Origin of the sequence: Nocardioides pymetrozini, from assembly GCF_046058985.1 — a bacterium.
Taxonomy (GTDB): Bacteria; Actinomycetota; Actinomycetes; order Propionibacteriales; family Nocardioidaceae; genus Nocardioides.
The window spans coordinates 1-112162 of record NZ_CP175556.1 but is presented as its reverse complement, the minus strand read 5'-3'; the positions used below and the strand labels follow the sequence as shown (position 1 = coordinate 112162).

108 protein-coding genes and 3 tRNA genes (1 of these 111 cut by a window edge) are annotated in these 112162 nt (G+C 70.9%); 35 read left to right on the top strand and 76 right to left on the bottom strand.

The window, feature by feature from the left end:
• The 3 genes from rocD to ACJ5H2_RS00545 form a co-directional block, all read right to left on the bottom strand.
• Positions 1-217, bottom strand: partial view of an ornithine--oxo-acid transaminase gene (gene rocD, locus ACJ5H2_RS00555; RefSeq protein WP_408897612.1) — the 5' end (the start) only. The gene continues 1043 nt to the left of window position 1, outside the view; the window shows 217 of its 1260 coding nt (coding positions 1-217); its start codon is at positions 215-217; its stop codon lies off the left edge, out of view.
• 198 nt (positions 218-415) lie between these two features.
• Complete coding sequence (locus ACJ5H2_RS00550; protein ID WP_408897611.1) at positions 416-2617, bottom strand: 3-hydroxyacyl-CoA dehydrogenase NAD-binding domain-containing protein; 2202 nt, start codon at positions 2615-2617, stop codon at positions 416-418.
• A gap of 56 nt (positions 2618-2673) precedes the next feature.
• On the bottom strand, positions 2674-3885 hold the full coding sequence (locus ACJ5H2_RS00545) for an acetyl-CoA C-acetyltransferase (protein ID WP_408897610.1): 1212 nt from the start codon (positions 3883-3885) through the stop codon (positions 2674-2676).
• Positions 3886-4009: 124 nt separating this feature from the next.
• On the opposite strand from ACJ5H2_RS00545, the gene ACJ5H2_RS00540 reads away from it, so the two are divergent.
• Positions 4010-4762: a MerR family transcriptional regulator gene (locus tag ACJ5H2_RS00540; RefSeq protein ID WP_408897609.1), complete on the top strand. Its 753-nt coding sequence runs from the start codon at positions 4010-4012 to the stop codon at positions 4760-4762.
• 117 nt (positions 4763-4879) lie between these two features.
• Here ACJ5H2_RS00540 and ACJ5H2_RS00535 read toward each other — a convergent pair whose 3' ends face one another.
• The 13 genes from ACJ5H2_RS00535 to ACJ5H2_RS00475 all read right to left on the bottom strand — a co-directional run bounded on the left by ACJ5H2_RS00535 (position 4880) and on the right by ACJ5H2_RS00475 (position 15929).
• Positions 4880-5299, bottom strand: coding sequence for a hypothetical protein (locus ACJ5H2_RS00535; RefSeq protein ID WP_408897608.1), 420 nt, complete (start codon positions 5297-5299; stop codon positions 4880-4882).
• A complete protein-coding gene (locus ACJ5H2_RS00530; protein ID WP_408897607.1) occupies positions 5296-5853 on the bottom strand; it encodes a type VII secretion system-associated protein in 558 nt (185 codons plus the stop codon). The genes ACJ5H2_RS00535 and ACJ5H2_RS00530 overlap by 4 nt, the downstream gene beginning before the upstream one ends.
• Positions 5854-5883: 30 nt before the next feature.
• Positions 5884-6465: a hypothetical protein gene (locus tag ACJ5H2_RS00525; protein ID WP_408897606.1), complete on the bottom strand. Its 582-nt coding sequence runs from the start codon at positions 6463-6465 to the stop codon at positions 5884-5886.
• Between the two features lie 11 nt (positions 6466-6476).
• On the bottom strand, positions 6477-7172 hold the full coding sequence (locus ACJ5H2_RS00520) for a hypothetical protein (RefSeq protein WP_408897605.1): 696 nt from the start codon (positions 7170-7172) through the stop codon (positions 6477-6479).
• Positions 7173-7420: 248 nt separating this feature from the next.
• The gene (locus ACJ5H2_RS00515; RefSeq protein WP_408897604.1) at positions 7421-8887 is read right to left on the bottom strand and encodes a DEAD/DEAH box helicase; all 1467 of its coding nucleotides are present in this window, start codon (positions 8885-8887) and stop codon (positions 7421-7423) included.
• Positions 8888-9157: 270 nt separating this feature from the next.
• Complete coding sequence (locus tag ACJ5H2_RS00510) at positions 9158-10321, bottom strand: CaiB/BaiF CoA transferase family protein (protein ID WP_408897603.1); 1164 nt, start codon at positions 10319-10321, stop codon at positions 9158-9160.
• A 194-nt stretch (positions 10322-10515) separates the two neighbouring features.
• The gene (locus ACJ5H2_RS00505; protein WP_408897602.1) at positions 10516-11769 is read right to left on the bottom strand and encodes a M15 family metallopeptidase; all 1254 of its coding nucleotides are present in this window, start codon (positions 11767-11769) and stop codon (positions 10516-10518) included.
• A 62-nt stretch (positions 11770-11831) separates the two neighbouring features.
• A complete protein-coding gene (locus ACJ5H2_RS00500) occupies positions 11832-12395 on the bottom strand; it encodes a TetR family transcriptional regulator (protein ID WP_408897601.1) in 564 nt (187 codons plus the stop codon).
• 82 nt (positions 12396-12477) lie between these two features.
• Positions 12478-12672 (bottom strand): ferredoxin, encoded by a 195-nt coding sequence (locus ACJ5H2_RS00495; RefSeq protein ID WP_408897600.1) that lies wholly within the window; start codon positions 12670-12672, stop codon positions 12478-12480.
• Between the two features lie 5 nt (positions 12673-12677).
• Positions 12678-14177 carry a fatty acid desaturase gene (locus tag ACJ5H2_RS00490; protein ID WP_408897599.1) on the bottom strand — a complete coding sequence of 500 codons (1500 nt, stop codon included), beginning with the start codon at positions 14175-14177 and terminating at the stop codon, positions 12678-12680.
• A gap of 120 nt (positions 14178-14297) precedes the next feature.
• Complete coding sequence (locus ACJ5H2_RS00485; RefSeq protein WP_408897598.1) at positions 14298-15281, bottom strand: cytochrome P450; 984 nt, start codon at positions 15279-15281, stop codon at positions 14298-14300.
• Positions 15282-15304: 23 nt separating this feature from the next.
• The gene (locus ACJ5H2_RS00480; RefSeq protein ID WP_408897597.1) at positions 15305-15634 is read right to left on the bottom strand and encodes a hypothetical protein; all 330 of its coding nucleotides are present in this window, start codon (positions 15632-15634) and stop codon (positions 15305-15307) included.
• Positions 15621-15929, bottom strand: coding sequence for a hypothetical protein (locus ACJ5H2_RS00475; RefSeq protein ID WP_408897596.1), 309 nt, complete (start codon positions 15927-15929; stop codon positions 15621-15623). The genes ACJ5H2_RS00480 and ACJ5H2_RS00475 overlap by 14 nt, the downstream gene beginning before the upstream one ends.
• Positions 15930-16126: 197 nt before the next feature.
• Here ACJ5H2_RS00475 and ACJ5H2_RS00470 point away from each other — a divergent pair, with 197 nt between their 5' ends.
• Positions 16127-17368: a sensor histidine kinase gene (locus ACJ5H2_RS00470; RefSeq protein ID WP_408897595.1), complete on the top strand. Its 1242-nt coding sequence runs from the start codon at positions 16127-16129 to the stop codon at positions 17366-17368.
• Positions 17365-18063: a response regulator gene (locus tag ACJ5H2_RS00465; protein ID WP_408897594.1), complete on the top strand. Its 699-nt coding sequence runs from the start codon at positions 17365-17367 to the stop codon at positions 18061-18063. The genes ACJ5H2_RS00470 and ACJ5H2_RS00465 overlap by 4 nt, the downstream gene beginning before the upstream one ends.
• Positions 18064-18153: 90 nt before the next feature.
• Here the strand turns inward: ACJ5H2_RS00465 and ACJ5H2_RS00460 are convergent, their stop codons facing one another.
• The 3 genes from ACJ5H2_RS00460 to ACJ5H2_RS00450 all read right to left on the bottom strand — a co-directional run bounded on the left by ACJ5H2_RS00460 (position 18154) and on the right by ACJ5H2_RS00450 (position 21051).
• On the bottom strand, positions 18154-19689 hold the full coding sequence (locus ACJ5H2_RS00460; RefSeq protein WP_408897593.1) for a flotillin family protein: 1536 nt from the start codon (positions 19687-19689) through the stop codon (positions 18154-18156).
• A 120-nt stretch (positions 19690-19809) separates the two neighbouring features.
• Complete coding sequence (locus ACJ5H2_RS00455) at positions 19810-20307, bottom strand: hypothetical protein (protein ID WP_408897592.1); 498 nt, start codon at positions 20305-20307, stop codon at positions 19810-19812.
• 90 nt (positions 20308-20397) lie between these two features.
• Positions 20398-21051, bottom strand: a complete 654-nt coding sequence (locus tag ACJ5H2_RS00450; protein ID WP_408897591.1) for a TetR/AcrR family transcriptional regulator — start codon at positions 21049-21051, stop codon at positions 20398-20400.
• Positions 21052-21095: 44 nt separating this feature from the next.
• Between ACJ5H2_RS00450 and ACJ5H2_RS00445 the strand changes: the two genes are divergently transcribed.
• From ACJ5H2_RS00445 to ACJ5H2_RS00435, 3 genes are all read left to right on the top strand, one after another.
• Positions 21096-21782, top strand: a complete 687-nt coding sequence (locus ACJ5H2_RS00445; RefSeq protein ID WP_408897590.1) for an NAD(P)-dependent oxidoreductase — start codon at positions 21096-21098, stop codon at positions 21780-21782.
• Positions 21783-21833: 51 nt separating this feature from the next.
• Positions 21834-22424, top strand: a complete 591-nt coding sequence (locus tag ACJ5H2_RS00440) for a TetR family transcriptional regulator (RefSeq protein ID WP_408897589.1) — start codon at positions 21834-21836, stop codon at positions 22422-22424.
• Positions 22425-22499: 75 nt separating this feature from the next.
• Entirely contained in the window at positions 22500-24803 is a 2304-nt protein-coding gene (locus tag ACJ5H2_RS00435; protein ID WP_408897588.1) for an MMPL family transporter, read from the top strand.
• Between the two features lie 218 nt (positions 24804-25021).
• On the opposite strand, the gene ACJ5H2_RS00430 is transcribed toward ACJ5H2_RS00435, so the two are convergent.
• The 5 genes from ACJ5H2_RS00430 to ACJ5H2_RS00410 all read right to left on the bottom strand — a co-directional run bounded on the left by ACJ5H2_RS00430 (position 25022) and on the right by ACJ5H2_RS00410 (position 28726).
• Complete coding sequence (locus ACJ5H2_RS00430; RefSeq protein WP_408897587.1) at positions 25022-25501, bottom strand: glutathione peroxidase; 480 nt, start codon at positions 25499-25501, stop codon at positions 25022-25024.
• Entirely contained in the window at positions 25498-25935 is a 438-nt protein-coding gene (locus ACJ5H2_RS00425; RefSeq protein WP_408897586.1) for a hypothetical protein, read from the bottom strand. The genes ACJ5H2_RS00430 and ACJ5H2_RS00425 overlap by 4 nt, the downstream gene beginning before the upstream one ends.
• A gap of 111 nt (positions 25936-26046) precedes the next feature.
• Positions 26047-26664: a nitroreductase family protein gene (locus tag ACJ5H2_RS00420; RefSeq protein WP_408897585.1), complete on the bottom strand. Its 618-nt coding sequence runs from the start codon at positions 26662-26664 to the stop codon at positions 26047-26049.
• 290 nt (positions 26665-26954) lie between these two features.
• A complete protein-coding gene (locus tag ACJ5H2_RS00415) occupies positions 26955-27605 on the bottom strand; it encodes a response regulator (RefSeq protein ID WP_408897584.1) in 651 nt (216 codons plus the stop codon).
• Positions 27587-28726 (bottom strand): sensor histidine kinase, encoded by a 1140-nt coding sequence (locus ACJ5H2_RS00410; protein ID WP_408897583.1) that lies wholly within the window; start codon positions 28724-28726, stop codon positions 27587-27589. The genes ACJ5H2_RS00415 and ACJ5H2_RS00410 overlap by 19 nt, the downstream gene beginning before the upstream one ends.
• Positions 28727-28873: 147 nt before the next feature.
• On the opposite strand from ACJ5H2_RS00410, the gene ACJ5H2_RS00405 reads away from it, so the two are divergent.
• Both ACJ5H2_RS00405 and ACJ5H2_RS00400 read left to right on the top strand, forming a co-directional pair.
• A complete protein-coding gene (locus tag ACJ5H2_RS00405; protein ID WP_408897582.1) occupies positions 28874-31030 on the top strand; it encodes an MMPL family transporter in 2157 nt (718 codons plus the stop codon).
• Positions 31031-31049: 19 nt separating this feature from the next.
• The gene (locus tag ACJ5H2_RS00400; protein WP_408897581.1) at positions 31050-31736 is read left to right on the top strand and encodes a hypothetical protein; all 687 of its coding nucleotides are present in this window, start codon (positions 31050-31052) and stop codon (positions 31734-31736) included.
• 55 nt (positions 31737-31791) lie between these two features.
• Here ACJ5H2_RS00400 and ACJ5H2_RS00395 read toward each other — a convergent pair whose 3' ends face one another.
• Positions 31792-32340, bottom strand: a complete 549-nt coding sequence (locus ACJ5H2_RS00395) for a hypothetical protein (protein ID WP_408897580.1) — start codon at positions 32338-32340, stop codon at positions 31792-31794.
• Positions 32341-32468: 128 nt separating this feature from the next.
• Complete coding sequence (locus ACJ5H2_RS00390) at positions 32469-32933, bottom strand: Lrp/AsnC family transcriptional regulator (protein ID WP_408897579.1); 465 nt, start codon at positions 32931-32933, stop codon at positions 32469-32471.
• Positions 32934-33016: 83 nt separating this feature from the next.
• Between ACJ5H2_RS00390 and ACJ5H2_RS00385 the strand changes: the two genes are divergently transcribed.
• Positions 33017-34018: a DMT family transporter gene (locus ACJ5H2_RS00385; protein WP_408897578.1), complete on the top strand. Its 1002-nt coding sequence runs from the start codon at positions 33017-33019 to the stop codon at positions 34016-34018.
• Here ACJ5H2_RS00385 and ACJ5H2_RS00380 read toward each other — a convergent pair.
• The 8 genes from ACJ5H2_RS00380 to ACJ5H2_RS00345 form a co-directional block, all read right to left on the bottom strand.
• Positions 33904-35700 (bottom strand): lipase family protein, encoded by a 1797-nt coding sequence (locus ACJ5H2_RS00380; protein WP_408897577.1) that lies wholly within the window; start codon positions 35698-35700, stop codon positions 33904-33906. The genes ACJ5H2_RS00385 and ACJ5H2_RS00380 overlap by 115 nt on opposite strands.
• A 146-nt stretch (positions 35701-35846) precedes the next feature.
• On the bottom strand, positions 35847-37181 hold the full coding sequence (locus ACJ5H2_RS00375) for an MFS transporter (RefSeq protein WP_408897576.1): 1335 nt from the start codon (positions 37179-37181) through the stop codon (positions 35847-35849).
• Positions 37182-37253: 72 nt separating this feature from the next.
• Positions 37254-37766 (bottom strand): flavin reductase family protein, encoded by a 513-nt coding sequence (locus tag ACJ5H2_RS00370; RefSeq protein ID WP_408897575.1) that lies wholly within the window; start codon positions 37764-37766, stop codon positions 37254-37256.
• 13 nt (positions 37767-37779) lie between these two features.
• On the bottom strand, positions 37780-38136 hold the full coding sequence (locus ACJ5H2_RS00365; protein WP_408897574.1) for a cupin domain-containing protein: 357 nt from the start codon (positions 38134-38136) through the stop codon (positions 37780-37782).
• Positions 38133-39605 carry a 4-hydroxyphenylacetate 3-hydroxylase family protein gene (locus ACJ5H2_RS00360; RefSeq protein WP_408897573.1) on the bottom strand — a complete coding sequence of 491 codons (1473 nt, stop codon included), beginning with the start codon at positions 39603-39605 and terminating at the stop codon, positions 38133-38135. Before ACJ5H2_RS00360 ends, ACJ5H2_RS00365 begins: the two co-directional genes overlap by 4 nt.
• Positions 39605-40297, bottom strand: coding sequence for a DUF2848 family protein (locus ACJ5H2_RS00355; RefSeq protein ID WP_408897572.1), 693 nt, complete (start codon positions 40295-40297; stop codon positions 39605-39607). Before ACJ5H2_RS00355 ends, ACJ5H2_RS00360 begins: the two co-directional genes overlap by 1 nt.
• The gene (locus ACJ5H2_RS00350) at positions 40294-41130 is read right to left on the bottom strand and encodes a nitrilase-related carbon-nitrogen hydrolase (protein ID WP_408897571.1); all 837 of its coding nucleotides are present in this window, start codon (positions 41128-41130) and stop codon (positions 40294-40296) included. The genes ACJ5H2_RS00355 and ACJ5H2_RS00350 overlap by 4 nt, the downstream gene beginning before the upstream one ends.
• 93 nt (positions 41131-41223) lie before the next feature.
• Entirely contained in the window at positions 41224-42204 is a 981-nt protein-coding gene (locus ACJ5H2_RS00345; RefSeq protein WP_408897570.1) for an AraC family transcriptional regulator, read from the bottom strand.
• A gap of 172 nt (positions 42205-42376) precedes the next feature.
• Between ACJ5H2_RS00345 and ACJ5H2_RS00340 the strand changes: the two genes are divergently transcribed.
• Positions 42377-42685 carry a DUF1360 domain-containing protein gene (locus tag ACJ5H2_RS00340; protein ID WP_408897569.1) on the top strand — a complete coding sequence of 103 codons (309 nt, stop codon included), beginning with the start codon at positions 42377-42379 and terminating at the stop codon, positions 42683-42685.
• 48 nt (positions 42686-42733) lie between these two features.
• On the opposite strand, the gene ACJ5H2_RS00335 is transcribed toward ACJ5H2_RS00340, so the two are convergent.
• Complete coding sequence (locus ACJ5H2_RS00335) at positions 42734-44287, bottom strand: aminotransferase class I/II-fold pyridoxal phosphate-dependent enzyme (RefSeq protein WP_408897568.1); 1554 nt, start codon at positions 44285-44287, stop codon at positions 42734-42736.
• A 264-nt stretch (positions 44288-44551) separates the two neighbouring features.
• Here ACJ5H2_RS00335 and ACJ5H2_RS00330 point away from each other — a divergent pair, with 264 nt between their 5' ends.
• Positions 44552-45691: a zinc-dependent alcohol dehydrogenase gene (locus ACJ5H2_RS00330; RefSeq protein WP_408897567.1), complete on the top strand. Its 1140-nt coding sequence runs from the start codon at positions 44552-44554 to the stop codon at positions 45689-45691.
• Positions 45692-45707: 16 nt separating this feature from the next.
• Positions 45708-46286 (top strand): hypothetical protein, encoded by a 579-nt coding sequence (locus ACJ5H2_RS00325; protein ID WP_408897566.1) that lies wholly within the window; start codon positions 45708-45710, stop codon positions 46284-46286.
• A 40-nt stretch (positions 46287-46326) separates the two neighbouring features.
• On the opposite strand, the gene ACJ5H2_RS00320 is transcribed toward ACJ5H2_RS00325, so the two are convergent.
• The 7 genes from ACJ5H2_RS00320 to ACJ5H2_RS00290 all read right to left on the bottom strand — a co-directional run bounded on the left by ACJ5H2_RS00320 (position 46327) and on the right by ACJ5H2_RS00290 (position 50948).
• On the bottom strand, positions 46327-46488 hold the full coding sequence (locus ACJ5H2_RS00320; RefSeq protein WP_408897565.1) for a hypothetical protein: 162 nt from the start codon (positions 46486-46488) through the stop codon (positions 46327-46329).
• Positions 46485-46676 (bottom strand): hypothetical protein, encoded by a 192-nt coding sequence (locus tag ACJ5H2_RS00315; RefSeq protein ID WP_408897564.1) that lies wholly within the window; start codon positions 46674-46676, stop codon positions 46485-46487. Before ACJ5H2_RS00315 ends, ACJ5H2_RS00320 begins: the two co-directional genes overlap by 4 nt.
• Before the next feature lie 110 nt (positions 46677-46786).
• Positions 46787-47173, bottom strand: a complete 387-nt coding sequence (locus ACJ5H2_RS00310; RefSeq protein ID WP_408897563.1) for a VOC family protein — start codon at positions 47171-47173, stop codon at positions 46787-46789.
• 254 nt (positions 47174-47427) lie between these two features.
• Positions 47428-48396: an MCE family protein gene (locus tag ACJ5H2_RS00305; protein WP_408897562.1), complete on the bottom strand. Its 969-nt coding sequence runs from the start codon at positions 48394-48396 to the stop codon at positions 47428-47430.
• A 124-nt stretch (positions 48397-48520) separates the two neighbouring features.
• Positions 48521-49723: an NAD(P)/FAD-dependent oxidoreductase gene (locus ACJ5H2_RS00300; protein WP_408897561.1), complete on the bottom strand. Its 1203-nt coding sequence runs from the start codon at positions 49721-49723 to the stop codon at positions 48521-48523.
• A complete protein-coding gene (locus ACJ5H2_RS00295; RefSeq protein ID WP_408897560.1) occupies positions 49720-49917 on the bottom strand; it encodes a ferredoxin in 198 nt (65 codons plus the stop codon). Before ACJ5H2_RS00295 ends, ACJ5H2_RS00300 begins: the two co-directional genes overlap by 4 nt.
• Before the next feature lie 5 nt (positions 49918-49922).
• Entirely contained in the window at positions 49923-50948 is a 1026-nt protein-coding gene (locus ACJ5H2_RS00290; protein WP_408897559.1) for a cytochrome P450, read from the bottom strand.
• 288 nt (positions 50949-51236) lie between these two features.
• Between ACJ5H2_RS00290 and ACJ5H2_RS00285 the strand changes: the two genes are divergently transcribed.
• On the top strand, positions 51237-52478 hold the full coding sequence (locus ACJ5H2_RS00285) for a PucR family transcriptional regulator (protein WP_408897558.1): 1242 nt from the start codon (positions 51237-51239) through the stop codon (positions 52476-52478).
• A gap of 60 nt (positions 52479-52538) precedes the next feature.
• On the opposite strand, the gene ACJ5H2_RS00280 is transcribed toward ACJ5H2_RS00285, so the two are convergent.
• From ACJ5H2_RS00280 to ACJ5H2_RS00260, 5 genes are read right to left on the bottom strand one after another with little or no spacing between them, the layout of a single operon-like run.
• Positions 52539-54098: a bifunctional 3-(3-hydroxy-phenyl)propionate/3-hydroxycinnamic acid hydroxylase gene (locus tag ACJ5H2_RS00280; protein WP_408897557.1), complete on the bottom strand. Its 1560-nt coding sequence runs from the start codon at positions 54096-54098 to the stop codon at positions 52539-52541.
• Positions 54099-54121: 23 nt separating this feature from the next.
• Positions 54122-54472 (bottom strand): DoxX family protein, encoded by a 351-nt coding sequence (locus tag ACJ5H2_RS00275; RefSeq protein WP_408897556.1) that lies wholly within the window; start codon positions 54470-54472, stop codon positions 54122-54124.
• Positions 54469-56418: an acyl-CoA synthetase gene (locus ACJ5H2_RS00270; protein ID WP_408897555.1), complete on the bottom strand. Its 1950-nt coding sequence runs from the start codon at positions 56416-56418 to the stop codon at positions 54469-54471. The genes ACJ5H2_RS00275 and ACJ5H2_RS00270 overlap by 4 nt, the downstream gene beginning before the upstream one ends.
• On the bottom strand, positions 56415-57368 hold the full coding sequence (locus tag ACJ5H2_RS00265) for a fumarylacetoacetate hydrolase family protein (protein WP_408897554.1): 954 nt from the start codon (positions 57366-57368) through the stop codon (positions 56415-56417). The genes ACJ5H2_RS00270 and ACJ5H2_RS00265 overlap by 4 nt, the downstream gene beginning before the upstream one ends.
• Positions 57365-58498, bottom strand: coding sequence for a VOC family protein (locus tag ACJ5H2_RS00260; RefSeq protein WP_408897553.1), 1134 nt, complete (start codon positions 58496-58498; stop codon positions 57365-57367). Before ACJ5H2_RS00260 ends, ACJ5H2_RS00265 begins: the two co-directional genes overlap by 4 nt.
• A 123-nt stretch (positions 58499-58621) precedes the next feature.
• Between ACJ5H2_RS00260 and ACJ5H2_RS00255 the strand changes: the two genes are divergently transcribed.
• Together ACJ5H2_RS00255 and ACJ5H2_RS00250 are read left to right on the top strand one after the other, a co-directional pair.
• Complete coding sequence (locus ACJ5H2_RS00255) at positions 58622-59317, top strand: TetR/AcrR family transcriptional regulator (RefSeq protein WP_408897552.1); 696 nt, start codon at positions 58622-58624, stop codon at positions 59315-59317.
• Between the two features lie 278 nt (positions 59318-59595).
• Positions 59596-60393 (top strand): aminoglycoside phosphotransferase family protein, encoded by a 798-nt coding sequence (locus tag ACJ5H2_RS00250; protein WP_408897551.1) that lies wholly within the window; start codon positions 59596-59598, stop codon positions 60391-60393.
• Positions 60394-60699: 306 nt separating this feature from the next.
• Here ACJ5H2_RS00250 and ACJ5H2_RS00245 read toward each other — a convergent pair.
• Positions 60700-60783: transfer RNA gene (locus ACJ5H2_RS00245), tRNA-Leu, on the bottom strand.
• 190 nt (positions 60784-60973) lie between these two features.
• On the opposite strand from ACJ5H2_RS00245, the gene ACJ5H2_RS00240 reads away from it, so the two are divergent.
• From ACJ5H2_RS00240 to ACJ5H2_RS00205, 8 genes are all read left to right on the top strand, one after another.
• Complete coding sequence (locus ACJ5H2_RS00240; RefSeq protein WP_408897550.1) at positions 60974-61711, top strand: FhaA domain-containing protein; 738 nt, start codon at positions 60974-60976, stop codon at positions 61709-61711.
• On the top strand, positions 61704-62168 hold the full coding sequence (locus tag ACJ5H2_RS00235; RefSeq protein WP_408897549.1) for an FHA domain-containing protein: 465 nt from the start codon (positions 61704-61706) through the stop codon (positions 62166-62168). The genes ACJ5H2_RS00240 and ACJ5H2_RS00235 overlap by 8 nt, the downstream gene beginning before the upstream one ends.
• Positions 62169-63704, top strand: a complete 1536-nt coding sequence (locus ACJ5H2_RS00230; RefSeq protein WP_408897548.1) for a PP2C family protein-serine/threonine phosphatase — start codon at positions 62169-62171, stop codon at positions 63702-63704. It begins immediately after the preceding gene.
• 11 nt (positions 63705-63715) lie between these two features.
• Entirely contained in the window at positions 63716-65101 is a 1386-nt protein-coding gene (locus ACJ5H2_RS00225; protein ID WP_408897547.1) for an FtsW/RodA/SpoVE family cell cycle protein, read from the top strand.
• 112 nt (positions 65102-65213) lie between these two features.
• On the top strand, positions 65214-66746 hold the full coding sequence (locus ACJ5H2_RS00220) for a peptidoglycan D,D-transpeptidase FtsI family protein (RefSeq protein WP_408897546.1): 1533 nt from the start codon (positions 65214-65216) through the stop codon (positions 66744-66746).
• Positions 66747-66753: 7 nt separating this feature from the next.
• Positions 66754-68292, top strand: coding sequence for a serine/threonine-protein kinase (locus ACJ5H2_RS00215; RefSeq protein WP_408897545.1), 1539 nt, complete (start codon positions 66754-66756; stop codon positions 68290-68292).
• Between the two features lie 83 nt (positions 68293-68375).
• Positions 68376-69983, top strand: coding sequence for a Stk1 family PASTA domain-containing Ser/Thr kinase (gene pknB, locus ACJ5H2_RS00210; protein WP_408899670.1), 1608 nt, complete (start codon positions 68376-68378; stop codon positions 69981-69983).
• Complete coding sequence (locus ACJ5H2_RS00205) at positions 69980-70177, top strand: hypothetical protein (protein ID WP_408897544.1); 198 nt, start codon at positions 69980-69982, stop codon at positions 70175-70177. The genes pknB and ACJ5H2_RS00205 overlap by 4 nt, the downstream gene beginning before the upstream one ends.
• Positions 70178-70184: 7 nt before the next feature.
• Here the strand turns inward: ACJ5H2_RS00205 and ACJ5H2_RS00200 are convergent, their stop codons facing one another.
• Positions 70185-70991 carry a DUF881 domain-containing protein gene (locus tag ACJ5H2_RS00200; protein WP_408897543.1) on the bottom strand — a complete coding sequence of 269 codons (807 nt, stop codon included), beginning with the start codon at positions 70989-70991 and terminating at the stop codon, positions 70185-70187.
• Positions 70992-71035: 44 nt separating this feature from the next.
• Between ACJ5H2_RS00200 and ACJ5H2_RS00195 the strand changes: the two genes are divergently transcribed.
• Complete coding sequence (locus tag ACJ5H2_RS00195) at positions 71036-71542, top strand: cell division protein CrgA (RefSeq protein WP_408897542.1); 507 nt, start codon at positions 71036-71038, stop codon at positions 71540-71542.
• A gap of 165 nt (positions 71543-71707) precedes the next feature.
• On the opposite strand, the gene ACJ5H2_RS00190 is transcribed toward ACJ5H2_RS00195, so the two are convergent.
• Together ACJ5H2_RS00190 and ACJ5H2_RS00185 are read right to left on the bottom strand one after the other, a co-directional pair.
• Positions 71708-72622: a rhomboid family intramembrane serine protease gene (locus ACJ5H2_RS00190; protein WP_408897541.1), complete on the bottom strand. Its 915-nt coding sequence runs from the start codon at positions 72620-72622 to the stop codon at positions 71708-71710.
• A 10-nt stretch (positions 72623-72632) separates the two neighbouring features.
• Positions 72633-73142, bottom strand: coding sequence for a peptidylprolyl isomerase (locus tag ACJ5H2_RS00185; RefSeq protein ID WP_408897540.1), 510 nt, complete (start codon positions 73140-73142; stop codon positions 72633-72635).
• Positions 73143-73313: 171 nt separating this feature from the next.
• Between ACJ5H2_RS00185 and ACJ5H2_RS00180 the strand changes: the two genes are divergently transcribed.
• Positions 73314-73712 (top strand): hypothetical protein, encoded by a 399-nt coding sequence (locus ACJ5H2_RS00180; protein WP_408897539.1) that lies wholly within the window; start codon positions 73314-73316, stop codon positions 73710-73712.
• A 27-nt stretch (positions 73713-73739) separates the two neighbouring features.
• Here the strand turns inward: ACJ5H2_RS00180 and ACJ5H2_RS00175 are convergent, their stop codons facing one another.
• The 3 genes from ACJ5H2_RS00175 to ACJ5H2_RS00165 all read right to left on the bottom strand — a co-directional run bounded on the left by ACJ5H2_RS00175 (position 73740) and on the right by ACJ5H2_RS00165 (position 76209).
• Positions 73740-74969: an MFS transporter gene (locus ACJ5H2_RS00175; RefSeq protein WP_408897538.1), complete on the bottom strand. Its 1230-nt coding sequence runs from the start codon at positions 74967-74969 to the stop codon at positions 73740-73742.
• 77 nt (positions 74970-75046) lie between these two features.
• Positions 75047-75382 carry a DUF3817 domain-containing protein gene (locus ACJ5H2_RS00170; protein WP_408897537.1) on the bottom strand — a complete coding sequence of 112 codons (336 nt, stop codon included), beginning with the start codon at positions 75380-75382 and terminating at the stop codon, positions 75047-75049.
• Positions 75379-76209 (bottom strand): SURF1 family protein, encoded by an 831-nt coding sequence (locus ACJ5H2_RS00165; protein WP_408897536.1) that lies wholly within the window; start codon positions 76207-76209, stop codon positions 75379-75381. The genes ACJ5H2_RS00170 and ACJ5H2_RS00165 overlap by 4 nt, the downstream gene beginning before the upstream one ends.
• Before the next feature lie 226 nt (positions 76210-76435).
• Between ACJ5H2_RS00165 and ACJ5H2_RS00160 the strand changes: the two genes are divergently transcribed.
• Both ACJ5H2_RS00160 and ACJ5H2_RS00155 read left to right on the top strand, forming a co-directional pair.
• Positions 76436-77158 (top strand): FadR/GntR family transcriptional regulator, encoded by a 723-nt coding sequence (locus ACJ5H2_RS00160; protein ID WP_408897535.1) that lies wholly within the window; start codon positions 76436-76438, stop codon positions 77156-77158.
• The gene (locus ACJ5H2_RS00155; protein ID WP_408897534.1) at positions 77155-77865 is read left to right on the top strand and encodes a sterol desaturase family protein; all 711 of its coding nucleotides are present in this window, start codon (positions 77155-77157) and stop codon (positions 77863-77865) included. Before ACJ5H2_RS00160 ends, ACJ5H2_RS00155 begins: the two co-directional genes overlap by 4 nt.
• 74 nt (positions 77866-77939) lie before the next feature.
• Here the strand turns inward: ACJ5H2_RS00155 and ACJ5H2_RS00150 are convergent, their stop codons facing one another.
• The 5 genes from ACJ5H2_RS00150 to egtB all read right to left on the bottom strand — a co-directional run bounded on the left by ACJ5H2_RS00150 (position 77940) and on the right by egtB (position 84713).
• Positions 77940-79379 (bottom strand): purine-cytosine permease family protein, encoded by a 1440-nt coding sequence (locus ACJ5H2_RS00150; RefSeq protein ID WP_408897533.1) that lies wholly within the window; start codon positions 79377-79379, stop codon positions 77940-77942.
• A gap of 160 nt (positions 79380-79539) precedes the next feature.
• Positions 79540-80475, bottom strand: coding sequence for a hypothetical protein (locus ACJ5H2_RS00145; RefSeq protein ID WP_408897532.1), 936 nt, complete (start codon positions 80473-80475; stop codon positions 79540-79542).
• A 153-nt stretch (positions 80476-80628) separates the two neighbouring features.
• On the bottom strand, positions 80629-82260 hold the full coding sequence (locus ACJ5H2_RS00140) for an alpha/beta hydrolase (RefSeq protein WP_408897531.1): 1632 nt from the start codon (positions 82258-82260) through the stop codon (positions 80629-80631).
• 120 nt (positions 82261-82380) lie between these two features.
• Entirely contained in the window at positions 82381-83355 is a 975-nt protein-coding gene (egtD, locus tag ACJ5H2_RS00135) for an L-histidine N(alpha)-methyltransferase (RefSeq protein WP_408897530.1), read from the bottom strand.
• Entirely contained in the window at positions 83352-84713 is a 1362-nt protein-coding gene (gene egtB, locus ACJ5H2_RS00130) for an ergothioneine biosynthesis protein EgtB (protein WP_408897529.1), read from the bottom strand. The genes egtD and egtB overlap by 4 nt, the downstream gene beginning before the upstream one ends.
• A 228-nt stretch (positions 84714-84941) precedes the next feature.
• On the opposite strand from egtB, the gene ACJ5H2_RS00125 reads away from it, so the two are divergent.
• The 6 genes from ACJ5H2_RS00125 (at position 84942) to ACJ5H2_RS00100 (ending at position 88814) form a co-directional block, all read left to right on the top strand.
• Positions 84942-85313: a hypothetical protein gene (locus ACJ5H2_RS00125; protein ID WP_408897528.1), complete on the top strand. Its 372-nt coding sequence runs from the start codon at positions 84942-84944 to the stop codon at positions 85311-85313.
• Between the two features lie 146 nt (positions 85314-85459).
• A complete protein-coding gene (locus tag ACJ5H2_RS00120) occupies positions 85460-86377 on the top strand; it encodes an HNH endonuclease (protein ID WP_408897527.1) in 918 nt (305 codons plus the stop codon).
• Between the two features lie 41 nt (positions 86378-86418).
• Entirely contained in the window at positions 86419-86601 is a 183-nt protein-coding gene (locus ACJ5H2_RS00115) for a hypothetical protein (RefSeq protein ID WP_408897526.1), read from the top strand.
• 196 nt (positions 86602-86797) lie between these two features.
• Positions 86798-87583 carry a YfbU family protein gene (locus tag ACJ5H2_RS00110; protein ID WP_408897525.1) on the top strand — a complete coding sequence of 262 codons (786 nt, stop codon included), beginning with the start codon at positions 86798-86800 and terminating at the stop codon, positions 87581-87583.
• A gap of 5 nt (positions 87584-87588) precedes the next feature.
• Positions 87589-88053, top strand: coding sequence for a hypothetical protein (locus ACJ5H2_RS00105; RefSeq protein WP_408897524.1), 465 nt, complete (start codon positions 87589-87591; stop codon positions 88051-88053).
• 422 nt (positions 88054-88475) lie between these two features.
• The gene (locus tag ACJ5H2_RS00100) at positions 88476-88814 is read left to right on the top strand and encodes a hypothetical protein (RefSeq protein WP_408897523.1); all 339 of its coding nucleotides are present in this window, start codon (positions 88476-88478) and stop codon (positions 88812-88814) included.
• Between the two features lie 8 nt (positions 88815-88822).
• Here ACJ5H2_RS00100 and ACJ5H2_RS00095 read toward each other — a convergent pair whose 3' ends face one another.
• The 14 genes from ACJ5H2_RS00095 to recF all read right to left on the bottom strand — a co-directional run bounded on the left by ACJ5H2_RS00095 (position 88823) and on the right by recF (position 106785).
• Positions 88823-89146 (bottom strand): hypothetical protein, encoded by a 324-nt coding sequence (locus ACJ5H2_RS00095; RefSeq protein ID WP_408897522.1) that lies wholly within the window; start codon positions 89144-89146, stop codon positions 88823-88825.
• A 186-nt stretch (positions 89147-89332) separates the two neighbouring features.
• Complete coding sequence (locus ACJ5H2_RS00090) at positions 89333-90598, bottom strand: Shedu immune nuclease family protein (RefSeq protein WP_408897521.1); 1266 nt, start codon at positions 90596-90598, stop codon at positions 89333-89335.
• Entirely contained in the window at positions 90598-93681 is a 3084-nt protein-coding gene (locus ACJ5H2_RS00085; protein ID WP_408899669.1) for a type I restriction endonuclease subunit R, read from the bottom strand. The genes ACJ5H2_RS00090 and ACJ5H2_RS00085 overlap by 1 nt, the downstream gene beginning before the upstream one ends.
• Positions 93682-93698: 17 nt before the next feature.
• A complete protein-coding gene (locus tag ACJ5H2_RS00080; protein WP_408897520.1) occupies positions 93699-95390 on the bottom strand; it encodes a DUF262 domain-containing protein in 1692 nt (563 codons plus the stop codon).
• A gap of 12 nt (positions 95391-95402) precedes the next feature.
• A complete protein-coding gene (locus ACJ5H2_RS00075) occupies positions 95403-96605 on the bottom strand; it encodes a restriction endonuclease subunit S (protein WP_408897519.1) in 1203 nt (400 codons plus the stop codon).
• Positions 96602-98596 (bottom strand): type I restriction-modification system subunit M, encoded by a 1995-nt coding sequence (locus ACJ5H2_RS00070; RefSeq protein WP_408897518.1) that lies wholly within the window; start codon positions 98594-98596, stop codon positions 96602-96604. Before ACJ5H2_RS00070 ends, ACJ5H2_RS00075 begins: the two co-directional genes overlap by 4 nt.
• A gap of 156 nt (positions 98597-98752) precedes the next feature.
• A tRNA-Ala gene (locus ACJ5H2_RS00065) sits at positions 98753-98825 on the bottom strand.
• A 55-nt stretch (positions 98826-98880) separates the two neighbouring features.
• Positions 98881-99006 (bottom strand): DLW-39 family protein, encoded by a 126-nt coding sequence (locus ACJ5H2_RS00060; RefSeq protein ID WP_408897517.1) that lies wholly within the window; start codon positions 99004-99006, stop codon positions 98881-98883.
• Between the two features lie 59 nt (positions 99007-99065).
• Positions 99066-99139 (bottom strand) — tRNA-Ile (locus ACJ5H2_RS00055).
• A 284-nt stretch (positions 99140-99423) separates the two neighbouring features.
• Positions 99424-99921 (bottom strand): DUF3566 domain-containing protein, encoded by a 498-nt coding sequence (locus ACJ5H2_RS00050; protein WP_408897516.1) that lies wholly within the window; start codon positions 99919-99921, stop codon positions 99424-99426.
• A complete protein-coding gene (gene gyrA, locus ACJ5H2_RS00045) occupies positions 99921-102545 on the bottom strand; it encodes a DNA gyrase subunit A (RefSeq protein ID WP_408899668.1) in 2625 nt (874 codons plus the stop codon). Before gyrA ends, ACJ5H2_RS00050 begins: the two co-directional genes overlap by 1 nt.
• Positions 102546-102674: 129 nt before the next feature.
• A complete protein-coding gene (gene gyrB, locus ACJ5H2_RS00040; protein ID WP_408897515.1) occupies positions 102675-104786 on the bottom strand; it encodes a DNA topoisomerase (ATP-hydrolyzing) subunit B in 2112 nt (703 codons plus the stop codon).
• 294 nt (positions 104787-105080) lie between these two features.
• Positions 105081-105671: a DUF721 domain-containing protein gene (locus tag ACJ5H2_RS00035; RefSeq protein WP_408897514.1), complete on the bottom strand. Its 591-nt coding sequence runs from the start codon at positions 105669-105671 to the stop codon at positions 105081-105083.
• Positions 105664-106785, bottom strand: a complete 1122-nt coding sequence (gene recF / locus ACJ5H2_RS00030) for a DNA replication/repair protein RecF (protein ID WP_408897513.1) — start codon at positions 106783-106785, stop codon at positions 105664-105666. Before recF ends, ACJ5H2_RS00035 begins: the two co-directional genes overlap by 8 nt.
• Positions 106786-106886: 101 nt before the next feature.
• Between recF and ACJ5H2_RS00025 the strand changes: the two genes are divergently transcribed.
• Both ACJ5H2_RS00025 and ACJ5H2_RS00020 read left to right on the top strand, forming a co-directional pair.
• Entirely contained in the window at positions 106887-107444 is a 558-nt protein-coding gene (locus tag ACJ5H2_RS00025; protein WP_408897512.1) for an NINE protein, read from the top strand.
• Positions 107445-107457: 13 nt separating this feature from the next.
• Positions 107458-107865 (top strand): DUF2752 domain-containing protein, encoded by a 408-nt coding sequence (locus tag ACJ5H2_RS00020; RefSeq protein WP_408897511.1) that lies wholly within the window; start codon positions 107458-107460, stop codon positions 107863-107865.
• A gap of 108 nt (positions 107866-107973) precedes the next feature.
• Here the strand turns inward: ACJ5H2_RS00020 and gnd are convergent, their stop codons facing one another.
• From gnd to dnaA, 3 genes are all read right to left on the bottom strand, one after another.
• Positions 107974-108891 carry a phosphogluconate dehydrogenase (NAD(+)-dependent, decarboxylating) gene (gnd, locus tag ACJ5H2_RS00015; protein ID WP_408897510.1) on the bottom strand — a complete coding sequence of 306 codons (918 nt, stop codon included), beginning with the start codon at positions 108889-108891 and terminating at the stop codon, positions 107974-107976.
• 58 nt (positions 108892-108949) lie between these two features.
• Positions 108950-110095: a DNA polymerase III subunit beta gene (gene dnaN, locus ACJ5H2_RS00010; protein WP_408897509.1), complete on the bottom strand. Its 1146-nt coding sequence runs from the start codon at positions 110093-110095 to the stop codon at positions 108950-108952.
• Positions 110096-110536: 441 nt separating this feature from the next.
• Positions 110537-112051, bottom strand: coding sequence for a chromosomal replication initiator protein DnaA (gene dnaA / locus ACJ5H2_RS00005; protein ID WP_408899667.1), 1515 nt, complete (start codon positions 112049-112051; stop codon positions 110537-110539).
• Positions 112052-112162: the final 111 nt, after the last annotated feature.

The following is a 112162-nucleotide window of genomic DNA, read 5'->3' as shown; positions in this document are numbered from 1 at the left end:
GCGGGTGGCCGTGCCCGAAGTTGAGCGCGGAGTAGCCGGCCAGGCAGTCCAGGTAGCGCCGCCCCTCGACGTCGCGCACCCACGCCCCCTCCCCCGACGCGAGGACCACCGGGAGCGGGTGGTAGTTGTGCGCGGCGTAGGTCTCGGTGAGCGCGATGTGGCGGCTCGTGGGCTCGGCGACGCCGGAGCCCGGGTCCGTCGAGGAGGTCGTCGTCATGGGTGCTCCCTTCCCGGTTCGCGGAGGTCGTGCCTCCAGCATGCGCCTGCAGCGGTCGGATCGGCGGCGCAGCGCGGGGAACGGGGCGAGGGGCTGAGCGAGTTTCACCGGCCGGCCGGTGAAACTCACGCCTGGACGAAGAAGCTTCTTCGTCCAGGCGTGAGTTTTCTCGTCCCAGTCAGGGACTTCTCCACAGGATCAGGCGGGGAAGCCCTTGCCCGACGCGGCGAGCTCGCGCAGCCACGGGGTGGCCTGGAAGCGCTCACCGTACTTCGCGGCCAGCTCGTCGGCACGGGCGAGGAAGGCGTTGAGGCCGATCTCGCCGGTCGCCTTGTTCTCGTAGCCGGTCATGAACTGGGCGGCACCGCCGGTGTTCGGCGGGAAGCCGATGCCCATGATCGAGCCGATGTTCGCGGCGGCCGCCGAGGTGATGACGCCCTCCTCGAAGGTCTTCGCGGTCTCGAGCGCCTCCGCGAAGAGCATCCGGTCGCGGATGTCCTCGATCGGGGGCTGCTCCTCGGCGACGGGGAAGAGATCGGCGAGCCCGGCCCAGATCGAGCCCCGCTTGCCGTCCTCGTAGTCGTAGAAGCCAGCACCGCGCAGGCGACCGGCGCGGCCGGCCTCCAGCATCTTCGCGACGACCGCGGTGCCGGGGTGCTCGGCGTACGGACGACCCGCGGCCTCCTCGCCCTCCTTGGTGGCCTTCGCGATCTTCGCCATCAGCTCGAGGTTGAGCTCGTCGGACAGCTGAAGCACCGGCGCGGGGTAGCCGGCGGAGGTGGTGGCCCGCTCGATGGAGTACGGCGCCACGCCCTCGGCGAGCATCGCCATGCCCTCGTTGACCATGTAGCCGATCACCCGCGAGGTGTAGAAGCCACGGCTGTCGTTGACCACGATCGGGGTCTTGCGGATCTGCAGGACCACGTCGTACGCCTTGGCGAGCGCCTCGTCGGAGGTCTCCTTGCCGGCGATGATCTCGACCAGCGGCATCTTGTCGACCGGCGAGAAGAAGTGCAGGCCGATGAAGCTCGGCCGCTTGGCGGCGTCCTCGATGCCCCCGGCCAGGTCGGTGATCGGCAGCGTCGAGGTGTTGGAGCACAGCAGCGCGTCGGGGTTGACGTGCGGCAGGATCTCCGCGAACACCTGGGCCTTGAGGGCGGGGTCCTCGAAGACGGCCTCGATGACGAGGTCGCAGCCCGCGAGGTCGGCCGGGTCCGCGGTCGGTGTGATCCGGTCGAGCAGCTCCTGGGACTTCTCCTCGGTGAGCTTGCCGCGCGAGATCGCCTTCTCGTTGATCTTCTGGCTGTACGCCTTGCCCTTCTCGGCGTTCTCGACCGCGACGTCCTTGAGGACGACCTGCATGCCGGCGCGCGCGCAGACGTAGGCGATGCCCGCGCCCATCATGCCGGCGCCCAGCACGCCGACCTTCTTCGCCTTGTAGGGCTCGATGCCCTGCGGCCGCAGGGAGCCGGAGTTGATCGCCTGCAGGTCGAAGAAGAACGCCTGGATCATGTTCTTCGAGCCCTGGTTGACGACCAGGTTGGCCAGGTAGCGCGACTCGATGCGCGAGGCGGTGTCGAAGTCCACCTGGGCGCCCTCGACGGCGGCGGACAGGATGGCCCGGGGGGCCGGGTAGTCCGCACCCTTGAGCTGCTTGCGGAGCAGGGCCGGGAAGGCCGGGAGGAAGCCGGCGAGCGCCGGCGACTTCGGCGTACCGCCGGGCATCTTGTAGCCGGGGGCGTCCCACGGCGACAGCGCCGCGTCGGGGTTGGCCTTGATCCACGCCTTCGCGGCGGGGACCAGCTCCTCCTGGGTGGCGACGAGCTCGTCGACGACGCCCTTCTTGAGCGCGGTCTCCGGGTTGAACTGGGTGCCCTGGAGCAGGACGTCCATGAGGGCGGTCTGCAGCCCCCACTTGCGGACGGCGCGCGTGACGCCGCCGCCACCGGGCAACAGTCCGAGGGTCGCCTCGGGCAGGCCGACCTTGATCTTCGGGTCGTTGACCAGGATCCGGTGCTGGGTGGCGAGGGTGATCTCGTAGCCACCACCGAGCGCGGCGCCGTTGATGGCGGCGACGACCGGCTTGGGGAACAGCTCGAGGCGGCGCAGCGCGGCCTTGATGCTCTCGCACTGGGCGAAGACCTCGCCGGCGTTCTCCTTGGTGGTCTGGACCATCAGCTTGAGGTCTCCGCCGGCGAAGAAGGTCTTCTTCGCGGAGGTGACGACCACGCCGGTGATGTCGTCCTGCTCGGCGTACAGCCGCTCCACCGCGGCGGCCATCGACTCGCGGTAGAGCTCGTTCATCGTGTTCGCGCTCTGGTTGGGGTCGTCGAGGGTGAGGGTGACGATGCCGTCGGCGTCGCGCTCGTAGCGCACGGCGGTCTGGGTGTCGGTGCTCAATGTGCTTCCTAGAGAGTGTCGAGGAGTGGTCGAGAGGTTCGAGGGGGGTACGGCGCTCAGACGCGCTCGACGATCGTGGCGATGCCCATGCCGCCGCCGACGCAGAGCGTGGCGAGGCCGCGGCGCAGGTCGCGGCGCTCGAGCTCGTCGATCAGGGTGCCGAGGATCATCGCGCCGGTCGCGCCGAGCGGGTGGCCCATCGCGATCGCGCCACCGTTGACGTTGGTGATGTCGTGGCTGATGCCCATGTCGCGCATGAACCGCATCGCGACGGCGGCGAACGCCTCGTTGATCTCGAACAGGTCGATGTCGCCGACCTCGAGGCCGGCCTTGGCCAGGGCCTTGCGGGCGGCCGGGGCGGGACCGGTCAGCATGATGATCGGGTCGGCGCCGGAGACCGCGGTCGCGATGATCCGGGCGCGCGGGGTGAGGCCGAGGTCCTTGCCGACCTGCTCGTTGCCGATCAGGGTCAGCGCGGAGCCGTCGACGATGCCGGAGGAGTTGCCGGCGTGGTGGACGTGGTTGATCTTCTCGAGCCAGTGGTACTTCTCGAGGGCGACGTCGTCGAAGCCGGCGTCCGCACCGAGCTGCGCGAACGACGGCTTGAGGCCGGCGAGGCCCTCCACCGAGGTGTCGGGGCGCACGGTCTCGTCGCGGTCCAGCAGGGTCAGGCCGTTGATGTCCTTGACGGGCACGATCGCGCCGTCGAAGTAGCCGTTGGCCTGCGCCTTGGCGGCGCGGTGGTGCGACTCGGCGGCGTACGCGTCGACGTCCTCGCGGTCCCAGCCCTCGATGGTGGCGATCAGGTCGGCGCCGATGCCCTGCGGCACGAAGCCCGCCTTGAACGCGGTGGCCGGGTCGGACGCCCAGGCGCCACCGTCGGAGCCCATCGGGACACGGCTCATGGACTCGACGCCGCCGGCGACGATCAGGTCCTCGAACCCGCCACGCACGCGGCCCGCGGCCTGGTTGACGGCCTCGAGGCCCGAGGCGCAGAAGCGGTTGAGCTGGACACCGGCCACGGTGTCGGGCAGGCCCGCCGCGATCGCCACGGTCTTGGCGATGTCGCCACCCTGGTCGCCGATCGGGGAGACGACGCCGAGGACGATGTCGTCGATGCGGTGCGGGTCCAGGCCGGGGTTGCGCTCCAGCACCGCCTCGACGAGACCGACGGCCAGGTCGACGGGCTTCACCTCGTGGAGGGAGCCGTTGGCCTTGCCCCGGCCGCGCGGCGTGCGGAGGTGGTCGTACACGAATGCTTCTGCCATGACCGTCCTTGTTTCTTCGGCGTTCTTCGACGTGTGGGTTGGCGGGTGGTCGGCGAGCCGGCGATCGAGGGGCGCGCCGCACCGGACAGATGTCCTTGGGGACGATTGTGACACTATTACTGTCATGGTCAAGAGCGAGAGCCCGACCGACGGTGTGACCCACGACGCATCGGGCGACGAGACGCAGGAGGAGCTGCTCACCCTCGAGGAGCTGACGGCGCGGGTCGGGCTGACCGTCCGCACCGTGCGCTTCTACACCTCGCGCGGCCTGGTGCCGCCGCCCATCCGCCGGGGGCGCTCCGGCTACTACTCCGCCGTGCACATCGCCCGGATCGAGCTCGTCCTGGAGCTGCAGAGCCACGGGTTCACCCTCTCCGCGATCGAGCGCTATGTCGCCGGCATCCCGGAGGACGCCAGCCCCGAGGACATCGCGCTGGCGCGCACCATGCTCGCGCCCTGGCAGTCGGACCTGCCGGTCGAGATGGACCGGGCGCAGCTGGAGAGGAAGGCCGGCCGCGCGCTGTCGGCCGAGGACATCGCGACCCTGCAGGCCCTCGGCGTGCTGCGGATCCGGGGCACGGCGTACCTCGTCGCCAGCAACCAGCTCTCCATCGGCGTCCGGCTGCTCGAGCTCGGCTTCCCGCGCGAGGTCGCGGTCGCCGCGGCGGCGGTCTACCAGGAGCACGGCGAGCAGATGGCCAAGGAGCTCTACGAGGTCATCAACGACAAGCTCGCCCCGCTGTACGACGACGCGGCGACCTCCGAGCACTTCCGGGAGATCATGGAGCGGCTCAAGCCGCTCTCGGTCGGCGGTCTGGTCACGGCGTACGAGGCCGCCGTGGCGCGCGCGGCACGCAACCCGCGCCGAGCCCGTTGAGGACGGCTGGCGCTCCTCCCGGCGAGCGGTGAGAACGGCGCCTGCGGCATCCGGTCACCCACGGACCCACAGCCAGAGGTCGCGAAGCGGCTTCGGAGGTCCCCACGCGGGGTCGAACTACGCGCTACCGGCCGCGTGGCGCCGGATCTCCTCGAACAGGCGCTCGACCTCGGCCCGCTGGTCGGCGAGCGTGCTGACCGTCGCCGGGTCCACCGGCGCGAAGGTGTCCACGAGCTCGCCGACCTGCTCCGCGGTCATCCGGTAGGCGCGCAGGCCGCCGCCCTGGTCGCGCGCCATCCCGCTCGGCCAGACGTTGGCCAGGGCGCCGGTGACCCCCAGGCGCCATCCGTGGGGCTCGAGCTCGGCGCGGACCTGACACAGCGCCTCGAAGGCGTCGTCCGCTCGCGACTCGACGGTGTCGAAGGCGGAGGACTCCACCGAGACCGCCCACCTCATCCCCTCGGCCCACCAGGAGACGGTGGCCTCGTGGGTGACCCCGTCGCGGAGGGCCTGGATCTTCTGGGGGCTCTCGATCATGCGGCGGCGATGTCGGCCGGGTCGATGACCGCGGAAACCTCGGAACCGGGGTTGAGCGCGATCCGTGCTCCCTCTGGCAGCGCCGCCGCCAACCGGTCACCCCTGATGGCGGTGTGCTCCGGATAGCCCGCGGCGACGGCCTTCTCGGGGTCGGTGAACGCGTAGGCGAGGCGACCACCGTCGGCCGCCGGCGCCAGGAAGATCCCACCCTCGGGTCGACTGAAGATGAAGACGTCGGCGCCGGCGAGCTCGCGCTCTAGCTGTTCGTCCGGTGCGTGCCCGGCCAGCACCAGCTGCAGTACGCGCTCCAGCTTCGTCGTCGGTGCGGCCCAGCCGCGCGCCTGCGGCGACGGGACGTAGCGCGGGTTGGGGGTGAACTCCTCGCTCAGCTCACCGTTCTCGTCCGAGCGCCAGGCACCCACGATGCCCTGCGGGGGCACCGTGCCCGCCTGGTCGAACTCGGGGTCGACCGCGTAGACCCAGGCGCCCGGGTTGGCGCGGGCCTCGGCCCGCAGCGCCTCCGTGATGGCCGGCGTGGTCGGTGGCGTCGTCATGCGAGTGCCTTCCCATCCATCTCGAGAGCGTCACTTGCCACTGTAGTTCGGGTTCGCTATCCACTCGCCCAGCGAGTTGTCCGGGAGGACGGGATGGGCACCGACGACGTTCTCGGCCGGGATCCCGCCCTGGAAGGTGATCTCACGTTCGGGGATCGCGGCGTTCGGCCCGTACGGGTTGTCCGGGATCGTGGCGTCGGCGTCGATGCCGCCTGGGGCGTCCACGGTGTAGCGGTACTTCGAGCCCCAGTTCTTGTACAGGTCCGGGTCCTTCGTCGTACTGACGAAGTTCGAGGGGGTGTTGAAGCGCACGAACGAGTCGTAGTCGTTGTTGTCGGCGTCCCGCACCTCGAAGCCGTCGGCAAAGATCTCGTCAGGCGGCCGGTTGTCCGAGCGGTACAGCAGCTCGCTGCTCGTGCGGTACACCGGATCGGTGTGGCGCCCGGTCAGGTCGGGCGCCGCAGAGGCGAGCTCGGCATCGGTGTTCTCCAGCTCGCTGCGGTCCCGGTCGGCCTTCCGGCCCTGGGCCCGCAGACGTCCCCCGACGCCGTCGCCCATGTCCTTGAAGCCCTTCTGGAAGGCCTCGAGCATGTCGTCCCACAGCTTCTTCACGGCACGTCTCCTCAGCCGCCGGTGACGTTCAGGCTGAGCAGGTCCGCGATCAGCTGCTCGGTGCGATCCTCGATGTCGACGGCGTTGGACTCCATCTCCGCCGACACCTGGTCGAGCGCCTGGAGGTCGGCCATGAACCGCCCCGGGTCGGCGCCGGTGGCTTCGACCAGCGGGGAGTCCAGCACGGCCATCGCGATCGCGGGCACCTGCTCGGCCAGGGGCTCGATGACCAGCGGCAGCACCTGGCTCATCGCCTCCTCCATCGCCATGTCCATGGCGATGTTGAGCAACGCCTTCTTGGCGAGGATCACGGCCACGGCGCCCGGTGCCGTGAAGGGGTTGGTCAGCATCGCCGCCACGGTGAAGGCGGTCGAGGTCACGTCGATGATCACCTTGGTCTTCAGCGCGGTGACCACGCCCGCGGCGATGTCGACGCCCGTGGCCGCGGGGTCGATGACGTCGACGAGCCGCTGCAGGTTCTGTGAGCGGTTCACGTTCCACGCGTTCACGTAGGCCAGGCCGGCCTCGCCCTGCAGGGAGGCGGCCAGCTCGCCGTTGATCTTGCGGTCGGTCCGCTGGATCACGTCCTCGAGGTCGCCGCCATAGGCGCGCAGGAGGTCGGCGCCGCGCCGCATCTCGTCCTCGTCGAGGTCCGGCCATTCGAACCCGAGCTTGTCCATGATCCAGATCAGACCGTCCGGCAACATGATGCCCACGGCATCCACCCCCCTCTCAGCGCAACCTGGATGACCCTATCCCGGCGCAGTCGGATCCAAACCGGCGTCGCGAGCCGGGTGGGTCGCCGGTGTCGCGGGTGGAGCGGATTCACCACGGGATGTTGCGCGACCGTCACTTCCCCAGTGGAGTTCCACACGGGAAGCTCGGATTCGCCTACATCCCGTGGTGAATCCGCCCCCGCGACACCTGCGACCAGTACCTCGCCGCCGCGATCGGGTCAGCGCGAGCGCGCGCTGAACGACGCCGCGCTGTGACCCGCGCCGGAGCCGCGACCGGCCCCGGAGCCGGCGCCGCGGGAGCGGGAGCGGCCGCCGCCCTGGGAACCGGACTTCGCCGCACCCGAACCGTTGCCCGACCCACCGGACCCGCCGCGGCGGCCCGAGCCCTGGCCGGCCTTCTTCGCCGAGCTGGGGGCACTCGCCTTCTTCGCGCCCGTACGACGACGGCCGCCGTTGCCGGCCCGGCCACCGTTGCCGCCCGAGGGCGCCGCCGGGGTGAGGTCGATGCCGCCGGGGCGGGTCCGCTCACCCGGGGCGAGGTCCTGCAGGACCGGATGGTCCGGGCCCTGGATCCGAGTGGTCGTCGGGGTGATGCCGGCGGCTCGGGTCAGCGCGCGCACGTCGCCGCGCTGGTCGCTGGTCATGAGGGTGATCACCGTGCCGGCGGCGCCGGCCCGCGCCGTACGGCCGGAGCGGTGCAGGTACGCCTTGTGCTCGGCCGGCGGGTCGGCGTGGACGACGAGGGAGACGTCGTCGACGTGGATGCCGCGCGCGGCGATGTCGGTCGCGACGAGCGTGGTCGCCGTACCGCTGTGGAAGGCGTCCATGTTGCGGGTGCGGGCGCCCTGGCTGAGGTTGCCGTGCAGGTCCACGGCCGGGACGCCGTTCTTGTTGAGCTGGCGCGCCAGCGCCTTGGCACCGTGCTTGGTGCGGGTGAACACGACCGTGCGACCCGGCGCGCTGACCAGGTCGAGCAGGACCGGCAGCCGCTGCTCGCGCTCGACGTGGAGCACGTGGTGGTCCATCTTCGCCACCGGCGACTGGGCCGAGTCGGCCTCGTGCACGGCCGGGTCGTCGAGGTAGCGCTTGACCAGCACGTTGATCGCGTTGTCGAGGGTCGCCGAGAACAGCATCCGCTGGCCGCTCTTCGGGGTCTGGTCGAGCAGGCGTCGTACGGCGGGCAGGAAGCCGAGGTCGGCCATGTGGTCGGCCTCGTCGAGCACGGTGACCTGGACGTCGGCCAGGCTGCAGTGCCGCTGACCGATCAGGTCCTCGAGACGGCCGGGGCACGCGATGAGGATGTCGACGCCGTCGCGCAGGGCGTTGACCTGCGGGCCCTGGCCGACGCCGCCGAAGACGGTGGCGGTGTTCAGGCCGGCCGCCTTGGCGAGGGGGGCGATGGTCGCGGCGATCTGCGAGGCGAGCTCGCGGGTCGGTGCCAGCACGAGGGCGCGGGGGCGCTTGGGCGCCCGTCGGCGCCCGTCGGCCGCGAGCCGCGCGACCAGCGGGATGCCGAAGGCGTAGGTCTTCCCGGACCCGGTGCGGCCGCGGCCCAGGACGTCGCGTCCGGCCAGCGAGTCCGGCAGGGTGGCGGCCTGGATCGGCGTGGGGACGGTGATCTGGTCGGCCGTCAGGACGGCGAGCAGGGAGGTGGGGACGCCGAGGTCGGCGAACGTGGAGGTCACGGTGTATCTCTCCGGGGACCGTTCGGCGCAGGGCGGCGCGGTCCCCTCAGGGTGGGCGTCTCGCCGTGCTGCCTGTCCGGTGACAGGCGGTGAAGCGGTGCCTCGGATGAGGGGCGCGGTCCTCGGGCGGGTGCCCTTCGGTGCGCCGGGATCCGGGGCAAGACTGGCCGGATCGGTGACACCAGCCTAGGGGGCGCGGGGTCGAAGCGCTCAATCCGCGCGGGCCCTCCGGTCCGGTCGGCCGCGCGCGCCGTCGTACCGCGGAGGCGGTCAGCCCTCCAGCTGCACCGCGGCGCCGCGCTCGATGAGCCCGTCGACGTCCTTCACGCCCCACGCCTCGAGCGCCTCGCGGGTGTGCGCACCGGCGCCGGGCGCGGGCGGGTGCGACAGGGTCGCCTTCGTCCGGGAGAAGCGGGGGGCCGGCTGCGGCTGCACGATCCCCTCGTGCTCGACGAAGATCTCGCGGCTCTTGATGTGCGGGTGGTTCTTGGCCTCGCTCATCCGCAGCACCGGCGCGACGCAGGCGTCGGTGCCGTCGAAGATCGCGCACCACTCCGCGCGGGTGCGCTGCTTGAAGGTCTGGGTGATGAGCGCGCGCAGCTCGTCGGTCCGCACGATGTCGAAGCGGTCGGGCGCGGTGTCCTTGATGCCGAGCAGCTCGACGAAGAGGTCGTAGAACTGCGGCTCGAGCGCCCCGACCGACATGTGCTCGCCGTCGGCGGTCTCGTAGATGTCGTAGTACGGCGCCCCTCCGTCGAGCAGGTTCGCGGCCCGCTCCTCCTTGAACCCACCCCCGGCGAGGAAGGCGGAGGTCATCGCGTTGAGGTTCGCGGTGCCGTCCACGATCGCCGCGTCGACCACCTGGCCCTGGCCCGAGGCCTTCGCCTCGAAGAGCGCGGCGAGGATCCCGATGACCAGGTAGGTCGAGCCGCCACCGAAGTCGCCGACCAGGTTGGTCGGGAACTGGGGCTTGTCCTTGACCTGGCCCAGGCCGTGCAGCGTGCCGGTGATGGCGATGTAGTTCATGTCGTGCCCGGCCGCCTGCGACCACGGTCCGTCCTGGCCCCAGCCGGTCATCCGGCCGTAGACCAGGCGCGGGTTGCGCGCGTGGCACTCCTCGGGGCCGAAGCCGAGCCGCTCCGCGACGCCCGGCCGCATGCCCTCGACGAGGACGTCGGCCTGCTCGACCAGGTCGAGGACGGTGGCGACCGCCTCGGGGTCCTTGAGGTTGAGCGCGACGCTGGGCCGGCCGCGGTTGAGCAGGTCGTGCGAACCGCCCGTGAGCATCTGGCCGCCCGGGCGCTCCACGCGGATCACGTCGGCGCCGAGGTCGGCCAGGATCATGCAGGCGTGCGGGCTCGGCCCGATGCCCGCGATCTCGACGACCTTCAGCCCCTTGAGCGGACCGCTTCCCTGACCCAGCGCGAACGTCATGGGCAGATCCTCGCACAACGATGACAGTGATGGTGTCACTGTGGGAGAGGAGTGGCCCGCGGACGATCACCGTGACGAGGCGAGGGTCGGAAGCGACGAGTCGACGGGTCGGAAGTGACGAGTCGCCGGGTCGGAAGTGACGAGTCGGCGGGTCAGAACCGACGACTCAACGGTGCGGCAGGGGCTCCGGGGGATCAGCCGGGGTTGACGATCCGGGCCAGCTCGAAGTGCATGGGGTCGGTCCAGGCCCAGTCGCCACCCCAGGCGAAGCCCCACAGCTTGAAGATCGCGACCACCTCGCGGTTCATCTGCCCGACGGTGCCACGCTGGTTGCCCGGCACGTTGAGGTCGAGCGCCAGCCCGAAGGAGTGGTTCGAGAGCTGGGTGGAGCCGGCGATGAAGCGCGGGTAGTAGCAGCCGGCGTACTCGCCGGGGTGGATCTCGTCGGCGAGTCCACGGCGCACGACCTCGCCGAGCGCGGCCTTGAGCTGCGGCATCATGAACCTGTTGCACGTGACCGATCCGAGGATCGGCACGACCTCGGTGACGATGTGCTCCTTCACCCAGGCCGGGTCCGGCGCGATCCGGCCGCCGCCGATCGGCGTGTAGCGGAAGACGCCGACGGCATCGCGGAAGGCGCCGACCGGGATGACGTTCTGGAAGGTGTCGAGGTCGAGCCCGCGCTGGGCCACGATGTCGAGGGCGCTGATGGAGTACGTCGACGCTCCCACGGCCTTCTCGATCTTCGCGCGGACCGCCTTCGGCGAGGTGATGCCGGTGTTGATCAGGACCGCGTTGTCCTCCGGCAGCCCGAGCTCCTTGCCCCACTCGGCGTTGACGACCGCGTCGACGCCGTCGACGCCCCCCGGCGACCAGGCGCCGACGTGGATCCGCTGCTCCTCGACCGCGAGATAGCCCTGGGCGTCGATCGGCAGGTCCTTCTGCAGCCGGTCCGCCACGGCGATCTCGCCGCCCGCCACCCGCTCCCACTGCGCCTGGAACGCGGCGGCGGTCGGCCCGGTGAAGCGGCGGTACTCCGCGGGGTCGACCGCGGCGATGTTGAAGACCTTGCTCTCGAGCGTGAACTGGCCGTAGGAGAGCTGGGTGTAGGCCGCGACCCCTGGCTTGCCTCGTACGGTGACGCCGGTGATCGTGGCGAGGTCGTCCTCGGAGATCGTGTCCTGCGAGACCAGCAGCAGGTCGTCGCCGTACTGCTTGCCGTCGAAGGCGCCGGGTGGGGCGACCGCGTGCTCGGGGTCGGCCACCGGCTCGGTCGCCGTGTCCGTGGTGCTGGCCGCGGCCTCGCTGGGATCGGGGCGAGGACCCTTCTCGCCGCCGGCGTCCGGCGTCCCGCAGGCGGTCACGACGAGGACGGCGGCCACGGCTGCGAGCCCGACCGTCGGTCGGGCCCGAAGGGCGCTCCCGAGGGCGCGTCGCACCAAGCCCATGGTCCCTTCCCTCCGCCGGTCCGCCCGGCAGTCCTCCCGAGGCGAGGGTAGTACGTGCGCCGTCAGCGCAGCACGCGTTCGGCGATCCAGGCGATGTCGTCGGAGGTGCGCGCGGGGTCGGCGGAGGGCTGCATGACGTGACTGAGGACCAGCCGGACGACCATGTCGATGCTCGCGGCGAGGCGGTCGTCGGGGAGGTCGATGTCGTACGCCGCGACCCGCTCGGCCACGACCAGCTTGGCGCCCTCCAGGAGGTACTCCGAGTGCGTCGTCAGCAGGGGCAGGAGCTCGGTGTCGGCACCGTGGGTCGCCGACACCACGGCGTGCAGCAGCGCGTTGTCCTGGGCGTACTTGAGGACGCGACGCGCGGAGTCGCGGATCGCGGCGACCAGGTCGTGGGGGTTCTCGTCGAAGGAGCGGCTCACTCCGGCGAGGAAGCGGTCGAGCTCGCGCAGCACCATCGCCTCGGCGAGGTCGTTCTTGGTGCCGATCTCGTTGTAGACGGTCTGCCGGCTGACGCCGACCTCCTCGGCCAGCCGGGCCATCGTCACCTTCGCCCACCCGGTGCTCGTGGTGAGCTCGACGGCCGCCTCGAGCAGGCGGTCGCGCAGGGTCAGGGTGGCCACCCCGGTGAGGGTAGCCACCCTGTCCACCAGCGCCCGCGACCGGTCGGCGAGGAGCGACATGGGCGGCGACATGGGAGGGGGCTCAGCCTTCGAGGGTGAGGGCGAGCACGGGGCACGCCTGCACGGCGGCGTACACGTGGGCGCGGTCGCTCTCCGGCGGCGCGTCGTCGAGGACGGTGACCTTGTCCTCGTCCTCGTCCACCTCGAAGTAGTCGTTGGCCATCGCCTCGCACATGCCGAGGCCCTCACACCTGTCCAGGTCAGCGACGATCCTCATCGCGGTCACGCTCCGATCTTCTCGGGGTCGAACGGGACGAAGTCGATCTTCTCGCGAACACCGCAGTCGGGGCAGAACCAGTCGTCCGGGATGTCGGCCCAGGCCGTGCCGGCCGCGAAGCCCTCGTGCTCGTCGCCGGCGGCGACCTCGTACACGTAGCCGCAGCCGGGGCACTTCGCCGCGAGCACCTCACCCTCGAACTTCTGGGCGAACAGGTCCTCGGTCTTGACGTTGTGCTGCTCCGGCGGCGGGAACTTGGCGAGGTACTTGGCCTCCAGGCCGGGCTTGATGTTGGCCAGCGTGACATCGCCGTCGAGGTGCTCCACCACGCGGTGGTCCATCACCTTGCGCCACAGGGGCGGGAACAGGGCGATCGTCAGCATGCCGGCGTACCCGGTCGGCAGGGCCGGGGACTCCTTGAAGTCCCGCAGCGTCTGGTACCGGCGGGTGGGGTTGGCGTGGTGGTCGCTGTGCCGCTGCAGGTGGTAGAGGAAGATGTTGGTGACGATGTTGTTGCTGTTCCAGCTGTGCATCGGCAGCACCCGCTCGTAGCGCTGCTTCTCGCCCACCTTCTGCCTCTTCATGCCGTAGTGCTCGAGGTAGTTGATGATCTCGAGCAGGGAGAAGCCGAAGACGATGGTGATGAGGGCGTACGGCGCGATGCCCCAGCCGTACATGGCGAACATGGCGCCGTAGAGCACGGCCGACATCAGCCAGGCGTTGAGCACGTCGTTGCCGAGGTGGAAGGGGTGCGTGCCCTTGCGGCGGTAGCGCTTGGCCTCGACCGCCCAGCCCGACTTCAGCGAGCCGCTGACCGTGCGCGGCCAGAACTCCCAGAAGGACTCGCCCAGGCGGCTGGACGCGGGGTCCTCCGGGGTGGCGACCCGGACGTGGTGACCGCGATTGTGCTCGATGTAGAAGTGGCCGTAGAAGGTCGGCGCGAGGGCGATCTTGGACAGCCAGCGCTCCACCTCCTCCTTCTTGTGGCCCAGCTCGTGCGCGGTGTTGATGGCGATGCCCTGGACGCCGGCGATGGAGACGGCGAGGAAGACCTTCTCGTACCAGGTCATGGAGACCTCACGCACCAGGTCGGCGCCGAGGTGCTCGCTCACCCAGCTCGTCGCGCCGACGAGGTCGGTGAACCACGCGATCGGGTTGGTGCCCGCGATGAGCGCGAAGCCCGCGAAGAGGATGAGGAACTGCAGCGGGATGTACAGGTACACCACCCAGCGGTAGTAGCGGTCGTTCTCGAGCGCCTCCATCACCTCGTCCGGCGGGTTCGACGGGTCCAGCCCGAAGGCCAGGTCGAGGAGCGGGATGATGAGGTTGACCAGCAACGGACCGGCCAGGAGCAGCCAGACCCAGTCGGTGTAGAGCCAGGTCACCACGGCGGTGATCCCGAGCCCCGGCACCATCAGGCCCAGCAGCCACAGGTAGCGCTTCTTGTCCTTCCACTGCTCCGTGGATCCCTCGGGAACGGTGGCGCCGACGGTCGGTCCGGTCATCTGCTTGCCCTCCTTGCGATCGACATCGCTGTCGCTTGACAAGACGGTATGACTTGTAAAGTGATTTGACAAGAGGCATGCAGTTGTAAAGTGCGCGTCGTCACACGGCGCGCGCGGGGATCACCGCTTCAGCGGCGTTTCCTGCACCGTCCGCACCGGCAGCCGCTCGAAGCCGCGCAGCACCCGGGTCCCCCGCCGCTCGGCTCGTCCGGCGACGTGCAGGTCGGGGAAGCGCTCGTAGAGCGTGCGCAGGGCGACGGCCGTCTCGAGGCGGGCGAGGCTGGCGCCGAGGCAGAAGTGGACGCCGGCCGAGAAGGCCAGGTGCTGGTCGGCGTTGCTCCGGGTCACGTCGAACGTCGCGGGGTCGTCGAAGACCGCCGGGTCCCGGTTGGCCCCGCCGAGGTGGAGCAGGATCCCGTGACCGGGCTCGAACCGGCGGCCCGCGACCTCCGTGGCGCGCAGGGCGATCCGGAGCGTGAGCTGGACCGGCGACTGGTGGCGCAGCACCTCGTCGACCGCGTTGGGCCAGCCGTCGGGGTTCTCCTGCAGCCAGCGCAGCTGGTCGGGATGCTGGTCGAGCATCGCGACCGCGTTGCCGATGAGGTTGACCGTGGTCTCGAAGCCGGCGGCGAGGACGAGCAGGCCGACCTGGTGCAGCTCGACCGGGTCGAGCCGGTCCTCCCCGTCGAGCAGCGTCAGCTGGCTGATCAGGTCGTCGCCGGGCTGGGCGCGCAGCCGCTCGACGTGGCCGCGGAACCACACGTGCATCTCCCGCAGCGCGGTCTCGGCGCGACGGAACTGGCGCCAGGACAGACCGGGGTCCAGGGTGACCGCGGCCTCGTTGCCGAGGGCCAGCAGCCGCCCGCGGTCCTGCTCCGGTACGCCGAGCAGGTCGGCGATCACCGTGACCGGGAGCTGCGCGGCGTACCGCTCGATGAGGTCGAAGCCCTCGACGCCCACCAGCTCGTCGAGGAGCTCGCCCGCGACCGCCTGGACCCGGTCCCCCATGCGGCCGACCTTGCGCGCCGTGAACGCGCGCGCGACCTGCTTGCGGTAGCGGGTGTGCAGCGGCGGGTCCACGGCCAGCATCGACGGGGGGTCCACGGGACCGAGGGTGTCCGGGTCGATCACCCGGTGGTGCAGCCAGCGCAGCGGCCTGGGCAGCTCGCCCTGGCCGCCCGCCGTACCGAGGCGTCGCTGCGCAGCACCTCGTTGCACACCGCATGGTCGACGCTGGCCGAGATCAGGTCGTTGGCACTCACCGGCCCGCGCGCCCGGAGCTCCTCGTACGCCGGGAAGGGGTCCACCCGCAGCGCGGGGTCCATCACCATCCGGCTGATCAGGTCGCCCTTGCGGGCACCGCGCTGGATCAGCGAGCGCTGGATCCCGTGCGCGAGCATCCAGGCCACGAAGGAGCGCGGGAGGTCGACGGCGCGTGCCGGCTCAGGCGACCGCATGCGTCGTACCCAACTCGTCCCCGGTCGTGTTGTCCAGCACCTTCAAGACGCCGCGGGCCCGGTCGGCGAGCAGGCGGCGCTGCTCCTCGAGCGCCTTCTCGGGAAGGTGGGTGTCGAGCTGGGCGTCCAGGGTCAGCCGCCAGCGGTAGCGCAGGGCGGCGCGCAGGCCGTCGGGATCGCCGAAGATGAGCGCGAGCTCGTCGTTCCAGGGCAGCTCGGGCCGGTCGGCGGTCCGGAGCTGCTCCTCGACGGCGCGCATGGCCTGCCAGCGGCGGTGGGTCTCGGTCCAGGTCATGGTCCTCACCGACCTCTCTGTCGTGGGGAGTCTGTCGTGGCGCTCCGTCCTGGAGCTTGGGGGTGGACTCGACGGTAGGCGCGCCGACGGCGCCCGGACATCGGACGACGGCACGCACTCGCGCTCCTACCAGGGGAGGAGCGCGCCACCTCCCGAGGCCGGATGACCGGGCGTCCGCTGGTCCCTACGCTGTTGTCATGCTGCGCTGGCTGCGCGCCGGGATCGAGGCCAACCTCGAACGGCACCAGATCCTCTACCCCTGGTGGGTCCCCCTGACCTCCCATCTCGGGCAGATGATCGCCGTGGTGGCCAGCCTCGCGGTCCGCGACGCGCTGTGGCCGCTCGACCCGTTGCTGGTGTGCCTGCCATTGGTGATGGCCTCCCCGATGCTGCAGTTCACCACCCACCGGCTGCTGCCGTGGTGGGGTGACGTGGCGGGCACCGTGGTCGCCGTCGTCCTGCTGCTGTCGCGCCCGACCGAGGGCGTGCTCGACCTCGCACCCGCTCTGCTCGCCCTCGGGACGGCCGAGATCACCGCACGCGACGGGCTGCGGGAGGGTCTCGCCGTGGCCGCCATCGGGCAGGGCGTCCTGGTCGCGGCGGCGCTCGGCCCGGGCCTCTCCGGCGCGCCGCTGTACACCTTCGAGCTGGTGCTCGGCTTCGTCATCGGCGCGATGCTGCTGTGGCAGATGCGCGCGCTGATCGCGGAGCGACGCGCGCGGGAGCAGGCCTGGGACCAGGCGACCACGACCGAGCGCGAGCGGATCGCGCGCGAGATCCACGACCTCGTGGCGCACTCCTTGAGCATCTCGCTGCTCCAGGTGACCGGCGCCCGACGGGCCCTGCGGGACGTCGGCGGGGCCGCCAGCCCCGAGGAGACCGCCGACGCCGTGGCCGAGGTCGACGCCGCCCTGGCGGACGCCGAGCAGGTCGGCCGCCGTGCGATGGCCGACATCCGGCGCACGGTCAGCGTGCTGGCGAGCGGAGCCGCCGAGCGCCATGCGCTTCCGGGCGGTGCGGACATCGCCGCCCTGGTGCGGGAGATGACCGGCGCCGGGCTGGAGATCGAGTACGACGAGCAGGGCGATCCCGCCACGCTCCCCGACGCCACCGGGCTCGGGCTCTACCGGATCGCGCAGGAGTCGCTCGCCAATGTCGCCCGGCACGGCGGGCCGGCCGCCCGGGCCCGGGTGCGCCTGCGGGTCGGGCGCTCGAGCACCCACCTGCGGATCACGAACCCGCTGCCCGCGGGGCGCACGCGTCCCGACGGCCTCGGCTCGGGCCTCGCGGGGATGCAGGCACGGGCGACCCAGCTCGGCGCGCACCTGGAGGCCGGCCCGGTCGACGGGGAGTGGGTCGTCGACGTACGGCTGGGCGGCATGCCGCGGGGTCGCGAGCTGCCGTGCGGACACACCCTGTGGAAGGCGGAGCCGGCGTGAGCACGCTGTCCGAGACGGCCGTGCGGGTCGTCCTCGTCGACGACCAGGAGCTGGTGCGCTCCGGGCTGCGCCGGATCCTGCGCCGGCGCGACGGCTTCGAGATCGTCGCTGAGTGCTCGGACGGCAGCGAGGTCGGCGCCACCCTCGCCGGGCTGGGCGCCACGGGCGTCGACGTACTGGTGATGGACCTGCGCATGCGGACCGTCGACGGCATCACCGCGACCCGCGCCGTGGTCGAGTCCGGGGGCCCGCCGGTGCTCGTGCTGACGACCTTCGACGACGACGAGATGCTGTCCGGCGCGCTGCGCGCCGGCGCGGCGGGCTTCCTCCTCAAGGACTCCTCGGCGGACGACCTGATCCGCGCGGTCCGCACCGTCGCCGAGGGCGGCAGCTGGCTGGACCCGGCGGTCACCGGACGGGTGCTCGACCGCTTCCGCGCGAGCGAGTTGGCGCCGGTCAGCGCTCCGGGCACGGGCGCCGCCGACGCGCTCACCGCCCGCGAGCTCGAGGTGCTGCGCGCGATGGCGCTGGGGCGCAGCAACGGCGAGATCGCCGCGGAGCTGGTCATCTCCGAGCTCACCGTGAAGAGCCACGTCGGGCGGATCTTCACCAAGCTCGGACTGCGCGACCGTCCCGCGGCGATCGTCTACGCCTACGACCACGGCCTGGTCTCCCCCCGACCCGGCGCGAACTAGCACCGCATCTGCACCGACCCGGCAGAAGATGACGACACTCGCGCCATCTTCTGCCGGGTCGGCGTGCCTGGACAGTCCTTTCAGGCCGGGTCAGGCGGGGGTGGCGCCGTCCAGCTCGCCGGGGACGACGGCCGCGTCGGGCTCGGCGCCGTCGGTCGCGCGGTCGACCGACTTCTTGATGAGCGCGTCGAGGTCGAGCCCGGTGGAGGTCTTGAGCATCTGCAGGGTCTGCGCGACGTTGTCGGTGACCTGGCGGGGCAGCGCGCCGGCACCGTCGGTCGAGAGGACGGTGAGCTGGTCGATCGCGGCGATCGGGGCGGCGACCTCCTTGGCGATCTGCGGCAGCACCTCGATGAGCATCTGCAGCACTGCGGCGTCGTTGTAGTGGGCGAACGCCTCGGCGCGCTTGTCCATCGCCTCGGCCTCGGCCTGGCCGACCGCGAGGGTGGCGGCGGCCTGGGCCTCACCCTCGGCCCGGGTGGCGTCCGCCTCCGCGAGGCGGCGCCCCTTCTCGGCCTCACCGCGCTTGAGTCCCTCGATGGCCTCCGCCTCGGCGAGCGCCGCGCGCCGCGCCTTCTCGGCCTCACCGCTGAGCTTGGTCTCCTCGGCCTTCGCCTGTGCGGCGGCGATGGTCGCGGCCTTGCGCGCGTCGGCGGCCGCGATCTCCGCCGTACGACGGGCCTCGGCCTCCTGCTCGACGCGGTAGCGCTCCGCGTCGGCCGGCTTGCGGACCTGGGTCTCGAGCTGGCGCTCGGTCAGCGCGGCCTGCTGGACGGCGACCTTCTCCTGCTCGGCGAGGATCGCCTGGTCGCGCTCGGCCTGCGCCAGCGGGCCGGACGCCGCGGCCTGGGCGGCGGCCGCGTCGGTCTCGGACTTGATCTCGGCCTGCTTGAGCGCGAGGGTCCGCTGCGCGACGGCGATCTCCTGCTCGGCGGCGATCTGCGCCTGCTCGGCCGCCTGGCGGGCGTTGGCCTCGGCGATGGCGGCGGCCTGCTGGATCCGCGCGGCCTCGGGCCGGCCGAGGTCGGCGAGATAGGTGCCGTCGTCGGTGACGTCCTGGATCTGGAAGGCGTCGAGGATCAGGCCCTGGCCGGTGAGCGAGGACTCCGACTCGTCGGCCACGCGCTGCGCGAAGGCCGCGCGGTCGCGGATGATCTGCTCGACCGTGAGGCCACCGACGATGGAGCGCAGCGCACCGGCGAGCACCTCCTGGGTGAAGGGCTCGATGTCGGCCTGCTGCGACAGGAAGCGCTGGGCGGCGAGGCGGATCTGGTCGGCGTTGCCGCCGACCTTCACGATGGCGACGCCGTCGAGGTTGAGCTTGATGCCCTGGCCGGAGACGGCGCCGCGGATCTGCACGGAGATCCGGCGGCTGGAGAGGTCCATCGTGGCCTGCTTCTGCACGAACGGGATCACGAAGACCCCGCCGCCGAGGACCACCTTCTGCCCGGACAGGTCGGTGGTGAGCTCGCCCGTCTCGGGGTTGATCACCGCCTTGCCCTTGCGGCCCGTGATGATGAAGGCCTGGTTGGGCCCGGCGACCTTGTAGCGGCTGGTGACCAGGAGCACCAGCAGGATCAGCAGGACGACGATGCCGGCGACCGGCACCAGGACGGCGGTGTTCACTGCGAGGTACTTCCGTTCTTCTCGGGAGTGGGGCGATGGAGCAGCTGGTGGAGCAGGTGGTGGAGCAGGTGGTCGATCTGGTGGTGGCGCGAGCGGGGCGCGGCTGCCGTGCCCCGGCCCTCAGGGCCGCCAGACCTCGGCGACGCTGACGGCGGTCGGCGAGAGCACGCCGGTCACGTTGACCTCCGCACCCGCCTCGATCGGGCGGTGGGCGGTCGCGTTGAGGCGCAGCGGGTGGCCCCCGACGACCACGCGAACGACGCCGTACCCCTCACTCGGGATGTCGGTGACCACGGTCGCGACCTGACCGACGCTGTCGGCGACCGAGACCGTGCCGTCGCTGGGGCCGTCCTTGAGCAGCCGGGTCAGCCACCAGGCGAGCCAACCGACGAGGAGCCCGCTGCCCGCTCCGACGGCGAGCGAGGCCGGCAGCGGCAGGCCGGCCCCGTCGGCGGCGGCACCGCCGAAGCCGAGGGCGGAGACGAAGCCGCCGATGACCGCGGAGGAGATCCAGTCCGCCTCGAGCGCGTCGAAGGCCCCGTCGAGGAGGTCGCCGGCGACCAGCGAGACCGTGAGGAGGAGGAGCCCGGCGACGCCGAGGACGAGGAAGACGGTCACGGGCTCTCCGGGGAAGCAGGGACGGGCTGTGGATCGTATCCGCCGCCGGCCCCGCCAAACCGCCGTTCTGCCGGACCGGTGGCGGCTGCCTCAGTCCTCGACCAGCCGGGCCAGGCCGTCCAGGACCAGGTCCAGGCCGAAGTCGAACTCCGCCCGGTAGTCGTAGCCGGGCTGGAGGGCGTGCTCGGTGACCAGCTCGGCGAGGTGGGGATAGGCGCCGCCGGCCGCCAGCTCCGCGATGCCGGCGGCGACGTCCGCGACCTCCTCGGGCCCCTCGAAGGGGAGGTTCGCCTCGGTGATGACGAAGCCGTAGACGTAGGAGTCCACGACCGAGAAGGCGTGGGCGGCGTCGGCCAGGGAGAAGCCGCCGCGGCGCAGGGTCCCGAGCACGGCGTCGTGGTGACGCAGCAGCGCGGCGCCCGGCGTACGACGGGACTCGATGAGACCGACCGCCCACGGGTGGGCGGCGAGCCGGCCGCGCGCGGAGACCGAACGGCGGCGCAGGGCCGCGCGCCACGGCTCACCCGGCTCGGGAAGGTCGATGCCCGCGAAGACCCAGTCGACGAGGGCGTCGAGGAGGGCCTCCTTGTTGGCGATGTGGTGGTAGAGCGACATCGCCTCGACCCCGAGCGCCTTGCCCACGTTGCGCATGCTCACCGCGCCCAGGCCGCTGCGGTCGGCGACCGCGACCGCCGCCTCCACGACACGCTCACGGGTCAGGGGGGTCCTGCGGGTCGGGGCCATGCCCGCACTTTACAGGTGTAAGACTCGGTGCTAGCATCCCTTACATGCGTAAGGTATGCGTGGTCGGCGGCTCCGGGAAGCTCGGGAGGTACCTGATCGGGCACTGCCTCGACCGGGGATACGAGGTCGTCGCGGTGTGCCGCGAGCAGAGCGTCGCCAAGCTGGCCGGCGTGGCGGACCGGATCACGATCGTGCCGGGCGCGACCGACGACCCCGCCGTCATCGGGCAGGCGGTCGCGGGGTGCGACGGCGTGCTGGCCGTGCTCGTGCCGTACGGCCTGCGGGGCTATGCGAGCGGCACGGCACAGGCGGTGCTCGACCACGCCGAGCCGGAGGCACGCCTCGTCTTCTCCTGCGGCTGGCACGTGCCCCGCGACGAACACGACCGGTACTCCTGGCGCTTCCGCGCACTCGTCCGAGTGGTGACCGTCGCTGCCCGGCTGGTGCGCTTCGTGGATATCGACGACCAGGTCGAGGCGGGCAGGCGGATCTTCGCGAGCGACACGCGCTGGACCCTGGTGCGCGGCAGCGATCTGGAGGAGGGCCCGTCGGAGGGCCTGCCGGTATGGGCGCGCCACGTGGGCGACCCGATCCTGGCGAGCAACCTGACCCGGCGTACTGACTTCGCGCTGTTCATGGTGGCGGCGCTCGACGACGACAGCCTGGTCCGGGAGGCCCCCGCGATCGTCGGCTGCCGCGCTCCGTCCGCACGGCGGGGGCGGGCGGCGTGACTACCGTCACAAAGTTGCACTGTGATCGCAGATAGTGCAAAGATGCACTCCATGTCCGAACTGTGCACGCCGAGCCGGCGGGAGGCGAAGCGCCACGAGACGGCGCTGCGCCTGCAGCAGTGCGGACTGCGGCTCACCCTCGACCGGGGCTTCGACGGCTGGACCATCGACGACCTCGCCGCCGCCGCGGACGTCTCGCGCCGCACGGTCTTCAACTACTTCGACGGCAAGGCCGACGTCGTCCTGGGCTCCGGCATCGAGGTGGACCAGGACAAGATCGACGCCTTCGTCGCGGGCGGCCCGACCGGACGGCTCTTCGACGACCTGATCGTGCTCGCCCACGACGCGATCCGCGACCGGACCGACGAGCAGCTCATCACCTCACTGCGCGAGGCCGTCGTCAGCGACAGCCGGCTCCTGGCCCTGGTCCACGAGCGGCTCGAGGAGGCCGCGACCGGACTGGCCGAGTGCGTGCGCCAGCGCGAGGGGGACGCCTTCCCCGCGCGCCAGTCACGGCTGCTCCTCAAGCTCCTCCTCACCTTCTTCGACCATGCGCTGGACCGGATCGCCGACGACCCGAGCCAGACCTTCACCGAGCACTTCGACGCGACGGTCGCCGACGCGCGCGGTGCTCTCGCCTGACCCGCAGCACCCTTCCCCATCCCACGCCCTGCCCTGGAGACCCCGGGGCAGTCCGTCCACACCAGGAGACCTGACATGGCCCGCCTGCTCTACCGCATCGGCTCGACCGCCTACCGGCGGTGGCCCTTCTTCATCGCCGGATGGCTGCTGCTCGCCGTCGTCGTCGGCAGCCTCGCCGCGGCCTTCGCCAAGCCGATGACCGACTCCTTCTCGATCCCCGGCATCCCCTCGGAGAAGGCCGCGGACATCCAGCAGGAGCTCTTCCCCGAGTCGGGCGACGCCTTCGACGACGCCTCGGTCAACGTCGTGGTCGCCGCCCCCGAGGGCCACACCCTCGACGAGCCGCGCTACCAGGCGGCGATCCAGCAGCTGATCGAGAAGGTCCCGGGCCTGCCGCAGACCGGTGACGAGAACCCGGGCCTGGTCGCGCCGGCCGCGGCCCCCGAGGGCACGCCCGCGGCGTTCTCGACGCTGTCCGAGGACGGCCGGATCGGCACCATGACCTTCGAGTGGGACGTCGACTCCCCCGCGGACCTCAAGACCACCACGGTCGACGAGCTCAAGGAGCTGCTGGCCGACACCACGGACGAGACCGGCCTGGTCGCGGAGGCCAACGGACCCGGCATGGCCGTGATGGCCCCTCCCGGCGGCACCGCCGAGCTGATCGGCCTCGGCATCGCGCTCGTCGTGCTCGTGCTCACCTTCGGCTCGCTGATGGCGGCGGGCATGCCGCTCATCAACGCCGTCTTCGGCGTCGGGCTCGGCATGACCGGCATCACCGCGATGACCGCGCTGATGGACATCGGCTCGAGCACCCCGATGCTGGCCACGATGATCGGCCTCGCGGTCGGCATCGACTACACGCTGTTCATCCTCGCCCGGTACCGCACCGAGCTGCACCACACCGACGACCGCGCCCACGCCGCCGGCATCGCCGTCGGCACGGCGGGCTCCGCCGTGGTCTTCGCCGGCCTCACGGTCCTCATCGCGCTCTCGGCGCTGGCCGTCGTACGGATCCCCTTCCTCACCGCGATGGGCCTCGCGGCCGCCGCCACCGTGTTCATCGCGGTGCTGGTCGCGCTGACCCTGCTGCCCGCCCTGCTCGGCCTGACCAAGTCGAAGTCCTTCGCCGGCCGGGTGCGCAAGTACGACCCGAAGCGCGACGAGCACGGCCGCGTCCACAACAACGGCGTGCGCTGGGCCCGCGTCCTCGCGAAGGCCCCGGTCGCCTGGGTTCTCGGCGTCGTGGTGCTGCTGGGTGCGCTGGCCGCGCCGATCTCGCAGATGTACCTCGCCTTCCCGACCGACAGCACGGCGCCGAGCGACACCACCCAGCGCAAGGCGTCGGACCTGATGACCGAGGCCTTCGGGCCGGGCCGCGAGGGGCCGCTGCTGGTGGTCGTCGACGGCCGCGACATCGCGAACGACGGGGACCGGCAGGCCGCCTTCGACCGGGTCGTCGAGTGGGCCGCGAGCCAGGACGACGTCAAGAGCGCCGACCTGGTCGCCACCAACGCGCCGCTCGGCGAGGACGGCGCGCCGACGGGCACCGGAACCGGCGCGATGATCCAGGTCGTGCCGTCGTCCGGTCCCGACGAGCCGAAGACCCTCGACCTGCTCGAGGCGCTGCGCGAGGGTCAGGGCACGATCGAGGACCGGACCGACACGGTCGTCGGCGTCACCGGCCTGACCGCGATCACCACCGACGTCTCGGACCGCCTCAACAGCGCGCTGCCGGTCTACCTGGCGGTCGTCATCGGCCTGGCGTTCGTCCTGCTGGTGCTGGTGTTCCGCTCCATTTTGGTGCCGCTGACCGCGACCCTGGGCTTCCTGCTCTCGGTCCTGGCGACGCTGGGCGCGACGGTCGCGATCTTCCAGGAGGGCGCGCTCGGTCTGTTCGAGGGACAGCCGATCGTGAGCTTCATGCCGATCTTCCTGATCGGCGTCGTGTTCGGCCTCGCCATGGACTACCAGGTCTTCCTGGTCACCCGGATGCGGGAGGCGCACGTGCACGGCCTGCCCACGCACGAGGCGGTCGTCGACGGCTTCCGCAACAGTGCCCGGGTGGTCACGGCGGCGGCCACGATCATGATCGCGGTGTTCTCGGGATTCATCCTCGAGGACGACGCCGTGGTGAAGTCGATGGGCTTCGCGCTCGCCGCCTCGATCGTCTTCGACGCCTTCGTGGTGCGGATGGTGCTCATCCCGTCGGTGCTCTACCTGCTCGGCGAGAAGGCCTGGTGGCTGCCGGGCTGGCTGGACCGGATCCTGCCGAACGTCGACGTCGAGGGCGAGTCCCTCGAGCGGGACTCCGCTCCGGTGCACGTCGGGCGGCTCGACGACGACCTCGACGGGGACAAGGAGCTGGCGGGGGTCTGAGCGCTGCGGCTGCGGCTGCGGCTGCGGCTGCGGCTGCGGCTGCGGCTGCGGCTGCGGCTGCGGCTGCGGCTGCGGCTGCGGCTGCGGATTCACCACGGGATGTAGCCGGGTCCGCGCTTCCCGAGCGGAGTTCCACTCGGGAAGCGACGGTCGGCCTACATCCCGTGGTGAATCCGCGCCACCTCACCTACATCCCGTGGTGAATCCGCCCCCGCCGATCAGCCCAGCGCCTTCTCGATGTCCCCGGCGATCTTGGCCGGCTCGGTGGTCGGCGCGTAGCGGTCGATCACCTGGCCGTCGCGACCGACGAGGAACTTCGTGAAGTTCCACTTGATCGCGCCGCCGATCAGGCCGCCCTGCTCCTTCTTCAGCCACTGGTAGAGCGGGTGCGCGTCCTTGCCGTTGACGTCGACCTTGGCGAACATTGGGAACGAGACGCCGTAGCTGCGCTCGCAGAAGGCGGCGATCTCCTCCTCCGTGCCCGGCTCCTGGTGCGCGAACTGGTCGCACGGGAAGCCGAGAACGGTGAAGCCGCGCTCGCCATAGCTGTCGTACAGCTCCTGGAGACCCTGGTACTGCGGGGTGAAGCCGCACTTGGATGCCGTGTTGACGACCAGGACGACCGAGCCGTCGTACGTCGACAGGTCGGTCTCCTGGCCGTCGATGGCCGTGGCCTTGAAGTCGTGGAGGGACGTCATGCAGGCAGTGTGGCACGGCCCGCGCGCAGGACCCGGGCCTGCAGCACGGCGAAGCCCGCGACGACGAGCGCCTGCGCGACCGCCCAGCCGCGGCCGAGCCCGTCGAGGTCGAGCGCCCCGGTCGCCGCCACCTCGAGGGAGCCGAGCGCCCAGACCGCGTTGACGACGACGATCGCCCAGCCTGCGGCCGCGGAGCGCGGCGAGCGGGCGTACAGGGCGACGCACGCGGTGTAGGCGAGAAGGAAGGCGCCGATGCCGCGCCAGGTCGAGGCCTCCCCGCCGAGGAGGTCGGCCAGGGGTCCGGCGGCGGCGAGGTAGACGACGGCGTTGCCGCCGGTCACCAGGGCGTCCGCGCCGAACCAGAGCCGGCGGCCACGCCAGGCGGCGGAGGCGACGGCGGGACGGGTGGCGGGACCGTGGGTGGTGGTGCTCATGGTGTCCTCCTCGAAGGGGTTCGCTGACCGGTGTCGGTAGCAGAACCCTCGCGCCGGTCACGGTCGGCTGACCATGACCTCCGAGGTCATGACCTGCCGGCCCGAGCCGGGCTAGCGCCGCTCGGCGACCGTCGGCCCGGACGGCTGCAGACGGGGCCAGGGCACGCCCCACGCGGCGTACGCCGTCTCCGCCAGCGGCCGTCGGTGGCGCTCGCGGTGGTCGCGAACGGCGTCGCGCTCGGGCACCTCGGCGGGGTTGCCGCGTACGCCGACGGCGATGCCCGCCAGCACCCGCGCGGTGTCGGGGATGCCGAGGCCGGCGGCGACGCCCTCGTGGTCGAATCCGCCGAACTGGTGGGCGGCGAGGCCCATGGCCTGGGCCTGCAGTGTCAGGTGGGCCGAGGCCTGGCCGACGTCGTGGGTCGGGATCAGCAGGTCGCTCAGCTCGACGCCGTCCTGGCCCAGCTCGACGACGGAGAGGAAGACCACCGACGCCCGTGGTACCCAGCCGGAGTTTCCGCGGCTCAGGTGCGGGACGAGCGCCTCGTGGGTGGCGCTGCCCCGCGGCGCGACGAGATAGCGCCACGGCTGCCGGTTGCCCGAGCTCGGCGCCCACTGTGCCGCCTCCAGCAGGCGGGTGATCTCGACGTCGGACAGCACGTGCTCGGGGTCGAAGACGCTGGGGCTCCAGCGGGACCGCAGCGGCTCGGCGATGGCGACGGGGTTCATGGGTCGAGTATCGCGGCCTCACTCCCCGGAGCGGAGGGGGGCGACGTCCCGCCGCTCCCCCCAGGGGCGACGGGACGCGCGGCGGAGGACCGAGCCTCCGGGGATTTCCACACCCGGACGTCGTCCGGGCGGGGCCCACACCCCTCGACGGACCGCCCTTCCGGCGGGCGACCCGTCGCGCCAGGAACGACGCGTGCGCCGTTCCACACGAGACAGACACCGATCCCGACCCGTCCTTACGGCGTCGGCCGCGGTGCGTCGCAGGGCGGCTCGGTGCCGGCGACTGCCACTCAGAAGCGCAGCCACTCCAGCACCGCCCGCACCCGACGGTGATCGTCGGTGTCGGTGGGCAGGTCGAGCTTGGCGAAGATGCTGTTGATGTGCTTGGCGACGGCCTTCTCGGTGACGACCAGGGCGCGCGCGATGCCGGCGTTGGCACGTCCCTCGGCCATCAGCGCCAGCACCTCGCGCTCGCGCTCGGTGAGGCGGTCGACCGGGGTGTCGCGGCGGCGGTCGAGGACGGCGGCGACGACCGAGGGGTCCAGGACGGTGCCGCCGTCGGCGACCCGGCGCAGGGCGTCGGCGAACTCGCCGATGTCGGAGACCCGGTCCTTGAGCAGGTAGCCCACGGCACCCTCGCCGCTGGCCAGGAGCTCGCGGGCGTAGAGCTGCTCCACGTACTGCGACAAGACGAGCACGGGGAAACCCGGGCGGCGGGCGCGGACGGCGATGGCGGCGCGCAGGCCCTCGTCGGTGAACGTCGGCGGCATCCGTACGTCGACCACGGCGGCCTCGGCCCGCGGGTCGTCGAGCGCCCGCTCCAGCTCGGGGAGGCTCTCGACCGCGGCGACGACCTCGAAGCCCTTGGCCTCGAGGAGCTGGGTCAGTCCGGCCCGCAGCAGCGCATGGTCCTCGGCGAGGACTACGCGGAGGGGGCGCACGGGACCTCCCAGCTCACGACGGTCGGACCCCCGGGTGGGCTCGACACCGACATGATGCCGTCGAAGGCGGCCAGCCGTGCGGCCACCCCGGGCAGACCGGATCCACTGCGGGGATCGGCTCCGCCGCGGCCGTCGTCTCCGACCTCGGCACGCAGCACACGGCCGTCGTGGCGCAGGCTCACCCAGGACTGGTCGGCCGCGGCGTGCTTCGCGGTGTTGGCCAGGCACTCGGCCACCGCGAAGTAGACGGCCGACTCGACCGGCGCCGGCAGCCGGTCGGGGAGGTCGAGGGCGAGCTCGACCGGGACCGCCATGTCGATCGCGAGCGCCGACACCGCCCCGGTCAGGCCGCGGTCGGCGAGCACGGGAGGGTGGATGCCGCGGACCACGTCCCGCAGCTCGCCGAGCGCCGCGGACGACGTCCCGCGGGCCTCGTTGACGAGCCGGCGCGCGGCCTCCGGGTCGGTCTCGAAGAGGTCGTCGGCCAGGCCCAGGCTCAAGGAGACCGCGGCCAGCCGTGCCTGGGGGCCGTCGTGCAGGTCGCGCTCGATCCGGCGCAGCTCGGCCGCGGAGTGGTCGACGACCACGGCCCGCGACTCGGTCAGGGCGCGCACCCGCTTCTCGAGCCGCTCGGTGCGACCGACGGTGAGGACCGCCCGGTCGACGGTGGCGCGCGCACGCATCAGCGGCCCGACGCCGTACCACCACAGCGGCCAGGTGACGACGCCCAGGAAGAGGACGACGGCGAGGAGCGAGGCGACGAAGCCGAAGGTCATCGCCCACAGCATCCACAGCAGCTCGCGCCAGGTCATCGGGTCGGTGGCCCGGACGTGCAGGTCGCGCAGCAGGCCGCCGGGCAGTGGACGGTACGGCGAGGCGAGGGGCGTGCCGAGGACGCGCGCGGCGATCCCCCGGTGGAGGCCGACCAGCCCGCGCATCGCCGGCAGGACGCCGGCCAGCAGCAGGATGCCGACCCACACCACGACGAGCACCGCGCTGACCTTGACGAGCACGAAGGTCAGCACCACGGGCACGAACAACAGCACGTGCAAGGCGGCGTACCCGGTCGCGGCCCAGCGCCCGGCGGGCGGGGCGGGCAGCGGCTCGGGCGGTCGGCTCACCCGGCCATCCTGCCGGGTCCCGCGGGTCGCCGCAGTGGTGCTGGCACCACTCCCAGGTCGGGTCGCTCCACCCCTGACCGCGGGTGTCCGCGCCAGGAGGCTGGACCCACTCTCCCCCCACCGACCCACCTGACCCCAGGAGCTCTCATGTCCCTCTCCCTGAGCGCGCTGCCCACGCGGGCCGCCCGCTGGAGCGCCACCCACCCGTGGCGCGCGATCGGCGCCTGGCTGGCGTTCGTGGTGATCGCCGTCGGCCTGGCCGCCACCGTCTCGACCAACGAGGTCGACGACGCCGACTACCGGGTCGGCGAGTCCGGTCGAGCCGAGGCGGCGATCGAGCGCGCCGGCCTGGACGACCCGCCCACCGAGAACGTGCTGGTCCGGGCGCGCTCGGGCGAGCTCGACGCCGCCGCGGCCCAGGACGCCGCGCGTGAGGTGAGCGAGCGGATGCGCGGCGCTGACGGGGTGGCAGCGGTGGGCGACGCCGTGCCCAGCGCCGACGGGACGGCGCTGCTCGTGCCCGTGGAGCTGACGGCCGACGACGTGGACGCCGCTCCCCTGCTCGACGCGACCGCCGCCGTCCAGGCCGCGCACCCCGACCTCGTGGTCGCCCAGGCCGGTGACGTGACGATCGACGAGGCGATCGACGAGCGCGTCGGGGAGGACCTGCACTCCGCGGAGTTCATCAGCCTCCCGATCACCCTGGTGCTCATGCTGCTGGCGTTCGGCGCCCTCATCGCCGCCGGACTGCCGGTGCTGCTCGCGGCGACCAGCGTCGCCGCGACGATCGGCATCAGCGCGCCCATCTCGTGGCTGGTGCCCGCCGAGTCGACGGTGCTCAGCATGGTCGTGCTGATCGGCATGGCCGTCGGCGTCGACTACTCCCTGTTCTACCTCAAGCGCGAGCGGCAGGAGCGCGCCGCCGGTCGTACGACGCTCGACGCGGTCGCCATCGCCGCCCAGACCTCGGGCCACGCGATCGTCGTCTCCGGCGCGGCTGTGATCGCGGCCCTGGCGGGTCTCTTCGTGCTCACCGACGTCACCTTCAACTCGCTGGCGACCGGCGCCATCCTCGTCGTCGCGGTCGCCGTCCTGGGCTCCATCACCGTGCTCCCCGCACTCCTGGTCAAGCTCGGGCGCTGGGTCGACCGGCCCCGGATCCCGCTCCTGTGGCGGCTGACCCGCCGCGTCCGCACCGGGACGATCAGCGGGCGCGTGCTCGGCCCGGTGGTCCGCCACCCCGTCGCAGCACTGGTCGTCTCGGCCATCGGCATCGGCGCACTCGCCGTACCCGCGTTCACGATGAAGACCCACCAGGCCAGCATCGAGACCCTTCCGGCCGACATCCCCGCCGTGCAGACCCTGCGCGAGATCACCCACGCCTTCCCCGCCGAGGGCACCGCGGCACAGGTGGTGGTCACCGGTGCGGAGCCGGACTCGGCGCGGTCCGCGCTCGAACGTCTCGCGGAGGAGGCCGGCCGCCGCGACTTCACCACCGACGGCGCCGCCGTGCGCACGTCCGAGGACGGAGGGACGGCCGTGATCGACCTGGCGCTGCCGTACGAGGAGTCCGACGACCGGGCCACCGAGGCGATCGAGCGGCTCCGCGAGGACGTCCTCCCGGCGGCCCTGGCCGATCTCGGCGCGGGCGCGTCCTGGGCCGTCGGCGGCGGAGCGGCCGAGTCGCTCGACTATGCCGAGAAGCAGAGCGAGCGGATGCCGTACCTGCTGGGCTTCGTCCTGCTGCTGACGATGGTGATGATGGTGCTCGCCTTCCGCAGCGTGCTGCTCGGCCTGGTGTCGACGGTGCTCAACCTGGCCTCGGTCGGCGTTGCCTTCGGCCTGCTGGCCGTGGTCTTCCAGCACGGGGTGGGCGAGGAGCTGCTCGACTTCACCAGCCCGGGCTTCGTGATCGACTGGATCCCGATCTTCGTGCTCGTCGTGCTGGTCGGCCTGTCGATGGACTACCACGTCTTCGTGCTCAGCCGGATCCGCGAGCTGGTCGACACCGGTCTCCCCGCCCGGGACGCGGTGCACCGCGGGATCGCCGACACCGCCGGGGTGATCGCCAGCGCGGCGGCCGTCATGGTCTCGGTGTTCGCGATCTTCGCGACCCTGTCGATGATGGAGATGAAGATGATGGGCGTGGGCCTCTCGGCCGCGATCCTCATCGACGCCACCGTCATCCGGCTCGTCGTCCTCCCGGCCGTGCTGGTGCTCCTCGGTGAGCGGGCCTGGCCGCGGCGTGCGTCGCGAACGCCCACGGAGGTCCGGGCGATGCCGGAGCCCGTGTTGGTGCGCTGAGCCCTGGTTCAATGACCCGGTGCTGCACTCCTTCCACCTCGCGGAGCTGCCTGCGAGGGTGACGGCCCGGGCCCTGCTGCGGCCCCCGGACGACGTCCGGGGGCTGCGGCACGCCGAGTGCCTGGCGATGATGCGACTCGGCTCGCCGACGGTCTCCCCGGAGCGCCTGCAGCTGCGTCGCCTCGCCGTCTTCGCCGCATGGGACGACGCCGGCGCGCTCGACCGCTATCTCGACACCGACCCCCTCGGCCGGCGGCTGGCGGACGGCTGGCACGTGCGGCTGCAGTACCTGCGCAGGTACGGCGAGGTGGCGGCGCTGGCTCCCCTGCCCCAGCGTGCCGGGGACTGGGACCCCGACGAGCCGGTCGTCGCGGTCACGCTGGCCCGGCTGCGGCTGCCCGAGCTCCCTCGCTTCCTGCGCTGGGGCAAGCCCGTCGAGCGGCTCGTCGCCGGCCACCCGGCAGCCGTCTTCTCGACCGCCGCGATGCGGCCACCCCGCACCTTCTCCACCTTCTCCACCTGGACCAGCGTCCGGGAGATGACGTCGATGGTCCACGGCCGTCGGGACGACGTCGCCGAGGCGCCGTCCCACGCCGTCGCGATGGCCGAGCAGCGGCGGCGGGAGTTCCACCACGAGTCCGCGTTCATGCGCTTCCGGCCGCTGTCGGAGCACGGCACCTGGCAGGGACGCTCGCTGCTGCCCTGAGGGAGCGGACCTCACCAGCCGTCCGGCGGGTGGGGTCCGAGATGGGTCGCGACGGTCAGAAAGCGTCTGCGACCTTGATGGTGTCCCAACCGGCGACGGTCTCACCGTCGCCGAAGCAGTCCATCTTGGACGACTCCCCGACCTGCATCTCGTTGCTGCTGCAGGTCACCTCCAGGAGGACGTCGGTGCCCTTGTAGAAGCGGAAGGTGAACAGGGCCGAGCGGCCACCTTCGATGTCGTCGGACTCGACGGCGGTCACCTTCATGTCGACGATGTTGGTCCCGCCGAACTCCTCCTCGGCGACCTTCCAACCCGCGGCGACCTCGTAGCCGTCGTGCGTGAACGCCGCACCCTCGGAGACCTCCTTGGGCTTGTCGTTCTCCGCCTCCTCCTTGATCGCCTTGTCGACCTCTTCGGCGACCTCGTTGGCGCCGATGCCCACCACCGCGAAGCATCCTCCGCACAGCAGGATCAAGCCGGCAACGACGGCGATGATGATGTTGCGCGCCAGATGGCTCTTCTTCTGCGGGGGCTGCTGCCCGTAGTACGGCTGGCCGCCTTGGGGCGGGTACGGTCCGGGCGGTGGGGGCGGCTGGTCGCTCATGGCGTTGCTCCGACTACTCAAGGGTCAAGACGGGCGCGACCGTAGCGCCTGGGTCCGGTCCTCTGCAGGCGATTGACCAGACTGGCCCTTGGCACGGGTCGTAGATCGCACGACCTCCCTGAGCACGCTCAAGGCAGGGCCAGCGGCGAGACCGGCTTCGTCGTACCGAAGGCGAAGGTGGTCTCGATCGAGGCGAGCGAGGGGATGCCGCGCAGCCGGTCGCGGAGGAACTGCTCGTAGGCGGCGAACGACTCGACCACCACCTTGACCAGGTAGTCCTGGTCGCCGGCGAGCAGATAGGCCTCGGTGATCTCGGGGACCTCCCGCAGCTCCTGCTCGACCGCGTCGACGACCTCGGCGGTGTGCGAGGAGAGCGTGAGCCGGACGAAGGCGGTGATGGCCAGGCCGACCGACTCCGGGGCGACGACCGCGCGGTAGCCGGTGATGATCCCCGCCTGCTCGAGGGCCCGGACCCGGCGTAGGCAGGGCGACGGGGAGAGGCCCACCCGGTCGGCGAGCTCCTGGTTGGTGAGGCGGCCGTCGAGCTGGAGCTCGAGGAGGATGTGCTGGTCGATGGCGTCGAGGGTCGTCACGAGGCAGATTCTGCTACGGATCCGCCACAGAGCGGCAGATTCGGCAATCGCATGCCGTCACGGTTTCCCTAGCGTTGCTCCCCGTGACGAGAGCGACGACACCGGGATCAGGTTGGGCCGCGCTGGGCGCCACGGTGCTGCTGTGGGCGTCCTTCGCGCTCTCCTCGCGCGCGATCGGCGACTCCAGCCTGACGGCGTACGACGCGGCGCTGTTGCGCTTCGGCGTACCGCTGCTCGTGCTCGCGCCGCTGCTGCCGCGCACCGTGCGCGCGCTGGCGCGCGAGCGCGCCTCGACCGTCGTCCTGCTGCTCGCGGGCGGGCTGCCGCACTATCTCCTCTTCGCGTTGGGTGCCGACCTGACGAGTGCGGGCCTCACCGGGTTGCTCGTGCCGGGCACCGTGCCGCTGTTCGTCACCCTCCTCCTGCTCGGCAGCCGACGGGTCCCGGCGCGGGGCTGGGCCGCCCTCGGCGCGATCGTCGCCGGGGTCGCGGCGAGCGCGACGGGGGTCGGCGACGGGGCGGGACTCCCCGGGATCGCCGTCCTCCTGCTGGCGGGGGCGGTCTGGGCGGTCTACACGCTCGGCCTCCAGCGCACGGCGCTGCGGCCGCTGGAGCTCGTCGTCGTCGTGTGCGCCGGATCGGCGGTGGGCGGCCTGCTGTTGGTCCTGGCCGGTCCGGCGCCGAGCCACCTGCTGGTCGGCAGCGTCCGGCTCACCGACCTCCTGGGCTTCGTGCTCCTGCAGGGCATCGGGACCGGACTCCTGTCGACCCTCTGCTACGCCCATGCCGTCCGCACCCTCGGCGGTGGCACGGCCGCCGTCGGCGGCGCGCTCAGCCCGGTCGCCACGGCGGTCCTCGCCGTGCCGCTCTTCGGGGAGGCCGTCGGTCCGGGCCTCGCGTCGGCGCTGGTGCTCGTCGTCGCCGGCGTCGTCGGCTTCCACGCCCCGCCGCGCCCGCGCGGCCGTCCCGATCAGCAGGTGCTCCTCGCGGGCTCCCCGGCGAACCGGGCCTCGGTCCAGGCGAGCAGGTCCGTGACGAACGGCGAGTCGTCTGCCACCACCGACAGGTGGTCGCGCCCCGCGTAGGTGCGGTAGTCCAGCGCCTGGCCCGCCCGGCAGCGCTCCCGGACGTAGCGGGCCTGCATCTGCGGCAGGATCAGCGGGTCGTCGCCTCCCTGGCCGATGAGCACCGGGACACCGATCGGCCCGCGCGGCACGTTCTGGTCGAGCCGGTCGCCGAGCGGCCCGGTGGACGGGTCTGTGCGGAACATCGGCCCGCGTGCGGCGAGGGCGGTGACCAACGACACCAGGGTCGTTCGCATGGGCAGGCAGCGGCGCGACACCGCGTCGTAGACCAGCCGCATGCGCGGGTCGACGTAGGCGTCGACGCTCACGTCGTCGTACGTCTCGGCGTAGGCGCGCAGGAGGAACGAGCCCATGATCTTGCCGAACACGTCGTCGACCAGGGCCGGGATCAGCGCACGCACCTCGGTCGCGGGCGCGGCCGCCGCGACCCCGACCAGGTCGATCTCACTGGTGTGGGTCGCGGCGAGGGCTCCGGTCCACAGGGCGGCGTGGCCGCCCTGGGAGTGTCCCCACACGACCGTGCGCGGGGAGAGGTCGAGACCGTCGATCTCCCGCGCCGCGAGCACCGCGTCGAGACCGGCTCGGCCCTCGACCTCGCCGACCAGGTAGCTCTGGGCACCCGGCGTCCCCATGCCCGGATAGTTCGGCCCGACGAGCACCCGGCCGCGCTCGAGCTGCTCCCGCAGGGCGGCGACCGGCGCGGCGAGCGGGGACGGCTCGGGCAGCAGGGTCGGCGCGCAGCTGATGTCGGCGCCCTCGGTGCCGTGGTCCCACAGCACCACATCCCCCGGACCCGGCGGCGGGGTGTCCGGCGCCATCACGAACGCCGTCGCCGTCGTGGGATCGCCGTGGGCGTCGGTGGTCGTGTAGAGGATCAGCCAGCCGCGCGCCCCGTCGGGCACGCCGTGGGAGTACGGCGTGCTCTTGACCAGCCGGCCCGGCTCCCCGGGAACCGCGCTGTCGGCCGCCCGGTACGCCGCACCCGGACGCGGCGTCTCCTGGTGCAGCACGAGCGTCACGGCGAGCAGGGCGAGCGCGCAGAGCAGGGCGGTCCCACGCCCGGCGACACCCAGCGCCCCGAGCGGACGCCGGTCGGACGCGCCGTCCTGCCCCGCGCTCCGCCCGTCCGCGGACCTCGTCCGGTCACGCCAGGCACGGAGCACCTCGGAAGCCCCGAAGCCGACCAGCCGCAGACCGAAGGCGACGCCGACCACGAGCAGCGAGACGTCCGGCCAGACCAGCGCCAGCGTGCCGAAGACCGCCCAGGCCGAGCCACCCGCGAGCCGACCGATGCGATCGACGCTCCGCCAGGTCGTGCCCGCGGCGCGGGTCGCCGTCGCGAGCTCGTGGACGCCATGCGCGACCAGGCTCACACCCACGATGACCGCGAGCGCGTCGACGGTGAGGCGCGGCCACGCGACGAGGAGGACCGCCGCCGCGACCAGCCCGACGCCCACCACGACGCCCACCGTGCTGCGGTCAGCGCTCGACAGACGATGCAGTCCTTCGAGGAGGAGGCTGAGCGCCACCAGCGCGATGAGCAGCGCGAGGGACTCCAGGGGGCGGGTCAGCACGAGCAGGCCCATCACGGCCACGACCAGACCGAGGATCACCCGCGTCCGCCAGCCCAGCTGCGGGAGACGGCGTGCCTGGGCGGCGAGCAAGCCGATCAGCCATCGCATGGCCCGATCGTCGCAGTCCTGTGACGATCTCGCCGAAGGATCACCAACCAGCGTGTCGCGCTCTCCCCGACGCCGGTGGGAACACGGCAGCCTGTCGCCCGGCACCTCGTGCCGGGCGACAGGCGCTGATGCGTGGCGGGCCGAGATCAGTGACCGATGGTCGCCAGGTCGGTCTCCCGCGTCTCCTTCGCGATGAGCGAGGCGACGAGCGAGACCACGCCCATGGCGGCGAGGTAGGCGCCGATCGCGTAGCCGGTGTCGAACTTGGCGTAGAGCCAGATCGCGATGATCGGGGCCAGCGAGCCGGCGAGCACGGAGGCCAGGTTGTAGGCCAGCGAGACGCCGGAGTAGCGGACCTCGGTCGGGAACAGCTCGGAGAAGAAGGCGCCGATGACGGCGCTGAAGGCGGCGAAGATGAAGAGTCCGCCCGCCACCGCGACGATGATCAGACCCGAGTCCTTGGTGTCGAGGAGCGCGAAGAAGACGAACGCCCACACGATGGTCGCCACCGATGCGAACAGGTAGATCGGGCGCCTGCCGACCCGGTCGGCGAGGATCGCGATCAGCGGGATCGCCACGACCGCGACGCCCTGGCCGATCATGACCGCCGTCAGCGCGACGGACTTGTCGAGGTCGAGCATCTTGGTGACGTAGGTGATCACGAGCAGCGAGTAGATGTAGAAGCCGGCGTTCTCGCCGAAGCGGGTCGCGGCGGCGAGCAGCACCATCCGCCAGTGCCGGGTGACCACGACCCCCGCCGGCAGACCCTTGGGGGCGCTGTCGGCCTTCCTCTGCGCCTCCTCGAACATCGGGGTCTCGGTGACGTAGAGCCGCAGGACCAGGCCGATCACGACGAGCAGGGCGGACAGGGCGAAGGCGATCCGCCAGCCCCAGGACTGGAACGCGTCGTCGGACAGGGTCGCGCCGAGGACGGCGAGCACGCCCGCGGCCATCAGGTTGCCCAGGGGCGGGCCGACATTGGGCCAGGAGGCGAAGAAGGCCCGCCGGGTCGAGTCCCCGTGCTCGGAGACGAGGAGGACGGCCCCGCCCCACTCGCCGCCCAGTGCGAAGCCCTGCACGAGGCGCAGGAACACCAGCACGATCGGGGCCGCGATGCCGATGGTCCCGTACGTCGGGAGCAGCGCGATGAGGAAGGTCGCCACACCCATCAGCAGCAGGCTCGCGACCAGGGTCGCCCGCCGGCCGCGACGGTCGCCGTAGTGGCCGAGCACGACCGCGCCGACCGGACGCGCGACGAAACCGACCGCGTAGGTCGCGAAGGCCAGCACCGTGCCCATCAGCGGGTCGGACTCGGGGAAGAAGAGCGCCGGGAACACCAGCGCCGCGGCGGTGCCGTACAGGAAGAAGTCGTACCACTCGACGGCCGTGCCCGCGAGGCTCGACGCCGCGATGACCGGCAGGCTGGTGTGTCCTCGCCGCTGTCGCTGGTTGTTAGGTTGTTCGAGGGTTGCGTTGGACATGTGTCTCTCCTGAAGGGTGCGTGTCCGGTGACCTCGCCCCGGTGGCTGTTGCCGCAGCCGCCGGGGCAACGCTTAGAAGAACCAGTGCTCGGGCTCGTGCCCGTGCTGCTGGATGTCGCTGAACCTGCCGCCGAAGAACCCGAGCGGCTCGCCGTCGCGGGTGTCCAGGCCGATGACCGCGCCGAGCACGATGGTGTGGTCGCCGGCCTCGACGACCCGCTCCACGTCGCACTCCAGGTGCGCGAGAGCGCTGGGTACGACGGGGACGCGGTGCTCGGCGTACTCGAGCTCGAGCCCGGCGAAGTGGTCCTCGCCGCGGGCCGCGAAGCGCAGCGCGATCGCCTGTTGGCGCCGGGAGAGGATGTTGACGACGAACCGCCCGGAGGCCACGGCGGCCTCGGCCGTGCGCGCTCCGTGGTTGAAGCACACCAGGAGCAGCGGCGGGTCGAGGGACACCGAGGTCAGCGAGTTCACGGTCATCCCGTGCGGCAGGCCGTCGTGCTCGGTGGTGATCACGGCGACGCCGGTGGCGAAGCGACCCATGGCCTGGCGCATCGCCATCGGGTCCACGAGGGGCGCGGTCATCGTCGCCATCTCCTCAGTCCTCGGTGCGAGCGTGGTAGCGGACCTCGTAGGTGGTCACGCCCTCGTCGGTGCGCCACGGGCCGTGCGCCATGCCGGGCGGGCGGCAGGCGAACTCGCCGGCCACGAAGGTCCGGTCCAGGGTGAGGTCGTGGAAGGAGCCCTCGATGATGTAGACCTCCTCCCAGAACTCGTGCCTCTGCACGCCGAGCTCGGTCGAGTCGGCGCCCGGCTCGTAGCGCAGGATGCGGGTCGCCACCCCTCCGACGGGGTCGGTCGCGAGGACCCGCTCCTTGATGAGCGGGTTGTCGCCCGGGCACAGCGTGTACGGGACGTCGGTGACCGGCGTGAACTCGATCTCGGGCTTGCTCACAGTGCGACCTCCTGGAGGGTGGGGAGCTCGCTGACGCCGTACGACGCCAGGAACTCGTCGACCGCCGCGACCGGCCGGTCGTAGTCGTAGTTGCGGAAGGCGTAGCCCTTCACCACGAAGGGCGCGCCTGAGTAGAAGAGCTCGTAGCTCTGGTGGCGGCCGGCGAACTCGCTCCCGATCGCGTCCCAGGCCAGCTTGAAGAGCTGGACCCGCTCGGCCGACGAGATGCCGGGGCTGGAGACATAGCGCTCCATGTCCTCGGCGGTGTCGGGGTTCTCGAGCTCGGCGACCGACGAGGGGACCTGCAGGACTCCCCCGCCGACGAGCTCGCGCAGGATCCCGACGACCCGCGGGTGCAGCTCCGCCTGGAGCCCCATCGCCGCGTACAGCGACTGCGCGCCCGGCCGGAAGAGGCCCTGCTCGTCGGCGGCCGCCGTGAACTGTGCGGCGTGCAGGGCCGACTCGACCACGGACACCAGGCTGGCCAGCTCGCCGAGCTTCTCCACGACGCCGGGGAACCGGTCGACGCCGTTGACGGCGGCCACCTTGCGGGCGATGCCGGCGAGGAAGCGGAGCTTGGTGGCGAAGCGGATCTGGGCCTGGAAGTTCCCGAGGACGTGGGCGCCGGTGTCGAAGAACTGCCGGCGTAGGCCGGGCACGTCCTTGTAGACGAAGACGTCGCGCCACGGGATGAAGACGTCGTCGAAGACGAGCAGCGCGTCGGTCTCGTCGTAGCGCGAGGTCAGCGGGTAGTCGAACTCGCTCGTGGCACCGGTGGCGTACGGACGCCGGCAGTAGAGCTTGAGGCCCTCGGCGGCGACCGGCACCGTGAAGGAGATGGCGAAGTCGGCGTCCTCCGCGGTCAGCGGCTTGATGCAGGAGACCAGGATCTCGTCGGCCACGGCGCCGCCGGTGGCGAGCATCTGGGCGCCGCGCACGACGATGCCGTCCTCACGCTCCTGCGTGACGCCGACCTGGATGAAGTCGCCGTCCCAGGCGTGCGCGGTCGTGGCCCGGGACACCTGCGGGGGGATGATCGCGTAGGAGACGTAGAGGTCGTTCTCGATGACCCGGCGCTGGAACGCCGCGACGTTGTCGGCCAGTCCGCGCTCGTCGGCGAACGCCTCCGGGTGGGCCGCGAAGGCCGCGACGAAGGCGCCGACGTGGTCGGGGGACCGTCCGACCCAGCCGTTGGTGTGGTCGGCCCAGACCTGCGCGGACGATCGCCACGCGTGGAGGTCCTCGGCGCTGCGTGGCGCGAGGAACAGGCGGTTGACCGGGCTGCCGGTCACCGGGTCGGCGACCTGCATGCCGTGGGCCGGGTCGGCGGCGAGGTCGAAGAGCTCGCCGACGGTACGGGCGATCGGCGCGAAGGCCGGGTGAGTGGCGACGTCCTCGACGGGGCGGCCGTCGACGATGACGCGCCGGCCGTCGGCCAGGGAGGCCAGGTAGTCGGTGCTGGTGCGCATCAGTTGCTCCTCGCAGAGTCGGGGACAGAGACGGTGTAGGTGAGCTCGAGAGTCGGCCGGCCGGGGACCTGCAGCTCCATGCGCCAGTCCCGGCCGTAGCGGAAGGTGCCGTCGATCAGCGGCCGGGTGCCGCCGAAGAGCACGAGGGCGACGTCGGCGCTGCCGCCGATCTGGTCCCACTCGGCGAGGACCTGGGTGATCGGCAGCATCGACGCGAGGGTGCCCTCCTGGTACAGCTTGCCGTCGACCCAGCTGCGGACCGTGATCGCGTCCCAGTCGACGAGCGCCGGCGGGTCACCCAGCTCGATCACGGTCGAGGCGATCGGCTTGGGACAGGCCGCCTTGGAGAGCTGGATGCCGACGGTCTCCATCTCCCGGTCGGTGTGGTCCGAGCCGACCGTCAGGTAGTAGGTCCCGTTGGCCCGGATGAGGACGGGCTCGACCTCGCCGGAGGTGGCGCTGCCGCTCACCTCGACCTCGCCGGCGGTGGTCAGCCGGTCGACGTCGAGCGGGTAGAAGGCGGGGATCGACTCCGGCTCCGGTACGCCGATCGCGGCGAGCTCGTCGATGTGGTGGCGGACCGCCTCCTGGTCGCGGCCGGTGTAGCCCGCGACCACGAGGTGGCTCGGGGCGATCTCGACCTCGGCACCGTCGACGGTGGCGAGGCGCAGGCGCGTCGCGGTCGTGCTCATGCGTACTCCTTCGTGGGGGTGTTCATCGGGTCGTGCGCGGGGCGGCATGCCGGCCACCGGCGGTCGGCCAGGGCGGGGAACTCGGCGCGGAGCCGGCGCGGGAGGCTGGGGTCGAGGTCGGCGTACGTGAAGCCCTCGTCGGCACCCGCCTCGACGAGCACCTCGCCGGTCGGGGCGACGACCCGGCTGTGGCCGGCGAGGGCGACGCCCTGCTGCTCGCCGACTGCGTTGCAGGCGATGAGGCTGACCTGCTGCTCGACGGCGCGGACCGAGGTGAACAGGCGCCAGTGCTCGACCCGGGCCGCGGGCCAGGCGGCGCAGACGACGACCTGCTCGGCACCCTCGTCGACGAGGCTGCGGTACAGCTCGGGGAAGCGCAGGTCGTAGCAGGTCGTGATGCCGGTCGCCGGCCCGACGACCGGGCCGAGCCCGAGGCCGTCGCCCGGTGTCAGCAGCTCGGACTCCCGGGAGCCGTAGCCGAAGAGGTGGACCTTGCGGTACCGGGTCACGACACCGCCGTCGGGGCCGACGACCACCGAGGTGTTGTGCAGGCGGCCTTCGGTATCCACCTCGACGAAGCTGCCGAGGTGCACGAACGTCTGCAGCGTGACGGCCCAGGTCCGGGCCGCGCCCAGGGTCGGGCCCTCGAAGGGTTCGGCCCGTGTGGCGTACTGCTCGAAGGAGAAGTAGCCGGCCGTCCACATCTCCGGCAGCACGAGCAGGTCGGCGGCGCGCAGGCCGGTCTCGGAGAGCACCGCGTGACCGACGCGGGCGATCCGCTCCGCGACGGACTCGTCGTCCGGGCTGGCGATCTGGAGGAGGGCGATCCGCATGCCCCCAACCATCATGTGACGGGGGACACACCCGATATCGGATGTGCGCAGGCCGGCACTCGGAATCGCGCCGTCCGGCGGTGCGTGGGCAGGTCAGCGGTGGGAGGCGAGCAGGGCGGACGGCGTGACGCCGTACCGGGCCCGGAAGGCGGCGCCGAACTCGCCGAGGTGGAAGAACCCGCAGCGGTAGGCCACGTCGGTGACCGACAGTCCGGGGGCGCCGCTGGCGAGGAGGGCGTGGGCACGCTCGAGGCGCTGGGCGCGCAGCCACTGCACCGGCGAGGCGTCCAGCTCGCGGCGGAAGGCGGCCTGCAGGCTGCGCACGCTCATGCCGCAGGCCTGGGCCACCTCCGTGACGGTGACCGGCTCCCCCAGCCGGTCGATCATGAAGTCCACCGCCTGGCGCACCCGCGCCGACACCGGCCCCACCCCGTCGGGCCCGGTGGACGTCCGGTTGTTCGGCTGGGCCAGGAGCAGGGTCTCGATGATCAGCCCCTCCAGCTGCCACAGCAGCTGGGGCCGCTGCTCGACCGCAGCGGTGTCCACCAGGCTGACCGCCGACTCCAGGAGACCGTCCAGGCTGACGACGCCCTCGTGCAGCGCGAGGTCGAAGTGGACGGGGCCGACCTCGCCGGTCAGCGCCGCCGCCACCGCCTCGACGCGGGTGCGGTCGAGGCGTACGACGACCTGGTCCCAGGCGGTGTCGAAGCGGAACTCGAACTCCCGGTGTGGCCCGATGATGACGCCGCGGTCGCGCTGGGCGACCGCCTCGAGGTCGCCGTACCGGAAGCGTCCGGCGCCGGCCACCGGCAGGGTGAGGAGGTAGTCGTCGAGGACGCCGTCGCCCGAGCTGACGGTGACCTCCGCGCCGTAGCGCAGCAGGTTGACCGAGACGTCGCGCAGCGGCACGTGGGTCAGGCTCGTCGCGAGCCGGCCACCGCCCGCGCGGACCGTGAGCGCGTGGGGCCGCAGCGTGCCCGTGCAGGCATCGACCACCTCGTCGGCGTCACCGGTCTCGCTGAGGACGGAGCGGCCTCGGCTCGCCGTGAGCCGCGCCAGGGACGGAGCTCCCATGACACCCCCGCGGCTCGGCGGGCACCTTCCGTCGGCGCCCCGGACACTGCCGATGATGATCGCCGCGCAGCGGTGCGTCAACGAGCGGCGACTTCCGCGGTCTCGCCCGGCTACACGTCCAGCCGTCGGGTACGGCGAGCCAACGCCCACCACGACGAGGAGCACCCCCTTCATGACCCACCATCCCGGATCCGCCGCCCTCAGCCTCGCGGCGGACGGGCTCGCGTCGTACCGCCTGATGCGGCTGTTGCGCGACGACCGGATCGCCGCGCCGCTGCGCTCCGCCGTGCACGAGCGCTACGGCGACGTGGAGGAGTCGAAGGTCGCCTACCTCCTGCAGTGCCCCTGGTGCCTGTCCTTCTGGTTCGGCGCGGGCCTGACCCTGGCTCGCCTGCGCTGGCCGCGTGCCACCGACGTCGTCGCGCGGACCCTGGCCATCTCGGCGCTCACCGGCCTGGCCGCCGAGCACCTCGACGAGTGAGGAAGAGGAGGCGAGTGAGGCCGCGGCGCGCTCGCGTCATCGTGGAGGTCACGCCACCACGCGCATCTCGGCCAGGCTCTCGTCGGTCGCGCCCTCGACCATCGCACCCCGCGCCACGACCTCCTGCAGGTAGTCGACCGCGGCCCGGGTCAACCGCTCACCCGGGGCCGCGACCGGGATGCCGGGCGGGTAGGGGCAGACCATCTCCGCCGACACCCGGCCGACGGCGGAGCGCCACGGCACCATCTCGGTCCGGCCCAGGAAGGCCTCCCTGGGCGCCATCACCGTCGTCATTCGGATGTCCGGCAGGCCGGTGACCTGAGGAAGGGACAGCGGTCGGCTGCCGCGATGCCCCTCGGACAGCGCGGACAGCGCGGCGCACAGCCGGTCGATGGTGGCCTCGGCGTCGGCGAAGGTGATCAGCGCCATGAGCCGACGATGGTCGGCGAGCTCGAGGTGCAGGCCGTGCCGCTCCTGCAGCCAGTCCCACGCCTCGAAGCCGGTGAGACCGAGACCGACCACGTCGAAGGTGACATGGGTCGCGTCGAGTGCGTGGGCGCCAGGGCCGGCGAGAACCTCCTCGCCCATCAGGTCCAGCCCGTCGAGGGCCGCGACGTGCTCCCGGACGCGGTGCGCGTGGTCGATCGCGCGGCCCAGGAGCTCCTCCCCGTGGTGCTGGAACCGGTGCCGCGCGGCGTCGATCGACGAGAGCAGCAAGGGCGAGGCACTCGTGGACTGGGCGAGCTCGAAGACCAGGGAGAGTCGCTGCGGGTCGATCCGCTCACCCTTCCTGCTGAGCACCGAGGTCTGGGTGAAGGCGTCGAGCGTCTTGTGGACGCTCCCGATGGCCAGGTCGGCACCTGAGGCGATGGCCGAGCTCGGCAGGCGACTGCAGAAGCTGTAGTCCAGGCCCCAGGCGTCGTCGGTGACCAGCGGGACCTCATGCGCGTGGGCGGCGCGCGCCAGGCCTTCGACATCGGCGCTGACCCCGTAGTACGTGGGCGTGAACACCAGGGCGGCCACGGCCTCGGGATGCTCCCGCAGGGTGCGGTCGAGCGTGGAGGGGTCGACGCCGTGGGCGACCTGCCAGCGCTCGTCGTACTCCGGCTCGACGTACACCGGCAGCGCGCCGGACAGGACGAGCCCCGAGAACGCCGACTTGTGCCCGTTGCGCGCCATCACGAGCGTCTCGCCCGGCCGCACCGCGGCCATCATCGCGACGTGCACGTTCTCGGTGCTGCCGTTGGTCGAGAACATCGTCTCGTCGGCCCCGACGGCCTGGGCGAACAGCTTCATCGCGGTCGGCTCGACCTGCCACGACTGATGGCGGTTGTCGACGCCCTTGTTCATGCCCACGTCGGCGCGGAATGCCTGCTCGCCGGACCACCGGCTGGCGTGCGGAGGGACGTCGGTGTTCCCCGAGCGATGTGCGGGGATGCCGAAGGACAGATCGCCGCGACGGTGGAAGTCCTCGATCGCCTCGCCGATCGGCATCGTGGCGGGGTCCGAGGCGACCGGCCCCCGCTCCGCCTCGCGTTCGGCCTTGCGTCGGTTCCTCTCGCGCTCGAGGTCGAACCACTGGCCGCGGGTCTCGTCAGACATGGGAGCGCGGTACCCCTGGGCTCCGGTTCGCAGTACCTGGCGAGCGCGGGCGACGCCGTCCGGATCCGCTCCGGCTAGGACTGGCCGCACCGGGTACGCCTTGATCAGGTCGTCCGGCACCTGTCCAGCACGCCGACGCCGGACACCCGTCTCCCCCGCCCCTCGACCACCACGGAGCGCGTCCATGACCACCGCCCACCGGTCCGCCGCACCATCCCGCCTCACCGAGCGACGCGGCGGGACGGTGGACGCACGATGAGAGCGATGGTCTACCGCGGTCCCTACCGGATCCGCGTCGAGGAGAAGCCGCGTCCGCGCATCGAGCATCCCGGCGACGCCATCGTCCGGGTGGAGCTCGGCGCCATCTGCGGCTCCGACCTGCACCTCTACCACGGGATGATGCCGGACACCCGGGTCGGCAGCACCTTCGGTCACGAGTTCATCGGGGTCGTCGACGAGGTCGGTCCGGCCGTACGCCGGCTGCAGGTCGGCGACCGCGTGATGGTCCCCTTCAACGTGTTCTGCGGGTCCTGCTGGTTCTGCGAGCGGGGGCTGTACTCCAACTGCCACAACGTGAATCCCAACGCGACAGCGGTGGGCGGCATCTACGGCTACTCACACACCGCGGGCGGCTACGACGGCGGGCAGGCCGAGCTGGTGCGCGTGCCCTTCGCCGACGTGGGCCCGACGGTCATCCCGGACTGGATGAGCGACGAGGACGCGCTCATGTGCACCGATGCCCTGCCGACCGGCTACTTCGGCGCGCAGCTGGGCGACATCGCACAGGGCGACGTCGTGGTGGTGTTCGGCGCCGGTCCGGTGGGCCTGTACGCCGCCAAGAGCGCGTGGCTGATGGGCGCCGGGCGCGTCATCGTCGTGGACCACCTCGACTACCGCCTCGCAGCCGCGACCACCTTCGCCCATGCGGAGACCCTGAACTTCACCCACGTCCGCGACGTCGTCGTCGAGCTCAAGAAGCGCACCGACCACCTCGGCGCCGACGTCGTCATCGACGCGGTGGGCGCCGAGGCGGACGGCAACCTGCTCCAGCACGTCACCGCGGCGAAGCTCAAGCTGCAGGGCGGCTCGCCGATCGCGCTCAACTGGGCGATCGACGCGGCTCGCAAGGGCGGCACGGTCGGGATCGTGGGCGCCTACGGACCGATGTTCAGCCTGGTGAAGTTCGGCGACGCTCTCAACAAGGGGCTGACGCTGCGGATGAACCAGTGCCCGGTCAAGCGTCAGTGGCCGCGGCTGTTCGAGCACATCCAGGCCGGCCGCCTGCGACCGAGCGAGCTCATCACCCACCGGGTGCCCCTCGACGACATCGCCGAGGGCTACCACATCTTCTCGGCCAAGCTCGACGGCTGCATCAAGCCGGTCGTCGTACCGAACGCCGTCTGAGGCAGAGGAGTCTCCCATGGTCGACACGCCGTACGCCGGGACCGGTCGGTCCGGCATCCCGTCCGCCGACGAGCTGCGAGCGCGCATTCCGGGCTGGGGGGCCGACCTCGACCCCGCGGACCGGCCCGCCGTGCCTCGGGAGGTCGACGGCCGCCTGGCCGGAGCGCCAGGCGACGCTCCGGTGTCGCAGGCCGAGGACCAGCCGAGGGAGCGCTCGATCGAGCACGCCCGCCTCACCCCCGTCTACGGGACCAGCGTGCCGCTGCGCGGGCTGTCGGGCGTCGTACGACGCGCGGCGTACGCGCGCTTCAGCGAGGCGCGGGCCGCGCACTGGCTGCTCCTGCTCCTCGCCGACCGCGTCGACGTCGTCGAGCAGACCGCAGCCGCCGCGTTGCGCGGGCGGCCCGACAACCTGCTCGCCGAGACCGGAGTCCGCGCGGAGCTGACCCGGGACGGCTGGGGCTCCCGCGTCGGTCGCTCACGCGCGGACGTCCGCCACCACCTCGTGGACCCGGTCGTCGTGCTCGGCCCGTGGGCGGTCGTCCTGTGGACCGCCGGCCGCTGGCTGGCCCGGCGCCGCCGCCACGCGACGTGACGGCGACCGTCGCCGACTCCCCGCCGGGGCGGCGAGGTGCCTAGTCCGGAGGCTCGGGAAAGCCTGCATCGGCCGCGGGCGCCGACGCCGCCAGGTCGGCTCGTCGCAGCCCGTCGACGTCGACCAGCGCTGACTCGAGACGCTCCACGGTGCCCTGCGCGTGGAGGAAGGTGCACGGCGCCACCGCGCCCTCGCCGCTCACAGCCGGACGATCAGTCGGGCGGCCCGGTGCCGCAGCCGGAGCCTGCGGGCCGCGTCGCGGCGCGCGCCGAGATCACGGAACTGCGCCAGCTCCTCGTCGGTGGGAGCCCGGCCGATGAGGCGGATGAAGTGGTGCACCGCCGGCCGGTCGCTCTCGCGGGTGCTGGGCGTGGTCGTGTCCTGAGCCATGACGACTCTCCTGGGGAGCTCGCGCGTCGGGGAACGCGCAGGATGGCGCCGCCGGGTTCTGAACGGGCCTGGCCCTCGGTACCCGGCGTCCGCGAGCCCATTCGGGGGCCTCAGCCGAGGAGGTCCCAGAGGTTTCCCCACGGGTCTCGGAAGACGCACACCCGGCCGTAGGGCTCGTCGCGGACCGGGCGGACCAGCTCGCATCCCGCTGCCGTGATGCGCTCGAGGGTGCCAGGGAAGTCCTGCACGCGCAGGAACAGGCCCACCCTGCCTCCGAACTGGTCGCCGACGACCGAGGCCTGTCGATCGCCGTCCGCCCGGGCCAGCACGAGCCCCGGCCCGCCGTCCGGTGGCCGTACGACGACCCACCTCTTCGGGCGGCCGTCCGTCGTCGTCGACGGCGAATCCTCGGCCAGGACGAAGCCGAGCGTCCTGGTGAAGAAGTCGACCGCCCTGTCGTAGTCGTCGACGAGGAGCGAGAACAGTTCGATCGGCATGACCCGGACACTAGGGACCCTCACCCCCGGCGTGTCGAGGCCGACGTCCGGGCTCACCCCCGAGATGAGGAAGGCCCCCGGTCATCCCTGGGGCCTCTCACGTGCGCGAGAGGGAGTTGAACCGTGACAGCCCTGCGCTCGATCACGCCCGAACGCCCGTCCCGCCGCGACCCCACCGTAGTCGAGGGTGTAGCGGCGGGCAGACAAGCGACGGACTGGATCGACGTCTCCATTCAGAGCAGCAGCCCCCATGATCAGTCTCTCGACGCGGCCGGAAGCGGCGGGAGGTTGAAGATGTACCCATCGAGCCAGGGTCCGTTGCCGGTGACGCTGGCGAACACACGAGCGAACGGCGCAAAGGTCCTGAGGCTTGCATCGATGTTGTCCTCGTTCTTCTTCAGGACTGCCAGCACTGAGTCGAGGTGCTTCAAGGCCGGTGCGACATCCGCCTGGGCTTCCCCGATCAGCTCAGTCAGTTCACGGCTCATGTCAGCAGTGGCAACGAAGAGCTTGTGAATTGCGGCGCGCCTACCAAGAAGGGCCCGAAAGAGCCCATCGGCATCGCGCATCAGGGACACGATGTCGTCGTCTCGGCTCGCGAGCACGCGGCTGACTCGGGCGACGTCGCGAAGCAACCGCTCGAGCTGGGCGTCGCGGGTGGCCACCGTCCGTGCCAGTCCCGAAACCCCACGCAGGGCAGCACGGAACTTCTCCGGCGTGTTACGAGTCAGGTCTGCGAGCATGGTCAACGACGCGGCGAGCTGGTCCGTGTCGATCGCACCGGCTCGTTCGGACAGGCCACTGAATGCGGCGACCACGTCGTAAGGCGCCGTGGTGCGGGACAAGGGAATGACATCCCCCTCTTCCAGCTCGCCCTGCCCAGCCGGCTCGAGAGCCAGGAGCATGGCGCCGAGGAGGGTGCGCACCTTGATGACCGCTCGGGTCTCGGACCCGAACTCGGTGGCGCCGTCCACGTCGAATCCCACGCGAACCCGCGCGTCGACGAGCGCAACCTCGGTCACCTTGCCCACCCGGACCCCAGCCACCAGGACGGGATCATCGAGCTTGAGCCCACCCAGATCGGCGAACTCCGCGTAGTAGGTGTCGCCGCCTACGAACGGCAGGTCTCTTGCCCGGACGCCGGTCACGAGGGCGAGGCAGATGAGGAGCAGGCCGACCGCGCCGATCCGAACCGGGTCGCGACCCCGGAACGGCGTCGTCACGCGACCCCTCCAGCAGCAGGCGCTCGAACGCCACGCTCGACGATGGCGGGGCATACGTCCTCCTTTTATCTGACGCAATCGTCAACCACAGACCCGCCGGCGTCAACATTCCCTGACGAGATCGTCAGTCTGAGGGCTCGCCTGGCTCGGAGTTGCGGCCGGATCGTCCGCGCGCCTCAGGCCGGTACGGCTGTCGTGTCATCGCTCGTAGGCGGCCGACCGGGATCTTCCGGCCGTAGGCGACGACGGTCGACGCGGTGCCGGGGGCGTCCCAGCGCAAGGTGGCGTCGCCGGCGTCGAGGTCTCCCTCCACCGAGGCCGGAGGTCCGTCGACGGGGAGCGGACCCGCCACCTTGATCGCGAGGCCGAGGATCTCGGTCCAGAAGTAGTCGTCGGTGGGCCCTTGTTCGCTCGGCTCGCCCAGCATGGATGCGGCTGCGACCTTTCCCTGGGCTACGGCATTGGACCAGTAGGGTGTTCGGCGGGCTGGGTCGCCTTCGCGCGGGACGAGGTAGGCGACGTCGCCTGCCGCGAACACGCCGGGGATAGCTGTGGCGCATCGTTCGTCGATCGCGACCCCGAGCCGGTCCGCGAGCCCGGTCCCGGCCAGCCAGCCGACCGCCGGGATGTCTCCGGCACAGGTGACGACGAGGTCCGCCGTCAAGGTGGTCCCGCCGGGCAGTGTCACGCCGTTGACCGGGTCCCCGGAGAGCTCCACCGGTCCCGACGCATGAAGCAGACGTACGTCGTGCCGCGCGGCGCGCTCGGCCAGGCGGTCGGAGAGGTAGGAGCCGAGCACCCGGCGCAGCAGTGGCTCGGTGTCGACGACAGTGACCTCCACACCGCTCGCCACGAACGCGCTGGCGACCTCCATCCCGAGGAAGCCGGCTCCGACGACGATGGCGGTCTTCGAGCGACGGATGCCTTCGCGGATCAGGCGCGCGTCCTCCAGCGTCCTCAGTACCCTTTCGCCGCGCTGGGCGGGCGAGGCGAGGCGCCGCGCCGTCGCGCCGGTCGCCACCAGGAGGGCGTCGTACGGCACGGCTCGTCCGTCGGCGGTCGCGACGACCCGCGCAGCGGTGTCCAGGACCACGGCCGGCGATCGGACGAGATCGAGGTCCAGGTCAGCCTGCGGGTAGGCGAGGGTGGTCTCGGCGGCCGGGTTTCGCAGAACTCCCTTGGAGAGCGGCGGCCGGGCGTAGGCACCTTCGACCTCGCGGCCGATCATCGTCACAGAGCCGTCGTAGCCGCGGCGCCGAAGCTCACGGGCTGCACTGAGCCCGGCGATCGCCTCCCCCACGATGACGATCGACGCGGGGTGGGTCATGGGGTCTCCCGCAGGGCCGCTACCGGGCAGGATGCGATCGCAGCACGGCCGTGGGCGTGCTGGTCGGGGGGCACCTCGGAACCCTCCGCGTGGTAGGTCAGCTCTGCCTCGTCGTCAAGGGAGAACAGGTCGGGGGCCTGCTCGGCACACAAGCCGTGGCCCTCGCACCGGTCGTAGTCGACGTCGATCTTCATCGTGGTCACCTCGTGGGGATCAGCTCGAGCGGGAGGTGCTCGAGGCGGTGGATGATGTTGTTGACCGCCCACACGGGCTCTCCGGTGAGCTCGATGCGATCGACCCGGTCGAGCAGGTGGCCGAGGATGGAGCGGATCTCGAGCCGGGCAAGACCCTGTCCCGCGCACCCGTGCGTGCCGTGGCCGAAGCCGAGCTGTTGGGTTGCGTCCCGGGTGATGTCGAAGGAGTCAGGGGCGTCCCAGACGAGCTCGTCCCGGTTCGCCGACGCGAACATGACGAGCACCCGGCTTCCGGCAGGCAGGTCGGCGCCGGCGACGGTGGTGTCCCGGGCGACCTGGCGGCTGAAGGCTCGCAGGGGCGATTCCAGCCGGACGACCTCGTTGATCGCGTTCGAGAGCAGTGCTCGGTCGGCCCGCAGCGCCTGCCACTGCTCGGGGTGAACGGCGAACAGGTACAGGGCGCTGGCAATGGCGCTGAGCGTGGTGTCGATCGACGGTGCCAGGTAGTCGACCAGCAGCTTCGGACATCCGGACGCATCCAGCCGCCCCTCGTCGACGGCCTTGAGAAGATCCGCCCCCAGGCTCCCTTCTCGCAAGGTGCGACGCTTGGCGACGGTGCGCGCGTAGCGCAGCATCTGCAGGCTCGGACGCGCGGCGCGGATCGCCTGGCCGTTGAGAGGCCCCAGCGCGTCGAACGTGGCCGCGCCCCAGGCCAGCAGTTGGTCGCGTCCCTCTTCGGGCCAGCCGATCAGGTTGGGGACGATGGACATCGGCAGCGCCATCGCCAGCTCCTCGACACCGTCAATCCTGCGGCGCTCGAGCGCGTCGAGGACGACCCGCTCGGCTTGCTCGCTCACGTCGTCGTGCATCGCCCGCAGCGCGCGTGGGGTGAGTCGGTGTGCCACCAGGTTGCGACGCTCGGCGTGCTCGGCTCCGTCGCTGTTCAGCGTCGTGCCGCGAGAGAACCGGTTGGTGATCGGGTTCAGCCCCACGCCTGCTCCGGAGACGAAGGTCGCGTCGTCGAGCAGCACGGACTTGCACTCGGCATAGCGCGGGAGGGCGTACGCCTTGTGCCGCTCCAGCCACACGACGGACCCCTGACTCCGCAGCCAGGCGTAGCGGGGATACGGGTCCAGGATCACCGAGCGCGTGTAGAGGTCGTCGGCGTGGCTGGGCAGGAACCTGTTCGACATTGACACTCCTCGGCGTGGCTGATCAGGCTCCGAGTGTGTGCCGGACCCCGGGTGGGCCGGAAGTGCGTTCTGCTGTAGTTTGTGTCTTTGACTATGCATCATGCACAGGGCGCGCTGGAGGTCTCCATGACCAGTTCTGCATCGGTTAGGGAATGGGAGCCACCGTCCGCCGACGTCGCGGAGGTGCTCAAGCAGGCGGTGCTGCTGATGCTCGACGAAGCCGAGGAGCTCCTGGCTGCGATCGACGCCGCGACTTTCGAGGTGAACCGGGAGTTGCTGGAGCTGGCGCCGACACTCATGGACCCACTGCGGGCCGCCAGCCGATCTAACGTGATGGTCTGGGCGACGGCGAATCTCCGCAAGCCTGGGCTGCCCGTCCCTGCCAACCTGAGCCCGGAGAACCTCGACTTCGCGCGTGATGTCGTGCGTCACGGGTTCGACGAGACGATCCTCAGCGGGTTCCGGATGGGTCAGAACCTGGCCATGCAGGCAGCGACGGACGTGGCGTTCCGCGTCACCAAGGACCATGCCGCGCTGCACGCGCTGCTGAGCACTGTGTCCCGGTCGATCTTCGCCTACGTCGAAGACACCCTCGAGGGGATCACCACGACGATGCGCGCTGAGCGATCGCAGCTGCGCGACGCCGCCAACGCCGAGCGGGCCGAGGCGGTGGCGCTCATCGTCGAAGGATCGCCGATCTCCGAACGACGGGCCTCCCAACTTCTCCAGTACGACGTCGGGCGGACCCACACTGCGGCGATCGTGTGGGCCGACGGCGCACCGGCCGACGGGGGGCTGGAGGCCGTGACGAACCGGCTTGCGCGGGCCGCCGGTGCAGCCCGGCCGTTGACCCTCCCGATCGGACCCTCGACCGTCTGGGTCTGGCTGTCCGGCGGCGCCTCGGCAGAGGTCGGGTCGCGTATCCCGTCCGACGCGGACCTGGGCGATGTCAGGATCGCAGTCGGACGCCCCGGCAGGGGACTCGACGGCTTTCGCAACAGTCACCGGGAGGCGATCGCGGCACAACGACTCGCTCGGCGGCTGGCGCTTCGGCACAACGTCACCACCTACGACGAGGTGGAGGTCGTCGCTCTGGCGACGGCCGACGAGGACCAGGCACGCACGTTCGTGGCGCGCACGCTGGGCCCGCTGGCCGGCGCACCGGCAGAGATCCGGGAGACGCTCCGAACCTATCTTCGTCACGAATGCAGCCTGACCCGCACGGCCGACGCGGTGTTCGCGCATCGCAACACCGTTGCGGCACGGTTGGACAGAGCTCGCGCGCTCTTGCCTCACGAGCTCGTCGGCCGCACGCTCGAGGTATCCCTCGCGCTCGAGGTCTCACGTCTCACCGGTCCGGCCCAGTGACGGGGTCGTCGGCACAGGGATCAGCCCGCTGCTCGGTGGTGGGTACCCCGGTGAACCGGGTCACGATGGTTGACGGCTGGCTCCCGACCCAGTTGCCGTGGTCGCCGAGCGACTGGTGAGAGGTGCCCGGCGGAGGACACCTTCCAGTGCGCCTGCAGCAAGAACCGTGCGGTCGGGTCGGATCAGCGCAGCCTGGCTCCGCCCGAGCCACGCGCCGAGGTCTGAGGACCTGCTCACGGCGAGGACCGCGACGTCCAGCGCCTCGAGGCGCTCGAGGACCCCAGTGGCCGGCGCCGTCCGCGTCACGAGTGCGAACCGATGGCCGACGTGGGCGTCGAGTCGCACGCCGCCCGAGAGAACGACGTTCGGGCAGAGCGTGCCCGCGAGCCCCCGCGCGGACCGACCGCGACAGTTCAGCGCCGACCCGGACAACGCGGGGGTGGCGCTGTCGAGCACCCGCCGGCGCAGACCCGGAAGGTGCACGAGAATGGGCACCACGGCGCCGCGCACCCGGTCCCCCACGGCACCCCCGCCGGTCATCGCACGGCCCACGGTCATCGCGAGCTTGACCATGGCGCGCGCGTGTGGCTTGCGCTCCGCCTCGTAGCTGTCGAGGACGTGGTGCGGCAGGGTGCCGTGGATGACGGCGGCAACCTTCCAGGCCAGGTTTGCTGCATCCCGGATGCCGGCGCCCATCCCCTGCCCGATGAACGGCGGGGTCAGATGCGCCGCATCGCCGAGGATGAACACGTCGCGTTCGCGCCACTTCTCCGCGACCTGCGCACGGAACGTGTACTCCGCGACCCGCAGGATCTCCAAGTCGCCGGTGTCGCTTGCCCAGGGCGCCAGGAGCGGCCCGAGTGCGCCGAGGGTCTCGTAGTCGGCAACGCCTTCGTTCTCGAGCAGTTGGAACTCCCACCGGTGGCGGGCCTCGCCGATGCGCATGTACGTTGCCGCACGGTTGCTGTCGCACACCTGGTGAACACCGTTCCACCGACCCAGGTCGCGTCGCGTGGCGACGTCGACGACCAGCCAACGCTGCGCGGCGAACCCGAGGTTCTCCATCGATGCCCCGATGGAGCGTCGGGTCAGGCTGTTCGCACCGTCACAGCCGAACACGAACCGCGGCCGGAGGACGTGGCTCCGCTGGGTCGCGAGGTCGACGTACTCGACCTCGGGTCCGGATGGTCCCTCCGGTCTGATGGCGACCACGTCGACGTCGTCGACGAAGGTGGCCAGGTCGAGCTCGTCCATGCGGCGCCGCAGGAGCCTCTCGAGGTCGGGCTGGTCGAACATGTTGGCCTGCGGGTAGCCGTTGGACGTCTGGGGGTTGGTCCGGTCGAACTGAGCGAGAGTCTTGTGCTCGGGCGACAGCAGGCGGAGACCAGCGCCGGGGATGGAGATCCTCTCGAAGTCCTCGGCCACCCCGAGCGACGCCAGGATGCGGTAGACCTCGTCGTCCAGGTGGACGGCGCGTGGTTGCGGGTAGACGTCTGACCACCGGTCCAGGACCAGTGTTCGCACCCCAGCGAGGGCGAGCAGGATCGCGGCCGTGACTCCGGTCGGGCCGGCGCCGATGACGACGACCTCGGGGTGCGGTGGGCCGGATGGCGTGCGCATCGTCCAGGGTCCGGACGAGGGGTTCATCCGGTCGTCGCGAGGACGACGAGGTAGGCGACGGCCAGGGCGGCGAACGCGACTGCCGGCGCGAGGTCGGCAGGGCCGTCACCTCGGCGGAGGTGTGTCGCGACAGCGCCACCGAGGAGCGCCAGGAGCCCGATGCCGGCGGCGAGGCCGACCGGCAGGTAGGCCAACCCGGCAAGGAGCCCGACGGCTCCGGCGAGCTCGGCGGTACCGATGAGCTGGTAGCTCTGCGCGCTGAAGCCGAGGTGGTCGGCACGGGCCAGCATCGACGGCGCCTTGGCGACCTTGGCCGCCCCGAGTCCAGCGAAGGCGCAGGCCAGGGCGAGCGCGAGGATCAGGGAGAGGATCATCGGTGTGCTTCCTTCAGGTGCCCGGGGTGGGATTTCATTGGGGTGGTCACCTCGCTGGCGATTGCGAAGTCGTCGAGGCGCCTGCGGACCGCCACCGGGTCTGCCGTGGAGACGGTGCGCACGATCACGCGCACCGATCCGTCACCGACGACTCCCTCGACCTCGGTGACGTCCTCCAGGTCCGCAAGCGCCTCCTGGACGGCTCTGCGCGCTGCATCCGCGCGGAGGGCGAGCTTGTACGGCTTCCCGACATCGGTGACCGGAAGGGCGTCGAGGATGGTGACGCTCTTCGGCTTCGCAGCGGGTTCGAGGCCGGAGGCCGCGACGTACGCCTCGAGATCCTCCTCGGAGCACTGGTGACCGGGTGTCAGGCTCACGTAGGCGACCGGGACCTCACCGGCGCGTCGGTCGGGGCGACCGACTGCCGCCGCATCGGCGATCGCCGGGTGCCGGAGAAGTGCATCCTCGATGGCGGCCGGGTCGATGTTGTGTCCGCCGCGGATGATCAGGTCCTTGGCACGGCCGGTCAGATAGACGAAGCCGTCCTCGTCGATACGGGCCAGGTCACCGGTGTCGAGCCAACCGTCACGCACCTTCCCCAGGTGGTCCAGGGTGAACCCGTCGACGTCATGGCCGGTCACGTAGCCAGCGAACACGGTCGGACCTCCGATCAGCAGGGTCCCGACCCTTCCCGTTGGCAGGTCGGTCCAGGTGCCGTCGGCGGCGACGTCGACGACTCGCATCGCCTGATAGGGCAGCCGTTTGCCGACCGAGCCGGGCCGGGGTTTCGTGGCGAATGACCGCGCGCTGGCGCAGGTGCCCTCGGTGAGGCCATATCCCTCCAGCAGCGGTACGCCGGTGTGCGCTTCAAACCCGGTGCGGACCGCCTCAGGAAGGGCGGACGCGCCCACGACCGCGAACTTCAGCGAGGAGATGTCGGCATCGACCGGGCGGCCAGCCAGGACGGCATAGACCGTGGGGACGGCACTCATGGTGGCGACCGAGAAGCGCTCGACGATCTTCCAGATCTCGCCGTAGAGCGCGGGATCGCGGTAGCCGAGTGGGCCCGCCCACAGGACGCGTTGTCCCTTCAGCATGGGCGCGAGCATGGTGACGTGGAGGGCGTTCACGTGGAACAGGGGCAGCGCCGCGAAGATGACCGTCTGGTCCGCTGGGTCGTCGGCGTCGTCGGCGTCGGTGGTGGAGTCGGCGGCGATGAGCCAGGCGTCGGTGACCTGGTTGGCGTGCGTGTGCGCGGCGAGCTTCGGGACGCCCGTGGTCCCGCCGGTGTGGAAGACGGCAGCGATGTCGCCGGCGCGGTGCGGGTCTTCGAATCCGGTCCGCTCCGACCGTGCGACGTCGAAGAGGTACCCGGTGACGACGTCACCGGGCGGCGCGACGGGAGACCGGGTGCCGTCCGTCGGGTCCAGCAGGTACAGGTGGTCGAGGTGCCCCGTCGAGGCGAGTTCGGAGACCTTGCCCCAGATAGCGCCGTCCAGGTCGCGCGAGGCGACCACGGCGTGCCGGACGCCGGCTCGTTCGAGGAGGGTGGCCAGGTGCTCGGTGCTGAGGCCGCCATTGAGGGGCACGGCGACGCCGGCCGCCTGGACCCCCAGCATCGCGGGGACGAGCTGCAGGCAGTTCGGGGCGACAATGGCCACCGGCGTGGTGGGCGTGACGCCGCGGCTGGCGAGTGCGTTCGCGACCCGGTCGACCCGGTCGAGGAGCTCGCCGTAGGTGGCGTTGACAGCTTCCGCCCACCGCGACGCGTCAGGCATCACAGTGATGGCGACCCGGTCGGGCCACCGGCGGGCCGCCCGGCTGAGGACTTGGTAGGTCGTCGCGGGAAGGTCCCACTCGGCCAGCGGGACTGCCTCGATCTGCTCGACGTCCTCCGGCCTGGCGAAAACGGGCCAAGGCGCGGCCGCGGGCGTCGCCGCGCTCACTGCCCGGGTCCGGACTCGTGGCGGACCTTCGTACGCTGACGGCCCAGGTCGAGCTTGCCGTCGGGGGTCGCGACCTGGATCTCGACCAGGTCTCCGTCCGCGAGGTACGACGTGTTCCTCGCCTGCGACTTGAAGAACGCCTTCCACTTGGTGGCGGGCGGCAGGAGGGCGCCGATGATCTCGACCGGCTTGGGCGGCGCCTTGAGCGCCGTGCCACCGGGCGTCCCGGTGAGGACCAGGTCGCCGGTGGAGAGCGGCTGGAAGCGGGTCAGCCCCTGGAGGGCCTCGAGCGGCTTGTAGAGCATGTCGGCGGCGACGACCGCGTCCTGGCGGACCACCCCGTTGACCCACAGCTGGAGCCGCAGCTCCTCGAACCGCTCCCAGTCACCGGGCTCCAGGACGACGAGCCGGGGCCCGACCGGGGTGAAGGTCGGGTAGGACTTGGCCTCGTAGAACTGGGTCTTCGGCAGCTGGAGGTCGCGGGCCGAGACGTCGTTGGTGACGACCAGTGCCGCGACGTGGTCGGCGATGTTCTCCTTGGTCAGGGCGGTCCCGACCGGGAGCTCCTTGCCGATCACCAGACCGACCTCCACCTCGTAGTCGAGGAAGCGGACGTGGGCCGGCTTGACGATGTCGTCGGCGGGGCCGCTGATCGAGTGGGAGGTCTTGCGGAAGAACGTCAGCGGCACGGTCTGCGGGTTGAACCCGGAGTCCTTGATGTGACTGACGAAGTTCGTCATCTGGGCCACGACGCGGCACGGCGCGGTCACCGGCGCCTGCAGCGCACCGCCGGGCAGGTCCGCCTCGACGGCGGCGACGGCGAGGTCGATGGCCACCCGGTCGGCGAGCAGCTCGGCGGTGGTGGCCGCCGAGGTGTCGATCAGGGTGCCGGCGCGCGCCGACTTCTCGACGTACCAGCGGTCGGCGATACGGATGATGTTGATGCTCACGAGTTGGCCACTTTCAGGAGTCCGCGGAGGCGGGGCAGGTCGAATTCGTTGTCGGACCTCCGCAGGGCGCAGAGGATGGAGCGGGCTTCGGCCAGTGACTCCCGGCCGGGCCTGATGCCCATGAAGTCCGCGGAGGCCGGGGGCCCCCACTGCGCGAGACCGGAGGCCGTCATCGGCGCCCACCCCGGCTCGAGGGTGTTGTCGAACATGTCGCCGTCGGTGAAGTGCTCGACGAGGAATCCGTCGTCGTCGCGCCAGTAGTCGAAGATCTGGCTCCCCTGGATGTGCCGACCGATGCCCCAAGAGCGCTGGTAGCCGGCATCCTTGAGGAACTCTCCGCCAGCGGCGAGGGCGTCGAGGTCGCTCACCTGGTACGCCGAGTGCACGTACCGCGTCCGGGGGCCGAGCGTCATCGCGAGCGTGTGGTGGTCGGCCGGCTCACTGCCGCGGTCACACCGGATGAAGCTCATCGTCGGACCCCTGGACCGTTGGCCCTCGTAGTACATGAAGTCGCTCACGATCAGGCCGAGGGTCTCCAGGTACCAGTCGAGTGCCTGTCGATAGCGAGTCGTCTGCAGGACCACGTGACCCAGACGTTCGACCTTGGCGGGCTCTCGCGGTGGTCGCTGGGTGGCGTTCGCGCGGGCGACGCCGGCACCGACGTTGTGGACCAGCGGGGTCTGCCCGGGCAGGGCCGGGAGCTGGTGGCATCCCGTCACGACCCGGACCCGGGCGCCGCTGGGATCTCGGGTGTCGACCACGAGGCCGCCTAGGTTCTCCGGCAGAGGCGCCACTGCGACGTCGAGGTGTCCGGCGAGCCTGAGGAGGTCGGCGTCGTCGGCCGCCAGGAAGGCCGGGCCGGTGAACCGGGAGCGCGCGCCGCGCCGCACGATGACCGCCGGGCCTCCTGCGAACGTCCCGCGCAGGTGCAGCTCGTCCCGGTCCTTGAAGCTGGTGGCGAACCCGAAGGCGCGCGCGAAGACCTCGGCGCGGTCGAGATCCGGCTTCTCGAACTCCAGCCAGGCCAAGTCGCGCACCTTGATGACGGGGTTCTTCGCCCGACCGGGGTGCTCTCCGGCCCGCGCGCCCTGCTCGCTGTGCACGTCATTGTGGGTGTGGTGCGTACTCATAGCCGCCTCTGACTTTGTGAATGACGATATCCTCAGTCACAACGCATTCGTAGTCAAGTCTCCTTGACGAAATCGTCAGAGGTGCCTCCGGATTGCTAGGATGCATCGCTACGAGGAGGGACTGTGTCGGAGGCGAGGGCAGCGGCAGCCCGGAAGCGCGGTGAGCGGCGCAAGGTGCAGACGCGCGCCGCATTGATCCGTGCGGCGCAGCAGCTCCTGGCCGAGGACCGCGTGAACGTCCCGATTCTCGAGATCACCGAGCTCGCGGGCGTCGGCATGGGCTCGTTCTACAACCACTTCGCGACCAAAGAGGAGCTCTTCGACGCCGCGGTGGAGTCCGCCCTCGAGATCCAGGGAGCCGTTCTCGACGCCTTGGCTGAGGAGATCGACGACCCAGCCGAGGTGTTCGCTCGAAGTTTTCGGCTGACCGGCCGTCTCCACCGGGTCGCGCCCCAGCTGAGCCGCGTCATCCTCTCGCGCGGCATGTCACTCATCACCGCTGAGTCCGGCCTCGGCCCGCGGGCGTTGCGCGACATTCGTCGCGGCTGTGACAGCGGCCGGTTCACGGTGCCGGATCCCTATTCCGCACTACTGGTCGCCGGCGGTGCCTCACTCGCCTTGGGCCAGGCGATCCACGACCAACCGGAGCGCGACGATGCCGACGTCGTCGACCAGGTCACCGAGAACGTCCTGCGCATGCTCGGGCTGTCCGCCGAGGACGCCGCCGCCGTGTGCCGTGCGCCGCTGCCGGACGTGGTCGACATCCACGCCCGAGCCTTTGCGACGCTGACCGCGGAGGCGGTTGCCTCGGAGCGTTGACGACCGCCGAGAGGTGCGGCGGCACCTGACAACCGCGTGCGCCCGGCCTCCTCACGAGCGCCACGGCCGCGATGGCAGCGCGGCATGTTCAGCGGTGCCGAGGGCGTCATCCGTGCACGCGTGTACGTCAACGACGATCCCGGCGACAGACCCGTGTCCCCCGACTCATCGACGTACGCCATGAGCACCCGACCTCATTTCCATGTCGATGCTCAACTTCCCGGTCGGCCCGTGTGCCTCGGCGAGGCGCGTTCGGCACAACCGGACAGACTGACGTGGTGGCCAACCATGACCTGGCGTTCGAGGACGGCGTCGTCCGCAAGCGCTACCTGCGGACCGACCGGAGCCAACCAGAGCGCGAATGGTCGACCCTGGTCTGGCTCGATGAGCACGCTCCCGGACTGGCTCCGCGACCGATTGCCCTGGAACCCGAACCGCCCACACTCGTGATGTCACGAGTACCCGGCGAGCCGTTGGATACGCAGTTCACGCCGTCACAGACGACGGCGATGGTCGAGGCGTACCGGACGCTGTTCTCCGTGCCCGCGCCACGGGATATGCCCCTTCGTTTCGCACACCCCGCCGACTTCGTGACCAACAACGTCAGGTGGCTGGGCGAGGTGAAGCGCGACCATCTCCCCGATGTCGTCCGCCGTGCACTAGCGGCTGCCGACGAGTGGTACGCCGATGCGCCACCGGGTGTCGGCGAGATCCACGATCGGATCGTGGTCCAGGGAGACGGGAACGTCGCCAACATGCTCTGGGATGGCGATCGGGTCCGGCTGATCGACTTCGAGTATGCCGGCGTCGGTGACTTCGCCTTCGAGGTGGCGGACCTTGTCGAGCACGCCTCCTCCCGACTGCGCCGACTCCTCGACCCCGAAACCGTGATCGCAGCATTCGATCTGACGTCGGAGCAGCACGGTCGCGTCCAGGACTACCGGAAGGTGCTCGCGACGTTCTGGGTCCTCATGCTCCTTCCAGGCAGCCCCGGCTACGACATCAACCCGGAGGGCAGCGCCGAGCGGCAATCTGAACACGTGCTCGCGTTGCTGACCCGGCGATCCCGACACTGACTGACGTACCGGCCGCATCATTGCCGTCTGGCAAGAGTTGACCGGGGAAGTTTCGCCAATCCCCAAGAACGAACCGCCCGAGAGCCCTCGCCTCCTGACCCGGCGCAGCGCGCCGGGCTATCTGCATGCGTTGGCATCAAGAATCGGCGGCACAGCGGCATTTGAAGCCCGGAACTACGCCTGCGACGGCGTGATCAGCGCCCGAACGCAATGAGCTCCCTCCCAAACCCTGGGAGGGAGCTCACTTTCGTTCTCAGCCGCCTGCCATCTGACCGGGATTACCCGCCTCGTACAAACGACCCCACGTGCGCGAGGGGGGAGTTGAACCCCCACGTCCTTTCGGACACACGGACCTGAACCGTGCGCGTCTGCCTATTCCGCCACTCGCGCGTGATGCCCGGCAAGGCTATCCCAGCCGGCAGGGGTCGCCCAAAACGGGGGCGACCGACCGCGCGCCTCGCCGGGAGGCAGGCGGGGCGGGAGCGGAGGTCCCGGGTGGAGCGAGGCGCCACCGATACGATCGTGGGACGTCGGGTCAGGGGGACCCGTCCAGCGAGGTGTGCGGAAGGAGGGCAGCGACGTGGGAGGACTGCAGCGGTTCGAGCAGCGCCTGGAGCAGGCGATCTCCGGCGTCTTCGCGCGCACCTTCCGCAGTGCCGTCCAGCCGGTGGAGGTCGCGGCGGCGCTGCAGCGCGAGCTCGACAACAAGGCGCAGGTGCTCTCGCGGCAGCGGCGGCTGGTGCCCAACAGCTTCGTCGTCGAGCTCTCCGACGGCGACCTGGAGCGGCTGGCGCCGTACGACTCCGCGCTGGCGAGCGAGCTGACCACCCAGCTCACCGAGCACGCCGAGCTGCAGTCCTATGTCTTTCCCGGCCCGATCCGGATCGCCTTCGAGTCGGCCGAGGACCTGACGACCGGCCGGTTCCGGGTGCGCAGCCAGGCCGAGGCCGAGGTGACCGGGCGCAGCCGGGGCAGCACCCAGCGCACCCGCGCGGTGCTCGAGGTCAACGGCACCCAGCACCCGCTGCAGGCGCCGGGCCTGGTCGTCGGCCGCGGCAGCGAGGCCGACCTGCGCATCAACGACCCCGGGGTGAGCCGGCGCCACGCGCAGTTCCTCATCACCGCCGCCCCCGGTACGACGGGCGCCGGCCCGGTCCAGGTCGAGGTGCACGACATGGGCTCCACCAACGGCATCCGGGTCGACGGCCAGAAGGTCGCCCGTGCGCAGCTGCACGACGGCTCGCGGGTCCAGATCGGCCACACGTCCCTCACCCTTCGACTGCTCCAGGAGACCGGCCAGGTGGTGGACGATGTCTGAGCTGACCCTGTTCCTCGTGCGGATCGCGTACCTGGCGATCCTGTGGATCTTCGTGCTCTCCGCGATCTCGGTGATCCGCTCCGACATGTTCGGCGCCCGCGTCCCCTCGCCGGCGGCCCCCGGCAAGCCGCCGCGCGCGCCCAAGACGCCGTCCCCGCGGCGCGGCCAGCCCACGAAGGTCGAGGTGGTGCAGGGCGTCAACACCGGCATCGTCGCCGACCTCTCCCAGGCTCCGATCCTCATCGGCCGCGGCAACGACGCCGCCATCCGCCTCGACGACGACTACGTCTCCACCCGGCATGCCCGCATCGTCGAGTCCGGCGGCCAGTGGTACGTCGAGGACCTCGGCTCCACCAACGGCACCTATCTCGGCAGCCAGCGGCTCACCCAGCCGGTCCCGGTCGGCCTGGGCTCCCAGATCCGGATCGGGAAGACCATCGTGGAGCTGAGGAAGTAGATGACCGACGCCACCACCCCCGGCGGCGGGACCGACGCGACGCCCGACGCGACGCCCGACGCGACGCCCGACGCGACGTCCGACGCGGCGCCGGCCGAGCAGCCCCACGACCCGCAGCCCGACACCGTCGACGTACCCCTGCCCGTGACCCGTCCCCCGCTCCAGCTCGACGGGTACGCCGTGTCCGACGTCGGCCGGGTCCGCAAGGACAACCAGGACTCCGGCTACTCCGGCCCGTGGCTGCTCGCCGTGTGCGACGGCGTCGGCGGCGCGGCCCGCGGCGACATCGCCTCCGGTACGGCGATCAGCGAGCTGCGCCAGCTCGACGAGCCGCCCGGCACGGTCGACGTGATCGACCGGGTCAACGACGGCCTGCACGAGGCGCACGTCTCGATCGGCGCCCAGGTCGACCAGGACCCCGCCCTGAACGGCACCAGCACCACCGCCACGGTCGCCCTCTTCGACGGCAAGCGGCTGGCCGTCGGCCATGTCGGCGACTCCCGCGCCTACCTGCTGCGCGACGGCGAGCTGTCGCAGCTGACCAACGACCACACCTTCGTGCAGAGCCTGATCGACGAGGGCCGGATCACCGAGGCGGAGGCGCGGGTCCACCCGCACCGCAACCTGATCCTCAAGGCGCTCGACGGCCTGCACGACGTCGAGCCGGACCTGTTCGCGCTCGAGCTGGTCCCCGGCGACCGGCTCTTCCTGTGCAGCGACGGCGCGTGCGGGGTGCTCGAGGACGACCGGATCACCGCGCTGCTGACCGACGGCAGCCCGGAGTTCAGCTCGATCGAGCTGGTCCGCGCGAGCCTCGACGCGGGCAGCTCCGACAACGTGACCTGCGTGGTCGCCGACGTGGTCGACCCCGCGGAGCGCGCTCCCGCCGACGCGATGGTGGTCGGCGCGGCCGCCGACCTGAGCCGCCGGCGGGCCCGTGGCCTGTTCCGCGGCCACCGCTCCGGCGACACCGGCGAGCTCGAGCCGGTCACCGCCGAGATCCCCGAGGGCGTCGGCTACGCCATCCCCGAGGACCCGATCATCGACCCCGAGGCGCTGCGCTACGCCCCGCAGCCGCCGCCGCGCTACGCCTGGGCCCGGCGCCTGCTCGGCGCGGCGATCGTGCTCGGCATCGCCTGGGTCGCGGTCGGCACGGCGTACTGGTGGACCCAGCAGAAGTACTACGTCGGCGAGGAGGACGGCTACGTCGTCATCTACCGCGGCGTGGACGTGCCCGGCCTCTCCCGCGTCTTCGAGGTCTCCGACCTCCGGGTCGCCGACCTGAAGGACGGGACCCAGGAGGAGGTCCGCGACGGCGCGATGATCTACGGCTCCGTCGAGCGCGCCCGCGAGGCGATCACCCGGATCGGCGCCAACGGCCGCCGTGCGGAGGACCCCGCGACGGCCGACCCGAGCGGCTCCGCGACGACCCCGCCGACGACGCCCGCCGCGCCGACGGACACCACCTCGCCCAGCCCGTCGTCGGCGTCCGGCGGCGCCACCGACCTGACCGACCTCACGCCGAACGGCTCGTGAGGGCGGGAGCGATGGCCACCAACTCCGCACTGATGGGATTCGTGCACCGCCGCCGGCGGGGCGCGGAGCTCTTCCTGCTCGTGCTCGCCCTGGTCGTCGGCATCGGCGCGTACGCCGCCGTCGGGCTCGGCGTCGACGGGGAGGTGCCCACCAACCTGATCGGCTACGGCGGCTGGCTGACCCTCCTCGTCGTGGCCGCCCACGTCGCGGTGCGGATCGTGGCGCCGTACGCCGACCCGGTGCTGCTGCCCGTCGTGGCCGCCCTCAACGGCCTGGGCCTGGCGATCATCCACCGCATCGACCTCGCCAAGGACACCGGCCTGGCCAGCCAGCAGCTGACCTGGATGACCCTCGGCGTGGCGCTCTTCGTCGGCACCCTGGTCGCGCTGCCCGACCACCGGCTGCTCGCCCGGTTCACCTACACCTCCGGCCTGGCCGCGCTCGTGCTGCTGGTCCTCCCGATGCTCCCGGGCCTGGGCACCGAGATCAACGGCGCCCGGATCTGGATCTCGCTCGGCCCGTTCAGCTTCCAGCCCGGCGAGATCGCGAAGATGCTGCTCGTCGTCACCTTCGCCGGCTATCTCGTCGTGCACCGCGACGCGCTCGCCCTGGCGGGAAGGCGGGTGGTCTTCGTCGACCTGCCGCGGGGGCGCGACCTCGGGCCGGTGCTGATGATGTGGGTGGTCAGCCTCGGCATCCTCGTCCTGCAGCGCGACCTCGGCTCCAGCCTGCTGTTCTTCGGCCTGTTCCTGGTCATGCTGTACGTCGCGACCGAGCGGCCCGGCTGGCTCGTCGTCGGCGGCCTGCTCTTCTTCGGCGGCGCGGCGGTCGCGTTCCGGATCTTCGGGCACGTGCAGAGCCGCGTGGACATCTGGCTCGACCCCTTCGCCGACGCCGACGGGAGCGGCTACCAGCTGGTGCAGGCGCTCTACGGCTTCGCGTGGGGCGGCCTGGTGGGCCGCGGCCTGGGCGAGGGGATGCCCCAGCGGGTTCCCTACGTCGAGTCCGACTTCATCCTCGCCGCCATCGGCGAGGAGCTCGGGCTGACCGCGGTGATGGCCGTGCTGCTCCTCTACGGCCTCGTCGTGGAGCGGGCGCTGCGCGCGGCGCTGATCTCCCGTGACGGCTTCGGCAAGCTGGTCGCCACCGGACTGGCGGCGGTCTTCGCGCTGCAGGTCTTCGTCGTCATCGGCGGCGTGACCCGGTTGATCCCGCTGACGGGTCTCACCACGCCCTTCCTGTCGTACGGCGGCTCGTCGCTGATCGCCAACTGGGTGATCATCGCGATCCTGCTGCGCATCTCCGACCAGGCCCGCCGACCGATGCCCGACCTCGCCGCCGGCGACACCGACCCCGACGAGGAGACCACCCAGGTCGTGAAGGTGGTCTCCGAATGACGATCCGACCGCAGCCGGAGGTTTCGAGGCTCGTCGCTAGCGCTCCTCGCACCTCAACAACCGGGGGGCCCGTCGCTAGCGCTCCTCGCACCTCAACCACCGGGGGTGCCGGATGAACAAGCCGATCCGCACCGTCTCCATCTTCTGCATGATCCTGTTCCTCGCCCTCATGGCGAACGTGACCTACGTGCAGTTCTGGAAGGCCGACGACTACAACACCGACCCGCGCAACGCCCGGGTGGCGGAGGCGTCGTACAGCCGTGAGCGCGGCCAGATCCTGGTCGGCGACGACCCGGTCGCGACGAGCGAGCCCTCCGACGACCGCTACAAGTACCTGCGGGTCTACCCGGAGGCGGGCGCGCGGATGTTCGCGCCGGTCACCGGCTATCTCCAGCTGGGCAGCCAGACCGGCATCGAGCGCAGCCAGAACGCCGTGCTGACCGGTGAGGACCCGCAGCTGTTCGTGACCCGGCTGGTCGACCTGCTCAAGGGCGAGACCGCCCAGGGGGGCAATGTCGTGCTCACCCTCGACGCCGCCGCGCAGAAGGCGGCCTTCGACGGCCTGCGCGACACCCTCGGCCCGCGGGGCGAGGGCTCGGTGGTGGCGATCCAGCCGAAGACCGGCCGGATCCTCGCGATGGCGTCCTACCCGTCCTACGACCCCAACGAGCTGGCGACGCACGACTCCGCGAAGGCGGCGGAGGCCTACAAGGCGCTCGACGCGGACGAGCGCGAGCCGCTGCTCAACCGCGCGCTGCGCACCCGGCTCTTCCCGGGCTCGACCTTCAAGCTCGTCACGGCGGCCGCCGCGATCGAGGCCGGCGCCTACCACGCCGGCGACGACGTCCCGGCGGGCACGACCTACCAGCCGCCGGGCACCAGCCACCGGATCGGCAACGACGGCCGCGGCCAGTGCAGCCCCGCCAAGATCAGCTTCGCGACGGCGATGGAGTGGTCGTGCAACACCACCTTCGCCCAGCTCGCGGTCGAGGTCGGCCCCGAGAAGATGCGCGCGCAGGCCGAGGCGTTCGGCTTCAACAGCACCTCCCTGCTCGACCTGCAGGGCCAGGTGCAGTCGGTATACCCCACCGGCGTCGACGTCCCCGAGGACGAGGGCGGCGGGACCCGCGAGCTGAGCCTCGCGGAGACCGCGCAGACCGGCATCGGGCAGAACACCGTGCAGTCCACGCCCCTGCAGATGGCGATGGTGACCGCGGCGATCGCCAACCAGGGCACGCTGATGCGGCCCTACCTGGTCGAGCAGGTGCAGACGGCAGGCTTCGACGTGCTCCGCACGACCGAGCCGGAGGTCTACAACGAGCAGGCCGTCTCCGCCCAGACCGCCGGCGAGCTCACCGAGCTGCTGGAGGCGACGGTGGACGACGGGACGGCCTCGCCCGCCGCCATCGACGGCGTGCGGGTGGCCGGCAAGACCGGCACCGCCCAGCGCGGCGACTCGCTGTGCAGCGCGGGCGGGCAGCCGCCGTACGCCTGGTTCGTGTCCTTCGCTCCCGCGGAGGACGCCGAGGTGGCGGTGGCGGTCATGATCGAGGAGGCGCCCGACCGGGCGTGCGGCGAGATCGCGGGCGGCCAGCTCGGTGGTCCGATCGCGAAGGCAGTGATGGAAGCGGTGCTGAAGAAGTGATGGCGAAGTGAGCGAGCAGACCAGGTACGCCGACCGGGCCGGCCGCTACCGCCTGGACTCCATGATCGCCACCGGCGGCATGGGGGTGGTGTGGCGCGCCACCGACACCCGGCTGGGTCGCCCGGTCGCGGTCAAGGTCCTCAAGCCCGAGTACGCCGACGACCCGACCTTCCGCAGCCGCTTCGAGGGCGAGGCCCGCAGCGCCGCCGCCCTGCACCACCCCGGCATCGCCGGCGTCTACGACTACGGCTCCGGCGACGGCGACGCGGCCGGGTCCGCCGGCGCGCTGCCGCCCTATCTCGTGATGGAGCTGGTCGACGGCCAGCCCCTGTCGACGCTGCTGTCCAACGCCCGCTCGAGCGGGCGCACCCTGGACGCCGGCGTCGTGCAGGACCTGATGGCCCAGGCCGCCGACGCCCTCGGCGTCGCGCACCGCGCCGGCATCGTGCACCGCGACGTGAAGCCCGCCAACCTGCTGGTGACCCCCGACCGGACGGTGAAGATCACCGACTTCGGCATCGCCCGCGCCCTCGACGCGGTGGCCCTGACCCGCACCGGCTCGGTGATGGGCACGCCGCAGTACCTCAGCCCCGAGCAGGCCCGCGGGAACCCCTCGACCCCCGCCTCCGACGTCTACTCCCTCGGCGTGGTCGCCTTCGAGTGCCTGGCCGGGCGGCGCCCGTTCGAGGCGGAGACGCCGGTCGCGACCGCGCTCGCCCACCTCCAGCAGCCGGTCCCCCAGCTGCCACCGAACATCCCGGGTCCGCTCGCCGCGGTGGTCCGCCGCGCGCTGGCCAAGGACCCCGCCGAGCGGTACGCCGACGGCGCGGCCTTCGCGGAGGCGCTGCGCTCGCCCGAGGTGGCCGCGGCCGCGGCGACGGACGACGAGGACGCCCACACCCGAGTGCTGACCGGGGTGGTGCCGCCCGTGCCCGTCCCCGTCCCCACCCCCGAGCCGTCCCAGCCGATGCGGCGCCTGGACAGCCCGGCGGCGTACACCGGCGAGACCCGGACCGCCGCCGACGACGAGGACGAGCGCAGGTCGCCGTGGCCGATCGCGCTCGCCGTCATCGCGCTGGTGATCGCCGCGGTCGTCGCGGCGATCCTGCTGCTCGGCGGCGGGGACGACGAGGACCCGGTCGTGGACGAGCCGGTCACGACGCCGACCACGCAGCCCACCACCGAGCCGACCACGGAGCCCACGACGGAGCCCACAACGGAGCCGACGAGTGAGGCCCCGGAGACGGTCGAGGTCGACCAGGAGCAGTACACCTGCTTCAGTCCCTACCAGGAGGCCGTCGACGACCTGCGCGCCGACGGGCTGAAGGTCACCTGGGAGGAGGACTCCCGGGAGAACGACGGCACCTGCGAGGAGGGCACGGTGTCCCGCTTCTCCCGCAACGGCACCCTCGAGAAGGGCGACTCCATCGTCGTCTTCTACTGGGGCGCCGCCGAGCCGGAGGAGCCGACCACGGAGCCGACCCGGCCCACCGACCCGATCACCCTGCCGACCGCCGCCACCGACCTCACCGGGGGTGCCCAGTGACCATCCCTCCCCAGGAGCCGGGAGCGCACCGGACGGTCGTCGGCGGCCGCTACGAGCTCGCCGAGCTGCTCGGCCGCGGCGGCATGGCCGAGGTGCGCAAGGGCACCGACACCCGCCTCGGCCGGGTGGTCGCGGTCAAGCGGCTGCGCACCGACCTCGCCAGCGACCCGACCTTCCAGGCCCGGTTCCGCCGCGAGGCGCAGTCGTCGGCCTCGCTCAACCACCCGGCGATCGTCGCGGTCTACGACACCGGCGAGGAGCGCACCACCCATCCCGACGGCAGCACCGAGGTGGTGCCCTACATCGTGATGGAGTACGTCGCCGGGCGGACCCTGCGCGACATCCTCCGCGAGGGCCGCAAGATCCTGCCCGAGCGCGCGCTGGAGATCACCAGCGGCGTGCTGTCGGCGCTCGACTACAGCCACCGGGCCGGGATCATCCACCGCGACATCAAGCCGGGCAACGTGATGCTGACCCCGTCCGGCGACGTCAAGGTGATGGACTTCGGCATCGCCCGCGCGATGAGCGACGCCCAGTCGTCGATGACCCAGACCGCCGCCGTGGTCGGCACCGCGCAGTACCTCTCGCCCGAGCAGGCCCGCGGCGAGACCGTCGACTCCCGCTCCGACGTCTACTCCGCCGGCTGCCTGCTCTACGAGCTGCTGACGGGGCGCCCGCCCTTCGTCGGCGACTCCCCGGTGGCCGTGGCCTACCAGCACGTCCGGGAGCCCGCCGTCCCGCCGTCGCGGCACGAGGACGACCTCACCCCCGAGGTCGACGCCATCGTGATGAAGGCGCTGGCCAAGCGGGTCGAGGACCGGTACCAGTCGGCGGCCCAGATGCGCGCCGACATCGAGCGCTATCTCGCCGGGCGGCCGGTGCAGGCGGTGCTGCCGCCGGTCACCAGCGAGACCTCGGTCGTCACCCCGCGCCCCGCGCCGGTCGAGCACGCCGACGACGCGACCGCGGTCCGCCGGCCGCTGCCGGCCGACCGCGACAGCGACCGACGCAGCCGCGCGACCCTGTGGGTGCTCCTCGGCGTCCTGGTCGCCGCACTCATCGGCACCGCCTTCTTCGTGCTCCCGCGACTGTTCGACAACACCCCGGTCGACGTACGGGTGCCGAACGTGATCCGGATGAGCGAGGACGACGCGCGCAACGCGATCGGCGACGCCGGCTTCGAGGTCGGCACGGTCACGGTGCGCAACGACGACACCATCCCTGCCGGACTGGTGGTCGAGCAGGATCCGGAGGGCGACGACTTCGTGCCCCCGGACTCCAAGGTCAACCTCGTCGTCTCCCTCGGGCCCGGCCAGTTCCCGCTGCCGTCGGTCCTCGAGCAGAAGCGCCGCGCGGCGATCCAGTCCCTGGTCGCCGCCGGGATCGCGCAGCGCAACATCAGTGAGCGCGAGTGCGACACCGACGACGACAAGGGCACCGTGGTCGAGCAGAACCCGCCGGCCAACACCCAGGTCGACCGGGACGCCACCGTCGAGCTGTGCATCTCCGACGGCCCCGAGACGGTGCCGAGCGTGGTCGGGATGAAGCAGGCCGACGCCGAGCGCGCATCAAGGAGGCCGGGTTCGTCCCGGTCGTCCGCGACGCCCGCGCCGACGACTCCAGCCAGAAGAAGGGCCGCGTCACCGAGCAGATCCCGGGCGAGGGACCCCGGCCGCAGGGCACCGAGGTGATCATCTTCGTCTCGGTCTACGAGCCGCCGCCGCCCGTGACCGACACCGACGGCGACGGTCTCCCCGACCCCGACGAGACCACGCGCGGCACCGACCCGACCAACCCCGACACCGACGGCGACGGAAAGCTGGACGGCGACGAGGTCGCCGCCAACACCGACCCGCTCAACCCGCTGGCGCGGATCCGACCCTGAGCCCGGCTCAGCGCAGCGGCTGCGCGTACTGCAGGTCGACCACGCCGTCGTACGCCGGGGCGTCGACCCGCTCCTCGACCTCGAGCGACCAGCCCATCTCGATGAGCGGGTTCGCGGCGTCCTTGCGGTAGCCGGTGACGATCGGGTCGGCGTCGAGCGAGGAGTACAGCTCCTCCGGGTCGCCGACGGCCTCGATGACATAGGGCTGCGGGAAGGGCTCGCCCTGGAGCTGCACGACCGGGCCCTTGCAGCGGATGCCGGTGGTGGAGATGACCCGCTGGCCGGCGATCGTGACGGCGCTGGCGCCGCCGGTCCACAGGGCGTTGACGACGGCCTGGATGTCCTGCTGGTGGACCAGGAAGCGGTTGAGGCTGATCCGGTCCTCGGGCTCGAGGCCCTGGTTGCGCTCGAACGCCGCGTCGAGGCGCTCCTCGGGCGCGTCGGAGAGGGTGATCCGCAGGCCGGGCCCCGAGCGCGGGGTCATGCCGGCGGGGTCGCGCAGCTTCGCGATCTCGCGGCGTGCGTCGCGCACCCCCTTGTCGCCGACGCCGGCCGAGAGGCCCTCCACCTGATCGGAGAGGTCCTGGTAGCGGTTCTCGACCTTGCGGTAGTCCGCGGCCTCCCCCGCGACCAGTCCCGCGAGGTCGGTGTAGCGGCCCGGCCGCAGGTCGGAGCCCTCGCTGTTCGTGGCCGAGACCGCGAGCAGGGCGCCGCTCAGCAGCACCACGACGGGTGTGCCCACCCGCCAGGCGCGCGAGCGGCGCGCCGCCTCGGGTCGGCGGCCCGTCGTACCTCCGGCGTGGGCACCCGTCATACTGACAGTGTCCACCACCACTGAACCTGATCGAGGAGCCACCCGTGGCGAAGTCGTCCCGCCTGTCGAAGCGCAAGGAGCGCGAGGTCTTCGGCGACCCGGAGCGCGGCCCGGTGATGAGCCTGCGGTTCGCGATCGCGCTGCTGCTCATCCTCGGCGGCATCGGGTGGATCCTCTACTACTACTTCGGCATCCGGCCCACCGACGGCTTCGGCAGCATCGGCGAGAACGGCAAGGTGCGCCAGCCCGGCGGCCCCTCCTTCTTCGCCGACCTCGAGGGCAAGAACTACCTGATCGGCTTCATCGCCTTCTTCCTCGGCCTGATGGTGGCCGCACACCCGTCCACCCCGCTCGGCCGCGGCCGCGGCGTGGTGGTCGCGATGCTGGCGTGCTTCATCGTCGGCCTGGTCTGGATCTGCGTGTTCTACATCTTCCTGACCGGCAACGACCCGAAGGACATCCCGATCCTCAACGACCTCGGCCAGAAGAACCTCTTCGTCGGGATCGGGTTCATGGCGGTGGGCTTCGCCTACGCCACCCGCTGGGAGTAGGCCCCCGGGTACGACGCACGCGCCGCGCCGGCGGACCTCCTGGGTCCCCGGCGCGGCGCCGCTTTTCCCCAGGGATCTCCACAGCTGGGGAGAACTACACGCGTGTGATTCCTCCACAACGGTGGAGAACCCTGGGGACAACTCCCACCGGCAGAAGTTGGCGGGTCAGGTGAGGGTGAGGGTGCGCAGGGCGACGGCCGCGAGGAGCAGCACCGTGATCGCGCCGAGGCCCGCCACCTGGACCGCCGTACGACGCTCCCGCGGCGCGTAGACCAGGACCGCGGCGATCGCGGCGCCGCCGAGCAGGCCGCCGAAGTGTCCCTGCCAGGAGACGTTGGGGACGGCGAAGGTGATCACCAGGTTGAGGCCGATCCAGAAGAGCAGGCCCTGCACGTTGCCGCCGAGCTTGATGCCGACGACGACGAGGGCGCCCATCAGGCCGAAGACCGAGCCCGAGGCGCCGAGGGTGGTGCCGAACTCCGCGGACAGCCAGTAGACGGCGACGGAGCCGGCCAGCCCGGCGAGCAGGTAGAGCGCGAGATAGCGCGCGCGGCCGAGGACGGACTCGAGCTGCGGGCCGAGCACCCACAGGGCGAGCATGTTGAACCCGAGGTGGAGCGGCTGCACGTGCACGAAGAGGCTGGTCAGCAGCTCCCAGAGGCCGCCGTCGCTCACGCCGGGCACCCAGTACGTCGACGTGGCGGCCTCGCAGGCCTGCTGGGTGGCGATCGCATAGCCCTCGCCGTCGGAGCACAGGCCTCGCGCCCGCAGGGCGAGGTAGTCCACCAGCCGGCTGGTGCGCTCGCCGGTGGCCATGATCGCGATCCACACGACCGCGTTGATGCCGATCAGGACCAGGGAGGTCAGGCCGGGGTTGGCCGAGATCTGGCCCCCGTACGCCGTCTTCGCCTGCCGCACGGACGCGCGGCCCTCCGCGATGCAGTCGGGGCACTGGAAGCCGACCGCCGCGTCGCGCATGCAGTCGGGGCAGATCGGCCGCTCGCAGCGCTGGCAGCGGATCCAGGTCTCACGGTCGGAGTGCCGGTAGCAGGTCGGCACTCCGACCGGAGGGGTGGTCATCGCGCGTGCGTCAGCCGACGAGCTCGACGGACTCGATGACGACCGGCTCGACCGGCCGGTCCATCGGGCCGGTCTGGACGCCGGCGATGGCGTCGACGACGTCGCGGCCGGCCTGGTCGGCGACCTCACCGAAGATGGTGTGCTTGAAGTTCAGCCACGTGGTCGGGCCGACGGTGATGAAGAACTGCGAGCCGTTGGTGCCGGGGCCGGCGTTCGCCATCGCGAGCAGGTAGGGCTTGTCGAAGACCAGCTCGGGGTGGGGCTCGTCCTTGAAGGTGTAGCCGGGCCCGCCGGTGCCGGTGCCGAGCGGGCAGCCGCCCTGGATCATGAAGCCGGGGATGACCCGGTGGAAGGTGAGGCCGTCGTAGAACTTGCCGGTGCGGCCGTTCCCGGCGTCGTACGCCTTCTCGCCGGAGGCCAGGCCGGTGAAGTTGGCGACGGTCTCCGGCGCGTGGTTGGGGAACAGGTTGAGCGTGATGTCGCCCTTGTTCGTCTTCAGGACGGCCTGCTGCTCTGCCATGGAAGTGCCTCGTCTCGAGCTGTGGGGATGCGGTTCGGATGATGATGGGAACGGACTCGATCCTACTGACCGCGGGTGTACGCGCCGGGGTCGACGTGGTGGGATGGAGCATCGGCCACGAACCGTGGCCGACGGACGACTCAGGCACTGCACCGCGAAGGAGAGCTCGGGATGGGAAAGCTGAAGAAGCTGGTGGTCCTCGGGGCGCTGGGGGCGCTCGTGTCGGCGGTGGCCAAGCGGATGCAGGCCGGTGGCGACGGGTCGCCGTGGCAGTCCGCCCCGGAGCCGACCACCCCGACCACTCCCTCCAGCCCGACCCCCTCGACCACCTCGACGACCTCGACGACGTCGCCGGCGGAGCCGACCGACCCGCTCCCGCCGACCCCGCCGCTGCCCCCGGAGTCCCCGGAGCCGCCGGCGCCCCCCGTGCCTCCGGCTCCGCCGGCGCCGGCCCCCGACGAGCTGCTCGTCGACAACGCGCCCGAGCCGATCGACGAGCCCGACCAGGTCCCGCCGCCGCCGGCGCCGGACCCGCTGACCGACCCGCTCCCCGAGGAGCCGCGCGGCTGAGCCCGCGGAGGGCGGGGGCGGCGCACCTCAGCCTCGGCCGGCGGCCGCACGTCCGCGCAGCGTCAGCGCCGCGGCGAGGCCGATCGCCGCGCTGACCAGCGCCACGACCAAGGGCCAGCCCGACCGGTCCGCCACCAGCGCGCCACACGCCGTGCCGGCGCTCCCTCCGACGAAGTACACCGCCATGTAGGCGCTGTTGAACCGGGCCGGCGCGGCCGGGTCGATGGCGAGGACGGTGCTCTGGTTGGCGACCTGGGCGGCGAACAGGCCGGCGTCGACCGCCGCCAGGCAGGCCAGGACGACGACCGGACTGCCGAGCGCGAAGGCCGACCCCGCCGCGGCGAGACCCGCCAGGGCGAGGCCGACGAGGATCACGCGGCGGGGACCGACGCGGTCGGTCCAGATCCCGGCGAGCGGGGTCGCGGCGATCCCGGAGAGGCCCGCCAGCGCGTAGAGGCCGATCCGCTCCGCCGAGAGGGAGTACGGCGGCTGGGACAGCGCGACCGCCAGACCGGCCCACAGGGCACAGAACGCGAAGAACCAGAGCGCGCCGCGTACGGCGGCCAGCCGCAGCTCGCCGTACCGGAGGAGCACCGCCGGCAGGCTGCGCAGGCCGGCGAGGAGGTCGCGCCCGGTTCCCGCAGCGCTGCTCGGCAGCATGCGCAGGCAGCCCACGGCTGCCACCGCGCAGGCGAGGGCGACCCAGAGGAGCATCTCGCGCCAGCCGAGCAGCTCGGTCAGCCAGCCACCCACGACCCGGCCTGCCAGGATGCCGGCCGCGATGCCCGCCGTGACCACGCCCAGCACCGTCGCGCGCCGGTGTGCGGGGGTGAGCCGGCCGGCGAGCGAGCTGAGCGCCGCGCCGACCGCCGAGAACCCTCCGGTCAGTCCCAGCGCCACGCAGATCACCACCACGCCACCCACGGCCCCCACGAGGGCTGCGCCGGCCGTCAGCACCAGGGTCGCGGCGAGGCTCGCGAAAGCGGCGGCGAGGAGCCGGTTCGGCGGGTGCCGGTCGACGAGCGGGACCAGCAGGACCAGCCCGAGCAGGTAGCCCACCGGTCCCCCGGCGAGGGCCAGACCGACGGTGGCGAGATCCGTCCGGAGGGTGTGCGCGACGTCCGCGACCGCGGGGTGCAGCAGGTACACGGTCGACGTGCCGAGCGCTGCGGCCGCGGCGAGGAGCACCACGAGTCCGCGGGTCGGGCCCGCCTCCTCCGGACGGAGTGCGAGGTCTACGGCGTCAGGGGTCGTCATGTCGACGACCGTAGGAAGGCGGACTCCCTGATGCTGGCGGGAATCCGACCTCACCGTCCCTGGGCCGTTCCCCCGGGTCAGGACGTGGCGAGCTCCGGGTTGTCCTCGCGCAGGCGCTGGGCGACCCGGCGCTCCACCCAGAAGATCAGGCCGGGCACCAGACCCGCGACGAGCATGAGCAGCAGCTGGGGGATGGTCCAGCGCGCCTTCTGGGTGAGCAGGAAGGCGATCACGACGTACACGATGTAGATCCAGCCGTGGATCAGCCAGATCGGCGTCAGGTCGTCGCCGAGCCGCTGCAGGGTGGTCCCCTCCTCGAGCAGGTACTTCAGCACGGAGCCGACGGTGCCGACGAGCAGGAGCACGCCGACCACGAGCGCGAGCACGCGGTAGACGGTGAAGAGCTTGGTCACGGCTTCGAGGGTACGGCGCCGGGCTCGGCCGCCGAGACGCCGGGGCCGCCGGGCTCGTGCGGCGCGGACGGCTGCTCGGGCTCGTCGGGGGCGCGCTCGATCGTCGCGTCGCGCACGTAGCGGAACCAGATGAAGGCGGCGAAGGCGGCGAAGACCCACCACTCGATGGCGTAGAGGAGGTTGCGCAGGCCGGTGAACCGGCTCGCCTCGGGCAGCTGGTCGAGGGTGGCGCCCTCGACACCCGCCTCCGCGTCGGCGGCCTGCGGCTCCTGGGCCACCACGTAGGCGCCGTACAGGTCCTGGTCGACGCGCTGGACGAGGTCGGCGATCCGCAGCTCGGGCAGGAGGTCGTCCGCCGGGTCGGTGTCGGTGCCGCTGCCCGCCTCCGGCGGCTGGAGCCAGCCGCGGACCTCGACCTCGCCGGCCGGCGGCGGGGGCAGGTCGGCGGGGTCGGTGCCGTCGGCGACCCAGCCCCGGACGACGGCGATCGCGGGGTCGTCGGCCGCGCCGACGGTGATCGGGGTGACCAGCCAGGCGCCCTCGGCTCCGTCCGCGCCGGCGCGCCCGGTGACCAGGACCGTGCCCTCCGGCAGGAAGGTGCCGCGCACGTCCACGGGCCGGCCCAGCCCGGCGGTCGGGAAGGGATCGTCGGGGCCGATCACCTCGGAGATCGGGACGGGCGCGGACCGGGTCAGGTCGACGCGCTCGGCGTCGCGGCGGGCCTGCCACGCGTCGTACTGCCAACCGCCCATGCCGACGGCGATCCCGACGCAGACCAGCCCGAGCAGGTGGGCCCCCCACAACCGGATGCTCCACCACCGCGTCACCCCTGCAGCCTACGAGGCACGCCCGGCCCCTCGCTCCGCGAGGTGTGAGATGTGGGGGCGCGAGGTGTGAGAAGTGGGGGCGCGAGGTGTGAGAAGTGGGGGCGCGTCCCGGCAGAACTCACACCTCATACCCCCACAACTCACACCTCGCGGCCCCACATCTCACACCTCGCGGGACTGGTCTTACCACTTGACCACCTGGCCACGGCGGCCTACGGTGGGCGGCATGGCCCTGCGACCCGTGACCCGACGATCCGTCTCCGACCAGGTCTTCGACCAGCTCCTCGACGACGTGGTCGACGGCGAGCTGCCCGCCGGCGAGCCGCTGCCGAGCGAGCGGCGGCTCGCCGAGGTGCTCGGCATCTCCCGGCCCGCGGTGCGCGAGGCGCTGCAGCGCATCGCCCAGACCGGCCTGGTGGAGGTCCGCCACGGTGGCGCCACCCTGGTGCGCGACTTCCGCCGCGCGGCGGGGCTGGACCTGCTGCCCCGGCTGCTGGTCCGCGCGGGCCGGCTCGACACCTCCGTCGCCCGCAGCGTGATCGAGGCCCGGGCCGAGGTCGGCCCCGGGATCGCGGCGCTCGCCGCCGAGCGCGGCGGCCCCGTCCTGGCAGCATCGCTGGACGCCCTCGTCGAGGAGTTCGGTACGACGACCGACGCGGTCCGCTGGCAGGTGCTGGCGCTCGACTACTGGGACCTGCTCGTCGACGGCGCCGACTCGATGGTCTTCCGGCTGATGTTCAACAGCCTGCGCGCCGCCTACGAGCCGGCCCTGCCGGCCCTGGGCAGCCTCCTGGCCGACGAGGTCGGCGAGGCCGAGCCCTACCGGCTGCTCGCCGCGGCGGTCCGCGCGGGCGACGCCCCGACCGCTCGCGCCGCCGCCGCCCGGGTGCTCACCCCGACCGCCGAGACCCTGCTCCATGCCTTCGCCGCGATGGGGGCCGAGCAGTGAGCCCCCGCGAGGTCGAGGAGCTCGCCGCCCGCCAGGTCGAGCGCGACGCTCGTCGTACCAGCCTCTCCCTGGGTCAGGTGCTCGCGGAGTTCTGGCGCCACCCGAGTCCGTACCTGCTTGGCACCTGTCTGGCCGCGGCCGTCACCGGCCGGGTCCTCGCGGGCCCCGGGTCGTGGTGGGAGCTGGCGATCCCGCTCGGCCTGCTGGCGATCCTGCCGCTGGTGGAGTGGGTCGTCCACGTGTTCATCCTGCACTGGCGCCCGCGCCGCCTCGGGCCGGTCACCCTCGACCCGCTGCTCGCGCGCAAGCACCGCGCCCACCACGCGGACCCCCGGGCGATCCCGCTGGTGTTCATCCCCTGGCAGGCGCAGCTGTGGCTCGCGCCGGCATGGACGGCGCTCGCCTGGCTGGTCACCCCGACGACGGCGTCGATGTTCACCCTCCTGGCCGCGGTGTACACATTGAAGTCGGGCTACGAGTGGACCCACTACCTACTGCACAGCGACTACCGCCCGCGCTCCGCGTGGTACCGCCGGATCTGGCGCAACCACCGGCTGCACCACTACAAGAGCGAGCACTACTGGTTCACCGTGACCTCCGCCGGTACGGCGGACCGGCTGTTCGGCACCGCCCCGGACCCGGCGACGGTGCCGACGTCCCCGACCGCGCGCAACCTGCACGGCCTGGCCGACCTCACCGCCGACTGAGCGCGCCGACGCCGGTGGTTGAGGTGCGAGCGCCAGCGAGCCTCGAAACCTCCGGCGCCGCCCCTGCGACGACCTCAGCGCACCGGACCCGCGCCGACCGCCTCCGGCATCGTGATCGTCTCGGCGGGCGGGTTCGACGTACGACGCGCCCAGGCGAAGTAGATCGCGGCGGTCACGACGAGACCCACGATCCACGACACGTCGGCGCCGCCGAGCGCCTCGGTCATCGGACCGGTGTAGAGCTTCTGCGCGAGGAACGGGATCTGCGCGAGGACGCCGACCGTGTAGCAGACCAGCGCGGTCGCGTTCCACCGGCCGTAGCGGCCGTCCGGGTCGTAGAGCGCCGGCACGTCGACCCGCTCGCGGGAGACCAGGTAGTAGTCGACCAGGTTGATCGCGCTCCAGGGCGTGAACACCATGAGCAGCACGAGCACGAAGTTCTTGAAGTTGTCGAGGAAGTCGGCGGAGGCGAACAGCGCCACGCCCACCGAGGCCGCGAGGAAGGCGCCGATCAGCAGCGCGCGGGTCAGCGGCGAGACCGAGCTGCGGCGGGTGAACGCCGAGGTCGTGGTGAGGATGGTCATCAGGCCGCCGTACGCGTTGAGGCAGTTGACCGCGAGCTTGCCGCAGACGATGACGAGGTAGATCACCAGCGCGGCGAGACCGCCGCCGGCGAGCTCGCCCATGAACCCGACCTGGTTGCCGAGGAAGCCCGCGCCGCCGGCCGCGATCGGGATGGACGCGATGACGGCGCCGAGGGTCATCGACCACTGTGAGCCGAGGACGCTGCCGAGGAAGGTGGCCCAGAAGGTCGTCGTGGCGGGGGTGTCGGCGGGGAGATAGCGCGAGTAGTCGGCCACGTACGGGCCGAAGGTCAGCTGCCAGCCGGCGCCGAGGGAGACGGCGAGCAGGAAGGTGACGATGTCGAAGCCCTTGGTGCCGAACAGGCTGGTGACGTCGTAGTCCGCCACGATCTTCACGCCGAGATAGGTGAAGCCGACGATGCCGACGACGGTCGACACCTTGCCCATCAGGTGGATGTAGCGGTAGCCCAGCGTGGCGACCACGGCCGTGAGGACGCCGAAGAGCACGATGCCGAGCTTCGGCGCACCGAGGTGCAGGCCCTCGCTGAGCGCCTGGCCGGCGAGGACGCTGCCCGTCGCCGCGAAGCCGAGGTACATCACCACGACGAGCACGAGCGGGATGACCGCGCCGTACACGCCGAACTGGGCGCGCGAGGAGATCATCTGCGGCAGGCCGAGCTTGGGCCCCTGGGCGGAGTGCAGCGCCATCACGGCGCCGCCGAGCACGTTGCCGACGAGCAGGCCGATGATCGCCCAGAGCGCGTCGGCGCCGAAGACGACCGCGAGGGCGCCGTCGACGATCGCGGTGATCTGCAGGTTGGCGCCGAACCAGAGCGTGAACTGGCTGCGCGGGGTGCCGTGCCGCTCCGCGGTGGGTACGACGTCGATGGTGCGCCGCTCCATCCGGGTGACGGGCGTCGTGCTGGTCATGGTGGGCCTCCTCGTCCAGGCCGCTGGTGTGACCTGGACCTCCATTCGACGACGCGGCCGCGGAGGCGCGGAAGGCCCGCTGCGCGGGTTGTGTCTCGGATCCCAGATGGACCCCTCGCCGAAAGTAAGGGGGAGGGCGCCGGCCGGGCGGGTCGGCCGGTCAGCCCGGGCAGACGGTGAACGGCAGGTGCCGCTCGCGGGTGAGCTTCGCGGCCGCCGGCGGGTCGGCGAGCACGTAGCCGAGCCGTCCGCTCGCCGGGTCCGCGACGGCACGGCTCATCACGAGCGCGAACTCCGGGTCGGTCGGCGGCATCACGTCGGCCAGCCGCGCGCGGTCGAAGGCGTCCTTGCGCTTCTCCCCGAGCTGCACCGTCACCAGCTCGGTGCCGAGGGCGACGGAGTAGGCCTCGAGCTCGTCCAGCGCCCGCAGCGCGGCGGCCGGCGCCGCGGCGAGCTGCGCCTGCATGCCGGCGCCGAAGACCGTGTCGAAGGGGGTGCAGCCGCGCTCGACGTACGTCGAGACCGCCTCGCCGCCGGTGAGCGCGACCAGCGCGGGGTCGGTGCCCCAGGTGTCCTCGACCGCCGGGGGCTGGGTGGAGGTCACCAGGTGCCGGTCGTCGTCGACGACCGCACCGGCCAGCGGGCCGACCCCGGCCTCGACGGCGCGGCGGACGGCGGCCATCGCGACGTCGTCGTGGAAGGCGAGCACCCAGCCCCGGGCGTCGGGGCCGGACCAGCTGGCCTCCCAGGCGACGTCGTCCTGGGTGACGGCGAACTCGCTGCGCAGCCGGCGGTCGACCGGCCGCAGCAGACCCTGCGACAGCGCCGCCGTCCGCGGCAGCCGCCGCCAGAAGCGCTCCCGCTCGGGGGCGGGTGTGGCCTCGTCGAGGGTCGAGAAGCCGAGCACCAGCCGCAGCTGGTCGAAGTCGGTGACCTCGAGGACGGTCGCGTCGGCGGGCACGAGCGCCAGCACCGCGGCCGAGGGCTCCTTGGCGGCGTCGTACCCGGTCACCACGACCTGGGGCTCGGGCACCTTCTGGTGCACCGGCTTGGGCTCCTCGCTGCACGCGGCGAGGAGAAGGACCCCGGCCAGCATCGCGCCGACCCTCCCCACACCACTCACTCGCCGCATCTTGCCATGACGGCTGGGAAACGGGGGCGGGCGCCGACGAGTTCGTCGACGCCCGCCCGTGGGTGCAACCACCCGGGTGTTCCGTGCTCTCCCGGCAGACCTCTGGCGTGGGCTGCCTCAGCGGCCCGAGGACTGGGCCTCGAGCAGCAGCGTGCGCAGGTCGGCCGGCATCCGGTCGTCCACCGCCAGCGGAGCGGCACCGCGGGCCGAGGCGCTCGCCGTCGGCTGCGGCACGGGCTCGCACTTGAGGTCGCTGCGCTTGTTCTTCTTGCGCTTCGGCAGCACCCCGGTGTCGAGGTAGCTGGCGATCAGGTTGTCCGTGCAGGCGACGCCCGACAGCGAGCCGGAGTGCGTCGTACCGCCCACGCCCTCGATGAGGAAGGACGTGCGGAACTTCTTGCGCGTGGCGACCGCACCCGAGAACACCGTGGCGGCGTCCTTGGTCTCGGCGATCATCAGGATCCGCGACTTCACCTTCTTGCCGCTGACGTCGAAGGCGTCCCGCGACGGCGCCGGCCAGTTCAGGCACGGGGCGTTGTACCAGGTGTTGCCCCAGGTGAGGAACGGGTGCTTGGCGTGCACGCGCCATGCGTCGGCCTCGGTCTTCTTCCAGCCCGGCCAGTGCGCGTCGGTGCACTGGACCGCGTTGTAGACGGCGAAGCCGTTGTCGTCGCCGGGACCGGCGTACATGCCGATGATGTCCGTGCCGTCGCCGGTCTTGACCAGCTTGGCGTAGGCCAGGCCGATGGCGTTCCAGTCGTAGACGTAGTAGCCGGCGCTGAGCAGGACGTCGCTCAGCTCGTCGGGGCCGAGCTGGCCGTTGGCGGCCGGCTGCTTGTCGAGCCGCTTGAGCAGCTTGTAGTAGCCCTTGCGGATCGCCTTGCCGCTGGTGCCGAGGCCGAAGACGGCGTCGTTCTTGGCGAGCCAGTTGAAGTAGACCTTGATGTTCTTGTCGAACTGGATGTTCTGGTCGACGTTGGCCTCGTAGAACGCCTTGTCCGCGTTGAGGACGCCGTCCCACACGAAGCGACCGACCTTCTTCGGGAAGAGGGTCGCGTAGACCTGGCCGAGATAGGTGCCGTAGGAGAAGCCGTAGTAGTTCAGCTTCGGCGCACCGACCGCGCGGCGCAGGCTCTCGAGGTCCTGGGCGACGTCCTCGGTGCGGATGTGCTTGAGCAGGCGCTTGGCGTCGGCCTCGGAGCACGCCTTGGCGTACTTCTTGGTGACGCGCTTCCACCAGCGCAGGTCCTTGTTCCGCTTCGGCACGTAGTTGGGCCGGTCATAGCCCGCGCCCGGGTAGTTCGGGTTGCAGCTCAGCGACGGCGTGCTGCTGCCGACGCCGCGCGGGTCGAAGCCGTACCAGTCGTACTTCGCGCCGACGCCGTTGGGGATGGCTGCGCCGAGCCGGGCCATGCCGAGACCCGAGCCGCCGGGACCGCCGGGGTTGGCGGCGATCATGCCCTTGTAGTCGGGGTCGGTGTGGAGGATCCGGCTCACCGCGACGTGGATCTTCTTGCCCTTGGGCTTGTCGTAGTCGAGGGGGACCTCGAGCATGGCGCACTGGGCGCCGGCCTTGGCCAGCCGCTCGTTGGTGCAGGCGCCCCAGACGGGCACCGGCGGGGTGTAGGGCTTGGCCGCCACCCGGGCCACCCGGTCCTGGGCCTGCGGCGCGGCGCTGCTGCTCCCTCCGGGGACCAGCAGTGCGGTGGCCGTCGCGACCGAGGCGACGATCGTCAGTGCTCTCTTCACTTCACAACCTTCCGAGATGTGGTGTCCGCGAGATGGCGCCGGGCGAACCGACGCAGGTCCGACCCTGCCTCGTCGTCTCGTATTCGTCCACCCCGACGCGCGGGAAGATCTCCGGCGCGCTCAGGACTTGACCGCAAGAGTGAGGGCGAAGTCGCCCTCCGGGTCGGTCCATACCCGGGCGACGCCGAGGCCCGCGGTCTCGAGCTCCCCCGCGATCCGGCTGACCCGGAACTTGGTGGAGATCTCCACGCGGATCTCCTCCCCCATCGCCAGGTCGAGCACCAGCTCGGCGCCGGGAATCGTCACCCGCTGCGGCACCTCCGCGCGCAGGCGCAGGTCCATCCGCTCCATGTGCGGGTCCCAGAACGGGACATAGGAGAAGGCCGACGGGTCGAAGTCGGCGCCCAGCTCGCGGTTGACCACCACCAGGCTGTTGCGGATGAAGTCCTCCGTGACGCCCTGGGCGTCGTCGTACGCCGCGATCAGGCGGTCGGCGCTCTTCACCAGGTCGGTGCCGAGCAGCACGGAGTCGCCCGGCTCGAGGACGTCGGCGAGCGCGCCCAGGAAGGCGGCGCGCTCCTCGCGGTAGAGGTTGCCGATCGTCCCGCCGAGGAAGGCGACCATCCGCCGCCCGCCCTTCGGGAGGTGGGCGAGGTGGAGGGTGAAGTCGCCGACCACGGCGAGCACCTCCAGACCGGGATGGCGCTCGGCGATGTCGGCGGCCGCCTGGCGCAGGGTCCCCTCGGCGACGTCGACCGGCGCGAACCGGGTCAGCTGCCCGGCGCGCGTGAAGGCATCGAGCAGGAGGCGGGTCTTCTCGCTGGTGCCGCTGCCCAGCTCGATGAGCGCGGTGGCGCCGCTCGCCGCGACGATCTCGTCGGCATGGGCCTCGAGGATCGAGCGCTCGGCGGCGAAGGGGTAGTACTCCGGCAGGCGGGTGATCTCGTCGAAGAGCGCGGAGCCGCGGTCGTCGTACAGCCAGCGCGGGGGGAGAGTGCGCGGCACCTGGCTCAGGCCGCGGCGTACGTCGGCGGCGAGGCTGTCGCTGGCCCAGTCGGGCTCGAGCAGGACGCAGACCTCGGGCTCCTGGCTCATCGCGCCCCCTCGGTGGTTGAGGTGCGAGCGCTGCGCTCGTCCTGAGGTGCGAGCGAAGCGAGCCTCGAAGGGAGCCTCGAAACCCCGTCGGCGAGGCGCAGGCCCGACAGCGCCCATCGCGCGCCGGGCGGGAAGAAGTTGCGATAGCTGGCTCGCGCGTGGCCCGGCGGGGTGAGCGCGCAGCCGCCGCGCAGCACCATCTGGTTGGACATGAACTTGCCGTTGTACTCGCCGATCGCGCCCGCCGCGGGGTGGAAGCCGGGATAGGGCAGGTACGCCGAGGACGTCCACTCCCAGCAGTCGCCGTACACCTGGCGCAGGCGGCCGTTCGCCGGGCCGGCGGGGCGCGGGTGCCAGGTCTCGGTGTCGGCGAGGTTGCCCGTGGGCTGGGCGGCGGCGTCGTCGGTGTCGGTGCGCACGGCGTGCTCCCACTCGGCCTCGGTGGGCAGCCGCTTGCCGGCCCAGGTCGCGTAGGCGTCGGCCTCGTAGTGGCTGACGTGGCTGACCGGCAGGCCCGGGTTGACGGGGAAGGTGCCGTGCAGGGTGTGCTCGAACCACACCCCGTCGACCTCGGTCCAGTAGAAGGGCGCCTGCCACCCGTTCCCCTTCACCTGTGCCCAGCCGTCGGACAGCCACAGCTCGGGGCGCCGGTAGCCGCCGTCGGCCATGAACTCCAGCCACTCGCCGTTGGTCACCAGCCGGTCGGCGATCCGGAACGGCTCGAGGTAGACCTGGTGCAGCGGCAGCTCGTTGTCGAAGGAGAACTCGGCGCCGCGGTGCCCGATCTCGACCAGGCCGCCGTCGACGTCGACCCAGCCGAGCGGGTCGGGCTCGGCCTGCGCGGCCGGGCTGCCGGCGTACACGGGACGCAGGGGGTTGAGGGAAAACACGTGCTTGATGTCCATGAGCAGCAGCTCCTGGTGCTGCTGCTCATGGTGGAAGCCGAGCTCGATGGTGCCCGCGAGCTTGTCGATCGTGCCCTGGTCGAGACCGGCGACGAGTTCGCGCATCCGGTCGTCGACGTTGGCGCGGTAGACCCCGACGTCGTGCGCCCCCGGCCGGCTGATCACCCCGCGCTCGGCGCGGTTGTAGCGCGGCCCGACCGCCTCGTAGTAGCTGTTGAAGAGGAACCAGTACTGGTCCTGGTACGGCGCGAAGCCGGCCTCGTTGTCGGCCAGCACGAAGGTCTCGAAGAACCACGTCACGTGCGCCCGATGCCACTTGGTGGGCGACACGTCCGGCATCGACTGCACGGTCTGGTCCTCCGGCGACAGCGGCGCCGCCAGGCGCTCGGTGTGCCCGCGCACCTCGTCGTACCGCGCCAGGAGGGTGTCTGCCGTCCACTGCGTAGCGGTCATATTGCGACCCTAGGTGGGCCCGCCGACAACGGCCAGGGACGTGGGTCAGGCGTCAGCGGATGTTCACCGCTTGCGGGCGCAGGAGGCGACGGACGTCAACGTCGAGCCCGTCACTTGAACTGCGTCCCATGGTGACCGTCGGCCGTCACCGTTCTGCGACCCTTGGAGCGACCGAGCCGCAGTGATAGCGCCCGGAATTCCGTCGGAGGATTCTCGTACGTTCCAGCGGTGCAGTTCTACGAGACAACCGCCTGGTCAGTGATCGTGTGGGCGCTGAACGGATGCCTGGTCGCGACGGTCACAGCCGATACGCTGCGTATGTTGTCAGTGCGGGGGACGCACCGGCGATATGTGTGGGCGACGATAGAACATGCCACCGTCTATCCGACCTTGGTCGGCGTGTTCCTCCAGGTCGCCGGACACATCGCTCGGCGCGATTGGGTCTTGACCGGTATCGCCCTCGCCGTCGGCCTCTACTACGTCTTCCTCCTGTGGCGCTTCCGCCGTGACAACGACGACGACTGGTTCAACGACGGCGGCCCCGGACGACTCCTCAGCCGACTTGTTCCCGGCGGCCGCACCGTTCCAGAGAGCTACTGATACGCCCGCGTCGACCGAGGTCGAGCCCGCGGATGGCAGCCCGCCGCCGAGGACGAGGCTGCCCAAGGCGCATGCGGATATGGACGCTCGGTCCACTCTGCACCAGGAAGCCCCGGGACCAACGGTCTGCCTGCAATGATCCCGCTGTGACATCCCCCGACCGACTGCGTGAATTGGCAATTCGCCATGCCGCCTTCGCGTGGCTCGATCGGCAGCGCGCCCAGGGCAAGGAGACCTTCACCCAGCAGGACACCAGTGGGCTGACCCTCGCCGGGGAAACCATCCGGCTCATGCCGACCCAGCAGGGGATCTGGAAGCCGGGACAACTGGCCGCCGCTCTGTCGATCCGGACGGTCTATCGCCCGGAAGGCAGCACGCGCCCCTACGACGATGCCGTCGGCCTGGATGGGTTCTACCGCTACAAGATGCGGGGCGACGACCCCAACCACTTCGAGAACCGCGCCCTGCGGCAGGCGATGATCGAACGACTGCCGCTCATCTGGTGGTTGGGCGTCCAAGGCGGTGGATACAGCGCTCTGTATCCGATCTACCTCGTTGACGAGGAGCGAGCCGACCTCCAGTTTGTCGTTGATATCGACGCCGTCCCTCAGCCCGACATCACCTGGCCGTCGACGGAGCTTGAGCTCGACCCGTCGTACCGGCAGCAACTCACCAAGCGGCGCCTGCACCAGCGGCCCTTCCGGGCCGCAGTCCTGCGGGCCTACCGGACGTCCTGCGCGGTGTGCTCGTTCCGGCACAGCGACCTGCTCGACGCTGCGCACATCCAGGAGGACGGCGCCGGCGGGCGGCCTGTCGTCACCAACGGGCTCACACTCTGCAAGATGCACCACGCCGCCTATGACCGGAGGATCCTCGGCATCACGCCGGACTACGAGGTGCGGATCAACGCCGAGGTGCTCCGCGAGGTCGACGGCCCCATGCTCCGCCACGGCATCCAGGAGTTCCACACGCGAAAGCTCATGGTGCTACCCACACGCCGCTCTGAACGTCCCGATCGGATCTTGTTGGACCAGCGATTCCGGGCATTCCTCGACGCGAGTTGAGACCGCTTGAGATCCGGTCGAGCCTAGGGGACCGGGTCGCCGTGCTTGCATCGCTGGATGAGATCACGACGATCATCGACGAGATGCCCGACCGGCTGAAGCTCCTCATTGTTCTGGCCGCCTTCGTCGGGCTACGCCAAGGCGAACTCCTGGAGCTGCGCCGCTCGGACGTGGACACCACCTCGGTTGGATCCACGTCGCTCGCAAGGTCGACAAGGACGTGATCCCGGACGCCCAAGGCGCCTGAGGCCGGCGGATGAACGGGCCCAAGAGGTCCTCACGCAACGCGACGGTGTACGACTTGGCGTAGTTCTCAGGGCGGCGCTCCAGCGCTTCCAAGATACCCCCAAACAGCCAACGTGCCGGGTCGCTGTATGACGCTGCTACGCTTAGCGTCATACAGTCTTACAGGAGGTTGAGGTGGCTGTTCTGAACATCAGGGTCGACGACCGGGTCCGCGACGAACTGCGGGACTTGGCCGACGACGCAGGCGTGACGCTCAGCGAGTACGTGCGCGACCTGCTCATGGAGGCCGTGGTGCCGGTCCCGAAGATGGACGGCGACGACCTTGGACGCCGCCGAAGCGAGGAGGAGCCGCCGGAGTCGATGCGCCTGGCCGACCGTCAGGTCCTCTCGCTGCTGCACCGGATCCTCGCCCGGGTGCTGCCCGAGGACGCCAACGACGTGGACGGCGACCATGACTACCAGCTGATGCGAGCCCGCATCCTGGAGAACGGCTTCACCAGCGAGTACTCCTACGAGGTGGCCGGGTTCCGCACGGAGCTGTCGAAGCGTGACTGCCGGCGGGTGTCGGACATCCTCCAGATGTTCCGCATCCTCACCTACAGCGTCAGCCATCTCGAGGAGGAGGGGACGCCCGTCGACGACGAGCTCGCGCGGGCCCTGGAGTTCCAGGGCTTCGACTTCAACGACTCGCTCGAGGGCCACATGGACGACTACGTCAAGTTCCAGATGCGCGACGGCGACCGCTGGACCGAGCTGCAGCCGCAGATCGAGCGCACCGACGGCGGCGACTCGCACTGGCCGATGCTCGACACCTATCTGCGGATGCTGGCCGAGTACCGGCGCATCATGGACGGCCGTGAGCGCGGGAGCTTTAGCCGGCTCGACTACCTGCTCACGGCAGACGAGCTGCAGCAGATCCGCGACGCCCAGGTGCATCCGTCCCGGCGGTCCGAGGACTGATCAAGATGACAAGAGACCGCAACGCGCGCCGCAACCGCCGTGAGCAGCTCTTCCTCGACCAACGTCACGCGTGGGTGCACCATATGAACCAGATCGGCGCTGCCGACTGCTCGGGCTACTCCACGATGCTCGGGCAGCGACGCCTCAGGTGCCCCATCTGCATGAAGATGAAGGACCTCGACCAGTTCGATGAGGAGCACGCTCCGCAGCAATCCGGCGTCTCGATCCTGGGAGACGCAACGACGGTCGTGCTGACCTGCAAGGGCTGCAATGGTGGTGCGAACCTGAAGTTCGAACGCGAGGCCGCTCACCCACAGATCAAGCGCCACGGCGACTTGCCCGGTGGGTGCTCCGTGCACGGAACCCGCGTCGACGAGAGCGGATCCGTGCTCAAGGTCGTTGACGAACTCCCGCTGGTCATGTCCGACATCAAGTCCGCGTTCGTTCTCGCCTTCGCGACGCTCGGGTAATGCTGGTCAACCGCCATCGGCGTCAGGCCGATCCGAGCCGCGATCCAATCAGGGAATCTCCCTCTCGATGGCACCGCGACGATCGTCAAACTCGCACCGGGATCCGCCGGCGACCGCACTGTGCTTCAGTTCGGTGGCAGCACCCGCGGCGTTGCCGTGGTCGGACCAGACGGCAACGCAGTGCTGCTTCCCAGCCGCGGCAGCCAGCAGGCTCCCACGCTGGATGGCTCAAAGGTGCGGCTCCGGTCGTGGTCCTGGCCCATGACGAATGGGCCTCACCCGCTTGTGGATGAGGCGAGGAAGGCCGGCAACCTTTTTCACGCGGACTTCTGCTCGAACCACACCTGGTGACCACCGGGTCGTCGAGCTATGAGGACGTTCTCGCGGAGACGACCGACAACTCCGGTGCATAGGCTTGGCCAGTGCATGACGATGCTGACGACGGCCTGTTCGCCGACCCCCGGCCCGCTCCCCCGCAGGTCGCCGTACCCGACCCCGATGAGGTGCCGGACTGGCTCGTGGCGAACCTCAGGAGGGCGCTGGACGACGTCGGCCTGGAGTCCATGGCAGAACGCCAGGCGCTCATCGTCGAGCTCGCCGGCAGACCGGTGGCATCGCTACGCGAGCTGACCTTCGTCGAAGCGCGCCAGGTCGCTGAGAAGCTCACAGCGCGCCGCAAGGCTCAGCCAGGGGCAGCAGGCAGCAGTGCTCGCAGCTCGTGGGACGACCGTGAGGGCGATACCTGGATCGACCGTATGTAGCAGCCGGCTCAGGAGTCCTTCTTCTTCACCAGGCCCTCGGGGATGGTCGTGTACTTCTTGCCGTGGTCGGTGAAGAGCGTCTTGATCGAGTCTGTGTCTGCCGGCGACTCATAGACGGCGCGACGGATCTTGGAGTTCTTGAGGTCCAGGCCGTACAGGTCGCCACCGTCCTTCTCGACGCCGACGGCAATGATCCGGTCGAACAGCTCACCGTGCTCGTCGGCGAGCGAGCGTCTCAGCTGACACGGGCGCGTAGTCCCACCAGTCGACGCCGACGTTGATGCCCCACGTCCCGCGTTTGGTACGACGCTCGCGGAACGCCTCGTGCGCATGGCCGTGGAGCAGCGGGATGCCCTCGTCGCGCAGCCGGAACTGCGCGTAGCGGTCCTCGTCATGGGAGTTGGCGGCGTAGGGGAAGTGCGACAGCAGCACCCGTGTCGCCGGCGCCTGGGGATGCGGCGGCGGAAGCGAGACCGCGACCTCCATAACCACCCCGAACGGCGGCGACCCCCGTGCAATCAGAACGGCGGCTCCCCATCGCCAGCGATCTCATCCGCGGAGCCTGGCGACACCTTCGCCAGCTCGAGGAAGGCCTTGGCTCTCGCCAGTACCTCGTCATATGTCAGGATTTCGGGTTCGGTGATCGACCGCCGAAACCCTTCGAAGGCCAGAAATTTCTCCTCGTGGATGCGGCCGTCGTCCGTCAGGCCCTCGAGCGTGCCGACCACCAGATAGCTGCGAGGCTTGAGGTTGTAGGCGCGCTCGCCCGTGACGTAGCCATCGACCTTTCGCTCGAGTTGGCGGCCGATGTCATCCTGTGCCCGGCGCACGGTGGCGTGTGCCTGAGCAACTCCTCGGGTGACATGAGTTGATACCGGCCAAGCGCCCGAGCGGAAGTGGCTCGCTTCCAAGAGAGGGACATCGTGCCTCTTGATCTCGGCGTAGACGAGGGCCTTGATCGCACCAGCCGTCTCCATGAGAGCGTCGGCTTCCTTGCCTGGCCCAGCGACGCTCGAACCTGCTACGTACCTCTCCAGGCGCTGCGGATCCCACGAGGTGAAGAGGTGGGCAGACAGACCAACTCCGAGCAGCCAGGGATTGGCCTCGAAGAAGCGCTGCCAAACGACCTCTGGGCCTCGACCCTCGGCCACCTCGGCGAAGAAGTCGGCGTCGGAAAGCATGCGGCTGAACCTCTCCACGACTTCCTGCCGTGCCCGCAGAGCGAGCACATCCGTGGCGTCGACGTCGCCTTCGATGAGCGCACGCAGAGCGCTTGGATCCTCGGCGTAGATCGCCTCGAGCCGCTCCGGATCCGCCACGACCTGCCGGATCATGGCCTCGTCGACGCGGAAGCCATGCGGTTCCCGGGGGTCAACGCCGCTAAGAAGCGCGCAGAAGTCGAACAGCCTCCGGGCGCCCTCGGCATCAAGTCGGATGGCATCCACGACTTGAGGGTTGGGGCCGCTGGCACCCTCGACGCGCTGGATGCGGATCTCGGAGACGCCGCCGACATCGCCCACCACCCGCGCCTGGACTTGAACGCGCCCCTTGGGGGACCGGTAGAGATCCTCTGTCATGCTCGTCGGCCCATCGAGATCACCTTCACCCAGATCATCCGCAACCACCTGCCATGCCGTCTTGGTCGGCTGTCCAACTTCGCTCGCGCGGCCGTACTTCAACGGGAAGGCCCTGCTCGTGATGAACCGGCCAAGCGTTCGTCGCACCGCGTACTCACCAGCTGTGAGCGGCTCGTCTGGCTCGAACTGGTCCCAGACCACGTCCATCAGCAGCTCCCAGACCCGACTCCGGCGAAGAGCTCTGCCTGTTCGAGGACGAGCTCGATGGCCTTCTCTTCGAGGTCGGGCGGGTAGCCGTTGATCGCGAGCAGGCGACGGACCTTCGACCGCATCCCAGCCTTTACGGACTCCTTGTAGTTCCAATCGATCGTCACCGAATTGCGAACCGACCAGACGAGGTCGACCGAGATCTTCTTGAGCTTCTCGTCGCCGAGCTCGAGGACTGCCGCCTCGTTCTGCACGATCGCGTCGTAAAAGGCGGCTTCGGCCTCGGTCAGGCCCAGCTGCTCGTGCCGGCTGGCCTGGTCGCGCATCTCCTTGGCGAGCTTGACCAATTCCGCGATGATCTCGGCCGTGGTGAGCGAGCGGTTGGTGTACTTGTTGATCGCCTCCTCCAGCTGCTCGGAGAACTTGCGCGACTGGACGAGGTTCGACCGGGCGACGGTCTTGATCCGGTCGTTGAGGATCCTGCGCAGGAGCCCGAGTTGGAGGTTGGGCTTGTCCTTGTGGGCCAGGGAGTCGAGGAACTCGTCGGAGAGGATCGAGATCTCGGGTGTCTCGACGCCGGCGAGCTTGTAGATGTCGACCACCTCGTCGGCGGCGACCGCCTCGTTTACGAGCTGCCCGATGGCGGTATCCACTTCGACGGCACCGGATCCGGCACGTCCCGAGTCGGGGTTCAGGATCTTCATGATTGCGGCTCGCACGTCGGTGAAGAGCCGTACGTCGTTGCGGATCGCGGCGGCTTCTTCTCTAGCGCCGGCCAGCGCATAGACCTTTGCCAGGGCGAGGACCTGATCGAGGAACCGGGTTTGCCGGTCCTGGTCGGCCATGACGAAGTCGAGCACCTTGGCGTGCTCCGCGAGCCGCTGGCCCGCGGAGAGGTCGGGCGAGGCATTGAAGTCGCAACCGTGCAACAGACCACGAATGATGTCGTGCTTCTCGAGCATCGCGTCAACGAGCTCTTCGATCGGGACGCCGGCCTGGTCGCGGTCGGAGGGTGAGTACTCGACGAGTGCCTTCTGGAGGTTCGCGAAGACACCGATGTAGTCGACGATCAGGCCGCCGGGCTTGTCGCGGAAGGTGCGGTTGACGCGTGCGATCGCCTGCATGAGCCCGGCACCCTGCATGGTCTTGTCGACGTAGATGGTGTGCATCGACGGGGCATCGAAGCCGGTGAGCCACATGTCGCGGACGATGACGATCTCGAGCGGATCGTCGGGGTTCTTAGCGCGTGCCTTGATCTCCCGTCGCACGTCCTTGGAGTGCAGGTGCGGTTGGAATGCCGGCGGGTCGGCGGCGGAACCGGTCATGACGACCTTGATCCGGCCGGCCATCGGGTCGTCGGAGTGCCAGTCGGGACGCAGGGCCACGATCTTCTCGTAAAGCCGTACGGCGATGCGACGCGACATCGTCACGATCATCGCCTTGCCAAGCATCGCCGCGCGGCGCTTCTCCCAGTGCTGCACGATGTCGGCGGCGATGAGGTCGAGGCGGTCCTCGGCACCGACGATGGCCTCGAGCCGGGCCCATTTGGACTTGGCCTTCCGCGCCTCGTCCTCCTCGATCTCGCTGGTGATCTCGTCGGCGAGTTCGTCGAGTGCGCCCATGTCGGCCTCCGACAGGGCGACCTTCGCGAGCCTGGACTCGTAGTAGATCTTGACCGTGGCGCCGTCTTCGACGGCGCGGGTGAGGTCGTAGATGTCGATGTACTCGCCGAAGACCGAGCGGGTGGACTTGTCCCCAGTCTCGATGGGCGTGCCGGTGAACCCGAGGAAGGTCGCTCCTGGCAGGGCGTCGCGCATGTGCTTCGCGAGCCCGGCCTTAAGGGTGCCGTCGGCGGCCAGAGTCTCGCCGAAGCCGTACTGCGAACGGTGGGCCTCGTCGGCGACCACCACGACGTTGCGCCGATCGGTCAGCACGGGGTTGACATCATCGCCGACCAAGGGCGCGAACTTCTGCAGTGTCGTGAAGATGATGCCGCCCGAGGCGCGCTGCAGCAGCGAGCGCAGGTCCGTTCTGGACGCGGCCTGGACGGGCTTCTCCGGCAGGATGGCCGCGGGTGCGAAGACCTCGGCGAACAGTTGGTCGTCCAGGTCGTTCCGGTCGGTGAGGAAGACCAGGGTCGGGTTGCCCATCCGCGGGTCCCGCATCACCTTCGCGGCGAAGAGGAGCATCTCGATGCTCTTGCCGGAACCCTGCGTGTGCCAGACGACGCCGCCGCGGCGATCGCCGTTCGGACTGGCGGCTTCGACTGTGGACTCGACGGCAGCGTTGACGGCCCAATACTGGTGGTACTTCGCGACGCGTTTGACCAGGCCCGCGGCCTCGTCCGAGAACACGACAAAGTTCTTCAGCAGGTCGAGAAACCGGGCCGGCTCGAACACACCCTTGAGCAGGACCTCCAGGGCAGGCTTGTTCGTGACGACGTCGCGACCGTCGACGGTCTTCCATGGTGCGTAGTGCTCGAAGGCGCCGGTGAAGGAGCTCATCGCGGCCGAGGTCCCGTCGGAGATGACCGCTACCGCGTTGGCCGTGAACACAGCGGGGATGTCGGTGCGGTAGGTCTGCACCTGATTCCATGCGGTGCGGAGCGTCGCGTGCTCGGCGGCGGAACTCTTCAGCTCGAGCAAGCCCAAGGGGATGCCATTGACGTAGACGAGCACGTCGGGTCGGCGGTTCTTGCTGCCGACGACGGTGACCTGGTTGACCGCGAGCCAGTCATTCTGGTCAGGCTGGTCGAAGTCGATGAGCCGGAGGTACACCGTTCGGACCTGCCCGTCGGCGCCGCGGTGCTCGACCGGCACGCCGTCGACGAGCAGTCGGTGCACGCGGAGGTTCTCGGGGAGCTCAGACTGCGACTCCGCTCGCCCCAGGCGCTTGATCGCTTCGTCCACGAGGTCGGTGTGATCAGGGTTGAGCCGTCGACCTGCTGCTCGGAGCCGGTCGAGCAGGTAGACCTCGTCCCAGGAAGCTCGCTCCTCGGCAGCGCCGCCGGGCCCAATCCGGGGACCGAACTCGGTCGCGTACCCGACCTCGCGGAGGTAGTCGAGGGCGGCGTCCTCGATCACCGCCTCGTCGAACCCGCTCACTGGCTCTCCGCGATGGCGAGGAACTCGTTGAGTCGGGCCGCGATCAGCTCACGGCGTTGGGTGACGAACTTCTCGAAGCCCTCGGGCACGGCGTTCGTGTCATCGAAGACCACCAGCTGCTTTGCCAGTTGCTCCTTGGAGTACTTCGGCGCGTAGTCGGCCGGAGCCTTGGCGCTGATGTCCTTGTTGGTCTTGGAGCTGATGAACGCGAGGTTGGCGATCTCGTCGACGTCCCGGCCGTCGATGTCGGGCCGGGCCTTCTTCATGTACGCCTTGGGGAAGACGTGGTGGAACTCGATCTTGTCGGCGTGCCCGGCGAGCTTTGGGCTGATGAGCAGATTAGTCGCCCAGTCTTTCGCGCCGTCGGCGCGGAACGCGAGGAACATGGTCTTGAAGGCTCCACTGCGTGCGGTGCGACCGACCAGGTCGGCCGCGGTGAAGTCGAGGCGACCGACCTGCTGGACCAGACGCTGATTGAGGCCGCCGATCCTGTCCTCCGAGCGCAGGGCCGCCAGGTCCTGGTCGAGGAGGGTTTCGGTGGACCCGCGCGAGTAGCGGCCCTTCGCGTTGGCCAGGAGGAACCACTTCCGGAACGCAGCGGCGTCTTTGTCGGAGATCTTGTAGTTCATCTGTGCGCCCCAGGAGGCGGTGGCGATCATCAGGAACGGCGACGAGAGCAGAGTAGGGCTGTCGACCCCGACGTTCTGCTGGGCGAAGTTGACCGCGAAGTCCATCGCACGCTTGGTGCGCTTCCACCCGTCCTCCAGCGCCTGCTGGGTCAGCGATGCGACCGTGAGGAACCGGGACTGGCCGGTGATGATCGCGATGAGGGTTTTGAGATGCACACCAAGGTCCAGATCGAAGCCCCTATGCGCGACCTCGGCCTGGTAGGCGTTGAAGAGGGCGAGAGACCCGTTCCACTTCGCGGTGATCTGCGCGAGGGCCAGGTCGGAGCTGCGGAGCTTGGCGCCGAGCGAGTTGACCCGCACGAAGATCTCGGTGACTTCCTCATACGACTTCGAGGGCTCGAGGATGTCGACGCGGTAGGAGTAGTCGGCGATCGAACGCAACTGCTTCAGCCGTGCCGAGTACCGCTCATAGTTGGGATCGTCGAACCCGGTGACGCCTGCCGCCTTGAGCAGCTCGGAGTCGGACTTCTTGAAGACGTCGGTGACCTTGACCCAGTTGGGCAGCGCCGCGACCTGGTTGCTGGCGACGACAAAGGCTCGGCGGTTGACGCGCGTGATCAGGTCGGAGTCGACATCGTCGGCATCGTCGGCGTCCTCGTGGCTCTCGTTGTCCTCGGCAACCTCGGTAATGAACGTGAGCTCGTCGGGATGGTCGAGGTTGAACAGGATCTCGACCGGACGTTTGCGGTTCTTGACCGTGACCGGCTCACCACGCAGCACCGCCGAGAGCGATGTGAGACGCTGCTGGCCGTCGAGCAGCAACAGTGGCGCCGTCACCGGCTCGCTGTTCGTCGCGACAGCGAAGGCGCGAGTTTCGACCGTCGCCGCCGGCTGCCAAGTCAGGATCACGCCGGACGGGTACTCGCGATACAGCGAATCCAGCAGATCGCGGACCTTGGTGGACGTCCAGACGTACTTGCGCTGCATCTCAGGCAGCTGGAGCTCGCCGCGCTCGATCTTGGCGACCAGCTCCCTGACCGGGTAGTCCGACTTGCCCACGCCTGCCTCCCTCTACTCGGTCCCATCCTGTACGACGGCATCGGCCTCCGGGACCCGAATGCGGCCAGAGAGCAGCTCGGGCAACAGCGCGTCCCGTGTTCTGGTGACCGCGGCTGACTCGGCCGCGAGTTGCCAGGAATGCTCAATCAGTCCGCGTGCCGCAGCCAGCGACAGCTCTGGATTGGAGGGAACCGAGAACTCGTAGTCCAGCAGCGCCTCCCGGGGCAGCGCGGTCACAGTCGTTCCGGTCGCGAACCCCTTCGCACGGTCGCGAAACTCGGGTGACTGCAGGCGGGCCCACAGGAAGGGCGCGAGCTCCGAACGCTCACGAAACCGAACGACCGAGGTGTGGTGCGTGTGGAGAGCTCCTTGCAGCGTCGACGGGACGAGGAATCCTCGCCCGAGGATCTCCCGACTCTGGGTGAGGTCCGTGTTGGCTACGACAAGGTCCCACGCCGCAAGGCGATGCTTCTGCTTGAAATCGCCTGTGTAGTACTTAAGGCCGTCTGGCTTGAGCGCTCCCGACGTGCTGAAGCTCCCAAGGTTCACCATCGGGATTGCGTTCGTCGCCGACCCGTCATCGAGTCCAGCCCCCTTGTAGGAAAGGCCCTTATCAACGTCGGCGACGTCACCGACGCGGATCGTTTCGGTTCCGCCGACGAGCAGCGCGGCCGCGAGCTCGAGCTCGATCTCGGCCGATCGGCGGTTGGACTCGATCTTCTCTGACATGGCGAAGTAGAGATCGCCGACCGCCTCCTGCACCGTCCTGGCTGGCGTTGGAATCCGCAGCTTGTCGAAGTCGCCCTTCTTGAAATGCGGAATCAGGGACCCGACATGCATGTTCTCGACCTGGCCGCGGACACCAGGTGACCGCAGTGCAGCCAGCAGGAACCTCGGATAGATCTTCGTCGCGTCTGCCCTAACGGCGACCATGTCCTGAGCGACAACAAAGTCGACCGGGTTGGGAACCAGGGCAGTTCTGCCCGGGGATCCCTTGCAGACGAACAAGATGTCGCCCGGCTCTGGGTGTCCTCGGAACCAGGTCCTGTACGTCTCATTGTCGACGTAACGAACCTTCTCCTTGACCGGATAGAGGGCGTTGTCCTTGATGCAGTTCGTCGCGATCAGTGGGATCCCAGACTCGGCGGTGGGCGCTGTGCGTCCGCGGTTGTCAATGATGGCGCTCAGCAAGTCCGTGAAAGCTGCATCGGTCACTCGAGCACCGCCAGGCGTGAACGGATCTCAGCTTCTAAACCCCTGCCCCGGTCGAACTCGGCGTACAACTCCTTGGTGAGGCGCTCGATCTTGTCGGCGATTGGCTCGTCGTCGGCTACGGCGTCCTCGGCGCCGACGTACCGGCCAGGGGTGAGAACGAAGTCGTGGGCCCTGATCTCGTCGAGGCTGGCTGCCCTCGCGAAGCCGGGGACGTCGGTGTAGCCGCCGTCGTGGTTGCGCCAGGCGTGGTAGGTGTCGGCGATGCGCGCGACGTCGCCGTCATCGAGGACGCGCAGCCGCCGGGTCTCCATGCGGCCGAGCTTGCGGGCGTCGATGAACAGCACCTCGCCGTGGCGGTCGCGGTGGCCGTTGCCGTGGCGCTCCTTCGAGACGAACCATAGGCTGACGGGGATGCCGGTGTTGAAGAACAAGCGTTCCGGCATGGCCACGATGCAGTCCACCAGGTCGGCCTCGACCAGCCTCCGGCGGATCTCGCCCTCCCCTCCGGACTTCGACGACAGCGAGCCGTTGGCGAGGACGAACCCGGCGGTGCCCTTCGGGGAGAGGTGGTGCACGAAGTGCTGGACCCAGGCGAAGTTCGCGTTGCCGGCGGGCGGGGTGCCGTACTTCCAGCGCGGGTCGTCGGCGAGCTTGGCGTCCCACCAGTTCGAGACGTTGAACGGCGGGTTGGCGAGGATGAAGTCGGCACGCAGGTCGGGGTGGAGGTCGGCGGTGAAGGTGTCAGCGGAGCGTTCGCCGAGGTCGGCTTCGATGCCGCGCAGGGCGAGGTTCATCTTGGCCAGTCGCCAGGTGGCGTCGGTGTACTCCTGGCCGTAGACGGAGATCTTGTCGGTGCTGCCGCCGTGGGCCTTAACGAACTCGGCCGACTGGACAAACATGCCGCCCGATCCGCAAGCGGGGTCGTAGACACGGCCCTCGAACGGCTCGAGCATCTCCACGAGCGTCTTGACCACGCTGCGGGGTGTGTAGAACGCGCCGGCGTCCTTGCCCGTCTCTTTCCCGGCGAACTGGCCGAGGAAGTATTCGTAGACACGGCCGAGGACGTCGTCTGACCCGTGGTCGTCGGTCTCGGTGAACCCGATGGATCCGATCAGGTCGACGAGCTGGCCGAGGCGTCCCTTGTCGAGGCCCTCGCGTCCGTAGTTGCGCGGGAGGACGCCGCGGATGACGGGATTCTCCTTCTCGATCAGGTCCATGGCCGCGTCGATGTCGGTGCCTATCGTCGGCAGCTTCGCCCGGTCCTGGATCGCTTTCCAGCGAACCTCTTCGGGCACCCAGAAGACGTTCTTCGACTTGTACTCGTCGCGCACCTCGAGGAAGTCCGAGATGCGGTTCTCCGGCATTCCGTCTGCGACGAGCTCTGCTTCGAGCTCACGGCGGCGGGCCTCGAACCGGTCGGAGATGTACTTCAGGAAGACCAGGCCAAGGACGACGTGCTTGTACTCACTGGGCTCCTGGTTGCCACGCAGCGCGTCGGCCGCATCCCAGAGCCGTTGCTCCAGGGACTTGGTCGGCTTTGCCGGTTTGGCCTTCGCCGCCGGCTTCGGCTTGGCGGCCGAGGGACCGGCTTCGGCGGGTGCTGCCTTCGGCTGGGACGGAGCCACCGCCTCGTCCGCGTCGATCTTCCGACGCAGCGAGCCACCCCGACCACGCCCGACTGCGATCTCATCTGTCGCGAGCAGGAGCGCCTTCGCAGCGTCGTACCGCTTCTCGCTCTTCCAGCCGAGCTCGGTGCGGGCGCGCTGGTTGCCCATGGTTGAGCCGTCGTCCGGAAGGGCCTCCCACAGCGCCTCGGCGTCGACCGACACCTTGGTGCGGCTCACCCGACCGCCCTCGACGTCGAGGTGTCCCGCCTCGACGAGCTCATCGAGCTGCTCCTCGCCCCACCTCGAGGCGAGCGGCGCTCGGTTCTTCAGCTCCCCCGGTTGCATCTCGATGAGTTCGTTCCACACGTCGTCCGGGATGGGCATGATCCCCATCTTCGGCCATGGGTCCGGCTGAAGTCTCCGGACCCGGCAATCCCCGCTGGACCTTCCCCCGCCAGTCCCCCACAGCCGGGCTTCACAAGTCCGGACGCTGGTTCCGAAAATGACAGAAACCGCAGGCTGACCTGCGGTTTCGTCGAGTGGAGCCTAGGGGACTCGAACCCCTAACCCCCTGCTTGCAAAGCAGGTGCGCTACCAATTGCGCCAAGGCCCCTGACGGCCACCGGTGCGCATCGCAGGCGCGACGACACGGCGTACGGCCGGGTGATTCAGTTCTTCGGGAGGGTGTCGGTGGCCTCGGCCCAGAGGGCCTGCTCGGCCTTGCTCTGCCGCAGCTTCTTGCTGGCGACGACCGCTCCGAGCGCGGCCAGGGCCGCGAGGACCAGCTTCTTCACTGCACACTCCCGTTCTTCCAAAGAAGCCCCGGTCCGCGTGACGCGGCCGGGGCTTTCCGTGGGCCTAAGAGGACTTGAACCTCTGACCCCCACATTATCAGTGTGGTGCTCTAACCGTCTGAGCTATAGGCCCGGGTGACTCGCCGCTCTGGGTGGAAGCCCCGCGGCAGCAAGCCGAGGACAGACCTTACCGGAGCGGGTGAGCGGGGGACAAAACGGGGCGGGAGGCGGGGTGGGGGCCGTGGTTTCGAGGCTCGGCGCTGGGGCGCCTCACACCTCAACCACCGGACGGCGCCCTGGCGCTGGGGCGCCTCGCATCTCAACCAGCGACAGCGGCCGGGGTCCCTGGCGCCTGAGGCAGCGCCTTGGTTTCGAGGCTCGGCGCTGGCGCGCCTCGCACCTCAACCAGCGGCGGGGTCAGTTGTCCTCGGCGAGGGTGATCTCCACGCCGCCGAGGAGCGCGGCGGACATGTTGTAGAGGAAGGCGACCAGGGTCGCCGCCGCCGTGATCAGTACGACGTCGATGGCCGCCACGAGCATGGTGAACCCGAGCACGCGGCTGGTGCCGACGTAGTCCTCGATCCGGAAGGACGCGAGGTCCTCGCCGCCGATGCTCTCCTGGATGGTGGAGTTGATCGAGTCCCAGACGCCGGCCGCGCCGAGCACCTGCCACACCATCGCCACCGACACGACGGTGACGACAGCGAAGGCGATGGAGAGCAGGAAGGAGGTCTTCATGACCGACCACGGGTCGATACGGGTCAGCCGGAGCCGGGCCCGGCGCGGGGCACGGCCCCGCGCCGGCGCGGCCTGCGCGGACGGGGGGACGGGGGCGGTCCCGGGCGCCGAGGGCGCGCCTGCGGGCCGGCCGGCAGCAGCCGGCCGAACCACGGTGTCCTCGACGCGCTCGGTCATCAGCCCTCACTCTCCCCATCGGCCTCGTTCGCGGCCTCGGATCCCTCGATTGTGGCATCCGGAGCCTGATCGGGCGATTCCGTCGCGACCTCCGCGGTCTCGATCACACCCTCGACCGCGGCCTCGGCGACGCTCTCGATGACGCCCTCCACGGCGCCCTCGTCGAGGATCCCCTCGTCGGCCTCCTTGGCCTCCACGGAGCGAGCCACGACCGCGACGGCGTCGCCCTTCTTCGGGCTGACGAACTTCACGCCCTGCGTGGCGCGGCCGGTCGGGCGGAAGTCCTCGTTGATCGGGCTGCGCACGACCTGGCCGGACTGGGTGATCGAGAGGACCTCGTCGCCGTCGACGACGATGAAGGCGCCGACCAGGGAGCCGCGCTCCTCGTTCTCGAGCTTCATCGCCTTCACGCCCAGGCCGCCGCGGCCCTGGATCTTGTACTCCGAGATCCGCGTCCGCTTGGCGTAGCCGCCGTCGGTGATGGTGAAGACGTACTGGACGTTCTCGTCGCTCTCCTCGTGCGCGGCGTCGGCGGCGCGGATCACGGTCATCGAGAGCACGGCGTCGCCGTCGCGGAACTTCATGCCGGTCACGCCGGACGTCGCCCGGCCCATCGGGCGCAGCTGCTCGTCGTCCGCGCCGAACCGGATCGACTGGCCCTTGCGAGAGACCAGCAGGATCGAGTCGTCGCTGCTGACCAGCTCGGCGCCGATCAGCTCGTCGTCGTCGTCGCGGAAGTTGATCGCGATGACGCCGGCCTGGCGCGGGCTGTTGTAGTCGCCGAGACGGGTCTTCTTGACCAGGCCCTTCTTCGTCGCCAGGACGAGGTACGGCGCCTGCTCGTAGTCGCGGATCGCCAGCACCTGCGCGATCGACTCGTCCGGCTGGAAGGACAGCAGGCCGGCGACGTGACCGCCCTTGGCGTCGCGGGAGGCCTCCGGGAGGTTGTAGGCCTTGATCCGGTAGACCCGACCGGCCGTCGTGAAGAACAGCAGCCAGTGGTGGTTGGTGGTGGAGATGAAGTGCTCCACCACGTCGTCGCCGCGCAGCGAGGCGCCGCGCACGCCCTTCCCGCCGCGCTTCTGCGTGCGGTACTGGTTGGCCAGCGTCCGCTTCGCGTAGCCGCCACGGGTGATCGAGACGACCAGCTCCTCGTCGGGGATCAGGTCCTCCATGGACAGGTCGCCGTCGGCCGCGATGATCTGGGTACGACGGTCGTTGCCGTACTTCTCCACGATCTCGCCGAGCTCGTCGGCCACGATCTGCCGCTGCCGCGTGACGTTGGCGAGGATGTCCTTGTAGTCGGCGATCTCGAGCTCGATCTCGGCCAGGTTGTCGATGATCCTCTGGCGCTGCAGCGCGGCCAGCTGGCGCAGCTGCATGTCGAGGATCGCGGTCGCCTGGATCTCGTCGATGTCGAGCAGCTGGATCAGGCCCTCGCGCGCCTCCGCCACGTCGGGCGAGCGCCGGATCAGCGCGATCACCTCGTCGAGCATGTCGAGCGCCTTGACCAGGCCGCGCAGGATGTGAGCCCGCTTCTCGGCCTCGCGCAGGAGGTACTCGGTCCGGCGCCGGATGACCTCGACCTGGTGCTCGATCCAGTTGCTGATGAACTGGTCGATGCTCAGCGTGCGCGGCACGCCGTCCACCAGCGCCAGCATGTTGGCGCTGAAGTTGGTCTGCAGCTCGGTGTGCTTGAGCAGGTTGTTCAGTACGACGCGCGCGACCGCGTCGCGCTTGAGCACCACCACCAGGCGCTGCCCGGTGCGGTCGGAGGTGTCGTCGCGGACGTCGCTGATGCCCTGCACCTTGCCCGAGTCGGCGAGCTCGGCGATCTTCAGCGCCAGGTTGTCCGGGTTGACCATGTAGGGCAACTCGGTGATGACCAGGCAGGTGCGCCCGCGGCTGTCCTCGTCGACCTCGATCACCGCGCGCTGGGTGATCGAGCCGCGGCCGGTGCGGTAGGCCTGCTCGATGCCGTTGTGGCCCACGATCAGGGCGCCGTTGGGGAAGTCCGGGCCCTTGATCCGCTCGATGAGCGCGTCCTGCAGCTCCTCGCGGGTGGCGTCGGGGTGCTCCAGCGCCCACTGGGCGCCCTCGGCGACCTCGCGCAGGTTGTGCGGCGGGATGCTGGTGGCCATGCCGACCGCGATGCCGGCCGAGCCGTTGACCAGCAGGTTGGGGAAGCGCGAGGGGAGGACGACCGGCTCCTCCGAGCGACCGTCGTAGTTGGGCTGGAAGTCGACGGTCTCCTTCTCGATGTCGCGGACCATCTCCATCGCCAACGGCGCCATCCGGCACTCGGTGTACCGCATCGCGGCGGCCGAGTCGTTGCCCGGGGAGCCGAAGTTGCCCTGGCCCTGGACCAGCGGCGCGCGCATCACCCACGGCTGGGCGAGGCGGACGAGGGTGTCGTAGATCGCGGTGTCGCCGTGGGGGTGGTACTGACCCATGACGTCGCCGACGACGCGCGAGCACTTGGAGAAGCCGCGGTCGGGGCGGTAGCCGCCGTCGTACATGGCGTAGAGGACCCGGCGGTGCACCGGCTTGAGGCCGTCGCGGACGTCGGGCAGCGCCCGGCCGACGATGACGGCCATCGCGTAGTCGATGTACGCGCGCTGCATCGAGGTCTGCAGCTCGATCGGCTCGATGCGGCCGCCGCCGGTCCCGTCGCCGCCGAGGTTGCTCTGGATCTCAGTCACGATTGCTCTTTCTGATCTGCTCTACGGATATCTAAGAAGCGCGCTAGACACTTAGATATCGAGGAAGCGGACGTCCTTGGCGTTGCGCTGGATGAAGGACCGGCGCTGCTCGACGTCCTCCCCCATCAGGATCGAGAAGATCTCGTCGGCCTGGGCCGCGTCGTCCAGGGTCACCTGCAGCATCAGCCGCTGGCTCGGGTCCATCGTGGTCTCCCACAGCTCCTTGGCGTTCATCTCGCCGAGACCCTTGTAGCGCTGGACCGGGTTCTCCTTGGGCAGCTTCTTGCCCTGCTCGAGGCCGTCGCGCATCAGCGCGTCGCGCTCGGCGTCGGAGTAGACGAACTCGTGCTCGTGCGGCTTGTTCCAGCGGATCCGGTAGAGCGGCGGCTGGGCCATGTAGACGTAGCCGTGCTCGATGAGCGGCTTCATGAACCGGAAGAGCAGAGTCAGCAGCAGGGTGTTGATGTGGTGGCCGTCGACGTCGGCGTCGGCCATCAGCACGACCTTGTGGTAGCGCAGCTTGGCCTCGTCGAACTCCTCGTGGATGCCCGTGCCGAGCGCGGAGATGATCGACTGCACCTCCTGGTTGCCCAGGACCTTGTCGATGCGCGCCTTCTCGACGTTGAGGATCTTGCCGCGGATCGGGAGGATCGCCTGGATCCGCGGGTCGCGGCCCTGCCGGGCCGAGCCGCCGGCGGAGTCGCCCTCGACGATGAAGACCTCGCACTCCTCGGGGTTCGTCGACTGGCAGTCGGAGAGCTTGCCGGGCAGGCTCCCGCTCCCGAGCAGGCCCTTGCGGTTGCGCGCCAGGTCGCGGGCCTTGCGCGCGGCGATCCGGGCGGTGGCGGCGGCCTGCGCCTTGCGGATGATCTCCTTGCCCTCGCTGGGGTTCTGCTCCAGCCAGGCGCCGAGCTGGTCGTTGACGACCGACTGCACGAAGCCCTTGGCCTCGGTGTTGCCGAGCTTGGCCTTGGTCTGGCCCTCGAACTGCGGGTTGGAGATCTTCAGGCTGATGATGGCGGTGAGACCCTCGCGGATGTCGTCACCGGTGAGCCGGTCCTCCTTCTTCTTGATCAGGCCCCACTCCTCGCCCCACCGGTTCACCAGCGAGGTGAGCGCCGCGCGGAAGCCCTCCTCGTGGGTGCCGCCCTCGGGCGTGTTGATGGTGTTGGCGAAGGTGTGGACCGACTCGTTGTACGACGACGCCTGCCACTGCATCGCCAGCTCGAGGCTCATCGGGTTCGGCACGTCGTCGCCGGTGTCGGCCTCGGCGGCGATGATCGAGCTGATCGGGGTCTTGCGACGGTTGAGGAAGTCGACGTAGTCGGCGAGTCCGCGCTCGTACTGGAAGACCTGCTCGAGCGCCTTGTGCCCGTCGACCTCCGCGGCGTGGATCTCCGTCGCGGCGTCCGCGACCCCGTCCACCTCGCCGGTGCCGTCCTCGACCGCGGCCGCCAGCTCCTCGGCCTTCGGCCGGGCGTCGCGCAGCTCGATCCGCAGGCCCTTGTTGAGGAAGGCCATCTCGCGGAAGCGGGTCGAGATCGTCTCGAGGTTGTAGTCGGTGGTCTCGAAGATCTCCGGCGACGCCCACCAGGTGACCGTCGTACCGGTCCGCTCGCCCTCCTCGAGGGGGCGCACCTGGCGCAGCGGATAGTCCGGTACGCCGAGGGAGAACTCCTGCTCCCACAGGTAGCCGCGGTTCTTCACCTCGAGGTGCAGCCGCGTCGAGAGCGCGTTGACGACCGAGGAGCCGACGCCGTGCAGACCGCCGGAGACCTTGTAGCCACCGCCGCCGAACTTGCCGCCCGCGTGGAGCACGGTCAGGGCGAGGGTCGCGGCGGGCAGCTCCTGGCCGGGCGCGGTGTCGGTCGGGATGCCGCGGCCGTTGTCGACCACGCTCACCGAGCCGTCGGCGTTGAGGGTGACCTTGATCGTGTCGCAGTAGCCGGCGAGCGCCTCGTCCACCGCGTTGTCGACGATCTCCCAGATCAGGTGGTGCAGACCGCGCTCGCCGGTGGAGCCGATGTACATGCCGGGCCGCTTGCGGACCGCCTCGAGTCCCTCGAGCACCTGGATCGCGGAGGCGTCGTACTCCGGAAGCACGGCGGGCGTCGCCTCGGGGACCTCGGGCACGACCTCAGGGGACTGGTCGTCAGTGGACACGCGCTACCTCATTCACTTGGTCGTTCCGCCGGACGCCGTGCCGCGACGGATCGGGAATTGCCGAAGGCATGGCGAAGGCCGAGTCGAGCGTCCCGAGACGCGTTCCCGGCCGATGGCCCATTCTAGCCGTCTGAGGGCCGCAGGACACGTGTCGGCACCCGGCATGGGGACAACCGCGCGCGAAATGGGGGCCCAGACGGCTCAGAATCGCCGATGGGAGGGCCGCGGAGGGGGTCGGGTGAGTCCCCGTACGCCGCCGGCCGCCCCGGGCCGCCCCAGCGATGAGCCCGGGGATCAGCCGTAGGTGTCGCGCGGTCCCCGGCTGCCCGGCGCCTTGCGCCGGCCGTGCTTCCAGGTGGGCGCGTGCGGGCCGAGCACCTCGACGACGGTGACCGTGCCCTCGCCCAGCTCGGCGTTGAGGCGCTTGACCACCGAGCTCGCGAGCAGCTTGAGCTGGGTGGCCCAGGCGGTGGAGTCGGTCCGCACCACGAGGACGCCGTCGGTCAGCGACTCGGGCGTGCTGTGCGCGCCGATCTCGGGGCCGACGATCTCGGCCCAGCGTGCGAACACGCCGCGCACCTGGAGGTCCAGGCCCCAGCCCCGCCCGTCGATGAGCCGGTCCACCTCGGTCCCGAGGCCCTGCGGGTCGCGCCCGTCCGGGTGGGCTCCGCTGAGCTGCGCCTCGCCGCGCGCCCGGCGGCGCCCCGGGGTCCAGGCCCGCTCGCCGCTGCCGGGCGTGCGCCACGGGCGGCGCTTCGCCGGCACCGCGCTGGCGCCCGCGGTGCCCTGCATCTGGGCCCGGGCGAGGTCGAGGCCGTCGGAGCGGTGCTCCTCCGGCTGTGAGTCCTCGGCCTCCCCGGCCTCGGGGCGCTCCGGGTCAGCCACGGGTCACCTCGCCGGCGGCCACCTGGAAGGTCATGCCCGCCAGCTCGGCCGGTACGTCGGCCGCCACCGCGGCGGTGACCAGCACCTGCTCGGCGCCGGCGACGAGGCCGGCCAGCTGCACGCGCCGCTCGGTGTCGAGCTCGGCGAAGACGTCGTCGAGGATGAGGATCGGGTCGTCGCCGTCCGCGCGCAGCAGGTCGTACGACGCCAGTCGCAGCGCCAGGGCGAACGACCACGACTCCCCGTGGCTGGCGTAGCCGCGGACCGGCAGCCGCTGGTCGTCGCCGGGACCGAGCGTGAGCAGCAGGTCGTCGCGGTGCGGGCCGACGAGGGTGACGCCCCGGCCGATCTCGTCGCCCTGGCGTCGCTCGAGCTCGGCGCGGAAGGCCTCGGCGGTCGGCTCCGGGACGGTGGCCTCGTAGCTGATCCGGGCGTCGTCGCGCGAGGCGCCGCGGGCGACCGCCTCGTAGGCCTTGCCGACGTAGGGCGCCAGGTCGGCGGTGAGCGCGAGCCGGGCCGCGAGCAGCTCGGTGCCCGTCGCGACCAGGTGGTCGTCCCACACCGCCAAGGTGGCGAGAGCGGCGTCGCGGCTGGAGCCGCGGGCGGCGTACAGGGTCTTGAGGAGGGTGTTGCGCTGCCTGAGCACGCGCTCGTGGTCCGCGATCACGCCCGCGTAGCGCGGGGTCCGCAGGACCAGCAGGTCGTCGAGGAAGCGGCGGCGCCCGCCGGGGTCGCCCTTCACCAGGGCGAGGTCCTCGGGGCTGAACACCACCGTGCGCACGATCCCGGCCAGCTCTCGCACCCGGGAGAGCGGCGAGCGGTTGATCCGGGCCCGGTTCGCGCGGCCGGGGTTGAGCTCGACCTCGAGCACCGCGGTGCGGCCCTCGCGGACGACGGCCGCGCGGATCACGGCCTGCTCCGCACCGGCACGGATCAGCGGCGCGTCCGTCGCGACCCGGTGCGAGGACAGGCGGGAGAGATAGTCGACGGCCTCGACGAGGTTGGTCTTGCCCTGGCCGTTGCGGCCGACGAAGGCGGTGACCCCGGGCTCGAGCTCGACGTCGACGTCGGCGTAGGAGCGGAAGTCGTGCAGGCTCAGCCGTGCGACGTGCACATGCTCACCTCTCCTCGACTCCGGGCCACGTGACGATTCTCCACCCGAACGCCGTGCGCGTACGGGTTTGGGCGCCCTCGGAAAACCCTAGGCTGACCCGCATGACGCAACCACCCACCCCTCCCTACGGCACGCCCGACCCCTCCGGTCAGCAGCCGCCCCAGCAGCCCCCGCCGCAGCAGCCGCCCGCCGGGTACGGGCAGCCGGGCCCTGGACAGCAGGGCTACGGGGCGTACGGCGCACCGGGCGGCCAGCCCGGGTTCGGCGGCCAGCCCGGCTACGGCGCCCCCGCGGCCACCGGGCCGTTCTACATCAACTACCTCGGCCAGGAGCAGGGCCCGATCGACTTCGGCACCCTCGCGCAGATGGCCGTCTCCGGCCAGATCAAGGCCGACACCGCGGTGCGGCCGGCCGACAGCCAGCAGTACGGCCTGGCCAAGGACGTCCCCGGCCTCTACTCCGACAAGGAGTGGCTGACGACGGTGCTCCTGTCCTGGCTGCTCGGCTTCCTCGGAGTCGACCGCTTCTACCTCGGCTACACCGGCCTGGGCATCGCCAAGCTGCTCACCTGCGGCGGGCTCGGCATCTGGTCGATCATCGACCTCGTGCTCGTGCTGCTGCGCAAGGTCCCCGACGCGCAGGGCCGCCCGCTGCGCTGACCCGCACCCGCGGATGGAGACGACGCGATCGCCGGCCCGGCGGCCGACGACCACCGAGGTGGTCGCGGCCGTCGGCGTCGTAGCGCTGGGCGCCAGCGTCGTGCTCTCCCCCGCGCACATCGAGGACGGGCCGGTGCTCTGCCCGTTCCGCCGGCTGACCGGGCTCCCCTGCCCGGGCTGCGGCCTGACCCGCTCCTGGGTCTACCTCGCCCACGGCTGGTGGCGCGAGTCCTTCCTCGCCCACCCCTTCGGGCCGCTGCTCGCGAGCGTCGTGGTCGCGCTCGCCGTCGCCGTGCTGCGCGCGCGGGTACGCCGCGGGGCACCGCCGTCACTCGACCGGCTGGTCAGGCACCCGCTGGCGATCGTCGTCCTCCTGGCCTGGCTCGGGTTCGCGCTGGTCCGCGCGGTCCTCGCCCTCTGAGCGAGCGCCACGCTGCCGCTCGCGGCGAAGCCGCGTCGGCGGCCAGCGTGGGCCGAGCGCAGCGAGCGCCTACGCGCAGGCGTCGACGGGCGACGCGCTCGCGCCAGATCAGACGTCCGGGTTGGCCTCGCCACCCGGGGGCGGCTCGGTGTGCACGGCGTGCCCGCCGAACTGGTTGCGCATCGCGGCGATCGCCTTCATCGCGGGGCTGTCCTCCTGGCGCGAGGTGAACCGGGCGAACAGCGACGAGGCGATGACGTGCATCGGCACCGCGTTGTCGATCGCGGCCTGGACCGTCCACCGGCCCTCGCCGGAGTCGTCGGCGTAGCCGCGCAGCTGGTCGAGGTGCTCGTCGTCGGTGATCGCCTCGGTCAGCAGGTCGAGCAGCCACGAGCGGATGACCGTGCCGTGGCGCCAGGAGTCGAAGATCGCCGGGACGTTCTCGACGATGTCGACCTTCTCGAGCAGCTCCCAGCCCTCGGCGTAGGCCTGCATCATCGCGTACTCGATGCCGTTGTGGACCATCTTCGCGAAGTGGCCCGCGCCGGGGGTCGGGCCGGCGTGGACCGCGCCGCCCTCCTCGGGCTTGAGCGCGTCGAAGGCCGGCTGGACCTTCGCGATGTCCTCCGGCGCGCCGCCGTACATGAGGGCGTAGCCGTTCTCCAGGCCCCAGACGCCGCCGGAGACGCCGCAGTCGACGAACCCGATGCCCTTCTCGGCCAGTGACGCGGCGTTGATGGCGTCGTCGGTGTACTTGGAGTTGCCGCCGTCGACCACGAGGTCGCCCTCGCTGAGCAGCTCACGGAGCTGGGCGATCGTCGAGCGGGTCGGGTCGCCGGCGGGGACCATCACCCACACGACCTTCGGGCCGCTCTCCTTGCCGAGCTCCTCGACCATGGCCGCGAGGCTCGGCACGTCGGCCAGGTCGGGGTTGAAGTCGTAGCCGACGACGGTGTGGCCGGCCTTGCGCAACCGCGTGCGCATGTTGCCGCCCATCTTTCCGAGTCCGACGAGTCCGATGTGCACGGCGGTGCTCCCTCCGAGTGGTGTGCGGGTGACGTGCGGGGTGCGTCCTGGGGGTGGGTCAGCTGAGCAGGCGGCGCGGCATCAGCAGGTAGCGGAACGTGCCGCCGTCCTCGCTGTCCGCCTCGTCGCCGGTGCCGCTGATGACGACCGGCTTCGAGGGCTGGGTGAAGGCCAGCTCGACGACCGGCTGGTCGATCGCCGTGAGGCCGTCGAGCAGGAAGTTCGGGTTGAAGCCGGTGACCAGCTCGTCGCCCTCGATGTCCGCGGCGACCGACTCCGAGGCCTGGGCGTCGTCGCCGGAACCGGCGTCGAGGACCAGCGCGCCGTCGCGGAAGCTGAGCTGGACGGCGGTGTTGCGGTCGGCGACGAGCGAGACCCGCTTGACCGACTCGATCAGCTCCTGCCGGTCGATCCGGGCGACGGTGAGCTTCTCGCTCGGGAACAGGCTGCGCACCTTCGGGAACTCGCCGTCGAGGAGCCGGGTCGTCGTACGACGCACGCCGCCGGGGCCGGTGCCCTCGAAGCCGATGATGCCCTCACCCGAGCCGGACGCGGAGAGCGCGATGGTCACCTCGGGGCCGGCGGTCAGCGACTTCGCGGTGTCGCCCAGCACCTTGGCCGGCACCAGCGCGGCCAGCGTGGCGTCCGGGGTGCCCGGGTTCCAGGCGAGCTCGCGCTGCGAGAGGCGGAAGCGGTCGGTGGCGAGCAGGGCGATCGTCGAGCCCTCGATCTCGAGCCGGACGCCGGTCAGCACCGGGAGCATGTCGTCGCGCCCGGCGGCGGTGACGGCCTGGGCCACCGCGTGGGCGAAGGCCTCGCTCGGCACGGTGCCGGTGGCGGCCGGCATCTCGGGGATCGTGGGGTAGTCCTCGACCGGCAGCGTCTGCAGCGAGAAGCGCGAGGAGCCGCAGGTCAGCGAGACCCGGGCGCCGTCGAGGACCAGCTCGACGGGCTTGTTGGGGAGGCTGCGGCAGATGTCGGCGAGCAGCCGACCGCTCACGAGGGCCTTGCCCTCGTCGCTCACCTCGGCCGCCAGCGTGGCGCGCGCGGAGGTCTCGTAGTCGAACGTCGAGAGCACCAGTCCGTCGTCGCCGGCCTCGATGAGGAGTCCCGCCAGCACAGGTGCACTGGGCCGGACGGGCAGGCTGCGCGCAGCCCAGGCGACGGCGTCGGCGAGGACGTCGCGGTCGACACGGAACTTCACGTCGTCGTACCTCTTCACGAGTGGGGTGGGAGTTGCATCCTGCCATGTCGTCCCAGCGCGCGGCACGGGGAGGGATCGATGGGAATCCATCCACAGATCGGAGGTCCGGAGGAGTTCCGGCGATCGAGGTGCGCAGGTAGTCAGGGAGTGGTCATAGCGGTGGTGGAAACTGTGGAGAACTCGCGTTTGCCCAGGTGAGAGGCCTGGTTGCCGGTGGATGGCGGCTGTGGAGGAAGCGGTCGGCCGCGAGGCTGGGTGTGGACGACAGGGCCGGTGTGGACGGCCGGCCTGGCCGGTCCACGGAATCCTCCCCGTGTAGTTCGCACAGGTGGGAGTGGGTTTTCCACAGGAGACAGTTTCACCGGCCGGCCGGTGAAACTCACGCTGGGACGAAGAAGTTTCATCGTCCAAGCGTGAGTTTCTTCGTCCAACCCCGCGCTCTCAGGACTGCCGGGCCTGCATCTTCACCCGGTTGGTCAGCTCGCTGACCTGGTTGAACACGGCGCGCCGCTCGCCGAGGAGCTGGTTGATCTTGCGCTCGGCGTACATGACGGTGGTGTGGTCGCGGTTGCCGAACTGCGCGCCGATCTTCGGCAGCGACAGGCCGGTGAGCTCGCGGCACAGGTACATGGCGATCTGCCGCGCCATCACCAGGTGACGACCACGGCTGGGGCCGGTGAGCTCGTCGATGGAGAGCCCGAAGTACGCCGCGGTCTGGGCGATGATGAGCGACGCCGTGATCTCGGGCTCCCCGCCCTCGGGGATGAGGTCCTTGAGGACGATCTCGGCCAGCGTCATGTCGACGTCCTGGCGGTTGAGGTTGGCGAACGCCGTGACCCGGATGAGGGCGCCCTCGAGCTCGCGGATGTTGGTCTGGATCTTGGAGGCGATGAACTCCAGCACGTCCGAGGGCGCGGTGAGCCGGTCCATCGCGGCCTTCTTGCGCAGGATCGCGATCCGGGTCTCGAGGTCGGGCGGCTGCACGTCGGTGATCAGGCCCCACTCGAACCGGTTGCGCAGCCGGTCCTCCAGCGCCTCGAGCCGCTTCGGCGGGCGGTCGGAGGTCAGCACGATCTGCTTGTTCGCATTGTGGAGCGTGTTGAACGTGTGGAAGAACTCCTCCTGGGTCTGCGTCTTGCCCTCGAGGAACTGGATGTCGTCGATCAGGAGCACGTCGATGTCGCGGTACTTGCGCTTGAACCGGTCCTGCCGGTCGTCGCGGATCGCGTTGATGAACTCGTTGGTGAACTCCTCGCTGGAGACGTAGCGCACCTTGGAGCCGGCGTAGATCGTGCGCACGTAGTGGCCGATCGCGTGCAGCAGGTGGGTCTTGCCGAGGCCGGACTCGCCGTACACGAGGAGCGGGTTGTAGCTGCGTCCGGGCGCCTCGCTCACCGCGACCGCCGCCGCATGGGGGAAGCGGTTGGACGAGCCGATGACGAAGGTCTCGAAGGTGTACTTCGGGTTGAGCCGCGACTCGCCGCTGGGCGTGGCCGCGGGGCCGGCGTTGTTTCCGCCCTGCTCGGCGCCCGGACCCTTCGTCGACAGGTCGACAGGTCCATTTGTCGACATGGCGACTTGTCGATCCGCCAGGTTCTGGGCCGGCGGGGGGCTGGTCTCCCCGGGCAGCTCGAAGGCGGGCTCGAAGCCGTCGTAGCCCGCGGCCGGGGCGTAGGAGGCGGGGTCGTCGTACGACGGCGGGGCGGCCTCGGTGGACAGCTCGTGGCGCAGGGAGGCGTCCACGGTGACCGCGAGCTGGACGTCGTGGCCGAAGCGGTCGCTGAGGGCGTCCTCGAGCTCGCCGCGCAACCGACCCTCGAGGCGCTTGCGGGTGAAGTCGTCGGGGACGGCGACGATCGCGGTCGTGCCGTGCAGGGTCACCGGGCGGCTGGCCTGGAGCCACGCGCGCTGGTGGGTCTGGAGCTCGCCCACGACGGTGGTCCACTCCTGGACCAGCCGGGCCGTCGCCGGGTCGACCGGAGGGGTGCCGGGCGCCGGGGAGCCGGGGGTTCCGGTGCCGTCGGCGCTGCTGCTCTCGTCCTGGGGCTGATCCGGGTTGCCGGCCAC

Excerpts from the sequence above, each read along its gene's own strand:
- egtB (WP_408897529.1), bottom strand. The coding sequence starts at position 84,713 with ATGACCGCTACGCAGTGGACGGCAGACACCCTCCTGGCGCGGTACGAC.
- ACJ5H2_RS00510 (WP_408897603.1), bottom strand. The coding sequence starts at position 10,321 with ATGACGTTCGCGCTGGGTCAGGGAAGCGGTCCGCTCAAGGGGCTGAAG.
- ACJ5H2_RS00545 (WP_408897610.1), bottom strand. The coding sequence starts at position 3,885 with ATGGCAGAAGCATTCGTGTACGACCACCTCCGCACGCCGCGCGGCCGG.
- ACJ5H2_RS00145 (WP_408897532.1), bottom strand. The coding sequence starts at position 80,475 with ATGCTGGCCGGGGTCCTTCTCCTCGCCGCGTGCAGCGAGGAGCCCAAG.
- ACJ5H2_RS00535 (WP_408897608.1), bottom strand. The coding sequence starts at position 5,299 with ATGATCGAGAGCCCCCAGAAGATCCAGGCCCTCCGCGACGGGGTCACC.
- ACJ5H2_RS00380 (WP_408897577.1), bottom strand. The coding sequence starts at position 35,700 with ATGCGATGGCTGATCGGCTTGCTCGCCGCCCAGGCACGCCGTCTCCCG.
- ACJ5H2_RS00175 (WP_408897538.1), bottom strand. The coding sequence starts at position 74,969 with ATGACGACCCCTGACGCCGTAGACCTCGCACTCCGTCCGGAGGAGGCG.
- ACJ5H2_RS00395 (WP_408897580.1), bottom strand. The coding sequence starts at position 32,340 with ATGAGCGACCAGCCGCCCCCACCGCCCGGACCGTACCCGCCCCAAGGC.
- ACJ5H2_RS00345 (WP_408897570.1), bottom strand. The coding sequence starts at position 42,204 with ATGGGAGCTCCGTCCCTGGCGCGGCTCACGGCGAGCCGAGGCCGCTCC.
- ACJ5H2_RS00315 (WP_408897564.1), bottom strand. The coding sequence starts at position 46,676 with ATGGCTCAGGACACGACCACGCCCAGCACCCGCGAGAGCGACCGGCCG.
- ACJ5H2_RS00020 (WP_408897511.1), top strand. The coding sequence starts at position 107,458 with ATGGAGACGACGCGATCGCCGGCCCGGCGGCCGACGACCACCGAGGTG.
- ACJ5H2_RS00440 (WP_408897589.1), top strand. The coding sequence starts at position 21,834 with ATGTCCGAACTGTGCACGCCGAGCCGGCGGGAGGCGAAGCGCCACGAG.
- ACJ5H2_RS00495 (WP_408897600.1), bottom strand. The coding sequence starts at position 12,672 with ATGAGGATCGTCGCTGACCTGGACAGGTGTGAGGGCCTCGGCATGTGC.
- ACJ5H2_RS00480 (WP_408897597.1), bottom strand. The coding sequence starts at position 15,634 with ATGCGGTCGCCTGAGCCGGCACGCGCCGTCGACCTCCCGCGCTCCTTC.
- ACJ5H2_RS00405 (WP_408897582.1), top strand. The coding sequence starts at position 28,874 with ATGTCCCTCTCCCTGAGCGCGCTGCCCACGCGGGCCGCCCGCTGGAGC.
- ACJ5H2_RS00280 (WP_408897557.1), bottom strand. The coding sequence starts at position 54,098 with ATGCGCACGCCATCCGGCCCACCGCACCCCGAGGTCGTCGTCATCGGC.
- ACJ5H2_RS00220 (WP_408897546.1), top strand. The coding sequence starts at position 65,214 with ATGAACAAGCCGATCCGCACCGTCTCCATCTTCTGCATGATCCTGTTC.
- ACJ5H2_RS00050 (WP_408897516.1), bottom strand. The coding sequence starts at position 99,921 with ATGACCGAGCGCGTCGAGGACACCGTGGTTCGGCCGGCTGCTGCCGGC.
- ACJ5H2_RS00235 (WP_408897549.1), top strand. The coding sequence starts at position 61,704 with ATGTCTGAGCTGACCCTGTTCCTCGTGCGGATCGCGTACCTGGCGATC.
- ACJ5H2_RS00185 (WP_408897540.1), bottom strand. The coding sequence starts at position 73,142 with ATGGCAGAGCAGCAGGCCGTCCTGAAGACGAACAAGGGCGACATCACG.
- ACJ5H2_RS00150 (WP_408897533.1), bottom strand. The coding sequence starts at position 79,379 with ATGACCAGCACGACGCCCGTCACCCGGATGGAGCGGCGCACCATCGAC.
- ACJ5H2_RS00285 (WP_408897558.1), top strand. The coding sequence starts at position 51,237 with ATGACCAGTTCTGCATCGGTTAGGGAATGGGAGCCACCGTCCGCCGAC.
- ACJ5H2_RS00430 (WP_408897587.1), bottom strand. The coding sequence starts at position 25,501 with ATGACGTCCCTCCACGACTTCAAGGCCACGGCCATCGACGGCCAGGAG.
- egtD (WP_408897530.1), bottom strand. The coding sequence starts at position 83,355 with ATGAGCCAGGAGCCCGAGGTCTGCGTCCTGCTCGAGCCCGACTGGGCC.
- ACJ5H2_RS00025 (WP_408897512.1), top strand. The coding sequence starts at position 106,887 with ATGACGCAACCACCCACCCCTCCCTACGGCACGCCCGACCCCTCCGGT.
- ACJ5H2_RS00325 (WP_408897566.1), top strand. The coding sequence starts at position 45,708 with ATGGTCGACACGCCGTACGCCGGGACCGGTCGGTCCGGCATCCCGTCC.
- ACJ5H2_RS00160 (WP_408897535.1), top strand. The coding sequence starts at position 76,436 with ATGGCCCTGCGACCCGTGACCCGACGATCCGTCTCCGACCAGGTCTTC.
- ACJ5H2_RS00435 (WP_408897588.1), top strand. The coding sequence starts at position 22,500 with ATGGCCCGCCTGCTCTACCGCATCGGCTCGACCGCCTACCGGCGGTGG.
- ACJ5H2_RS00095 (WP_408897522.1), bottom strand. The coding sequence starts at position 89,146 with ATGCGCACGAGGCGTTCCGCGAGCGTCGTACCAAACGCGGGACGTGGG.
- ACJ5H2_RS00530 (WP_408897607.1), bottom strand. The coding sequence starts at position 5,853 with ATGACGACGCCACCGACCACGCCGGCCATCACGGAGGCGCTGCGGGCC.
- ACJ5H2_RS00190 (WP_408897541.1), bottom strand. The coding sequence starts at position 72,622 with ATGACCACCCCTCCGGTCGGAGTGCCGACCTGCTACCGGCACTCCGAC.
- gyrA (WP_408899668.1), bottom strand. The coding sequence starts at position 102,545 with ATGCAGCGCGCGTACATCGACTACGCGATGGCCGTCATCGTCGGCCGG.
- ACJ5H2_RS00070 (WP_408897518.1), bottom strand. The coding sequence starts at position 98,596 with ATGCCCATCCCGGACGACGTGTGGAACGAACTCATCGAGATGCAACCG.
- ACJ5H2_RS00445 (WP_408897590.1), top strand. The coding sequence starts at position 21,096 with ATGCGTAAGGTATGCGTGGTCGGCGGCTCCGGGAAGCTCGGGAGGTAC.
- ACJ5H2_RS00470 (WP_408897595.1), top strand. The coding sequence starts at position 16,127 with ATGCTGCGCTGGCTGCGCGCCGGGATCGAGGCCAACCTCGAACGGCAC.
- ACJ5H2_RS00475 (WP_408897596.1), bottom strand. The coding sequence starts at position 15,929 with ATGACCTGGACCGAGACCCACCGCCGCTGGCAGGCCATGCGCGCCGTC.
- ACJ5H2_RS00200 (WP_408897543.1), bottom strand. The coding sequence starts at position 70,991 with ATGACGGGTGCCCACGCCGGAGGTACGACGGGCCGCCGACCCGAGGCG.
- ACJ5H2_RS00090 (WP_408897521.1), bottom strand. The coding sequence starts at position 90,598 with ATGGACGTGGTCTGGGACCAGTTCGAGCCAGACGAGCCGCTCACAGCT.
- ACJ5H2_RS00540 (WP_408897609.1), top strand. The coding sequence starts at position 4,010 with ATGGTCAAGAGCGAGAGCCCGACCGACGGTGTGACCCACGACGCATCG.
- ACJ5H2_RS00330 (WP_408897567.1), top strand. The coding sequence starts at position 44,552 with ATGGTCTACCGCGGTCCCTACCGGATCCGCGTCGAGGAGAAGCCGCGT.
- ACJ5H2_RS00355 (WP_408897572.1), bottom strand. The coding sequence starts at position 40,297 with ATGAGCACGACCGCGACGCGCCTGCGCCTCGCCACCGTCGACGGTGCC.
- ACJ5H2_RS00370 (WP_408897575.1), bottom strand. The coding sequence starts at position 37,766 with ATGACCGCGCCCCTCGTGGACCCGATGGCGATGCGCCAGGCCATGGGT.
- ACJ5H2_RS00105 (WP_408897524.1), top strand. The coding sequence starts at position 87,589 with ATGACAAGAGACCGCAACGCGCGCCGCAACCGCCGTGAGCAGCTCTTC.
- ACJ5H2_RS00275 (WP_408897556.1), bottom strand. The coding sequence starts at position 54,472 with ATGATCCTCTCCCTGATCCTCGCGCTCGCCCTGGCCTGCGCCTTCGCT.
- ACJ5H2_RS00180 (WP_408897539.1), top strand. The coding sequence starts at position 73,314 with ATGGGAAAGCTGAAGAAGCTGGTGGTCCTCGGGGCGCTGGGGGCGCTC.
- ACJ5H2_RS00295 (WP_408897560.1), bottom strand. The coding sequence starts at position 49,917 with ATGAAGATCGACGTCGACTACGACCGGTGCGAGGGCCACGGCTTGTGT.
- ACJ5H2_RS00340 (WP_408897569.1), top strand. The coding sequence starts at position 42,377 with ATGACCCACCATCCCGGATCCGCCGCCCTCAGCCTCGCGGCGGACGGG.
- ACJ5H2_RS00300 (WP_408897561.1), bottom strand. The coding sequence starts at position 49,723 with ATGACCCACCCCGCGTCGATCGTCATCGTGGGGGAGGCGATCGCCGGG.
- ACJ5H2_RS00425 (WP_408897586.1), bottom strand. The coding sequence starts at position 25,935 with ATGAGCACCACCACCCACGGTCCCGCCACCCGTCCCGCCGTCGCCTCC.
- ACJ5H2_RS00230 (WP_408897548.1), top strand. The coding sequence starts at position 62,169 with ATGACCGACGCCACCACCCCCGGCGGCGGGACCGACGCGACGCCCGAC.
- ACJ5H2_RS00310 (WP_408897563.1), bottom strand. The coding sequence starts at position 47,173 with ATGCCGATCGAACTGTTCTCGCTCCTCGTCGACGACTACGACAGGGCG.
- ACJ5H2_RS00225 (WP_408897547.1), top strand. The coding sequence starts at position 63,716 with ATGGCCACCAACTCCGCACTGATGGGATTCGTGCACCGCCGCCGGCGG.
- ACJ5H2_RS00490 (WP_408897599.1), bottom strand. The coding sequence starts at position 14,177 with ATGACCGGACCGACCGTCGGCGCCACCGTTCCCGAGGGATCCACGGAG.
- ACJ5H2_RS00505 (WP_408897602.1), bottom strand. The coding sequence starts at position 11,769 with ATGGGCTTGGTGCGACGCGCCCTCGGGAGCGCCCTTCGGGCCCGACCG.
- ACJ5H2_RS00260 (WP_408897553.1), bottom strand. The coding sequence starts at position 58,498 with ATGAGTACGCACCACACCCACAATGACGTGCACAGCGAGCAGGGCGCG.
- pknB (WP_408899670.1), top strand. The coding sequence starts at position 68,376 with ATGGCCGAGGTGCGCAAGGGCACCGACACCCGCCTCGGCCGGGTGGTC.
- ACJ5H2_RS00520 (WP_408897605.1), bottom strand. The coding sequence starts at position 7,172 with ATGTTGCCGGACGGTCTGATCTGGATCATGGACAAGCTCGGGTTCGAA.
- ACJ5H2_RS00375 (WP_408897576.1), bottom strand. The coding sequence starts at position 37,181 with ATGTCCAACGCAACCCTCGAACAACCTAACAACCAGCGACAGCGGCGA.
- ACJ5H2_RS00450 (WP_408897591.1), bottom strand. The coding sequence starts at position 21,051 with ATGGCCCCGACCCGCAGGACCCCCCTGACCCGTGAGCGTGTCGTGGAG.
- ACJ5H2_RS00350 (WP_408897571.1), bottom strand. The coding sequence starts at position 41,130 with ATGCGGATCGCCCTCCTCCAGATCGCCAGCCCGGACGACGAGTCCGTC.
- ACJ5H2_RS00360 (WP_408897573.1), bottom strand. The coding sequence starts at position 39,605 with ATGCGCACCAGCACCGACTACCTGGCCTCCCTGGCCGACGGCCGGCGC.
- ACJ5H2_RS00335 (WP_408897568.1), bottom strand. The coding sequence starts at position 44,287 with ATGTCTGACGAGACCCGCGGCCAGTGGTTCGACCTCGAGCGCGAGAGG.
- ACJ5H2_RS00420 (WP_408897585.1), bottom strand. The coding sequence starts at position 26,664 with ATGAACCCCGTCGCCATCGCCGAGCCGCTGCGGTCCCGCTGGAGCCCC.